The organism is Hyphomicrobium sp. D-2, from assembly GCF_029872155.1.
Taxonomy (GTDB): domain Bacteria; phylum Pseudomonadota; class Alphaproteobacteria; order Rhizobiales; family Hyphomicrobiaceae; genus Hyphomicrobium_A.
In genome coordinates this window covers 344,299-459,641 of the sequence record NZ_JARXLA010000002.1, presented here as the reverse complement: position 1 = coordinate 459,641, position 115,343 = coordinate 344,299, and the positions used below count along the sequence as shown (strand labels likewise).

The 115,343-nt window shown below is 61.7% G+C and carries 100 protein-coding genes, 3 tRNA genes and 2 pseudogenes (2 of these 105 only partly in view); 26 read left to right on the top strand and 79 right to left on the bottom strand.

The window, feature by feature from the left end; translation table 11 throughout:
• On the bottom strand, window positions 1-277 hold the beginning of the coding sequence (locus QEZ49_RS03955; protein WP_280384421.1) for a hypothetical protein. 956 nt of this gene lie to the left of the window's left edge; only the first 277 of its 1,233 coding nucleotides appear in the window; its start codon is at window positions 275-277; its stop codon lies beyond the left edge, outside the window.
• A gap of 96 nt (window positions 278-373) precedes the next feature.
• Window positions 374-1,135: a triose-phosphate isomerase gene (gene tpiA, locus QEZ49_RS03950; RefSeq protein ID WP_280384419.1), complete on the bottom strand. Its 762-nt coding sequence runs from the start codon at window positions 1,133-1,135 to the stop codon at window positions 374-376.
• A gap of 211 nt (window positions 1,136-1,346) precedes the next feature.
• On the opposite strand from tpiA, the gene QEZ49_RS03945 reads away from it, so the two are divergent.
• The 3 genes from QEZ49_RS03945 to QEZ49_RS03935 all read left to right on the top strand — a co-directional run bounded on the left by QEZ49_RS03945 (window position 1,347) and on the right by QEZ49_RS03935 (window position 7,967).
• Window positions 1,347-3,311 (top strand): SurA N-terminal domain-containing protein, encoded by a 1,965-nt coding sequence (locus tag QEZ49_RS03945; protein WP_280384417.1) that lies wholly within the window; start codon window positions 1,347-1,349, stop codon window positions 3,309-3,311.
• Between the two features lie 75 nt (window positions 3,312-3,386).
• Entirely contained in the window at window positions 3,387-4,898 is a 1,512-nt protein-coding gene (gene trpE / locus QEZ49_RS03940; protein ID WP_280384415.1) for an anthranilate synthase component I, read from the top strand.
• A 204-nt stretch (window positions 4,899-5,102) separates the two neighbouring features.
• Entirely contained in the window at window positions 5,103-7,967 is a 2,865-nt protein-coding gene (locus QEZ49_RS03935; RefSeq protein ID WP_280384413.1) for an autotransporter domain-containing protein, read from the top strand.
• 71 nt (window positions 7,968-8,038) lie between these two features.
• Here QEZ49_RS03935 and QEZ49_RS03930 read toward each other — a convergent pair whose 3' ends face one another.
• A complete protein-coding gene (locus QEZ49_RS03930) occupies window positions 8,039-9,322 on the bottom strand; it encodes a patatin-like phospholipase family protein (RefSeq protein ID WP_280384411.1) in 1,284 nt (427 codons plus the stop codon).
• Window positions 9,323-9,515: 193 nt separating this feature from the next.
• On the opposite strand from QEZ49_RS03930, the gene QEZ49_RS03925 reads away from it, so the two are divergent.
• The 3 genes from QEZ49_RS03925 to trpD all read left to right on the top strand — a co-directional run bounded on the left by QEZ49_RS03925 (window position 9,516) and on the right by trpD (window position 11,837).
• Window positions 9,516-10,043, top strand: a complete 528-nt coding sequence (locus tag QEZ49_RS03925; RefSeq protein WP_280384409.1) for a histidine phosphatase family protein — start codon at window positions 9,516-9,518, stop codon at window positions 10,041-10,043.
• A 125-nt stretch (window positions 10,044-10,168) separates the two neighbouring features.
• Window positions 10,169-10,783, top strand: coding sequence for an aminodeoxychorismate/anthranilate synthase component II (locus QEZ49_RS03920; RefSeq protein ID WP_280384408.1), 615 nt, complete (start codon window positions 10,169-10,171; stop codon window positions 10,781-10,783).
• 28 nt (window positions 10,784-10,811) lie between these two features.
• Window positions 10,812-11,837, top strand: a complete 1,026-nt coding sequence (gene trpD, locus QEZ49_RS03915; RefSeq protein WP_280384406.1) for an anthranilate phosphoribosyltransferase — start codon at window positions 10,812-10,814, stop codon at window positions 11,835-11,837.
• 84 nt (window positions 11,838-11,921) lie between these two features.
• On the opposite strand, the gene QEZ49_RS03910 is transcribed toward trpD, so the two are convergent.
• Window positions 11,922-13,133 carry a hypothetical protein gene (locus tag QEZ49_RS03910; RefSeq protein ID WP_280384404.1) on the bottom strand — a complete coding sequence of 404 codons (1,212 nt, stop codon included), beginning with the start codon at window positions 13,131-13,133 and terminating at the stop codon, window positions 11,922-11,924.
• 391 nt (window positions 13,134-13,524) lie between these two features.
• Here QEZ49_RS03910 and QEZ49_RS03905 point away from each other — a divergent pair, with 391 nt between their 5' ends.
• The 5 genes from QEZ49_RS03905 to lexA all read left to right on the top strand — a co-directional run bounded on the left by QEZ49_RS03905 (window position 13,525) and on the right by lexA (window position 18,038).
• Window positions 13,525-14,442 (top strand): hypothetical protein, encoded by a 918-nt coding sequence (locus QEZ49_RS03905; protein WP_280384402.1) that lies wholly within the window; start codon window positions 13,525-13,527, stop codon window positions 14,440-14,442.
• Window positions 14,443-14,577: 135 nt separating this feature from the next.
• Window positions 14,578-15,381 (top strand): indole-3-glycerol phosphate synthase TrpC, encoded by an 804-nt coding sequence (gene trpC, locus QEZ49_RS03900; protein ID WP_280384400.1) that lies wholly within the window; start codon window positions 14,578-14,580, stop codon window positions 15,379-15,381.
• A 95-nt stretch (window positions 15,382-15,476) separates the two neighbouring features.
• Complete coding sequence (gene moaC, locus QEZ49_RS03895) at window positions 15,477-15,959, top strand: cyclic pyranopterin monophosphate synthase MoaC (protein ID WP_280384399.1); 483 nt, start codon at window positions 15,477-15,479, stop codon at window positions 15,957-15,959.
• A complete protein-coding gene (gene glp / locus QEZ49_RS03890; RefSeq protein ID WP_280384397.1) occupies window positions 15,960-17,168 on the top strand; it encodes a gephyrin-like molybdotransferase Glp in 1,209 nt (402 codons plus the stop codon).
• A 153-nt stretch (window positions 17,169-17,321) separates the two neighbouring features.
• A complete protein-coding gene (gene lexA, locus QEZ49_RS03885; protein ID WP_280384395.1) occupies window positions 17,322-18,038 on the top strand; it encodes a transcriptional repressor LexA in 717 nt (238 codons plus the stop codon).
• 127 nt (window positions 18,039-18,165) lie between these two features.
• Here the strand turns inward: lexA and QEZ49_RS03880 are convergent, their stop codons facing one another.
• Both QEZ49_RS03880 and QEZ49_RS03875 read right to left on the bottom strand, forming a co-directional pair.
• Window positions 18,166-18,735, bottom strand: a complete 570-nt coding sequence (locus tag QEZ49_RS03880) for a hypothetical protein (protein WP_280384393.1) — start codon at window positions 18,733-18,735, stop codon at window positions 18,166-18,168.
• Entirely contained in the window at window positions 18,674-20,431 is a 1,758-nt protein-coding gene (locus QEZ49_RS03875; protein ID WP_280384391.1) for a ComEC/Rec2 family competence protein, read from the bottom strand. Before QEZ49_RS03875 ends, QEZ49_RS03880 begins: the two co-directional genes overlap by 62 nt.
• A 119-nt stretch (window positions 20,432-20,550) precedes the next feature.
• On the opposite strand from QEZ49_RS03875, the gene gltX reads away from it, so the two are divergent.
• The gene (gene gltX / locus QEZ49_RS03870; RefSeq protein WP_280384389.1) at window positions 20,551-21,993 is read left to right on the top strand and encodes a glutamate--tRNA ligase; all 1,443 of its coding nucleotides are present in this window, start codon (window positions 20,551-20,553) and stop codon (window positions 21,991-21,993) included.
• Between the two features lie 284 nt (window positions 21,994-22,277).
• Window positions 22,278-23,591 (top strand): citrate synthase, encoded by a 1,314-nt coding sequence (gltA, locus tag QEZ49_RS03865; protein ID WP_280384387.1) that lies wholly within the window; start codon window positions 22,278-22,280, stop codon window positions 23,589-23,591.
• Between the two features lie 149 nt (window positions 23,592-23,740).
• Here gltA and QEZ49_RS03860 read toward each other — a convergent pair whose 3' ends face one another.
• From QEZ49_RS03860 to QEZ49_RS03790, 15 genes are all read right to left on the bottom strand, one after another.
• Window positions 23,741-26,638: an autotransporter outer membrane beta-barrel domain-containing protein gene (locus QEZ49_RS03860; protein ID WP_280384385.1), complete on the bottom strand. Its 2,898-nt coding sequence runs from the start codon at window positions 26,636-26,638 to the stop codon at window positions 23,741-23,743.
• A gap of 161 nt (window positions 26,639-26,799) precedes the next feature.
• Window positions 26,800-28,026, bottom strand: coding sequence for a lipid-A-disaccharide synthase (gene lpxB, locus QEZ49_RS03855; RefSeq protein WP_280384383.1), 1,227 nt, complete (start codon window positions 28,024-28,026; stop codon window positions 26,800-26,802).
• Window positions 28,027-28,031: 5 nt separating this feature from the next.
• The gene (gene lpxI, locus QEZ49_RS03850) at window positions 28,032-29,369 is read right to left on the bottom strand and encodes a UDP-2,3-diacylglucosamine diphosphatase LpxI (RefSeq protein ID WP_280384381.1); all 1,338 of its coding nucleotides are present in this window, start codon (window positions 29,367-29,369) and stop codon (window positions 28,032-28,034) included.
• A gap of 3 nt (window positions 29,370-29,372) precedes the next feature.
• Entirely contained in the window at window positions 29,373-30,179 is an 807-nt protein-coding gene (lpxA, locus tag QEZ49_RS03845; protein WP_280384379.1) for an acyl-ACP--UDP-N-acetylglucosamine O-acyltransferase, read from the bottom strand.
• Complete coding sequence (gene fabZ / locus QEZ49_RS03840; RefSeq protein WP_280384377.1) at window positions 30,172-30,684, bottom strand: 3-hydroxyacyl-ACP dehydratase FabZ; 513 nt, start codon at window positions 30,682-30,684, stop codon at window positions 30,172-30,174. Before fabZ ends, lpxA begins: the two co-directional genes overlap by 8 nt.
• A 45-nt stretch (window positions 30,685-30,729) precedes the next feature.
• Window positions 30,730-31,782 (bottom strand): UDP-3-O-(3-hydroxymyristoyl)glucosamine N-acyltransferase, encoded by a 1,053-nt coding sequence (gene lpxD, locus QEZ49_RS03835; protein WP_280384374.1) that lies wholly within the window; start codon window positions 31,780-31,782, stop codon window positions 30,730-30,732.
• Window positions 31,783-32,273: 491 nt separating this feature from the next.
• The gene (gene bamA / locus QEZ49_RS03830; protein WP_280384373.1) at window positions 32,274-34,631 is read right to left on the bottom strand and encodes an outer membrane protein assembly factor BamA; all 2,358 of its coding nucleotides are present in this window, start codon (window positions 34,629-34,631) and stop codon (window positions 32,274-32,276) included.
• A 204-nt stretch (window positions 34,632-34,835) separates the two neighbouring features.
• Window positions 34,836-35,996 carry an RIP metalloprotease RseP gene (gene rseP / locus QEZ49_RS03825; protein WP_280384371.1) on the bottom strand — a complete coding sequence of 387 codons (1,161 nt, stop codon included), beginning with the start codon at window positions 35,994-35,996 and terminating at the stop codon, window positions 34,836-34,838.
• A 135-nt stretch (window positions 35,997-36,131) separates the two neighbouring features.
• Complete coding sequence (locus QEZ49_RS03820; protein WP_280384369.1) at window positions 36,132-37,340, bottom strand: 1-deoxy-D-xylulose-5-phosphate reductoisomerase; 1,209 nt, start codon at window positions 37,338-37,340, stop codon at window positions 36,132-36,134.
• Between the two features lie 11 nt (window positions 37,341-37,351).
• Window positions 37,352-38,272, bottom strand: a complete 921-nt coding sequence (locus QEZ49_RS03815) for a phosphatidate cytidylyltransferase (RefSeq protein ID WP_280384367.1) — start codon at window positions 38,270-38,272, stop codon at window positions 37,352-37,354.
• A 6-nt stretch (window positions 38,273-38,278) separates the two neighbouring features.
• Entirely contained in the window at window positions 38,279-39,037 is a 759-nt protein-coding gene (locus QEZ49_RS03810) for an isoprenyl transferase (protein ID WP_280384364.1), read from the bottom strand.
• 82 nt (window positions 39,038-39,119) lie between these two features.
• A complete protein-coding gene (frr, locus tag QEZ49_RS03805; RefSeq protein WP_280384361.1) occupies window positions 39,120-39,680 on the bottom strand; it encodes a ribosome recycling factor in 561 nt (186 codons plus the stop codon).
• Window positions 39,681-39,787: 107 nt separating this feature from the next.
• Window positions 39,788-40,531, bottom strand: coding sequence for a UMP kinase (gene pyrH, locus QEZ49_RS03800; protein WP_280384358.1), 744 nt, complete (start codon window positions 40,529-40,531; stop codon window positions 39,788-39,790).
• Between the two features lie 336 nt (window positions 40,532-40,867).
• A complete protein-coding gene (tsf, locus tag QEZ49_RS03795; protein WP_280384356.1) occupies window positions 40,868-41,788 on the bottom strand; it encodes a translation elongation factor Ts in 921 nt (306 codons plus the stop codon).
• A gap of 86 nt (window positions 41,789-41,874) precedes the next feature.
• Window positions 41,875-42,861, bottom strand: coding sequence for a 30S ribosomal protein S2 (locus tag QEZ49_RS03790; RefSeq protein ID WP_280384354.1), 987 nt, complete (start codon window positions 42,859-42,861; stop codon window positions 41,875-41,877).
• Window positions 42,862-43,128: 267 nt separating this feature from the next.
• Here QEZ49_RS03790 and QEZ49_RS03785 point away from each other — a divergent pair, with 267 nt between their 5' ends.
• Window positions 43,129-43,911, top strand: a complete 783-nt coding sequence (locus tag QEZ49_RS03785) for an RMD1 family protein (RefSeq protein WP_280384352.1) — start codon at window positions 43,129-43,131, stop codon at window positions 43,909-43,911.
• Between the two features lie 114 nt (window positions 43,912-44,025).
• Here QEZ49_RS03785 and QEZ49_RS03780 read toward each other — a convergent pair whose 3' ends face one another.
• The 35 genes and pseudogenes from QEZ49_RS03780 to QEZ49_RS03610 all read right to left on the bottom strand — a co-directional run bounded on the left by QEZ49_RS03780 (window position 44,026) and on the right by QEZ49_RS03610 (window position 78,752).
• Window positions 44,026-44,844, bottom strand: coding sequence for a hypothetical protein (locus QEZ49_RS03780; protein ID WP_280384350.1), 819 nt, complete (start codon window positions 44,842-44,844; stop codon window positions 44,026-44,028).
• A 56-nt stretch (window positions 44,845-44,900) separates the two neighbouring features.
• Window positions 44,901-48,476 (bottom strand): DNA polymerase III subunit alpha, encoded by a 3,576-nt coding sequence (gene dnaE / locus QEZ49_RS03775; protein ID WP_280384349.1) that lies wholly within the window; start codon window positions 48,474-48,476, stop codon window positions 44,901-44,903.
• A 249-nt stretch (window positions 48,477-48,725) separates the two neighbouring features.
• Window positions 48,726-49,499: an ABC transporter ATP-binding protein gene (locus QEZ49_RS03770; RefSeq protein ID WP_280384347.1), complete on the bottom strand. Its 774-nt coding sequence runs from the start codon at window positions 49,497-49,499 to the stop codon at window positions 48,726-48,728.
• Window positions 49,496-50,764 (bottom strand): lipoprotein-releasing ABC transporter permease subunit, encoded by a 1,269-nt coding sequence (locus QEZ49_RS03765; protein WP_280384345.1) that lies wholly within the window; start codon window positions 50,762-50,764, stop codon window positions 49,496-49,498. Before QEZ49_RS03765 ends, QEZ49_RS03770 begins: the two co-directional genes overlap by 4 nt.
• A gap of 139 nt (window positions 50,765-50,903) precedes the next feature.
• Window positions 50,904-52,439, bottom strand: coding sequence for a proline--tRNA ligase (gene proS, locus QEZ49_RS03760; RefSeq protein ID WP_280384343.1), 1,536 nt, complete (start codon window positions 52,437-52,439; stop codon window positions 50,904-50,906).
• An 832-nt stretch (window positions 52,440-53,271) separates the two neighbouring features.
• Window positions 53,272-53,523, bottom strand: a complete 252-nt coding sequence (locus QEZ49_RS03755; protein WP_173953621.1) for a DUF1467 family protein — start codon at window positions 53,521-53,523, stop codon at window positions 53,272-53,274.
• A 137-nt stretch (window positions 53,524-53,660) separates the two neighbouring features.
• Entirely contained in the window at window positions 53,661-54,065 is a 405-nt protein-coding gene (gene mce / locus QEZ49_RS03750; protein WP_068460455.1) for a methylmalonyl-CoA epimerase, read from the bottom strand.
• Between the two features lie 191 nt (window positions 54,066-54,256).
• On the bottom strand, window positions 54,257-55,963 hold the full coding sequence (locus QEZ49_RS03745; RefSeq protein ID WP_280384342.1) for a ribonuclease J: 1,707 nt from the start codon (window positions 55,961-55,963) through the stop codon (window positions 54,257-54,259).
• Entirely contained in the window at window positions 55,960-56,736 is a 777-nt protein-coding gene (locus QEZ49_RS03740) for a biotin--[acetyl-CoA-carboxylase] ligase (RefSeq protein ID WP_280384340.1), read from the bottom strand. The genes QEZ49_RS03745 and QEZ49_RS03740 overlap by 4 nt, the downstream gene beginning before the upstream one ends.
• A complete protein-coding gene (nuoN, locus tag QEZ49_RS03735; RefSeq protein ID WP_280384339.1) occupies window positions 56,733-58,262 on the bottom strand; it encodes an NADH-quinone oxidoreductase subunit NuoN in 1,530 nt (509 codons plus the stop codon). The genes QEZ49_RS03740 and nuoN overlap by 4 nt, the downstream gene beginning before the upstream one ends.
• A gap of 11 nt (window positions 58,263-58,273) precedes the next feature.
• Window positions 58,274-59,908 (bottom strand): NADH-quinone oxidoreductase subunit M, encoded by a 1,635-nt coding sequence (locus QEZ49_RS03730; protein WP_280384337.1) that lies wholly within the window; start codon window positions 59,906-59,908, stop codon window positions 58,274-58,276.
• Complete coding sequence (nuoL, locus tag QEZ49_RS03725; RefSeq protein ID WP_280384335.1) at window positions 59,908-61,851, bottom strand: NADH-quinone oxidoreductase subunit L; 1,944 nt, start codon at window positions 61,849-61,851, stop codon at window positions 59,908-59,910. The genes QEZ49_RS03730 and nuoL overlap by 1 nt, the downstream gene beginning before the upstream one ends.
• Window positions 61,852-61,859: 8 nt before the next feature.
• Entirely contained in the window at window positions 61,860-62,168 is a 309-nt protein-coding gene (nuoK, locus tag QEZ49_RS03720) for an NADH-quinone oxidoreductase subunit NuoK (RefSeq protein ID WP_280384333.1), read from the bottom strand.
• A gap of 17 nt (window positions 62,169-62,185) precedes the next feature.
• Window positions 62,186-62,845: an NADH-quinone oxidoreductase subunit J gene (locus tag QEZ49_RS03715; protein WP_280384331.1), complete on the bottom strand. Its 660-nt coding sequence runs from the start codon at window positions 62,843-62,845 to the stop codon at window positions 62,186-62,188.
• Window positions 62,846-63,116: 271 nt separating this feature from the next.
• Window positions 63,117-63,605 carry an NADH-quinone oxidoreductase subunit NuoI gene (gene nuoI, locus QEZ49_RS03710; protein ID WP_280384329.1) on the bottom strand — a complete coding sequence of 163 codons (489 nt, stop codon included), beginning with the start codon at window positions 63,603-63,605 and terminating at the stop codon, window positions 63,117-63,119.
• 28 nt (window positions 63,606-63,633) lie between these two features.
• Window positions 63,634-64,701, bottom strand: a complete 1,068-nt coding sequence (gene nuoH / locus QEZ49_RS03705) for an NADH-quinone oxidoreductase subunit NuoH (protein WP_280384328.1) — start codon at window positions 64,699-64,701, stop codon at window positions 63,634-63,636.
• Between the two features lie 16 nt (window positions 64,702-64,717).
• The gene (gene nuoG, locus QEZ49_RS03700; RefSeq protein ID WP_280384326.1) at window positions 64,718-66,835 is read right to left on the bottom strand and encodes an NADH-quinone oxidoreductase subunit NuoG; all 2,118 of its coding nucleotides are present in this window, start codon (window positions 66,833-66,835) and stop codon (window positions 64,718-64,720) included.
• 21 nt (window positions 66,836-66,856) lie between these two features.
• Window positions 66,857-67,108, bottom strand: coding sequence for a hypothetical protein (locus QEZ49_RS03695; protein WP_280384324.1), 252 nt, complete (start codon window positions 67,106-67,108; stop codon window positions 66,857-66,859).
• Between the two features lie 10 nt (window positions 67,109-67,118).
• Window positions 67,119-67,454 (bottom strand): pentapeptide repeat-containing protein, encoded by a 336-nt coding sequence (locus QEZ49_RS03690; protein WP_280384322.1) that lies wholly within the window; start codon window positions 67,452-67,454, stop codon window positions 67,119-67,121.
• Window positions 67,455-67,459: 5 nt separating this feature from the next.
• Window positions 67,460-68,746, bottom strand: a complete 1,287-nt coding sequence (gene nuoF, locus QEZ49_RS03685; RefSeq protein WP_280384321.1) for an NADH-quinone oxidoreductase subunit NuoF — start codon at window positions 68,744-68,746, stop codon at window positions 67,460-67,462.
• A gap of 11 nt (window positions 68,747-68,757) precedes the next feature.
• On the bottom strand, window positions 68,758-69,390 hold the full coding sequence (nuoE, locus tag QEZ49_RS03680; protein WP_280384319.1) for an NADH-quinone oxidoreductase subunit NuoE: 633 nt from the start codon (window positions 69,388-69,390) through the stop codon (window positions 68,758-68,760).
• A 215-nt stretch (window positions 69,391-69,605) separates the two neighbouring features.
• Window positions 69,606-69,947 carry a hypothetical protein gene (locus tag QEZ49_RS03675; protein WP_280384317.1) on the bottom strand — a complete coding sequence of 114 codons (342 nt, stop codon included), beginning with the start codon at window positions 69,945-69,947 and terminating at the stop codon, window positions 69,606-69,608.
• Between the two features lie 311 nt (window positions 69,948-70,258).
• Window positions 70,259-71,449 (bottom strand): NADH-quinone oxidoreductase subunit D, encoded by a 1,191-nt coding sequence (locus QEZ49_RS03670; protein WP_280384314.1) that lies wholly within the window; start codon window positions 71,447-71,449, stop codon window positions 70,259-70,261.
• Window positions 71,442-71,921, bottom strand: coding sequence for a GFA family protein (locus tag QEZ49_RS03665; RefSeq protein ID WP_280384312.1), 480 nt, complete (start codon window positions 71,919-71,921; stop codon window positions 71,442-71,444). Before QEZ49_RS03665 ends, QEZ49_RS03670 begins: the two co-directional genes overlap by 8 nt.
• Entirely contained in the window at window positions 71,914-72,375 is a 462-nt protein-coding gene (locus QEZ49_RS03660; RefSeq protein ID WP_280384311.1) for a thioesterase family protein, read from the bottom strand. The genes QEZ49_RS03665 and QEZ49_RS03660 overlap by 8 nt, the downstream gene beginning before the upstream one ends.
• Complete coding sequence (locus QEZ49_RS03655) at window positions 72,372-72,803, bottom strand: hypothetical protein (protein ID WP_280384309.1); 432 nt, start codon at window positions 72,801-72,803, stop codon at window positions 72,372-72,374. The genes QEZ49_RS03660 and QEZ49_RS03655 overlap by 4 nt, the downstream gene beginning before the upstream one ends.
• Before the next feature lie 3 nt (window positions 72,804-72,806).
• Window positions 72,807-73,178: a hypothetical protein gene (locus QEZ49_RS03650; RefSeq protein WP_280384307.1), complete on the bottom strand. Its 372-nt coding sequence runs from the start codon at window positions 73,176-73,178 to the stop codon at window positions 72,807-72,809.
• Between the two features lie 53 nt (window positions 73,179-73,231).
• A complete protein-coding gene (locus QEZ49_RS03645; protein WP_280385065.1) occupies window positions 73,232-73,849 on the bottom strand; it encodes an NADH-quinone oxidoreductase subunit C in 618 nt (205 codons plus the stop codon).
• A gap of 70 nt (window positions 73,850-73,919) precedes the next feature.
• On the bottom strand, window positions 73,920-74,330 hold the full coding sequence (locus QEZ49_RS03640; RefSeq protein ID WP_280384305.1) for a hypothetical protein: 411 nt from the start codon (window positions 74,328-74,330) through the stop codon (window positions 73,920-73,922).
• Window positions 74,331-74,363: 33 nt separating this feature from the next.
• Window positions 74,364-74,825, bottom strand: a pseudogene (locus tag QEZ49_RS03635) (NADH-quinone oxidoreductase subunit B family protein); the annotation flags it as partial.
• Window positions 74,756-74,953 carry a hypothetical protein gene (locus QEZ49_RS03630; RefSeq protein WP_280384303.1) on the bottom strand — a complete coding sequence of 66 codons (198 nt, stop codon included), beginning with the start codon at window positions 74,951-74,953 and terminating at the stop codon, window positions 74,756-74,758. The pseudogene QEZ49_RS03635 and the gene QEZ49_RS03630, both read right to left, overlap by 70 nt.
• On the bottom strand, window positions 74,944-75,309 hold the full coding sequence (locus QEZ49_RS03625; RefSeq protein WP_068458954.1) for an NADH-quinone oxidoreductase subunit A: 366 nt from the start codon (window positions 75,307-75,309) through the stop codon (window positions 74,944-74,946). Before QEZ49_RS03625 ends, QEZ49_RS03630 begins: the two co-directional genes overlap by 10 nt.
• Before the next feature lie 212 nt (window positions 75,310-75,521).
• Entirely contained in the window at window positions 75,522-75,884 is a 363-nt protein-coding gene (locus tag QEZ49_RS03620) for a DUF4440 domain-containing protein (RefSeq protein ID WP_280384300.1), read from the bottom strand.
• A 130-nt stretch (window positions 75,885-76,014) separates the two neighbouring features.
• A complete protein-coding gene (gene recQ, locus QEZ49_RS03615) occupies window positions 76,015-77,892 on the bottom strand; it encodes a DNA helicase RecQ (protein ID WP_280384299.1) in 1,878 nt (625 codons plus the stop codon).
• Window positions 77,893-78,398: 506 nt separating this feature from the next.
• Window positions 78,399-78,752 (bottom strand): hypothetical protein, encoded by a 354-nt coding sequence (locus QEZ49_RS03610; RefSeq protein ID WP_280384297.1) that lies wholly within the window; start codon window positions 78,750-78,752, stop codon window positions 78,399-78,401.
• Between the two features lie 22 nt (window positions 78,753-78,774).
• On the opposite strand from QEZ49_RS03610, the gene QEZ49_RS03605 reads away from it, so the two are divergent.
• The 3 genes from QEZ49_RS03605 to QEZ49_RS03595 all read left to right on the top strand — a co-directional run bounded on the left by QEZ49_RS03605 (window position 78,775) and on the right by QEZ49_RS03595 (window position 84,109).
• A complete protein-coding gene (locus tag QEZ49_RS03605; protein ID WP_280384295.1) occupies window positions 78,775-80,322 on the top strand; it encodes a DNA polymerase Y family protein in 1,548 nt (515 codons plus the stop codon).
• Entirely contained in the window at window positions 80,319-83,693 is a 3,375-nt protein-coding gene (locus QEZ49_RS03600; RefSeq protein ID WP_280384293.1) for an error-prone DNA polymerase, read from the top strand. Before QEZ49_RS03605 ends, QEZ49_RS03600 begins: the two co-directional genes overlap by 4 nt.
• 185 nt (window positions 83,694-83,878) lie before the next feature.
• The gene (locus QEZ49_RS03595; RefSeq protein ID WP_280384291.1) at window positions 83,879-84,109 is read left to right on the top strand and encodes a hypothetical protein; all 231 of its coding nucleotides are present in this window, start codon (window positions 83,879-83,881) and stop codon (window positions 84,107-84,109) included.
• Between the two features lie 5 nt (window positions 84,110-84,114).
• Here the strand turns inward: QEZ49_RS03595 and QEZ49_RS03590 are convergent.
• The 10 genes and pseudogenes from QEZ49_RS03590 to QEZ49_RS03545 all read right to left on the bottom strand — a co-directional run bounded on the left by QEZ49_RS03590 (window position 84,115) and on the right by QEZ49_RS03545 (window position 93,137).
• Window positions 84,115-84,191, bottom strand: a tRNA-Asp gene (locus QEZ49_RS03590).
• A gap of 253 nt (window positions 84,192-84,444) precedes the next feature.
• Window positions 84,445-85,014, bottom strand: a complete 570-nt coding sequence (locus QEZ49_RS03585) for an AAA family ATPase (RefSeq protein WP_280384289.1) — start codon at window positions 85,012-85,014, stop codon at window positions 84,445-84,447.
• A gap of 308 nt (window positions 85,015-85,322) precedes the next feature.
• Window positions 85,323-85,397: transfer RNA gene (locus tag QEZ49_RS03580), tRNA-Val, on the bottom strand.
• Window positions 85,388-85,516, bottom strand: coding sequence for a hypothetical protein (locus QEZ49_RS03575; protein WP_280384288.1), 129 nt, complete (start codon window positions 85,514-85,516; stop codon window positions 85,388-85,390). The genes QEZ49_RS03580 and QEZ49_RS03575 overlap by 10 nt, the downstream gene beginning before the upstream one ends.
• Before the next feature lie 267 nt (window positions 85,517-85,783).
• Entirely contained in the window at window positions 85,784-86,056 is a 273-nt protein-coding gene (locus QEZ49_RS03570) for an HU family DNA-binding protein (RefSeq protein WP_068458951.1), read from the bottom strand.
• Window positions 86,057-86,339: 283 nt separating this feature from the next.
• A pseudogene (gene lon / locus QEZ49_RS03565) lies at window positions 86,340-88,765 on the bottom strand (endopeptidase La).
• Window positions 88,766-89,081: 316 nt separating this feature from the next.
• Entirely contained in the window at window positions 89,082-90,335 is a 1,254-nt protein-coding gene (gene clpX / locus QEZ49_RS03560; RefSeq protein ID WP_068458949.1) for an ATP-dependent Clp protease ATP-binding subunit ClpX, read from the bottom strand.
• 365 nt (window positions 90,336-90,700) lie between these two features.
• The gene (locus QEZ49_RS03555; protein ID WP_280384284.1) at window positions 90,701-91,351 is read right to left on the bottom strand and encodes an ATP-dependent Clp protease proteolytic subunit; all 651 of its coding nucleotides are present in this window, start codon (window positions 91,349-91,351) and stop codon (window positions 90,701-90,703) included.
• Window positions 91,352-91,638: 287 nt separating this feature from the next.
• Window positions 91,639-92,991, bottom strand: coding sequence for a trigger factor (gene tig, locus QEZ49_RS03550; RefSeq protein ID WP_280384281.1), 1,353 nt, complete (start codon window positions 92,989-92,991; stop codon window positions 91,639-91,641).
• A gap of 61 nt (window positions 92,992-93,052) precedes the next feature.
• A tRNA-Leu gene (locus QEZ49_RS03545) sits at window positions 93,053-93,137 on the bottom strand.
• 282 nt (window positions 93,138-93,419) lie between these two features.
• On the opposite strand from QEZ49_RS03545, the gene QEZ49_RS03540 reads away from it, so the two are divergent.
• Together QEZ49_RS03540 and sseA are read left to right on the top strand one after the other, a co-directional pair.
• On the top strand, window positions 93,420-94,460 hold the full coding sequence (locus tag QEZ49_RS03540; RefSeq protein WP_280384279.1) for a cysteine synthase A: 1,041 nt from the start codon (window positions 93,420-93,422) through the stop codon (window positions 94,458-94,460).
• Window positions 94,461-94,584: 124 nt separating this feature from the next.
• On the top strand, window positions 94,585-95,457 hold the full coding sequence (gene sseA, locus QEZ49_RS03535) for a 3-mercaptopyruvate sulfurtransferase (RefSeq protein ID WP_280384278.1): 873 nt from the start codon (window positions 94,585-94,587) through the stop codon (window positions 95,455-95,457).
• Window positions 95,458-95,593: 136 nt separating this feature from the next.
• Here the strand turns inward: sseA and QEZ49_RS03530 are convergent, their stop codons facing one another.
• Entirely contained in the window at window positions 95,594-95,776 is a 183-nt protein-coding gene (locus tag QEZ49_RS03530; RefSeq protein ID WP_068458944.1) for a hypothetical protein, read from the bottom strand.
• A 231-nt stretch (window positions 95,777-96,007) separates the two neighbouring features.
• A complete protein-coding gene (locus QEZ49_RS03525) occupies window positions 96,008-96,550 on the bottom strand; it encodes a peroxiredoxin (RefSeq protein ID WP_280384277.1) in 543 nt (180 codons plus the stop codon).
• A gap of 231 nt (window positions 96,551-96,781) precedes the next feature.
• On the opposite strand from QEZ49_RS03525, the gene QEZ49_RS03520 reads away from it, so the two are divergent.
• Complete coding sequence (locus QEZ49_RS03520; RefSeq protein WP_280384276.1) at window positions 96,782-98,044, top strand: amino acid permease; 1,263 nt, start codon at window positions 96,782-96,784, stop codon at window positions 98,042-98,044.
• A gap of 123 nt (window positions 98,045-98,167) precedes the next feature.
• Here the strand turns inward: QEZ49_RS03520 and QEZ49_RS03515 are convergent, their stop codons facing one another.
• From QEZ49_RS03515 to QEZ49_RS03505, 3 genes are all read right to left on the bottom strand, one after another.
• Window positions 98,168-98,506, bottom strand: coding sequence for a hypothetical protein (locus QEZ49_RS03515; protein WP_280384274.1), 339 nt, complete (start codon window positions 98,504-98,506; stop codon window positions 98,168-98,170).
• 224 nt (window positions 98,507-98,730) lie between these two features.
• Window positions 98,731-99,036, bottom strand: a complete 306-nt coding sequence (locus tag QEZ49_RS03510; protein ID WP_280384272.1) for a polyhydroxyalkanoic acid system family protein — start codon at window positions 99,034-99,036, stop codon at window positions 98,731-98,733.
• A gap of 131 nt (window positions 99,037-99,167) precedes the next feature.
• Window positions 99,168-99,476, bottom strand: a complete 309-nt coding sequence (locus QEZ49_RS03505) for a plasmid stabilization protein (protein ID WP_280384269.1) — start codon at window positions 99,474-99,476, stop codon at window positions 99,168-99,170.
• A gap of 166 nt (window positions 99,477-99,642) precedes the next feature.
• On the opposite strand from QEZ49_RS03505, the gene QEZ49_RS03500 reads away from it, so the two are divergent.
• Window positions 99,643-100,911 carry a DUF763 domain-containing protein gene (locus tag QEZ49_RS03500; protein WP_280384267.1) on the top strand — a complete coding sequence of 423 codons (1,269 nt, stop codon included), beginning with the start codon at window positions 99,643-99,645 and terminating at the stop codon, window positions 100,909-100,911.
• 66 nt (window positions 100,912-100,977) lie between these two features.
• Here QEZ49_RS03500 and nagA read toward each other — a convergent pair whose 3' ends face one another.
• From nagA to QEZ49_RS03485, 3 genes are all read right to left on the bottom strand, one after another.
• Window positions 100,978-102,153 (bottom strand): N-acetylglucosamine-6-phosphate deacetylase, encoded by a 1,176-nt coding sequence (gene nagA, locus QEZ49_RS03495; protein WP_280384265.1) that lies wholly within the window; start codon window positions 102,151-102,153, stop codon window positions 100,978-100,980.
• Complete coding sequence (locus QEZ49_RS03490; RefSeq protein WP_280384264.1) at window positions 102,150-103,181, bottom strand: SIS domain-containing protein; 1,032 nt, start codon at window positions 103,179-103,181, stop codon at window positions 102,150-102,152. Before QEZ49_RS03490 ends, nagA begins: the two co-directional genes overlap by 4 nt.
• Window positions 103,182-103,301: 120 nt before the next feature.
• On the bottom strand, window positions 103,302-103,877 hold the full coding sequence (locus tag QEZ49_RS03485) for a hypothetical protein (protein ID WP_280384262.1): 576 nt from the start codon (window positions 103,875-103,877) through the stop codon (window positions 103,302-103,304).
• 235 nt (window positions 103,878-104,112) lie between these two features.
• On the opposite strand from QEZ49_RS03485, the gene QEZ49_RS03480 reads away from it, so the two are divergent.
• The 3 genes from QEZ49_RS03480 to QEZ49_RS03470 all read left to right on the top strand — a co-directional run bounded on the left by QEZ49_RS03480 (window position 104,113) and on the right by QEZ49_RS03470 (window position 105,186).
• Window positions 104,113-104,394: a DUF883 family protein gene (locus QEZ49_RS03480; protein ID WP_068458894.1), complete on the top strand. Its 282-nt coding sequence runs from the start codon at window positions 104,113-104,115 to the stop codon at window positions 104,392-104,394.
• Window positions 104,395-104,434: 40 nt separating this feature from the next.
• Window positions 104,435-104,659: a hypothetical protein gene (locus tag QEZ49_RS03475; protein ID WP_280384259.1), complete on the top strand. Its 225-nt coding sequence runs from the start codon at window positions 104,435-104,437 to the stop codon at window positions 104,657-104,659.
• 119 nt (window positions 104,660-104,778) lie between these two features.
• Entirely contained in the window at window positions 104,779-105,186 is a 408-nt protein-coding gene (locus QEZ49_RS03470) for a hypothetical protein (protein ID WP_280384258.1), read from the top strand.
• Between the two features lie 53 nt (window positions 105,187-105,239).
• On the opposite strand, the gene QEZ49_RS03465 is transcribed toward QEZ49_RS03470, so the two are convergent.
• Window positions 105,240-106,850, bottom strand: coding sequence for a GTPase domain-containing protein (locus QEZ49_RS03465; protein WP_280384256.1), 1,611 nt, complete (start codon window positions 106,848-106,850; stop codon window positions 105,240-105,242).
• Between the two features lie 321 nt (window positions 106,851-107,171).
• Between QEZ49_RS03465 and pepN the strand changes: the two genes are divergently transcribed.
• Both pepN and QEZ49_RS03455 read left to right on the top strand, forming a co-directional pair.
• Window positions 107,172-109,829, top strand: a complete 2,658-nt coding sequence (pepN, locus tag QEZ49_RS03460; RefSeq protein ID WP_280385064.1) for an aminopeptidase N — start codon at window positions 107,172-107,174, stop codon at window positions 109,827-109,829.
• Between the two features lie 142 nt (window positions 109,830-109,971).
• Entirely contained in the window at window positions 109,972-111,135 is a 1,164-nt protein-coding gene (locus tag QEZ49_RS03455; protein WP_280384254.1) for a HAMP domain-containing sensor histidine kinase, read from the top strand.
• 158 nt (window positions 111,136-111,293) lie between these two features.
• On the opposite strand, the gene QEZ49_RS03450 is transcribed toward QEZ49_RS03455, so the two are convergent.
• The 4 genes from QEZ49_RS03450 to QEZ49_RS03435 form a co-directional block, all read right to left on the bottom strand.
• On the bottom strand, window positions 111,294-111,761 hold the full coding sequence (locus QEZ49_RS03450; RefSeq protein ID WP_280384252.1) for a periplasmic heavy metal sensor: 468 nt from the start codon (window positions 111,759-111,761) through the stop codon (window positions 111,294-111,296).
• Window positions 111,758-112,339, bottom strand: coding sequence for a hypothetical protein (locus QEZ49_RS03445; RefSeq protein ID WP_280384251.1), 582 nt, complete (start codon window positions 112,337-112,339; stop codon window positions 111,758-111,760). Before QEZ49_RS03445 ends, QEZ49_RS03450 begins: the two co-directional genes overlap by 4 nt.
• A 64-nt stretch (window positions 112,340-112,403) precedes the next feature.
• Entirely contained in the window at window positions 112,404-112,979 is a 576-nt protein-coding gene (locus QEZ49_RS03440; protein ID WP_280384249.1) for a sigma-70 family RNA polymerase sigma factor, read from the bottom strand.
• A 306-nt stretch (window positions 112,980-113,285) separates the two neighbouring features.
• A protein-coding gene (locus QEZ49_RS03435; RefSeq protein ID WP_280384247.1) for a bifunctional [glutamine synthetase] adenylyltransferase/[glutamine synthetase]-adenylyl-L-tyrosine phosphorylase crosses the window boundary here: on the bottom strand, window positions 113,286-115,343 show its 3' portion. The gene runs 903 nt beyond the window's last position; only the last 2,058 of its 2,961 coding nucleotides appear in the window; its start codon lies beyond the right edge, outside the window — the gene reads right to left on this strand; its stop codon occupies window positions 113,286-113,288.

Genomic DNA, 115,343 nt, shown 5'->3' with positions numbered 1-115,343 from the left:
CAGGCCAATAGCGTTTGTGGCAGCGAAATTCGATCTGATCTTCGATTTCCAGCAGCCGCAGGGCACTGCGAACCCGCTCATCGGGAAGGTTTTTCTTCGCCCATTCGGGGCCGCGCTCGATGTCATCGCGCAGGCCCGTTGAAACCAGCGTTTCCAGCTCGCTCACAAGCGCCGAACAGGCGGCCTTGTCGAGCGGTGTCGCCACAAGCGGAGCGTCCCCGGCCACCAGAATAACCAGGGCCAGCAGACTGGGCTTTATCCATTCCCCGGGGCGCATCGGAGGAAATCTCTCCGTCGTCAACTGATGGCTACGGCGTAGATCTGCCGCCAAGACTACCACCAGTTGACGTGATTCTACCCCCGTGGCGAGGGATCAGGGTTGATACGCGGCAATGATTCCGAGGAAATCCGCAGCCTTCAGGCTGGCGCCACCCACCAGAGCGCCGTTCACATCCGGCACCGCCATAAGTTCCCGGGCGTTCTGCGGTTTGACCGATCCACCATAAAGGATGCGCATGCCCTGCCCCTCAGCGCCGAAGCGGGCGACTAGAGCTTTTCGGATCGCGGCATGGACTTTCGCGACATCCCCAACGGTCGGCGTAAGCCCGGTGCCGATCGCCCAGACCGGCTCATAGGCGACGATGGTATTGGCGGCCCGCGCACCATCCGGCAGCGAACCCGCAAGTTGTCTCGACACCACGGCTTGCGTCAGGTCAGCTGTCCGTTCACCCGCCGTTTCACCGACGCAGACGATGGCGCTGAGCCCGGCCCGATGCGCCGCCTCAGCCTTGGCGCGCACGTCACGGTCCAGCTCGCCATGCAGCGAACGGCGCTCAGAATGGCCGACAATCACAGCGGTTGCACCGGCATCTGCCAACATTTCAGCGGACACATCGCCGGTGAAAGCGCCCGTAGCATTGACGTGGCAATCCTGCCCGCCAACCTGCACTGCGCTATTCCCCAGCGCAGCCACCATCGGCCCCAGCAGCGTGGCGGGCGGGCAGATCATGACGTCGGCACCGGCCGGAGTTTCTTTCAGCGCCCGCCCAACAGCTTCAGCCTCGGCTATCCCTGCGCGAAGTCCGTTCATTTTCCAGTTGCCGGCGACCAGCGCACGCACCTTCGGTTCTGTCATTGCCCCCTCAATAATGAAGAATCGTCCATGTTAAGCATCGGCGGTGCATGGCATTAGCGGTTGGCTCACGCCAAACTTGCAAAGCCGCGGCGGCTGCGCTTCATATCATGCCCACATCCAGACCACGCACATTTGTGCTGGCCACTTCACACGCCATTCGTAGGGAACCCGTTCCCTGCTCCGGCCCCAGGAAAACGGAACGACCTCCACAATGCTTGAAGCTCTACGACGCGGCTCCACCGGTTGGGTAGCTAAGGTGCTATTCGCGCTTCTCGTATTCAGCTTCGCCATCTGGGGCGTGGCAGACGTATTCACCGGCTGGGGCCGTGGCGCCATCGCCAAGGTTGGCAGCCAGGAAATCCGCGCGGAAGACTTCCAGCGGACGTTCCAGAACGAGATCAACATGATTTCGCAGCAGGCGGGCCAGCGAATCAGCCCTGAGCAGGCGCGCGCCGCCGGTCTGGATGAGCGCGTGGTTTCGCGCCTTATCGCCTGGTCGGCAGTCGAGCAGCACGCCGACAAGCTCAACCTGGCGCTTTCCGACGAAGCGCTGGCTGAAGGCTTACAGAGCGACGAAGCCTTCGCCGGGCCGGACGGCAAGTTCAACCGCTTCGCGTTCGAGAACGTCATCAATCGCCTTGGCGTCAGCGAGCGCGGCTTCCTGCATCTGCGTCGCCGCGATGAGGTGCGTGAGCAGCTTACCTCGGCACTGGTGAACGGCATCGCCGTGCCGCCGGCCATGATCGAGCTGATGAACACCTGGCGCAATGAGACACGCACGGTCGATTACTTCGCCATCAACGCCGACAAGATGGTGAAGGTGCCCGAGCCGGATGACGCTCAGCTCAAAGCGACGTACGAGGCTAATCTTTCCAGCTTCATGGCGCCTGAATATCGCAAGCTCTCTGTGCTGGTGCTTTCGGTCGACGAACTAAAGAAGGCGATCGAAATCTCCGATGCCGAAGCGCAGGAGCGCTATGAGCATACGAAGGCCGATTACGACACGCCAGAACGTCGCCGCGTGCAGCAGATCGCGTTCAAGGACAAGGCTGCTGCGGAAGAAGCCAAGAAGGCTATCGATGGCGGCAAGTCGTTCGGTGATGTCGCAAAGGAGTCGGGTGCGCAGGATTCCGATATCGACCTCGGCCTGATTTCCAAGGACCGACTGATCGACAAGAAGATTGCCGACGCTGCCTTCGCGCTTGAGAAGGACAAAGTATCCGATCCGGTCGAAGGCCGCTTTGCAACGGTGCTGCTGCGCGTCAGCGATGTTCAGCCCGCTGTGACCCGCAACTTCGCCGACGTGAAGGATGACGTGAAGCAGAAGCTGGCGCGTGAACGCGCCGAAAGCGAACTGCAGGCCCATCTGGATCAAGTGGAAGATCAGCGCTCCGGTGGCAAGACGCTGAAGGAAATCGCCGACGAGCTGAAGCTGCAGTTCTATGAAGTCGCCGAGACGGACCGGAACAACCGCGACAGCGCCGGCAAGACTGCAATTCCCCTCACAGATACTTCAGCCCTGCTGACCACAGCGTTTGGCAGCGGTCTCGGCATCGAAAATGAGATGGTCGAGCTTTCCAACGGCACCTATGCATGGGTGGATGTTTCCGACATCACCGCCCAGAAGCAGAAGTCGCTGGACGACGTGAAGGATCAGGTCAAAGCACTGTTCATGACGCAGGAACGCGCCAGGCTGGTAGCCGACTTCGCCGACAAGCTGGTGGAGCGTGCCAACAACGGCGAAGCGATGTCTCGCCTCGCCACCGAAGCTGGTGCGCAACGCGTTTCAGAGACGCCGCCGTTCAACCGCACGACCGAGCCGCAGGGCATGAGCAAGGCTGCAGTGGCGCGGGCGTTCACGGTCGCGAAGGGTCAGGCCGCATCGGCACCGGATACCAACGACAAGACGCGCATCGTCTTCAAGGTGACGACTGTGAACCCGGCACCGGCCCTTTCTGAAACGGAACGGGTCACCATCGGCACCGATCTGCGCAACGAGATCGCCGATGAAACGCTGGGCGAGTATGTCATGGCGCTCCAGCGGCAGCTCGGCACACACATTTTCCAAGACGAGCTCCGCAGGGTGACCGGCGCAGCCACTGGCGACGACGTGCAACAACCGCACGCGCTATCGCAATCGACATCCCGGCCGGACATCAACCGGCCGGGTAATTAATAAGCTACCGGCTGCAAACGTGCCGGCCCCGAGATCCATAGCGCCCAACGCGCACAAGACGATAAGGCCACCCCCATGGAAGCGACGCCGACGCTCGCCGACTTTGCCGCGCGCTATGACGGGGGCGTTGCGCAGGTGCTGTGGACGCGCCTTGTTGCCGATCTTGAAACGCCGGTCTCGGCCTACATGAAGCTCGCGGATGAAAAGCCGATGAGCTTCCTGCTGGAATCGGTGGAAGGCGGCGCAACCCGCGGCCGGTATTCGGTGATCGGTCTTGAGCCGGATCTCATCTGGCGTGCCGACGGCGACCGGGCAAGCATCAATCGCAATCCGGCCGACAAGCCGAATGCATTTGAGCCGGACGCGCAGCCGACGCTTGCTTCGCTGCGCGCGCTGCTGGCGGAATCGCAGATTGATCTGCCGTCAGAACTACCGCCGATGGCCGCCGGCATTTTCGGCTTCATGGGCTATGACACCGTTCGTCTGATGGAAAACCTGCCCGCCGTGCAGGCCGACACGCTCAGTGTGCCCGATGGCATCCTGATGCGCCCGACGGTGATGGCTATCTTCGACAACGTGAAGGACGAGATCACCATCGTTACTCCGGTGCGTCCGTGCAAAGATCTGTCGGCCAAGAAGGCCCACAAGGCCGCCTGCAAGCGCCTGAAGCGTGCTGTCTCTGCGCTGGAAGAGCGTCTGCCGCATACGCCGGCAAAGGCGCGTGGCAAGGATCTGGCGGCACCGACGCCAGTCTCCAATACGACGCCGGCTGAATACAAGACGATGGTTGAGCGGGCGAAGGAATACATCGTCGCTGGAGACATCTTCCAGGTCGTGCTGTCCCAGCGTTTTTCGGCGCCGTTTTCCCTGCCATCATTCGCGCTCTATCGCGCCCTGCGGCGCACGAATCCCTCGCCTTTCCTGTTCCATCTGAACTTCGGTGCATTCGCCCTTGTGGGTTCGAGCCCGGAAATTCTGGTGCGGGTGCGTGAAGGCGAAGTGACGATCCGTCCGATCGCAGGCACCGCGCCGCGCGGCGCGACTGAGGCAGAGGATCAGGAACTTGCCGACGCTCTGCTGAAGGACCCCAAAGAGCGTGCAGAACACCTGATGCTGCTCGATCTTGGACGCAACGACGTTGGCCGCGTGGCCGAAGTCGGCAGCGTCACGGTCACCGGGCGCTTCTTCATCGAGCGCTACAGCCATGTGATGCACATCGTGTCGAACGTCATCGGCAAGCTTGATGCCAAGCACGATGCCGTTGATGCCTTGATGGCAGGCTTTCCCGCAGGCACCGTTTCCGGAGCGCCGAAAGTCCGGGCGATGGAAGTCATCGACGAGCTGGAAAAAGCCAAGCGCGGTCCGTATGCCGGTTGCGTCGGCTATTTCTCCGCCAGCGGACAGATGGATAGCTGCATCGCGCTGCGCACTGCCATCATCAAGGATGGCGTGATGCACGTTCAGGCGGGCGCTGGACTGGTGCACGATTCGGTTCCTGAAAAGGAACAGCAGGAGTGCATCAACAAAGCACGGGCGTTGTTTCGCGCGGCCGAAGAGGCTGTGCGCTTCGCCACCAAGACGCGCTGAGCCTGACGCTCAGCCTCATTGCGAATCGCACCCGCGCCGCCAGCCTTTTGGCGATACTCACCGTGGGTTAAGTCCGACGTCTGACAACAGCGGTACGAATCGTACTAACAACACCGGATCGAGGACCGCTTAGCGGCCTCGCCGATATTGTCTTGATTGGAAATCGTGTTTCGCGTGCCATTCTTCCACGCGAGGATTTTACACGTGGCGCATGCCCGGCCCCCACTTTCCGTCGACAGCCGCTTGCCTAACGATGCAAGCTTACACATCACGCGGATAACGGGCTTAGCTGGCATTTGCTGTGCTCTCATTGCACTGAACGCATCACCCGCTGCAGCGCAGGTTCCACCGGCCGGATGTCATGTCGGGGCAGATCCCTCCGTCGTCAATTGCACCGGCAATCACAGTGGCGGCATATCGCTCATCAACGGCGCCGGGCCATTCGAGACGCTGAACGTTTTCGCGCTGACGTCCAACATCACGCCTGCGTCCAGCACGGCCGGTATTTTCTTCACCAGCAGCACTAACGTCGTTCTCGATGTCGCGCTCGGTTCGCATTCCATTTCGACTGCGAATGCCAGCGGCATTCTGGTAGCCGCATTGGGCGTCAACAGCACGCTTGATGCCTCCGTTGCTGGCAAGATCGCGACCAGTGGAAACTTCGCCCACGGCATCGTTGCCAGCACGGCGAATGGCGACCTTAACCTCAATTACGCCGGTGCGATCACGGTACTCGGCAACGATTCCGATGCGGTGCGTGCCACCAGCGCCATAGGCGTGATTGTGCTCAACATCGCCGGCGACTTGACTACGTCCGGTAACGATTCGCTCGGCGTCTACACCGCCGCCGCATCCGACATCTTCGTCAATATGGCAGGTCAGATCAGCACGTCGGGCATCGCCAGCATGGGGCTGGTGGCGCAGACGCTGGGCGGCTCAGCGATCGTCAATGCCGCCGGTTCAATCACGACATTGAGCGATGATGCAGTCGGCATCTTCATCGAGGCCACCAACGTCGGGTTGGTCAACTCGAGCGCCAACATTTCTACGCAGGGCAATACCGCCGAAGGCATTCGTGTTGCGAGCCAGCAAGGGTCTGGCGTTATTTCAACAGGCAATATCACCACCGCAGGTGATAATTCCGCTGGTATCTGGGCCGAGGCCCTATCTGGCGATGTCGCAGTAGCCAATGGCGGAACAATCATTACAACCGGCGACACGGCCGATGGCATGTATGCGTTCTCGGCAACGGGTACTGCAGCGGCTGCCAATGCGGGCACTATCGCAGCAACCGGCCTCGGCTCCGCAGGCATTTTCGTGTCAGGCAACGCCGGCGCGATCGTCCTGAACAGCGGCTCAATTGTCGGTGGCGCATGTTGTTCGGCGGTCATGATGGATTCCGCCACCGACGCCCTGCTAATAAATTTCGGCACGATCTCCGCTTACGGTGGCGGCGGTGCCGTCGACATCATCAGCCCTGCCGCTTCGATGCAAAACTACGGCACCATCAACGGCGACATCGTTATTGCGGATGGTTTTGCGCCGGTTGGAAGCATCTCCAACCTTGTCAGCGGCGTGCTGAATACGGCCGACACAGTGACGGCGGCAACGGTGACGAACGAAGGTACGATCGCACCCGGTGGACGTGGAAGCGTCCAGATAACCATTGTTGGCGGAGACCTGGTCCAAACCGCAACGGGCGTCTACGCCGTCGACCTCGACCCGGCTTCAACCGGCGGACCACTGACGACCAACGACGCACTCGGCGTTACAGGTTCGGCTGTGCTGGCCGGAAAGGTCGAGGCTCGGTTTAAAAGCGTCCCGTTGGCAGCCGCGCAAACATTCACCATTCTCTCGGCCCTGGGCGGTTTGACGGACGACGGCCTTGGTTTGATCGCCAGCCCTGTTGCCAGAGCGGCGCTTGAGTTCGTGGGCGACGATCTGCTGCTGAGCTACAGCATCGATTTCTCTGACGTCGGCGTTCTCAATCCGAACCAGCGCGCAATTGCCCGCAACCTGCAGAGCGTGTTTGAGGCGGGTTCGGGCGGCGTAGCGCCGGTACTGCTCGGTCTTCTGAATACGGGCGATATCGACGGCTACCGCAACGCGCTCGACCAGCTTTCGCCTGAGCTTTACACCGATGCACAGATCGCAACGCTTTATGCCAACCTTGCGTTCGCGAACAGCATGCTTTCCTGCCGCGTCAACGGCTCTGACACTGCTTCCATCATTCGCGAAGGACAGTGCCTGTGGGCTGGCGCCAGCGCACGGTTCCTGAACAGCGGTACAACGCGCGACCAGATCGGCTATCAGGACACGGCGGGAATGTTCACTGCTGGCGTGCAGGTTGCGCTGGATGACGTGTGGCGGCTTGGCTTTGCGGGTGGCTACCAGCAAAGCAGCAGCTCCTCCGCCACCCATGCTACCAGTGACGGTGCGCTTGGACAGGCAGGCGTGGCGCTGAAGTACAATCCGGGATCGCTGCTGCTGGCTGCAACACTGAGCGGCGGCGGCGCAAGTTACGATACCACACGCCCGCTGGCATTCGGCGGCTTTGCCGCAACGGCTGACGGCACCGCGGACTATGGCTTCATCAATGGCGGTGTGCGCGCCGCCTACGTGCTCGGTTCGCCGGATCTGTTCTGGAAGCCGATCCTTGATATGAACCTCACGCACATCGCGCTGGATGGTTTCACCGAGAGCGGTGGTGGCGGTGCGGGCCTAACCGTGCATAGCGCAAGCCAGACCGTATTTTCTATCGTGCCGACGGTTGAAGTAGGATCGGAGTTCTGGCTCTCGAACGGCACGCTGGTGCGACCGCTCGTGCGCGGCGGTGCAATCTGGTACTCGGACGACGACTTCGCACTCTCCGCCGGCTTTACCCAGGCGCCTGCGGGCGTTGGCCCCTTCACGATCATGACACGGCAGGATCAGGCGATGGGGATCGTCGGTGCGGGGCTGGAGGTCATCAACGCCAACAACGACACGCTACGCATCAACTACGATGCGCAGCTCGGCGAGACGACGCAGATTCACTCCATCGGCATCCGCGGCAGCGCCAGCTTCTGACATCGTGTTGCCGTCACGGCACGGCACGAACTGCGCCACCCAGGTGCAGCCCGATGGAACGTACGACGTTGTCACTCTTCGATGTAGTTCGGCGGCGTACTATGCCAGCGGTAGCCTTCGCGACCGACGCGGTAGCCATATTCAAACAGCGCGTTCATGTAATCGCGGTCGAATGGCCCTTTGTACGGCAGTCCAAAGTCGTCTTCGATGTAAGCCAATTTGAAATCGATGCCGTCGCGCTTCGTGGTCATGTACATGCGATAGATGTCGTTGACCGCGCTTGATGCGGTCATGGTGGAAATGGCCTGCTGCGCAATCTTCAGGGTTTGTCGATCCACATTTTCCTCAGGGCGATAAAGTCGGCCATTACGGATCACATACGCTGCGGGGCGCGCACCTTTCACCCCCAGCTCCTTCAGCTTGGCCTTGAGATTGAACGACGGCGGATACAGAAACGCCTGCGCAATCGCGCCGCCATCAACGTGCATTTCCTGATAGTCGCGGCCATCAATCGCGATGTTGATCATCACCGGCGGGAAAACGCCCGGCACGGCGGCCGAGGCCAGCAGAATATCGACAATCAGCAACCGCGCGCGGGGATGATCGCTTGAGGCAATGGCGCCGATGTTCCAGATCACCGAGCGGCCCTGATCGAGATTGGTGGTGAGGATCAGCAGTATGCGGCCTTTGCCGTACTCCTCAGCCAGACGTCGCACCATCCGCTGATCGACATAGCCATCGATGCGTTCACGCAGCGGCGTCGAATCCGCCATCGCGTCGTCAGCCACAGCCGCCATGAATGTCCGCGGCCGGAAGATGTCGCCCGGGCTGGTCTCCGTGTACATGCTTTTGAGTTGCCGATCGTATTCCGAGCCAAGGAACACGAACGGTGCCGACAGAGCGCCGGTGGACACGCCGGTGACCACCGCGAAGTTCGGGCGATCGCCGCGTTCGCTCCATCCCGTCAGCAAGCCAGCGCCATAGGCGCCGTCATCGCCGCCGCCGGATATGGCCAGAAACGCCCGCGTTGTATGCGGCTGATAAGCGTCGCCGTCATGGCCGACGAGACCAGCGGCCTTGGCGCGCTGATAGGAGCGCGTGGCCAACTTTGAGATGCGGTCGGTATCTGTATCCGCATAGAAGCGGGCATCCGGGATATCGAGTGGAATGGCGTCGGCCGCCAGCGACAGCGGCACCGCAGGCAGACGGCTGGTGGATGCGCAGCCCGCAACCACGACCACCGCTACAACAACAGACAGCGCCGCCGCCCAGGCGCGCGGAAGCTGGCAGGCAACAGCTATGGACCGCGCACGGGCGCGAGCAAGCCCGATGGTGAGACCGATGACGCGGAACATGCTTCCCCCAGCCCACCCGGGCCGCAAATGCGACTGACGCCAACGGCGCCGGCCCTCAGTTTAGTCCGTGAAATGGCGTAGTTATGTCGTGATCGCGCCACACAATTTCGAGATCCACTGTCACGATTAACATTCACACGGCTTTGCGCCCGCGCATCTTGATCGCCACGCGAAGTGGCGGCATCGTCTGGCCATGCTGACTCTGATGCTGCTCCGTCACGCCAAATCAAGCTGGGACAACCCGGCCGATGCCGATTTCGACCGGCCGCTGGCCAAGCGCGGACAGAAGGCTGCCCCGCGCATGGGGGCCGAGATTGCCCATCTGGGGCTGGTGCCGGAGCTGGTGCTGTGCTCATCGGCGACACGCACCCGGCAAACCCTCGATCTGGTGCTGGAATCGTGGCCGGAACCCCACCCTGAGGTTGTGTTCACCGAGGCCATCTACATGGCCACGCCGGAGGAACTGCTGGCTCAGGTTCGCTCGGTTGCATCACGCAGCCCAGCGCCTTCCCGTATCATGGTGCTGGGACACAACCCCGGCATGGAGGATTTTGCCGCCGATCTCGCTGGCCGCGGAGACGCTGACGCGCGCAAGCTTCTGGCTGAGAAATATCCGACCTGTGCGCTGGCCGTGCTGACTTTCGCGGCAGCCGAGTGGTCCGACGTTGATTTCGGGGCCGGCAATCTGGAGCGGTTCATAACCCCGGCAATGCTTGCCTGAACCGCCCGCTGGAGCGTGGGCAGGCATGCTAGCGCGCCGCCATTTACTTGACGCTGCCCCGTGCGCTCCCTACACCCTCTCCAACCGGATGACACTCACGATGGGCCAGGGACGCGCAGACAGCCATGCTGATCCTCATCGATAACTATGACAGCTTCACCTACAATCTCGTTCATTTCCTGGGCGAGCTGGGTGCCCCGTGCGAGGTGATCCGCAACGACAAGGCTACGGCCGACGAGGTGATCGCCGCCAAGCCGCAGGCCATCGTGCTGTCGCCCGGCCCGTGCACACCCAACGAAGCTGGCGTCTGCCTGGATCTCATCGCCAAGGCCGAGGGCAAGATCCCGCTGCTGGGCGTGTGCCTTGGTCACCAATCCATCGGTCAGGCCTACGGCGGGAAGGTGATCCGCGCGCCCGAGCCGCTGCACGGCAAGCTTTCGACCATCCACCATTCGGACAAGGGCGTGTTCAAGGGCCTGCCCGAGCAATTCGAGGTTACGCGCTATCACTCGCTGATCGTCGATCGCGCCAGTCTGCCCGATGAGCTGGAAATCACCGCGGAAACGTCGGACGGCATCATCATGGGCCTGCAGCACAAGACCCATCCGGTCCACGGCGTGCAGTTCCACCCCGAAAGTATTGCATCCGAACAGGGCCACGCCCTGCTCGCCAATTTTCTTGAGCTTGCGGACATGAACCCTATCCGCCGCAAGACGCCCTTCGCGCGCACCGCCGCATAATTCACCACACGAAATTCAAGGCTTTGCCATGCCCGCCATCGAGCTGAAACTCCTCATGCAGAAGGTGGCGACGGGCGCCAGCCTTACCGAAGACGAGATCAAGGACGCGCTGGAAACCATGATGTCCGGCGTTGCCACGCCGGTGCAGATGGCCGCGTTCCTGATGGCGTTGCGCGTGCGCGGCGAAACCATCCCTGAGATCACCGGCGCCGCCCAACTGATGCGCGAGCGCATGCTGCCGGTGGAAGCTCCACCCAACGCCGTCGACATCGTGGGCACGGGCGGTGACGGGCACAACACCTTTAACGTCTCGACGTGCGCTGCCATCGTTGCAGCCGGTGCAGGCATCCCGATCGCCAAGCACGGCAACCGCGCGGTGTCGTCACTTTCCGGCGCATCCGATGTTCTGACTGCACTCGGCGTGAAGATCGACGTTTCGCCGATCGTCATTTCGCGCTCGATTGCGCAGGCGGGCGTTGGCTTCATGTGGGCCCCGATGCATCACTCGGCCATGAAGCACTGGGCGGCCGCGCGCGGCGAACTGGGCATCCGCACCATTTTCAATCTCATTGGTCCGCTGGCAAACCCCGCTCGGGTGAAACGTCAGATCGTCGGCGTCTTCAACGCAGCCTGGACTGAGCCGGTTGCTGAGGTTCTAAGGAACCTTGGTTCGGAACATGCCTGGGTTGTGCATGGCTCAGACGGCCTCGACGAAATCACCACCACCGGCCGCACGCGCATCACCGAGTTGAAGGACGGCGAGATCCGCACCTTTGAGGTTGGGCCGGAGGACGCTGGTCTGCCATCGGCGACCCTTGCTGACCTGAAGGGCGGTGACGCCAGTGTGAACGCCACCGCAATCCGCAATCTGCTGGCGGGCGAAGAAGGGCCGTTCCGCGATATCGTGCTGCTGAATGCGGCCGCCGCGCTTATCGTGGGTGGCAAGGCGGCGGACCTGCGCGAAGGCGCCGAACGGGCAGCGCGCGCTATCGATGACGGCGCTGCTGCGCGGGCACTCGATACGCTTGTCGCCGTCACCAACGAAGTGCTGTAAGCCGCTCGTGATTGCGTGCACGCGAACGAAAACGCGTGCACTTGGTGGCTTCCGCCCGTCGTCACGTCAATCGGTAACACTGCCTTAGCGCAACGCTACAGCGTCGAAAGCGGCTGCAAGATCTTTGGCGCCCTGCTTGCGCATTTCGCGCTCCATCTTTTCGTCCGTCGCCGCCAGCAGCTTTGACACAGTGTTATTGCGTGCGGCTACCGGATTGCGCTCATAACCGCCGCGCTGGAAAAAGTTTGACGTCGGAACGATCTCGCGCAGTATCGGCGGCATCGTCAGCATATCGAAGCCGTTGCCGTCTCCCGTCAGGTTCATCATTTCCAGCTCGGCGGCGGTCAGCGTCGCGTCATAGCCCTTCGCCTTGGCGAAGTTGATCGAGTTGGTCAGCTTACGTGTCTGCAGCATCGGACCGATGTCTATATCGAGGTTGAGCGCGTGCACGCCGATACCCTTCGGCGTACTGGCCAGCCGACCGTGCGCGTTCCAGTCGTTCGGCACCGTGCGCGCAAACGCCACCATTTTTCTCAGGTTGGCGATCTTGCGTTCCAGCGCTTGCCTGCGCGGTCCGTCGGCAATAGCTGCGCTCTCCTTCAGCGTGCCGATAAATTCCGATCCAGCTTCCGCCAGCAGGCCAATCGTGTTGGTGGTGAGCAGCTGATTGTAGCCCAGCGCCGTTGAAATCACCTTGCCCTTCGGATCGTGCTCGCGCCCGGCCTGAATATCGTGCTGGCCATCACCACCGGCTTCAAACGCGTAGATCTTTACGGCAACCTTCGCTTCAATACCCTTGGCGGCTGCAAACTGAGCATAGGCGCGCTTGAATGCGACCTCGCTTTGCGGACGCTCCGGTTCGAAATCGTATTCCGCCTTCGCCGCGGCAAGAAACTCCTGCACGTCGGGAATCGGACTTTTTGTTTTCGGTGCGAGTGGATTGTCAGGCTTCGGCGGCCCGGTAAATGCCGGCGGCTGTTCCATCACATAGTCAGCCTCGGTCAGGGTCAGACCGTTGGCCATCTTGGTCCGCCGGCGCGAACGCTTTTCCGTCACCGACTGCCAGTAGGGCGCGGCGATCTTCTCGTAGTCTTCCCAAGCGCGATTATGGGCGGCCAGCAGTTCGCGGTACTCATCGAGATGCGTCTTCAGCGGAGCCGGCGCATCGCCTTCCGTCGCCGGAGCATCAACCGCAAAGGCCGTCGTGGCGAACACGGGACCGCCCAGCGCCAGCCCGAGACAAACGCTCACAACACGCGAGACCGGGCGCCGCCCAAAGAAGATCCGTCGTGCCATGCGCGTCCAGCCTCCAATCGATCGCAATCGCTTCCCCGGTGCGAAAGCAAGGCGTTTATGCGGTACCATTGCGGCAAAGCCGCGATAGAATGCAAATCGTCCGTTGGCGTGAACAATTCGCCGGGCGTTGGCCATGCGGCTTAGCGCCCGGCGTTGCTTAAGGAAGTATTAAGGGCGGCTGCACTGGCAAGACCAATGTCCGCACGGGGGTCGCCTGAACTCGCAGTCTCGGCCAGCGGCAAGCGCAGCCCCAGCGCACGCATTGCGCACGCCAATATCGTCGCGAAAACTCCATCTTTCTAGCATCACTTTCGCGCCGCGCTGGCGGATGAATTGTTTTGCAGCATCTCGACACGCTGGAACGCCAGCTTTGATTTATGGATTTTTCGCCGTGGAAATAACGGACATCGCACTCAAGGTGATCGGCGCCTTTTACGCGTTCGCCGGATTGGTCGGCACCCGAGCCGGGCTGATGTCGATATTCTTCGACAAGGCCATCGCCGCCATCTCGATGAAAAAAACCAGCATGCCTGAGCGCATCCAGAGCGCATGGCTGGTTACTGCTTCAGGGCTGGTCTTTCTAGGCGGCGTGCTGCTGCTTGCAGGACTTGAAGCTGCCGTCTGGATCTTCGCGCTGTCGACATTGGCACAGGCGTTCTACCTCTATGTCATCGCACCGCGATATTTCGATGCCGACAATCCGCCCGACACCACCGGACGCCGCCAGACGACAAACGCGTTTGTTATCTATTTCGCGGCAACTGCATTCGTGGTGTGGGCCACCTGGCACGGACGGCTGATGCCGCTTGCCGCTCTCAACCAGACCGCCGCGCTCGTCACTGTTGCGGCGCTGGTGTTGTACCTCGGATATGTATTCAAAACGCTGTGGTGGCAGCCCAAGCCCAAATCACCGCTGGCAGCTTTCGGTGCTGGAGAAAACGGCGATGAATACAACAGCGGCCCGGCCCTGCCCGCCCATGAGTGCACGCGCATCAAGCTGATGTGCGACTATCAGTGTGATCCGCTTTGGGCGCTGGATGAGGATCGCTATGGCTGCTTCTCGCCGGACATGATCGAACTCTCTGACGGCCTGCGCGCCGACCTGAAGAACTGGGCGCAGAGCTATGACACCTCGTTCAACATGGAGGATTTTTCAAACCCGCACTGGAGCGATGCGCAATATGCTGCCCACGAGGCTGAGGGACGGCGTCTGGCCGGCCGGCTGAAACGTGAGCGCCCCGATCTGATGGTCTATGTGATGGAACCCGCGACCGGCGTAGTCGAAATACACGCAACGGAACCGGCCTGAGCCTTCAAGCGCAGATTGCTGCGTCGCAGCGAGCCTGACTAGAGGCCTGCTGGCGGGTAAAGCGGCCGCCATCGCTTGACCGTGCCGGGGCCCACGGGTAGCAAGCCCTGAAGCACCAATGAAACGCCGGAAACCATGGCCGACATTCTCGAGAAAATCACCCGCTACAAACTTGAAGAGATCGCCCGTGCCAAAACGGCCGTACCTCTGCGCGTCGTGGCGGAACTGGCCCGCAGCGCTCCGCGTGTCCGCCCCTTCGCCGATGCCATCGCGGCCAAGCATGCCGCTAGCCTGCCGGCACTTATCGCTGAAATCAAGAAGGCCAGCCCTTCCAAGGGCCTCATCCGCGAGGACTTCGATCCTCCAGCGCTAGCGAAGGCCTACGAGGCCGGTGGCGCTGCGTGCCTGTCGATACTGACGGACACGCCGTCGTTTCAGGGCGCCCCCGAATATCTGACCCAGGCCCGCGCTGCCTGCACCCTGCCCGCGCTGCGGAAAGATTTCATGCTCGACACCTATCAGGTGGCCGAGGCGCGCGCGTGGGGCGCTGACTGCATTCTCATCATTCTGGCGCAGGTGAACGACGCGACCGCGCATGACCTTGCCCGTGCCGCGAAGGATTGGGGCATGGACGCCATCGCGGAAGTCCATGACGAGGCCGAACTCGACCGAGCGCTGGCGCTGGACTGCCGTCTCATCGGCATCAACAATCGCAACCTGAAGACATTCGACGTCACGCTGGCAACGACGGAGCGCCTTGCGCCGCGCATTCCAGCCGATCGTATCGTGGTTGGCGAAAGCGGCATCTTCACCCCCGCGGATATCGAGCTGCTGGAACGCGTGGGCGTTAACACGTTCCTGGTAGGTGAAAGCCTGATGCGGCAGCAGGACGTCACCGCGGCAACGCGCACCCTGCTCGCGCGCAACCGCGCCGCGTGAGATAGTGGCGCGCGTTCATCGACCGACACGCTTCGCTTGACACGCCCCTGCCCTAACCACGAGCGCCGCACGGCGCCGAACGATCGGAGTGCAACATGGCCAGGCTCACGCACATCGACGACAAGGGCGATGCGCGGATGGTGGATGTATCGGACAAGCCCGCAACAACGCGGACGGCCATCGCGGCGGGCTTTATCACCATGCAGCTCGCAACTCTCGACTTGATGAACTCCGGCAACGCACCCAAGGGTGACGTGCTGGCGACCGCGCGCATCGCCGGCATCATGGCCGCCAAGCGCACCCATGAATTGATCCCGCTGTGCCATCCGCTGGCGCTGTCGAAGGTTGTCGTGACATTGCAACCCGGCGATGCGCCGTGTGGCGTGCATGTCTCGGCCGAGGTCAAGACCAGCGGCCCAACCGGCGTTGAAATGGAAGCACTAACCGCCGTTTCAGTTGCCTGCCTTACGCTCTACGACATGCTGAAAGCGGTGGATCGCGGGATGACGATTCAAGACATCCGGCTGATGGAAAAATCCGGCGGACGCTCCGGCGATTTTCGCGCGGAGAGCGCTTGAATGTCGCTGCTCCCGGTTGAAGAGGCATTGCGGCGCGTTCTCGAAAGCGTCACACCGCTCGGCAGCGAAACGGTTGATCTCATTGCCGCTGGCGGTCGTGTGCTGTCGGATGACGTCATCGCGCATCTCACACAGCCGCCATTCAATGCCTCCGCCATGGACGGCTATGCGGTGCGTGGCGACGACGTCAAATCGGCGCCCGCGCATCTCACCGTCATTGGTGAGGCCAATGCCGGTGGTCCGTTCAACGGAGTTGTCGGGCCCGGCGAGGCCGTGCGCATCTTTACCGGCGGCAGTCTGCCCGAAGGCGCCGATACGGTTATCATCCAGGAGAACACCGAACGCGACGGTGAAGCTCTGACCGTCCTCGAACCGGCATCTCTCGCAGCGAACGTCCGCAGGATGGGCAGCGATTTTCGCGCCGGTGAAACGCTGCTTAAAGCTGGCCGTCGGCTCAATGCCTCCGCCATCACGCTGGCCGCAGCCGGTGGCCATGCGCAGCTCGCCGTGCGCCGCAAGCCGCGCATCGCCATTCTGGCAACCGGTGACGAGCTTGTGGCCCCAGGCAACAAACCGGGTATCGGCCAGATCATTTCATCCAATCCCTATGGCCTGGCCGCGCTGATCGAGAGCTTTGGCGGCGAAGCATGTCTGTTGGGGATTGCTGCCGACAACATGCCAGCGCTTACAGCCGCACTGGCCGGAGCTGATGACGCCGACGTACTGGTGACGATCGGCGGCGCGTCGGTGGGCGACCGTGACCTCGTCAAACCGGCGCTGGAAGCGCGTGGGATGGCACTCGACTTCTGGAAGGTAGCGATCCGCCCCGGCAAGCCGATGCTGTTCGGGCGCCTCAATACACATCAGCGCGTGCTTGGGCTGCCGGGCAACCCGCTTTCCTGCCTCATCACAGCGCGAATTTTTCTGGTGCCGCTGCTCTATGCATTTCTGGGGCGCACGGACGATCCCCTCGCCGAACAGACTGCGGTCCTCGCTGGAGCGATTCCTGAAAACGGACCGCGCCAACATTATATGCGCGCACTTCTAACGCCGTTGCCGGGCGAACTTCCGCGCGCGGCGCCACTGTCATCATTTGACAGCGCCCATATCACCGCCCTCGCCACCGCGAACGCCCTGATCGTGCGCGCACCCTGTGCAAAGCCTGCGGCTGCGGGCGAGATCGTGCGCGTTCTGCCGATCGATTTCTGAGCGGCCATACAACGACACTTGCGGAACGCCTGTGGAACGGTTAGGGTACGTTCATGATTTGTCCGGGGTGCTGGACAGACGTGGCTCAAGTGGTCGTTTTTTTAAATCCACGGTTCGGGGCTGGCGGCTGGCATTCCATTTGCGGGAGACCCCATGCTCACTGAGAAGCAAAAGGAGCTGCTGCTCTTCATTCACGAGCGCATGCAGGAAAAGGGTGTCCCACCTTCCTTTGACGAGATGAAGGATGCATTGGATCTCAAATCCAAATCCGGCATCCACCGCCTCATTACAGCCCTGGTCGAACGGGGTTTCATCCGCAGGCTTCCCCACCGCGCGCGCGCCATTGAGGTCATCCGGCTGCCGGAAAATCAAACGGCGCCATCGGCAGCAGCATCAACAGCGGCGGCGCGACGCCCCGATCTCAGCGTCATTGAGGGCAGTCGTCCGCGCGAGTTTGCGGCGCCCCCTTCAACCATTATCGACGGGCGTACGGTGTCGGTGCCGGTCATGGGCCGCATTGCCGCCGGCACGCCAATCAGCGCCATTCAGAACCACAGTCACGATATCGCCTGCCCCCCCGATCTGCTCACCAACGGCGAGCATTTCGCCCTTGAAGTGAAGGGCGATTCAATGATCGAAGCGGGCATTCTGGATGGTGATATCGTCATCATCCGGCGTTGCAACACCGCTGAAAATGGCGACATCGTCGTGGCCTTGGTGGAGCAGGAAGAAGCGACGCTGAAACGCCTGCGCAAAAAGGGCACCACGATTGCGCTGGAAGCCGCTAACCCGGAGTTCAAGACGCGCATCTTCGGTCCGGATCAGGTGGATATTCAGGGGCGGCTTGTCGGACTTATGCGCCGGTTCTAATCAGATAGCTGCCCGCTTCCTCGCTGCGGAGCGGGCTGTGTCGGAGTTTATTCAGCTCGCGGATATCCGCGCCTGAAACCTGTAGCTGCATGCTCTTGTGCCGGCAGGCTAGGCCTCCCTACCGGCTTCAATCCTGACCGGGTGCAATCAGCTCGGAAGCGTTATCATGCGCCGGGTTGTTGCCAGCAGTGGTCCGCGATGCAGGGCTGCGTTCAGCGACGCCCTCTGACGCTGGGCCAGCGAGTGCCCCTGACGCCGGATCATCGCCAGCCGCTGCCGTAGATGCCGCGCGTCGTGGCGAAGGCATCGACCATGGTCGCTCCCCGCGCGCGGCGGCGACAGTTTCAATTTCGATCGCGCCATCGCGTCCTATGTAGATGGCGTGCGCTCCGTGTCTGCGCGCGGCGAAAAAGTCGATCACCGCTTTTGGCTGCGTACAGCTGCGAGGACTGACCAGCGCTGAAACCAGGATCTCGGCACGGCGGCAATCCTCGGCGAATGCCGCCGGGTGGCGGGCCACGGCGATGCCTAGCCCCGCATACGATGCCGTGCAGCCAACACCGTCACAGCGGAACGCTTCGCCTTTCACAGCATGCTCTAAATCACTTTTCCAGCCATCGTGCTCAACCCAGCGCTCAAGCTCGAAGCCGGCGCGTTTGCCACCCAGCGCCGACAAAGCACCGTTGTTGTCGCGCACGGCAACGATTGCGCCATCCCGCCCAATCAGCATATCCGGCGTGCGCAAAGTCGGCGCCAGAGCAACACCAATGGCCGCCAGCACAAGCCCGGCAAAGCGCCAGCGCGTCCGCCACAGCATCAGCCACAATCCACCCGCAACCATGAACAGAAACGCATACGACGGCATCGCCGGAACGTTGACGACTGCGCCGGGCAGTTCCGCCACCCGATAGGCCACCCACACCGTAAAATCGATGCCCCAGCCCATGACGATGAGCGGCCAGCTTTTCGAGGCCAAGCGGCATGGCGACAAGGGCAGCCAGGGCGGCAGGCATCACCGCAATGTTGCATATCGGCAGTGCGATCAGGTTCGCCAGTACCGCATATTGCTGCGAGGTGTGGAAGTGATAGGCACCGAACGGAGCAACGGCCGCGCTGGCAATCAATGTCGTCAGCACGATGCCGCCGAAGAACATCGCAAGGCGCATGTATGACCGCTCAGCCAAAGCGATCCAGGTCGGGCGTTCGCGCAGCGCTTCGTACAGACTGACCAGCGCCAGCACAGCCGCGAACGACATCTGGAACCCGACATCCAGCAGGCTCTCGGGAAAGAGCACCAGAATGATCGTGGCTGCCAGAATGACATTGCGCAGCGCCAATGCCGGACGATCCAGCATCACAGCGAAAAACATGATCGCCACCATGATCGCGGAGCGAACGGTGGCGAACGCTCCGCCGGAAATCAGCAGATAGCCGATCGCCGCTAGCATCGCGATGCCTGCCGCCCACTTCTTGATCGGATAGCGCAATGCAACCGCCGGCAGCAGCGCCAGCAGGAAGCGCACAGCCAGAAAAACCGATCCGGCCATCACCGCCATATGGAAGCCAGAGATGGACAGCAGATGCACCAGACCGGAATCGCGGAATGCATCGTTGGTTGCGGTGGAAATGCCGCCGCGCTCGCCGGTCAATAGCGCAGTTGCCATGGCGCCCGTTTCGCCCGGAAGAACAACGGAAATCCGATCGCCAATAACCTGCCGCACGCGCTCGACGTACGACCACAGGCGCAGATCCAATGGCGCCTCGCCCGCCTCATCATCGATGCGCGGAACCGAGAAAGTATATCCGACCGCACCCAGTCCCTTGAACCACGCCTGACGGCCGAAGTCGTAATCGCCCGGCAACGCCGGTGAAGATGGCGGCATCAGCGAAGCGCGCACCCGTATCGGCATGCCCGGCTTCAGCTCTGGCACCGCCCGCGTCGTGGTAATCCGCACGCGCTGAGGGCGGCGGTCCGGGGCCAGATTGCCAATCGATGCAATACGCACCGTGAGACGCTGGCCACGCTGCGCCCGAGGCTCAACCAGTTCGAGCCAGCCGCGCACCTCCGCCGCGCCCATCTGTTTCGTCAGCACCGGCGCGCGCACATATTCCGCCCGCAGCTTCGCCAACCCGAATCCGAGTGTCGCCGCTGTGAGCGCTGCAAGCACAAGCGCACCGATCAAGCCGCGTGGGCCACCTGAGCCGGTGGCCATGCGCCACGCGACGACACTCAGAAACGGCACCAGCGCGGTGAGCAGCGATGGCTCCACGGGAAGCGCGAAATAAACGCCGATACCCAGTCCGATCATCACCGGAAGCCAGTAGAAGCAACGCTCCTGCTCAACTTCCAGACGGCGGAGCAACGCGGCGTGCAGCCCGCGGCCGTGCGCCACCCCTCCCCCGATCGCAACTGCCCCATCCATCGCCGAAAACCCGGTGCCCCTTACTCCCCCCGTCCTGGCATGCTACATCGACCGAAAGCACCCCGCATCCAACGGCAATAGTTAAAAATATGACCGACAAAACACGCCGCGACGCAGCGCCGATCGTGCGCTTTGCTCCTTCGCCCACGGGATATCTGCATATCGGTGGCGCGCGCACCGCGCTTTTCAACTGGCTGTATGCACGCGGGCGCGGTGGAAAAATGCTGCTGCGCATTGAAGATACCGATCGCGAGCGGAACAATCCGGCCGCCGTTGCCGCCATTCTGGACGGCCTGAAATGGCTTGAGCTCGATTGGGACGGCGATGAGGTTTCGCAGTATGGCCGCGCCAAGCGTCACCGCCAGGTGGCCGAAGAGCTGCTGGCCAGCGGACACGCCTATCGCTGCTGGTTGCAGCCCGATGAACTCGATCGCATGCGCGAGGAAGCGCAGGCCGAAAAGCGGCCGCTGACGATCCGCTCCCCCTGGCGCGACCGCGATCCCGCCGAAGCTCCCGCTGGCCTGTCCTACGCTGTCCGCCTCAAGGCACCGCGCGAGGGTGAAACAGTGGTGGATGATCTCGTGCAGGGCCGCGTCGTGTTCCAGAACAAGGAACTGGATGATCTCATCATCCTGCGCTCGGACGGCAACCCGACTTACAACCTCGCCGTTGTTGTTGATGACCACGACATGCAGATCACCGAAGTGATCCGCGGCGTCGATCATCTCACCAATGCTGCCCGCCAGACGCAGATCTACGAAGCGATGGGATGGCAGGTGCCGCGCTTCGCCCATGTGCCGCTGATCCATGGACCCGACGGCGCCAAACTTTCAAAGCGTCACGGTGCGCTCGGCGTCGAAGCCTATCGCGACATGGGATACCTGCCCGCCGCGCTACGCAACTATCTGGTGCGCCTGGGCTGGAGCCACGGCAACGACGAGATCATGTCGACATCGCAGATGCTCGACTGGTTCGATCTGCCGGACATCAACCGCGCACCGGCACGGTTCGACTACGCCAAGCTCGAAGACCTCAACGGCCATTACATCCGTCACACGTCGGATCAGGAACTGCTGCAGCGGATCGAAGACTTGCTGCCGTCCATTCCGGAAGGCACGTTCATTGCCGAACGGCTGGATGCAAACATGCACGCCAAGTTTCTGCTCGCCATGCCAGGGCTCAAGGAGCGGGCAAAAACGCTGATTGAACTCATCGAAAGCGCGATGTTCCTGTTCGCGGATCGTCCGCTGCCGGTCGATGAAAAGGCGCAAAAAATCCTGGACGATGGTGGACGCCTTACACTTCAGCAGCTGTTGCCCGATCTTGAGGCAGCGTCCCACTGGTCGGCCGCTGATCTGGAAGCTATCGTGCGCAACTACGCCGAGAAGACAGGTGCCAAGCTCGGCAAGGTCGCGCAACCGTTGCGCGCCGCGCTGACGGGAAAATCGGTTTCACCGCCGGTCTTCGATGTTCTGGCAGTTCTTGGCCGCGATGAAGCGCTTGACCGCATCCGCGATCAGGCGGCGGGGTAGTTCGTCCTAAAGAACAATATGCCGTCTACGCATGATTGCGCATCACTAAGAGATATCACGCAAATTTTGCAAATTGCGTTGCGTTGGCGAAGTTCTCGTTGCATGTATGTTGCAATGCGAAAGTGATATAGCATATCGCTTCGGCACTTCCACGGAGGGCGCTCTGCCCTTCGTGCCCTACATGTCGATCTGTCTTTCGCTGGACGCCGATCGTACAAGCCCGCCGCTACCAGACGGGTGCAGATGATCGGTTCCGACCTCCGGGAACTACAGGAAACTGCGCCATGAATGTTCACGACAAGGGGCACGCCGACGCTGCGGCCGCCGAGCTTTCACTCGCCGACAAGAAGTCCACCCTGCCGGTGCGCAGTGGAACTCTTGGTCCGGATGTCATTGACGTCGGCAAGCTCTATCGTGACACAGGCTGTTTCACTTACGATCCTGGCTTCACGTCGACTGCGAATTGCTCATCGCGCATCACCTACATCGATGGCGACGCCGGCATACTGCTGTATCGCGGCTATCCGATAGATCAGCTCGCGGAGCACTCCAGTTTCCTTGAAGTCTGCTATCTGCTGCTGCACGGCGAACTGCCGACGCACGACCAGTACGCCGCATTCAACACCACGATCATGCGGCACACCATGTTGCATGAGCAGATGACGCGCTTCTTCACCGGCTTCCGCCGCGACGCGCATCCGATGGCCGTCATGGTTGGCACCGTTGGCGCGCTGTCGTCGTTCTATCACGACTCCACCGACATCAACGATCCAGCGCAGCGCGCAATGGCTTCGCATCGCATGCTGGCAAAGATGCCGACGATTGCATCGATGGCCTACAAGTATTCAATCGGTCAGCCGTTCATCTATCCGCGCAACGACCTCGACTACACCACCAACTTCCTGCAGATGTGCTTTGCCATCCCATGCGAGCCGTATGTCGCCAATCCGGTGCTGACGCGCGCGCTTGATCGCATTTTCATCCTGCACGCCGACCACGAGCAGAACGCATCCACGTCGACCGTGCGTCTGGCCGGTTCGTCGGGCGCCAATCCGTTTGCATGCATCGCCGCCGGCATCGCCTGCCTGTGGGGACCGGCGCACGGTGGCGCCAACGAGGCCGCTTTGAACATGCTGGCCGAGATCGGCAGCGTGGAGCGCATCCCGGAATTCATCGCCAAGGCCAAGGACAAGAACTCAGGCTTCCGCCTGATGGGCTTCGGCCATCGCGTCTACAAGAACTACGATCCGCGCGCCAAGGTGATGCAGAAAACGTGTCACGAGGTACTGGACGCGCTCGGCATCCATAACGATCCGCTGTTGAAGGTGGCGATCGAACTGGAGCGCATCGCGCTGCAGGACGAGTACTTCATCGAAAAGAAGCTCTATCCCAACATCGATTTCTACTCCGGCATCACGCTGCGCGCGCTTGGCTTCCCGGTGTCGATGTTCACGGTGCTGTTCGCCATCGCGCGCACCGTAGGCTGGATCGCGCAGTGGAAAGAAATGATCGAGGATCCCGAGCAGCGCATCGGCCGTCCACGCCAGCTTTACATGGGAGCGCCCGAGCGCAACTACGTGCCCATCAACGAGCGATAAAACTCTGGCGCTCGGCGACTGGCTGCCTGCAGTGAAGACATCCCTACGCTCGGCGGCTGGCTCTCCGGAGGAGAGTCGCCGAGCGCATCAAGCAACCACGGCCGGCTCCCCGCAGGGCAGTCGCCGAGCGCCAACGAAACTTCGCCAACTTAAAACTTCCAGAGAATTTTACCCTGCACGCCGTTATCCTGCAGATCACCGGCAAGCTGGCCGACATAGGACACGCCCAGCACTGCATCTTCGCTGAGCTGAATATCGAGGCCAGCCTCCAGCAACGCGCTTGAGCGGGCCAACGGCACGCCGAGAATGCCAAAGCTGGCGCCGGAACTTGCGAACGCCAGCGCAAGATCGGGCGTCGTGTCGCCGAACGCATACTGCCAGGCCGCCGAGGCACGTGGCGTCACCAGAACCCCACCCATCGGGAGCGTTGTGGCAGCGCGCAGGCCCAGCGTCGAATAGCCGACATTCTCGTTGCTGCCGCGCACGGCCAGGGCCGCCGCACCGCCGCTCTCGGTGAAACCATCCGTGTTCAGATGTACCCACGCAAGGCCAGCAAATGGCTCGATCGCTGATGCACCGGACACGAACGGATGCGCGAGTTCAGCGAACAGCTGGCCGACATCGCCGTTATAGCTTGCCTCTTGCAGCGACGCGAACCCCGGAAACACAACCGCGCGCGAAGCTTCAATGTCGCTCCATGTCCAGGTGCCGCCAGCGCGCAGCGCAAACGATCCCACTGGGCCGCCCGCGTATGCCGCCAGCGTGTAACTGTCGATTTCCGACGACGAGTTGCGCGCGCCAACGGAAATATTCGAGCGCGCATAACCCGCCGCGACACCCGCGCGCCAGCCATCGCCAAGCCCTGTATCGACACCCGATACAAAGCCGCCGAGCGTGCGCTCAACCGCGGCGGCATTGCCGTTACCGTCGTAGCTGCCCCACGAACCAAAGCCTTGCGTCCAGAAAACGAGGCCGTCGGAATATGCAGGCGCAAACGCATGCGATCCGCGTCCGCTGCCGTCGCCCATGCCGAGCGCCATGCGGCCTTCCATCGGCACGGATGCCACGGCGAATGTCGTCGGCCCGCCTGCTCCGAGCGCCATCTGCTGCCCGCCTGCGCCGCCCTGCGCGTAGGACGACTGCAACAGCCGGTCGAGGATGGATCCGCGAGCAAAGCGCGCCTGATCGATCAGCACGCCGATGGTCGAGGCATAAATCTCACCCGACATTGCGTTGTACGCCTGCCGCGCACCTTCCGCCGTCTGCCCAATTACGGCCTGATACAACGGGTCGTTGAAGTCGAGCGTGTCGAGAGCGCCGGCAACCGCATGCTCGTTGTAGGTCTGCGCCGCATAGAGGAACGCTGCCGTATTCGCCAGCGTCAGATAAACGTTGTTGGCGTCATAGCTCAGCGTCGGCGTCAGGAACGCCATGTTGGTGGTGACGTTCGGATTGAACTGACCGGTGACGCCGCCCGTGCTGGTGATGATCGTGTACTGCGTCGAGGGCATGTACTTGCCCAGCTGCGCCAGCACATCCACAACGGCGGTGGCATCGATCACCGCGACACCCTGCGCCATCAAGCGGTCGTTCTGGCCAGCAGCGTTCACGCCGACCTGAAAGACGGCATTGGGTCCCAGTCCCACGGTCTCCGTAACCGTGAGCTGATTGAGGGCTCCACCCGGCGCCAAGGTGGCACCCAGCACCGCTACGCCGCCGAGAATGGTCCCGCCGCCACCAAGTATCCCGTCAGCACCAACGATATGAACTTCGCCTGCGGTGCCGATCTGGCCCTCGACGTTAAGCCGCCCCCCTAACACCAACGCAGAACCGGTGAAATTATTGCCGGTCAGGGTCCAGGTGCTGGAGTCAATTTTACCCAGCGTCTGAAAGCCGCTGAACTGTGTGTCGTAGTTGATGCTGCCATCCGCAGTGCCGCCAAGCACGAACGTGTCGTCGCCGTCGCCAGCAACGGCGCCGTTCAACGATGCACCAGCGTGAACGATGAGCGAATCGGTTCCACTGAGAAACTTTACGGCATTGGCCTGAGTGGCACCGTCGCCGCTGAAGCCGCCCGACACAGAGCCGGTCGACAGCACCGTGACTTCCATATTGCTGCCACTGACACCTTCGCCACCAGCTCCTACAGTTCCAAAATCAAAAACACTGCCGCCGTTGCCGCCGGTAACTGCGCCACCGATCGTTACGCCACCGGCGCCATAAATGCCGTAGCCACCCTGTCCGCCCGCCGCCGGGCCGCCGGAACCATCAGAGCCCGCGCGACCGCCATTGCCGCCGGTTACAGGGCCAGTGAACGTCGTCTGGTTACCGCTGCCGATCAGCCACGCACCAAAACCACCACTCCCACCATTGCCTCCACGTCCACTTGCAGCCGTCTGATGGCCGCCATCGCCGCCATCGCCGCCGGTGACTGCACCATTCACAGTCACGGTGTTGTTGGCCCCAAATATGGAGTAACCCACGCCGCCCGAGCCACCCCAGCCGCCACCGTTCAAACCTGCATTGCCGCCCGAGCCACCAACCATGGTACCGGTGAACGCGCCGGTCTTGTTCGAACCGTCCACGACGAGACCCCAGCCGCCGCTGCCGCCGCCGCCGCCGTAGTCGCTGCTGCCTCCGCCGCTACCGCCGATCCCCCCCTGGAACACCACCCCGTCGATATCCGGAAGCTCAGTGCGCACAGCGCCATGGGCCGCGCCACCACCGCCGCCACCGGATACGGGATCGCTCGATCCGTCCTGGCCATTATCGCCCGGATTGACGCCACCGGCACCGCCGGCTCCTGTCCCGTTTCCACCCGAGGCACCGGATAAGCCGGCACCGCCGCCGCCACCGCCGGTCGCCGGGTTGGATAGTCCGATGGACCCCACGCCATTGAGGCTATCCCCGCCACCAGTGGTGCCACCGCCGCTCTGGCCGCCATTGGCCATGACAGGTGCTGAAGTGAAAAGCGCCGCCGCCAGCGCGATAGCCGACACCCCAGCTAACAACTGGATGGATCGGTATGGCTTCGCTGCGCTACGCATTGGACCCCAAATTCAAAATGGATGTTCCGGCCACGCCGTAAAATCGATTCATGAACGATAATCAGGAGCTGGACCAATCGCGGCAAGCTGCAAGCAACGGTTGCGGTGAATATCGCAAGCAACCGTTGCCCATGGGTCACAAAAATTCAGGCGCCGCCTGCCTACGCAGATCGCCGGCCGCGCGTGGCGTAATCGAGCACGATGTCTGCGGCGAGATCGCTCGGCGTCGCACCTTCGATCAGCATGCAGTGCGGAATGCGGGCCAGCGCCGCGAGTTGCGCCTGGCTCTCGGGCGTATCGCGCAACAGCGGCTCGATGGCGTCCGCCATTTTCTCCGGCGTGCAGTTCTCCTGCAGATATTCAGGGAACGCATTTTCTTCCAGCACCAGGTTCGCCAGCACCACCGAGTGCACTTTCACCAGATGCTTGAGTTGAGCGGCCAGCCGATCGACCTTGTAGCCGACAACCATCGGCGTTCCCGCTAGCGCCAGTTCGAGCGTCACCGTGCCTGATGCCGCCAGCGCCGCATGCGCCAGCCGGAAAGCGCGGAATTTGTCTTCGTCGCCTTCGACGAAATGCGGCGGCTCGCGCCACGTCTGCGCATGCTGCTGAATGATGGCGCGCACATGCGGCACTGCCGGAATGATAATTTGCGGGCGCAGACGGCGATTGTGCAGCTCTTCAATCGTGGCGCCAAAGGGTTGCATCAACCGCGTCACCTCTGACGTCCGGCTGCCCGGCAACACGACGATGACAGGCCGTGCAGGGTCAAGCTGCAGTCGTTCGGCCAGCACCGTTGGATCAAGCCCCTGAATCCACTCCAGACGCTCGATCAGTGGGTGGCCGACATAGGAGCACGGCGGGCCACCGAGCCGCTCATGCGCGGCCGGCTCGAATGGCAACAGCGCCAGCACATGATCGACATACGGCCGCATCTTGCGCGCGCGCCCCGAGCGCCAGGCCCACACGCTGGGCGAAACATAATCGATGATCGGAATCGACGGCGCGCGCTTGCGGATGCGCTTGGCAATCGGATGGGTGAATTCCGGCGCATCGATGATGACCACGGCATCGGGTTCCGCCGCTACCGCCGCGTCGACTGTGCGATACACGCGCGACACCAATCGCGGCAGGCGGGCCAGAATATTCAGTGGTCCCATCACCGCCACGTCGGACAACGGAAACTGTGACGCCAGCCCCGCATGCTCCATCGTCTCGCCGCCGACGCCGAGATAGTGCACCCGGCCATTGCATCTCGCCGTCAGCGCCGTCATCAGCTTGCCACCGAGGGCGTCGCCCGAGTGTTCGCCTGCGACCAGAAAAATGCGCAGATCGTCTCGGCTACGCGGAGAAACAGAAGCGCGCGCTGGTCTTGCTGCAAGGCTCATCGCGCTCATTCCTCTTTGATGTGACGATCAGTCTTTTCGACGAGCAGCACCAATCCAAGGCCGTCGGCCTGGGCGATGTATGGCGCAACATCGTCGGCACAAACTCCCAACACCGCAATACCGGCAATGCGGTTCGCTTCTGCACAGGCTAGCAGCCTGCCAACTTCATCAAGCTGCTGAACAGCAATAACGGCGATTGCCGTCGGCTGGCGGCGGGACTTACGCCCCCACTGACGCAGTCGGCCCGCCCTGGAAGCAAGCGCTTCATGGCCTTCGCCACATGCAATCGCAAGGATATGGCCACGATCAATAACTGCGCCTTCGCTACGCGCGTATGGGCGCAACGCCGTCAACGCGTCAGCGGCTTTCGTTGCGTCGGCACTTTGCTGACTGGAGGGCTTATGCTTTCCCACCGCCACAAATCCACGCAATCCGGCCAGCGCAGCCGCCGCCTCGCCACCGTGGTCAGCAACGCCCTCGACAAACATCTGTGCCAAATTGGCAGCGCGCGCGAGTTCATCACGCTCCAGCGCAATTGCGCCATCCGCCAGCACCGCAACGCCCCGCAGCCCGGCTTCCAGCACGCGACTAACCGTTTGCGGCCCAATTGCTGGCAGATCGACGCGCATTTCCTGTCGGGGCTTGGGACGCTTCACCAGCACGCCTCGTCGGCCTGTCGTCGTGGGTGCGTCTATCGCATCGCCTTGCGATACACTTCGCGCCCGCCTGTCAGGCGGCTTCACCAGCCGCGCGAGCATCGCATCCGTGTTTTCCGCGCCTTCGATGGCCGCAATTCGCCCGTCCGCCACCACCACAGCCTGGCCAATATCGAACGGCCCCAAAGCCCTCACAACATCAAACCCAAGTGCAACGTCAGCTCTGTCCGCAGCTGTCATGCGCTCCTGCCCCAGCGGCCCCGCGCTTACCCGAAGCGACGGCATAACATCCACCGGCGACACAACTTTGAAGCCCTTGCTTTCGAAGAAGCGCACGATGCGGCTCAGGATGCTGTCGTCGCCGCCGGTACGCAGGATGCGAAGCACCGCCGGCATGTTCGTCACCACGCCGAAATCCGGGCGCAGCGAAGCCACGTCCGGACGGCGTACTGCGCCAACGATCACAAGCTCGCTAACGGATGCATTGCGCAACGCGCGCAACAGACGGCCAATCTGCGCCCAGCCAACACGGGTAAGCGGAAACGGCTCAAGATCGGTGTCGTCGCCTTCGCCGGCAATCGACACGATGTGAACAAGGTCGCCGCGCGCTGTAACATGCGCGGCGATCTCGCGTGGCAGAGAGCCCGCTCCGGCAACGATCCCGACGACGCGCGGCCGCTGCGTCATATGTCAGGCTCCGGTCGCGTCTTTCGGCGTGCAGAGGCTGCGCTTGCCGCCGACGCGGATGAACGCGATGATTTCCTCGACAATCGGCTGCCCGGCAAATTCCTTCGCCACGTCGTCTGTGCGCTCCGAGAGCGTGCCCTCAGCCGCAAAAAGCGCGCGGTAGGCACGGCGCAGATTGTGGATGTCCTCGCGGGAGAAGCCGCGCCTCTGCAGGCCAACGATGTTGAGCCCGGACAGATAGGCGCGATTACCAAGCGCCATGCCATAGGGGATGAGATCGTTCTCAAGCCCGGACATGCCACCCAGGAACGAATGCGCACCCACGCGCGCAAACTGGATCACTGCCGCGCCGCCACCCAGAATGGCGAAATCGCCAACGGTGCAATGTCCCGCCAACATCACGTTGTTGGAGAACACCACGTTGTTGCCGACATGGCAGTCATGGCCGACATGGGAGTTGGCCAGAAACGCACAGCGGTCGCCGATGGTGGTCGCATAGCCGCCACCTTCCGTGCCCGGATTGAGCGTCACGCCTTCGCGGATCATGCAGTCGGCGCCAACCGAGAGCGTCGAAGCTTCGCCACGAAACTTCAGATCCTGCGGCTGATGGCCGATAGAGGCGAACGGAAAGATGCGCGTGCGCGGACCGATGGAAGTGCGGCCAGCCACCGCGACATGGCTGAGCAGTTCGACGCCTTCGGCAAGTGTCACCTCAGGGCCGACGACGCAATACGGCCCGATCTTTACACCGGGACCGATCTGAGCGCCGTCCTCAATCACCGCTGTCGGGTGCGCGGTGTAATCACCCATGTTTTTGAGCCGCAAAGGCGCGTGCTTCAGCGGTGTCGGCGAGCATCGCGCTTACCTCTGCTTCGGCAACAACCGCACCATCAACCTTGGCCTCGCCATAGAAACGCCAGACGCGCCCGCGGTTGCGGATCTTGCGGACGTGATAGTGAAGCTGGTCGCCCGGCAGCACCGGCTTGCGGAACTTGGCGCGATCGATGCCCATGAAGTAAACCAGCTCGGCGACGTAGTCTTCGCCCAGGCTGTGCACGCACAGCGCGCCTGCCGTCTGCGCCAGACCTTCGATGATCAGCACACCGGGCATCACCGGGTACTGCGGGAAATGGCCCTGGAAAAACGGCTCGTTGATGGTGACGTTCTTTACGCCCACACAACTGCGATCGCCGTCCATGTCATAGATGCGGTCCAGCATCAGGAACGGATAGCGATGCGGCAGCAGCTTCATAACGCGCGCGATATCTGCCGTTGCCAGCGCCGTCGCACCTGTGGGTTCCGTCATATCGTTCATTCTCTTCGACCTCATACTTGCGCGCTGCGTGCGGGGGAACCGCTACTACGCCTCGTCAGCATCACTCTTACCGCCGCGACGGGCCAAGCGGGCAATCATGCCCAACTCGCGCGCCCACACCGTGAGCGGCTTGGCCGGCGTTCCGGCGAGTTTTGACATTGCAGGTACGTCCTTTGCGACATGGCTCGCTCCGGCGATCTGCGCCCCCGGACCGATCTTGATGTGTCCAACCGCTCCCGACTGGCCACCCATAACCACGAAATCCCCAAGCTCCGTAGAGCCCGAGATGCCGACCTGGGCCACAATCACGCAATGACGTCCGACGACGACGTTGTGCCCGATCTGCACGAGATTATCAATTTTCGTTCCCTCACCAATGATGGTGTCCTTAAGAGCACCCCGATCAATGGTTGTATTGGCGCCAATTTCAACGTCATCCTGAATAATGACGCGGCCAATCTGCGGCACTTTCAAGTGCCCCTGACGGCCCATGGCAAAGCCAAAGCCATCCTGACCAATGCGCACACCGCCATGGATAATGACGCGGTCACCAACAAGGGTGTGAACCAGCGTGGCGCCCGGCCCGACGTAACCATCGCGGCCTATACAGACGCGATACCCGACCACGGCGTTGGCGGCGACACGGGTACCCCGGCCGATGCGCGCCTCTGCCCCGATCACTGCGCCGGGCTCAACGATGGCACCCTCTTCCAGCTCTGCGGATGGGTGGATGAGGGTCCTGGTGGCATCATCCGTCGGAGCCACCTGCGAAAAGCGGGACTGCGGATAAAACAGCATCAGCGCCATTGCAAAGCCCCGGTAGGGCTCGGGCGTGAGCAGCGCTGACGTTCCCTCCGGCAAGCGCGACGCCAGCGCCGGCAACACGAGGCAACAGCCCGCACGGGTTACCTTGAGCTGGTCGGCGTACTTGCGATTATTAAAAAATGCTACATCCTGCGGCCCGGCATCAACCAGCGTGCGCACATCGGATACTTCGATACTGCCGTCGACCCCGGGCGCTAATTCAGCCCCAGTCGCCTTGGCCACGTCGGCAAGCGCAAACGGGCCTGCACGGTGAAAAAATCCGGGATGCTGCATTGATTTAAAGCCCAGCGGTCTAGGGTGCTTCCAAACGCGTTGGAACTGATTTTCTTCCAGAAAGCACGGTCAAACAAGGTCATGTGACCCGTTCCACGATTCCGCTGCAATCGGAACCGCTCAAGCCGATGTTTCAACACATCCAGTAAGCGGCGAACGCCTGACGCAGCAAAAGGTCACCGTTTTCTGCGCCGTCACAAACTCAACCTGCACGTAGCGTTGGGGGCGATCCCGATGCGCAATGTCGCCGGAGCATCCATGCTGCCGATCCGTCATACGGCCGATGTGACTGTCAGGCGGTGCCGGGCCCCGCACGGTAGGTTTTGCTTTTCTTTCTCTGCAGTTCTTTGCCAGAGCTTGTTCTTCCCGCGCCGGCAAACAACCCTGCATCTGAAAAAGAAAAGGATCACCCGGTCAATCTTGAGACCGGATGATCCTTGATTTTCAAAGCCGGACTTCATCAGCCCAAGCCGACAGCCGCTTCGCAGCCATCAGAACTTTGTGGCCGCACCGAAGCGGAAGAACTGCTCGTCGTCGTAGGTTTCCTTGGAGAGAACCTTGGCGAAGTCCATGCGGATCGGACCGACCGGCGATGCCCACAACAAGCTGGCACCAACCGAGGACCGCACGCCGCTGCTGTCGGCGAGACAGGCTTCTCCGGTCGCAATCGTACAACCTGCAAGCAATCCGGCTGCACGCTCTCCGGCGTTCCAGAGAGAACCGGCGTCAGCAAAGACGGCGCCCGAGATGCCCAGATCCTCAGGTACGAACGGGATCGGGAAGCGGACTTCGGCGGTGGTTGCCCAGTAGTACTGACCGCCCAGCGCGTCGCCGGTGCTCAGATCGCGCGGACCATAGCCTGCACGGTCGAAACCACGAACCGTCTCACCGCCCTTAAAGAACAGATCGATTAGACGGACGTCCTCGCCACCCCAACCGTTGATCGAGCCACCGATTGCACGACCGACGAAGGTGATCTTGTCGGTGATCGGGAAGTAGGCGCGAGCCTCAGCCGCAAAGCTGACGTACTGCACGTCACCACCGAGGCCGGCGAAATCAGCGCCAGTCTGGAACCAGAAGCCCTTGGTCGGATTACGCGGATCGTTACGTAGATCATAGGTGAGCGTGGTGCCGACCATCGAGGTGTAGGACGTACCCTCAGAGTCCCAGATGGCGCGCGATGCACCGTTCTGGATGTTGAAGATCGAGTCCCGCGATGCGGTGTACGAGGTCTGCATCCACAGCCGCTCGGACAGCGGGAAGCCAAGCCGGAGGCTGGCGCCGGTGCGGCGGGTAGAGAAGCCGGATTCACTGCTCTGATCGACTTCCTTATGGAAGATGTCAAAGCCAGCGGCCAGGTTGCGATCCAGGAAGCGCGGCTCGGTGAAGCTCAGGTTGACCTGCAAGCGCTCCATAGAACCCGAAAGCTGAAGCCGCAGGAACTGACCGTTACCCATCAGGTTGCGTTCGGTGATGCTGACATCGCCGATGACACCTTCTGCAGTCGAGTAACCGGCACCGAACGAAAGCTCACCGGTCGACTGCTCAGCCAGCTCAACGTCCAGAACCACGCGGTCCTGCGAGGCGCCGGGGCGACGCTTGATGTCGACGCCCTTGAACAGACCGAGGTTGGTCAGACGCTTCTTGGCCTGATCGACCACCATCGGGTTGTACGCGTCACCCTCAGCCACCTTGAACTCGCGACGGATCACGTAGTCCTTGGTGCGCGTGTTACCGCTGATGTTGATGCGCTCGATGTAAACCCGCGGACCTTCTTCGATCACGTAGTTGATCGCGATGGTGCGGCTTACCGGATCAGGTACAGGCTGCGGACGGACGCGGGCGAAGGCATAGCCATCTTCCGACATCGCAGTCGTCAGCTCTTCAACCGACTTGTCGATGAGCTGGGCGTTGTAGGTATCGCCAGCAGAGGTCTTCACGTTGCCCTGGTACTTGGCGGCATCAATGTTTGCGACCGTGCTTTCAACATTCACGGCGCCGAAGTCATAGCGCTCGCCCTCTTCGATCGAATAGGTGACGAAGAAGCCGGAACCGTCGCGATCAAGCTCAGCGTTGGCAGCGGTTACCTGGGCATCGGCGTAGCCGTTCTTCAGGTAGTACTGACGCAGCAATTCGCGATCGAGGTTCATACGGTCGGGATCGTAGATCGCCGTACCCTTCAGGAAGTCGAACCAACCCTTTTCGGTGGTCGAAACGACATCGCGCAAATCGCCGTCGGAGAAAGCTTTGTTGCCGACGAAGTTGATGCCTTTGACCTTGGTCGCGCTGCCCTCGGCGATCTCGAACACTAGGTTCACGCGATCCTGCTCAAGCTCGATGATCTTCGGCTCGACGCTAGCGGCGTAACGGCCCTGGCGGCGATAGACGTCCAGCACGCGCTGGACGTCGGACTGCACACGGGCGCGGGTGAATACAGAACGAGGCTTGAGCTGCACTTCGTTGCGCAGCGTGTCGGTATCGACCTCGCTGTTGCCCTCGAAGGCGACCTGATTGATGACAGGGTTCTCGACGACGGTGACGACAACATCGCCACCAACGCGCTCAATGCGCACGTCTGAGAACAGCCCCGTGCCGAACAGCGCCTTGATGGACGCGTCGACCTTTTGAGGGTCATAGGCTGACCCGGGGGAAACCTGCATGTATGAGCGAACGGTTTCGGGCTCAACGCGCTTGTTACCATTCACAAGCACGTTCTGCACCGTAGCGCCCTGCGCGTGCGCAGGGGCTGGGAGCAAAGCGCCGACGACGCCCAACACTCCAGCGGTAACCGCCACCGCACACAATACGAAGCGGCGGATGTTCAACGCAAAGGATAGGACAACAGGCATTCGAGACTATGCCCTCGTTCTTGCCGAATTCCCCCTCGACGCGGACCCGTCGGCTTCGGAGCCCGCACCGCATGACTAAAAAACGTTCACCTGACACTCAGCCAAAAGGCCGCAGATCTCAGTGCGCGCTCCCCTGTGTAAATTCCTTTTTAACGATTCAGTCGCCCCTGCGGAAGTGGCAAGTTTACGTCACTGAACACCAATTCAGCCCACCCCGGTCCAACCACGCCAAACCCGCAACAAATCATTCAAATTCACGTACACCATCAGCATCAGAACCAGGGCAATTCCGATCTGGAATCCGATCTCCTGCATGCGTCTGCTGAGGGGGCGACGCATCACCCCTTCGATGGCGTAATAAACAAGATGTCCACCATCTAGCACAGGAATTGGCAGCAGGTTCAGAAAGCCAATGTTGGCCGAGATGAAGGCCACCCAGCGCAGCAGCGGCTCGATCCCGCCCTCGGCCACACGGGCCGTAACCTGCGCCATCAGGATAGGACCACCCATCTGGTCGGCGGCCTGCCGCTGCGTTATTATGTCGCCAATGCCCTGGATCGTGTGGGCGATGTTGGCGTAGGTTTCCCGCACGCCAAGCCGCAGGGCTTCAAACATGCCGACGCTCTTGGCGTCCCGGAAGCCATCCGTGCTGGACGGCGTGATGCCGATAAGACCGCGCCGGAACGTGCCACCGAAGCTGTCCGGCTGCTCGTGAACTTCAGGCGTCACATCGAAGGAAAGCTTTTCGCCGTTGCGCTCGACGCCGAATTTCAGCGTCCTGCCGGCGTTGATGCCCACCAGACGCTGCACATCCTCAAAGCCTTCAACCGTCCAGTCGTCGATCGAACGGATGACGTCACCCGACTGAATTCCAGCCGTGGCGGCAGGCATGCCCGCCTTCACCTCACCCACAACGGGGGTGATGGTGCGGACGCCAAAGGAGACGTTGACCGCCGCATAAACCATTATGGCCAGGATGAAATTCGCGATTGGCCCGGCGGCCACCACCGCCGCGCGCTGCCACAGAGCCTTGTTCTGGAAGGCACCGGCGCGTTCAGAGGCGGTCATCTTGTCCAGCGCGTCGGGCGAGGGCTGGCTGGCGGCGTTTTCGTCGTCGACGAATTTCACGTAGCCGCCGAGCGGGATCCAGGCGAAACGCCAGCGCGTACCCTTGCGGTCAGTGAAGCCGAAAATCTCCCGACCAAAGCCAATGGAGAACGTCTTGACTGTGACGCCGCACCAGCGCGCGACAATGAAGTGACCGAATTCGTGGACGAACACCACGATGGTCAGCACAACCAGGAACTGCGCGATCGTCATCAGAACCCCCGGCATGGAGGTCGCTAGGTTGGCCAGCGTCAGCATCGTTCTCCTGTCTCTCGCGGAACCGCCCAGGGCTGCGAGCGGAATGCGTGCCCGATGAGGCTACGCGCAAAAATGGCAACTTCGGCGCCAATCCCCTGTTTTAACTGGAAACTCCCCGGGAGATCCAGGCGCCGGCTAGACATAGCGGCCTAGCAGGGATTGTGCCAGACGGCGGCCGGCAGAATCAGCCTCCAGAACGTCGCCCAGATTGGCTGCCGGGGCAATCAGTCCCTGTTTCTCGGCCGCTTCCAGCGCATCGGCGACATTACGGGCGATATCGAGGAAACCTATGCGACGGCTGAGAAAAGCCTCCACCGCCACCTCGTTGGCCGCGCTCAGGATGGCGGGCGCCGTTGCCCCGCGCGTCAAGGCGTCGCGGGCGAGCTTCAGGGCCGGAAACCGCACCTCGTCGGGGGCTTCGAAAGAGAGCTGGCCGATGCTGGCCAGATCAAGCCGTTGAGTTGGCGCTTGCATCCTGCCGGGCCAGGAGAGCGCCAGCGCGATCGGCGTGCGCATGTCCGGGCAGGCCATCTGCGCCATCACCGAGCCGTCAATGTACGACACCAGGCAATGGATGATCGACTGGGGGTGCACCACCGCGCCGAGCTGTTCGGCTGTAACCGGAAACAGATGGTAGGCCTCGATCAGCTCCAGCCCCTTGTTCATCAGGGTTGCTGAATCGATGGTGATCTTGGCACCCATGCTCCAGTTGGGATGCCGCAACGCCTGCTCCGGCGTCACATGCTGCAACTCGTCAAGGCTCCACGTGCGGAACGGACCGCCGGACGCCGTCAGAGTAATCCGCTCGATGCTCTCGGCTGACGCCCCGGCCAGAGCCTGCAAGGCGCCCGAATGCTCGCTGTCGACCGGCAGCAGTTCGCACCCCGCGTCCGCCACCGTGGACATGAAAACATCGCCTGCGGAAACAAGGCATTCCTTGTTGGCAAGCGCCAGACGCCTGCCCTGCCGCGCAGCCTCTAATGTGGGCGCAAGTCCTGCCGCACCGACGATCGCGGCCACGACGCAATCGGCCGGCATGGCAGCCGCGGCCACGATCGCATCCGGCCCGGCGGCGGCGTCAATGCCGGTCCCGGCCAGTGCCGCGCGCAGATCGTCATAGAGATTGGCATCGCCGATCACCGCCAGCCGCGCCCCGGTACGGCGCGCAGCCTCGGCAAGCGCTGCGACATTGGTCTGGGCCGTCAGCGCTTCGACCGTGAAGGCATCGCGATTGCGGCAGATGAGGTCGATGGTGCTCTGGCCGACCGAGCCCGTCGCCCCCAGCACCGAAACGGAGCGGACGGCCTGCCCCCGCGTACCTGCGGTTTCAGATGATGGTGCCATTTTCGAGCGCATTACGGGCCAAACAGCAAAGCGCGGGCGGGCGCGTGCGCATCAACGGCCAACGCCAGCAACCCTGCGACCGAGGCCGCAGCGACGATGCTGTCCATGCGGTCCATGAAGCCACCATGCCCCGGAATGAGATCGCTGGCATCCTTGCGGTTGAAGTGACGCTTCAATGCCGATTCCGCCAGATCACCGGCCTGCGAAACAAATGCCAGACCGACACCCAGCAGCACGAGGCGCAGCGCATCGGTGCCCGGCTCCAGCATGGAAAAGATTATGCCGACAACGGCTCCGGCAACCAGAGCGCCGATGAAACCGGCCCATGTCTTTTTCGGTGAAACCTTGGGCCAGAGCTTGGGGCCGCCGATGGTCCGCCCGGCAGCATAAGCGCCAGTATCCGACGACCAGACGACGGCAAACACGAACAGAATGGCGCTGAAGCCGAACGGCTCATCGCCGCGCAACCACAGCAACGCCACGGCCGGCAGGCCGACATAGATGACGCCCAGCCCGGAAAGACCGGCGTTATGGCCCAGATAGAGCGGCACCAGAATGATGGCGGCAATGCATAGCACCGCGAAGGCAGGAGCCGCATAACCGAACGCCGCCAGCGCGACGGCAAGAACAATAGCCGCCGCCTGAATGTAGAAGCCAAGATCAAACCCGGTGCCGCGGACCAGCCTGCTCCACTCCCAGCTCATCACCAGAGAGCAGGCCAGAATGAGGATGCCGAATGGCACCGGGCCGGAGTAAGCCAGGAAGAACGCAACGGCCGCCAGAACCGCACCGGAAACGATACGCAGCGTGAGATTGCTCGGCCCCGGCTTACCCGCAGCCGAACTACCGAGGCCGCTGTCATTCGAGCCGGTAGCATTGTTCGAACCGGACGGCGATCCGCCCTCCGGCGGCATGGCGAGATTGTCAGGCATGCTGGCTCACACCGCCGACTGGCGGGTTAGGCCGCCATAGCGCCGGTCCCGCTCGCAGTAGCGCGCGATTGCTACCTCCAGCAGCTCCCGCCCGAATTCAGGCCAGAATGCATCCAGGAATACAAATTCGGTATAGGCGCACTGCCAGAGCAGAAAATTCGAGATCCGCATCTCGCCACTGGTGCGGATCAACAGATCCGGATCGGGGATGCCAGCGGTATCGAGCGCCGCGCCCATGCGATCGACGGTAATGTCCTCCGGCGCAAGTCGCCCGGCCGCAACCTCAACCGCCAGGGCCCGCGCCGCCTTGGCGATTTCCGCCCGGGCGCCGTAATTGAAAGCCACCACAAGCGTGATCGCGGTGTTGTTACGCGTCAACTCCACGGCTTCGTCGATCAGAGCCATCAGCTCGGGATCGACTTTTGCACGCTCCCCGATAACCAGGATCTTCACGCCGGCATGGTGCAGCTCAGCCAGGTCGCGCCTGATGAAACGCTTCATCAGGCCCATGAGATCGTCGATCTCTGACGCCGGACGCGACCAGTTCTCGGACGAGAAACTGTAAAGCGTGAGGTATGGCACCGACAGCTCAATCGCCGCGCGAACGGTGCGGCGCACCGCTTCGACACCGCGTTGATGGCCGATTGCACGCGGAAGCCCGTGCTTGCTTGCCCAGCGACCATTGCCATCCATGATGATGGCAATGTGTCTTGGCTGAGCAGGTTTCTGCTCAAGCGGAACAGCTTTTGACTGGATTTCCGTCACCGGCGACAGACTTCCGTTTGAACGGGCAAAATGCTTCAAGCCTGAAATGGAGGATAGCGGAATCTCCGCTGTCCTCAAGCCATCAAACCTTGTGGATCTCGACTTCTTTGGTGGCCAGTGTCTCGTCGATATCTTTGATCAGCCGGTCGGTTAGCTCCTGCACCTTGGTGGAGGATTTGCGCTGGTCATCTTCGCTGATCTTGCCGTCTTTCTCCAGTTTCTTCAGCAGATCCATGCCTTCACGACGCACGTTGCGGACCGCGACGCGGCAGCTCTCGGCATACTTGTGCGCCAGCTTGGCAAGTTCGTTACGGCGATCGGCTGTCAGCGGCGGAATAGGAAGACGCAGCAGCGTGCCATCAATGATCGGGTTGAGGCCAAGGTTCGCTTCGCGGATAGCCTTCTCGACTGCGGAAACGTTCGTGCGATCCCAGACCTGAACGGAAATCGTGCGCGATTCAGGAACCGACACCGTTGCCACCTGGCTCAACGGCATCTTGGCGCCGTACACCGTGACCTGAATCGGATCGAGAAGATGCGTGCTGGCGCGGCCGGTGCGCAGACCGGAGAAGTCACGCTTCAGCACGTCCAGCGCGCCGCGCATACGCTTCTCAAGGTCGTTAAGGTCGAAATTGCCACTCATTGCTGTCTCCCTGCGACCGCGGATCGGATGAACCTAACCTCAGCCAGCGTTTCAGGTTATTTCCAAAAATGCCGGACGTGCTTGATTGATCGTCGGCGGCTTGTCGGTCACTCAATGACCGTTGCGCGTCCAGTGCCGCGCAGAACTTTCAAAAGATTTCCCGGCTCTTCAATGGAAAAGACAATTACCGGAAGTCCATTGTCACGGGCAAGCGCGATCGCCGTGCCGTCCATCACTTTGAGATCACGTGCTAAAACCTCGGCATAGCCGAGACGGTCATAGCGCTTGGCATCGGGATTACGCCGCGGATCGCTGTCATAGACGCCATCAACCTGAGTTGCCTTGGCCACAGCCTGGCAATCCATCTCGACGGCACGCAGGGTCGCAGCGGTATCGGTGGTGAAAAACGGGTTGCCCGTGCCGGCGGCGAAAATCACCACGCGGCCGGCTTCGATGTGCTGCAACGCCTTGGGGCGGATGTAGCTTTCACACACGGTTGGCATCGGGATGGCGGAAACCACGCGCGCCGGCACCTTTGCATTTTCGAGCGCGTTCTGCAGCGCCAGCGCGTTCATCACCGTCGCCAGCATGCCCATGTAATCGGCGGTCGCGCGTTCCATCCCCTTGGCGGCGCCTGCCAGCCCGCGGAAGATGTTGCCGCCGCCCACAACGACTGCAATCTCGGCGCCGGCGTTCACAGCCTCGGCGATATCGCGCGCGAGCCGGTCGACAACATCCATATCGATGCCGAAGCCGGATTTACCCATTAGCGCTTCGCCGGAAAGCTTCAGCAGCAGCCTCTTGTAACCGAGACCGGTCGCTCCAGCTCCAGCGGCTTCTTCCGTTGCCATATGACTGCCTCCTCGCATCGGCGGCGGCTTGGCGCAATTCGCCTGCCTGTCACGCGCTCCAGGGCCGCTCCGCACACGAGTGCAATCTCGCGGAGGTCGACGCCAGCCTGTATTGTGCCGCATGCACCTTTATGGCGATGGAGCGCCGATCTACGGCTGCGGCCAGAGCGTAGCTAGCCCGTATGGCTGAGATCCGCCTAGAGCCGTCCCAAGTTAAATAATTGGGGACGGCTCCAGCGATGAATGTGCCTGCTTCGCGGCAAATCCTTGCTGCCGCATATTCCAAAGCATGGCGCGGGTGCGCATTCTGCTGCGCACCCGAATAACGCAGCCGGATCAGTTACCGGCAGCAGCCGCAACTTCCGCGGCGAAATCGTCTTCTTTCTTCTCGATGCCCTCGCCCAGTCCGTAGCGGACGAAGCTGGCGATCTTCACCGGTCCACCGACCTTGCCCTCAGCTTCCTTGAGGGTCTGGCCAACCGACTTGGATGGATCGTGGATATAGGACTGTTCCAGCAGCGTGTTGTCCTTGGCGTAGGACTTCACGCCCGAAGCAACGATCTTCTCAAGCACCTGCGGGGGCTTGCCCTGGTTCTTGTCGGCCAGGATCGCCTTCTCGCGCTCCAGCACCTCAGCCGGCACGCCGTCGATGTCGAGGGCAACCGGATTGGTGGCGGCAACGTGCATTGCAATCTGGCGAGCCAGAGTAGCAAGCTCGTCGGTGTTGGAACCGGAAGACTCCAGCGCAACCAGCACACCGATCTTGCCAAGGCCGGGCGAAACCTGACCGTGCACATAGGCGCCAACCACGCCCTGCGGCACCGAAAGCGTAGTGGCACGGCGCAGGTTCATGTTCTCGCCGATGGTGGCGATGAGCTCCTTGATCTGGTCGCCGACGGTGTGCGACTTGCCCGGATAGGCTGCAACCAGGATCGCTTCAACGTCACCATTTGCGGGCGCAGCCAGTGACGCAATGTTCGTGACCAGATCCTGGAACTGTTCGTTGCGGGCAACGAAGTCCGTCTCGGAGTTCACCTCAACGATCGAGCCTGTCGCGCCGTTAATGGCGACGCCAATAAGCCCTTCAGCAGCGACGCGATCGGCCTTCTTGGCAGCCTTCGAGAGGCCCTTCTTCCGCAACCAGTCGATTGCCGCTTCGATGTCGCCCTTCACCTCGGTGAGAGCCGCCTTGCAGTCCATCATGCCGGCGCCGGTCTTTTCGCGCAGTTCCTTCACGAGACTTGCGGAAATGGTCATGGATAAGCCCACTAGCTAGGCGGGCGCCCCTTGGCGCCCGCAGGTTTGCAGATAATGCGAAATGGCCGCCGTATGCGGCCATCCCATTAGACGGCGGCCGTTTCGACCAGTTTCTTGGCCTGCTCGGTCCACTTGTCGGCCGCAACCTGGCCCTTGAGCTTCAGCTTGCGATCGAGCGCAGCAACCTGATCGGCGTCGAGATCAGCGATCTGCCAGAAGTGGAATACGCCAGCATCGTTGAGGCGCTGCTCAAGCTTGCCGCTGATACCGGTGATCCGCTTCAGATCGTCAGGCTCGCCACGGGCGGCTTCAATGCCGCGGAACTCGCCCGGCAGATCTTCAGCCGGAGGTGCTTCCGAGGCGCCGATGTCGATGCCCGAAGCCGACTGGCTGCGCTCAAGGCCATCCAGCGCCGCACGGGCGACGAGATCGCAATAAAGCGTGATGGCGCGACCGGCGTCGTCATTGCCCGGAATCGGGAAGTCGATGCCGTCCGGATCGCAGTTGGTGTCGACGATGGCGACGATCGGGATACCAAGCTTCTTGGCTTCCTCAATGGCAATCTTTTCCTTGTTCGTGTCGATAACGAACAGAAGGTCAGGCGTGCCGCCCATGTCCTTGATGCCGCCCAGCGCCTGATTGAGCTTGTCGCGCTCGCGGGTCAGGTTCAGGATTTCTTTCTTGGTGCGGCCCTGCGGATCGGCAAGGGTGTCATCAAGCTGACGCAGGCGACGGATAGACTGCGAGATCGTCTTCCAGTTTGTCAGCGTGCCGCCGAACCAGCGATGGTTGATGAAGTACTGAGCGCTGCGCTTAGCCGATTCAGCAATGGAATCCGAAGCCTGACGCTTGGTGGCAACGAACAGCACGCGGCCGCCGCTGGCGACGGTGTCAGAGATCTTGACCAGCGCCTGATGCAGCATCGGCGTCGTCTGGGTCAGATCGATGATGTGAATGTTGTTGCGAGCGCCAAAGATGAAGGGCGCCATCTTGGGGTTCCAGCGGTGCGACTGGTGACCGAAGTGAACGCCAGCTTCCAGCAGCTGACGCATATTGAACGCAGGGAGCGTCATGTCTCTTCCTTTTCCGGTTAATCCTCCGCGAACCCAGAGCAAGAACGCTTCACCGACCCTAGGGGTTAGAGAGCGATCCACCGGAGCGCCGGACGGGGCTTTCAATCCGTCTGACGCGAAAGTTCGCGTGTGAGATGGCGCGCTTATAGAGTCTCGACCCGCCATTGACAAGCGGCCGAGGGCAATCTTTCCGCCCGCCGAGCCAGCAATCCGGCCCACCTTGAGCCCCGATTGCTGGCCGACCGGGCTTTGCGGAGCAAATGGTTAATGAGTGGCAAGGAAATTCAAGTGCACGCCCTGCAACTGGGCGAAGGCATCAACCTCAAGGGACTGGAGCGCGAGGACGCCTTCTCCACCTCGCCGCTGGCATTCCCGACCAGCGGCGACGGCATTGCCGTGCTGTTCAAATCCGGCGCCGCCGTCTTCATCGCCATGAACCCGGTCGATGAGGAACAGCTCATCAAGAACCTCGATGGCCGGATCATCAACCCGATCGATGACCGCGAGACCGAAAGCGTCCGCCTGGTCGTCAAGCAGGCCGATGACGGTCAGCTCACCCCCTCGGGCGAAATCCAGATCAAGGCCGACGACAACAACCGCCTGCTGCTGGTGGCCGAAGCCTTGGCGATGAGCGTGGCCTTTGCCTACGACGAGCGCCGGATCGCCGCCGCCTTCGATCGCATCGACGCCGTGGCCCAGACCCTGCAACAACGTCGCCTGCCCCCGAGCCCGCACAACGAGTTGCTGGAGCAAATCGGCGAGGCTCTGTTGATCCAGCAGCGGCTGGCAGCCCGCGTCGACCTCGACGACAAGCCGGATGTGTTGTGGGACCATCCTGAGCTGGAGCGCCTGTGGGCGCGTCTCGTAGATGAGTACGACCTCATTCAACGCGGCCGTGCCATCTCCCGCAAGCTGGACGTGATCCGCGGCACCGCCGACACGCTGACGGACCTGTTCGCCACCCGCACCTCGCACCGGCTGGAGTGGTACATCATCGCCCTGATTGCGTTTGAGGTGGTGCTGAGCCTTTACGACCGTATCCTGAAATGAGGCCGGGCTGATCGCAGAGGGTCGCGCGAGCCGCTTTGGGATGGCGCGATCCTGCAAGCAGCCAGCCTTCGTCTGCTCGGGCTGTCAATCCGACAGCACCAGCTTACGGCGAAGTCACTGCTTCAGCGTTGCCTGCTGTTGCACAGTAATGCGGTTAGGGTTCCGCATCGGCGCACTCGCCGGCTGATCGTAAGTGTTGCTCTTGGCGTTGATCGGCAGGCAGTGCTTGAAGCGCTTGGCGGTGTCCTCGGTGATGATCGCAATGGTCGAGAAGCCCTGCCCGATCCAGTCCTGAAGCACATTCACCCGGTCTTCGGCCACAGCGACGCGGCCTTCGGTGCCGGTAGCGTCGCTTTCCCACACGTGCAGGAAAATGCAGCTTCCGGCCTTGGCAGCCGGCAGCGAGGGATAATCGACGAAGATGCCCCGCCGCAGCGTGGCGTTCTGGGCCATGTCCTCAGCGCCGCGCAGCGAGCGCAGGCGCGAACGGTCCATCACCTGGCCGTAGTAAGCGGATCTGGGATCGCGCACACAAAGGCTCCGGCCCGGCGCCAGCTTGACGAAGTTGCGCAGCGGCCTTTGCTCCATGCCAAACGGCCCGGACAACCGGAACACACCGGCAGGCGTGCGCTTGTCGCCCTCCGTCTTGATCGGCTCGCCCTTTTTGCCCAGATGGCTGAATGTCTTTGCCCAGCCTATTCCGGCACTGCCAACGACGGCTGGCTCCGGCGGTCCAGCACGGCGCCATGTTGCATCCGCCGGCGTCTCGCGCTCGAACGTATGCATCGTCGCCTTCACCGAATTCATATCCGGCACAGTGATGACGATGAGACGCGTCGCCCGGTGCAATGGACGGGGGCAATAGGTTGATGCGGTAGCATCGGCGGCGAAGAGCGCCAGCAATGTTGCGGCGCCGAGTGATGATCGGAACACGACAAAAGCCCTTTTGCGCAAATTTTATCGACGCACACAGAGCTTAAGTTTAATCGTCAGATCTCTAACACTTCGACAACGCCCGGCACCGCCGCCAGCAGTCCGGCCTGATAGGGCGAGACATCGTAGCGGCCCGGCGCCACGAACTCGATCTCGCGACTATGCTCATACATACGCAGCACAAAGCGCACCTCACCCTTCCCGCCTGGCTTCATGCGCTGCTTCAGTTGCTCCAGCGTATTGCTCTTGGCGTTCGTCACCGCGTCGCCATCGAGAATGACCCGCAGACCGCTTTGCATCGCAGCAACGGCGGCGTCCAGCGCGCGCAGGCTTTCCACCCGCATCTTCACCGTGTCGCCGTCACGCTCGGCCGAAACGTTCAGCAGCACCGGCGTGCCCGCCACCAGCAAATCGCGGCTGGCCGCCAGCGTATCGGAGAAGATCACCGCCTCGAACTGTCCGGTCATGTCGGAGAACATTCCGAACGCAAACTTATTGCCCTTGGCCGAGCGCCGTTCGCGCGCTGAAATTACGATGCCTGCAAGCTGACCGCCCGTTGCGCCCTTCTCAGTTGCCGCCTCGAAATCTACATAGCGGCGCACGCCCATCTTCTGCAGCGCCTTTTCATACTGATCGAGCGGATGGCCCGACAGATAAAAACCGATGGCGTCGAACTCGTGCGACAGGCGCTCCATCGGCGTCCAGCCCATACCCATGCGCAACTGCAGCGTCGGCCCGGCACTGCTGCCGGACGAAGCGGCGCCCATGGAGAAGAAATCGGCCTGCCCTTCGGCCTTCTCCTGCTCCATACGCTGCGCCAGTTCCAGGATCTGATCGACGTTGGCCGCAACAAGCGCGCGGTTCGGCTCCAGACCGTCAAAGGCACCTGCGGCCGCCAGCGTCTCAATGGAACGCTTGTTCAACGCCTTCGGACTGAGACGCGAAGCAAAATCCGCCAGCGACTTGAACGCACCGTTCTCCTTGCGCTCCTCCACCACCGTTGCAACGGCGGCAGCGCCGATGTTTTTCAGCGCCGCCAGCGAATATCGGATTGCGCCGGGCTTATCGCCCTTGCCCGCCTCGGACATGAAATCAACTTCCGATGCGTTCACGCACGGCGGCTTGACCGTGATGCCGCTGCGCCCCGCTTCGGCGGCAAACATCGCCAGTTTGTCCGTGTTCGACATATCGAGCGTCATCGACGCTGCCAGAAACTCCTCGCGGAAGTTCGCCTTCATGTAGGCGGTGTGATAGCTGACCAGCGCGTAGGCGGCGGCGTGCGATTTGTTGAAGCCGTAGCCAGCGAACTTGTCGACCAGCTCGAAGATTTCCGCCGCCTTCTGTTTGGCAACGCCGCGCTCCACCGCGCCTTCAACAAACTGTGCCTGATGGCGCGCCATCTCGGCCTTGTCTTTCTTACCCATCGCGCGACGCAGAAGGTCAGCGGTGCCGAGCGAATAGCCGCCCATCACCTGCGCGATCTGAATAACCTGCTCCTGATAGATGATGACGCCGTAGGTTTCCTTCAGGATGCCTTCCAGCATCGGGTGCAGGTAGTCCACCTCTTCCTTGCCGTGTTTGCGCGCGATGTAGGTCGGGATGTTGTCCATCGGGCCGGGGCGATACAGCGCCACCATGGCGATGATGTCCTCGAAGCGGTCGGGCATAAGACGCTTGAGGCTTTCGCGCATGCCAGTACTTTCGAGCTGGAACACGCCAACGGTGTCAGCCCGCGCCAGCAGCTCGTAGGACTTTTTATCCTTAAGCCCCAACTTGGTGAGGTCGATGTCGATGCCGCGGCCGCGCTTCACCAGCTCCACGGCTTTCTTCAGCACGGTGAGCGTCTTCAGGCCGAGGAAGTCGAACTTCACAAGGCCCGCAGCTTCGACAAGTTTCCAGTTGAACTGCGTAACGGGCGAGCCCGTCTTCGCGTCGCGCGTAACCGGCACTAGCTCCACCAGCGGCCTGTCGCCGATCACAATACCCGCTGCGTGCGTCGAGGCGTGGCGATAAAGCCCTTCAAGCTTGGTGGCGATCTCCACCAGCCGCGCCACCAGCGGATCGTTGTCGATCTCCTCCTGCAGCTTCGGCTCGTCTTCGATCGCGTCGACGAGCGTCACCGGATTTGCAGGATTGTTCGGCACCAGTTTGCAAAGGCGATCAACCTGGCCGTAAGGCATCTGCAGCACGCGGCCAACGTCGCGCAACACAGCGCGTGCCTGCAGTTTACCGTGGGTGATGATCTGCGCCACGCGGTCGTGGCCATACTTGTTCTGCACATAACGGATCACCTCGTCGCGGCGGTCCTGGCAGAAGTCGATGTCGAAGTCCGGCATCGAGACGCGTTCAGGGTTGAGGAAGCGCTCGAACAGCAGCCCGAACCGCAGCGGATCGAGGTCGGTAATCGTCAGCGTCCACGCAACGAGCGAGCCTGCGCCGGAACCGCGTCCCGGCCCCACCGGCACACCCTGCGATTTACCCCACTTGATGAAGTCGGCCACGATGAGAAAGTAGCCGGGAAACTTCATGCGCTCGATCACGCCAAGCTCGTAATCAAGGCGCTTGTCGTAGTCTTCGCGCGTGAACCCGTCAGCCAGCGGAGTAACGCTCAAGCGGGCATCGAGACCGGCCATCGCCTGCTTGCGCAGTTCGCCCGATTCAAGCGTGGCCACTTCTTCCGGCGTCAGATCCTGATCCGCCGCTACGAAGCGCGGCAGGATCGGCTTCTTGCCCCGCGGACGGAAGGCGCAGCGCTTGGCAATCTCGATGGTGTTGTCGAGCGCCTCGGGCAGATCCTCAAACAGCGCCACCATGGCGTCGGCGCTTTTGAAGTCGTGTTCGGGCGTTACCCGGCGGCGGTCATCCTCAACGACATAGCGCCCGGCGGCGATACACAGCAGCGCATCGTGGGCCTCGTAATCGTCAGGCGAAGCGAAGTAGGCTTCGTTGGTCGCGACAATCGGAATGTCGTTGGCATAGGCCAGATTGAGCAACTGCGGTTCGACATCGGCTTCCGATTTCAAACCGTGGCGCTGGATCTCGACGTAAAGCCGGTCGCCGAACAATTCCTTGAGACGCAGGAGCCGTGCGCGCGCCGTTTCAGCCTGCCCTTCCCGCAGCGCACGGTCGATCGGGCCATCCGGGCCGCCGGTCAGCGCGATCAGGCCTTCTGTATGCTGGCCGACGACATCAATGGTGGTGAACGCATCTTCAACCGCAGGCGCATCGAAATGCGCACGGGTCACCACCTTCATCAGATTGGCATAGCCCGCATCGTTCATGGCCAGCAGCGCAATCCGGCCATCGCCAGCGCCCTGCTGCTGCTGCATCGGCGCAACCCGCTCCAGCGGATCGTGGCGGCGATCTTCGAAATCAACCGTCAGCACCACGCCGACAATCGGCTGAATGCCGGCACCGGCCAGTTTGTCGGAGAACTCCAGCGCGCCGTAGAGGTTGTTGGTGTCGGTCAGACCCAGCGCCGGATAGCCATGCGCCTCAGCGAGCTTGGCCAGCTTGCCGATTGGCAACGCGCCTTCCAGCAACGAATAGGCCGAATGCACCTTGAGGTGCACGAAGCGGGGCGGCGTGGCGGCCGACGGTTGCGCTGTGGGCTGGGTGATGGGTGCGTTCATAGTGCGGCAGCTTACGGCAGCGGCGCCCGGCCCCCAAGCCACCGACTAAGTCTTTCCATCGGCATTTTGCCTCCCGCCGAGAAACAGCAGGGCCGCATTGCTGAACGGGCAACGGTTGCGGGCCTGCGATCACAGCGTTTCAGGCCGCACCCGGCTAGCGTTTCGTTAAATCGCGGAACAGCTCTAGATGTTTGGCTGTCGTGCTTCTTGCCGGAAAACCGGTGCCCACTTTTCCGGAAGCACTCGAGATCAGGTCACGCCCAGCGGCTGCACTTCCACCAGCGCGCCGGCCTCAAGTCGCAGCACGCGATCCATGCGGCGGGCCAGATCCATGTTGTGCGTGGCAATGAGCGCGGCGACGCCGGTTGTATGGATCAGGTGCAGCAGTGCCTCAAACACATGCTCGGCGGTGTATGGATCAAGGTTGCCGGTCGGCTCGTCGGCCAGGATCAGCCGCGGACTGTTGGCCAGTGCGCGGGCGATTGCGGTGCGCTGCTGTTCACCGCCCGAAAGCTGCGCCGGTCGATGCTCCAGCCGTTCAGAGAGCCCGAGTGTTCCCAGCAGTTCACGCGCGCGATCAGCCGCCTGCGCCTTCGAGCGCCCGCGGATGAGCTGCGGGATCATCACGTTCTCCAGCGCCGAGAATTCCGGCAGCAACTGGTGGAACTGATAAACGAAGCCCATCTCCACACGCCGCACACGGGTGCGATCAGCATCGCCCATGCCCGAGCAATCGCGACCGTTAACGATCACATGGCCGCTGTCCGGCGTTTCAAGCAGTCCGGCGATATGCAACAGCGTTGACTTGCCCGCGCCCGATGGCCCGACAAGCGCCACCGCCTGCCCCGGCAGAATGTCCACGCTGGCGCCCTTCAGCACGTCGATGCGACGCGTGCCCTGATGGAACGCGCGCACGAGGCCATCCAGCCGCAGCGCGGGCTGCTGATGCGTTGCCACTTCTCGCGCATGTTTCCGCGCGGTCAGCAGCTCTTCGGCTATGGCACTTACTCGGGGATCGGTCATTCGTACCGCAGCGCTTCAACTGGATCCAAAGTGGAAGCCCGCCACGACGGATAGATCGTGGCAAGCACGGAAAGTGCCAGCGCCATGCCAACGATGAAGACCGTTTCGCGGGGCTCCATGTCAGCCGGTAGGCGCGTCAGATAATACACATTCGGGTCGAACAGCGTGGTGCTCGTCATCCACGAAACAAACTCGCGGATCGATTCAATGTTCATGCAGAACACAACGCCAAGGATCAGTCCGGCAATCGTGCCAACGACGCCAATCGAAGCGCCGGTGATGAGAAACACGCGCATGATCGAGCCGCGGCTGGCGCCCATCGTACGCAGAATTGCGACGTCGCGGCCTTTGTCCTTCACCAGCATCATCAAGCCGGAGATGATGTTCAGCGCCGCCACCAGCACGATCAGCGACAGGATGATGAACATCACATTGCGCTCCACCTCCAGCACGGTGAAGAACGTCTCGTTGCGCACGCGCCAATCCGAAACGTGATTGGTGGGTCCGACGGCTCGTTTGACTTCCTGCACGAAGTTATCGATCTGGTTGGGGTCATCGACCACAACCTCAATCGCGTCGACCTCACCGTTGCGCGCGAAATACCGCTGCGCCTCCAGCAACGGCATGAACACCATTGTGCGGTCGTATTCCGCCATGCCCATCTCGAACAGGGCCGTGATTGTGTAAGGCTTCGTACGCGGCGCGGTGCCGAACGGTGTCTGTGCCCCGCGCGGTGACACCAGCGTTATCGTGTCGCCAACGTTGACCCGCAGCATGTTGGCAAGGCGCGTGCCGATAGCGATGCCGCTGCCTTCGCCGAAGCCATCCAGCGAACCAAAGCGGATGTTGTCGGATACCAGCGGCAGCGAGCGCAGCCCTTCCTCCGACATGCCACGCACCAGCGCGCCGGTTGCCTGCACCGCCGACGACACCATCACCTGCCCCTCAACCAGAGGCATGGCAGCCTTGATGCCGCTCACACGCTGGATGAGCTTTGCGACTTCGTCGTAATCTTCAAACGGCTCGCCGATCTTGTTGACGATGATGTGGCCGTTGAGACCGAGTATCTTGGCAAACAGCTCGTTGCGGAAGCCATTCATCACCGCCATGACGATGATGAGCGTTGCCACGCCCAGCATAATGCCGGTGAAGGAAAACCCCGCGATGACGGAGATAAAGCCTTCCTTACGCCGCGCCCTCAGGTAGCGCAGCGCCAGCATCCATTCGAATGGAGCAAACGGTCTGGTATCGGCAGCCGCCGTCATCGCCGTGGAACTCCCTCGCTTCATTCTGGCCGGGCAGCACTGCTACTCCGGCATTCAGGCCAGATTGCGTTGCATGGGGCCCATTGGCCTGCCGCAAATGCGCACCCCTGACCCCGTTTTTCTTCCCACCCAGGCGATCTTAATACGCACGGCCAATCAGGACGTATTCAATCGCCGCATCGCCGGTGAAGAGGCAGGCGCCTTCAATCGGCTTTTGGTTAAGAGGCGCGTTGCGGATGGTGAGCTTCAGCGCCTTTAGCCGATCGGCAATCGCTTCCAGCGCGGCTCCCTCGGGCTTCGACCAGGCAACCTCGGCCCAGCCCTTGAAGGTGCCGTCGTCGTCATCGTCGCCGGATGCAGCGCCGAAATAGGCCTGCAGATCGTCAAAGGTCTTGATCGACGTAACGATGTTGCCGTCGAGCCGGGCCTTCGCTTCGGCAAACAGGCTGGCCTGGATATCGTCCAGCAGCGCCGGCGCAGCGGCAACAAACTCCGCGCGCGGGCTGGTGTGCGAAATGACCTTGTCGCCGTCGCGCAGACGGTCGCGGCGCATATAGGTGACGTTGCCGCCAGCTGCATCGCGTCCGCCAACCTCAACGATGACCGGTGCACCGCGGCGCACCCAGTTCCAGCGCTTCTCAGCCGATTTAATCGGCTTGGCATCCACCAGCACGCGAATGCCCAGCGCCTTCAGTTCCTTTTCCAGGCCGGCGCAGTATTCGAGCAGCTCTTTGTCTTCCGGCTTGTCGCGCAGCATCGGCACAATCACGATCTGGCGCGGCGCAATACGGGGCGGCATGCGCAAACCGTCGTCGTCGCCATGGGTCATGATCACGCCGCCGATCAGACGGGTGGAAACGCCCCAGCTAGTCGTGTGGCAGTATTCCAGCTGACCTTCGCGGTTCTGGAACTGGATGTTCTGCGCCTTGGCGAAGTGCATGCCCAGATAATGCGAGGTGCCGGCCTGCAGCGCCTTGCCATCCTGCATCATCGCTTCGATGGAATAGGTGTTATCCGCTCCGGGAAAACGCTCGTTGGCTGGCTTCTCGCCGGCGACCACCGGCATCGCCAGCACATTCTCGGCGAACTCGCGATAGACCTCCAGCATCTTCAAGGTCTCGTCCATGGCGTCGTCGCGGTCGGCGTGGGCGGTATGACCCTCCTGCCAGAGGAATTCCGCCGTGCGCAGGAACAGGCGCGTGCGCATCTCCCAGCGCACCACGTTGGCCCACTGGTTGATCAGCAGCGGCAGGTCGCGATAGCTCTTTACCCAGCGCTGGAAGGCATCGCCGATGATGGTCTCGGATGTCGGCCGCACGATCAGCGGCTCTTCCAGCTTGGCGGACGGGTCCACCACGAGCTGACCGCCCTCATTTTTCAGCCGGTGATGGGTAACAACCGCCATTTCCTTGGCGAAGCCCTCGACGTGCTCGGCCTCCTTGGCGATGAAGCTCATCGGGATGAAAAGCGGGAAATAGCAGTTCTCGTGGCCCGTTTCCTTGATGCGCGCGTCAAGTTCGGCCTGAATCCGCTCCCACACGCCCCAGCCCCATGGCTTGATAACCATGCAGCCGCGCACCGGGCTCGTTTCGGCCATGTCGCCATCGCGCACGGCGGCCTGATACCACTCGGGGAAATTCTCTTCGCGGCTAACGGTCAGTGCGCGCTTGCTCATCGGGCCACTCCCTGCGTCGGGCCCCAGCCGATGGAGCGGCACACGTTCCACTCACGGGCGACTTTGGCCACAGAGCAGGCAGAGCGCATGGAGGGCCGACCTGATTTTCTGGCCCACGACAGCGAGCCCGGTTTAGCACGCACATTTGTGCGCATTGTTGCGGCTGGTAGCGTTAAACCGTGCGCAGTGCAATCCCGCCGACGAACGACGCTGTGCGCTTCTGAATTCCCACTCCCGACGCCGCAATGATGGCACGCCCGTTCGCTGCGTTTGAACAGCGCCATGGCATTTGCCTATTCCGCGGTCACGCTTGTTCGCTATGCCGGAAAACAGGCAGCACAACCTGATTTCTCACGTGAGCTGACCCGTTGATTACACGCGCGAATTGCAGCTTAACGAAGCCAAAAAAAAAATTCTGCGTTGAGTGCACGAAGCCGCGTGACAGAAGGCCGCGCGTCGAGTAAACGTACTCGCCATAAGGGTGGGTCACTAAGTTGTCGACACAGACAGCAGGCAGCCCAAGTCTAGGGAAGACCAACCGGTAAGGGTACGCTCAGAAGAAGCGATCTGACCGGATCAGCGTAGAGCAGCCGAACAACGGCGCTCCGCAAAAAATAAAAACGAAACGCAAGAGCAAGGTTCAATGAACCTTGCTCTTTGCGTATTCGGGCCATTCAGTGAGATTTCATTCCAAGCGGGCTTAGCCCTTCGGCGCACCAATAATAGCCAGCGCCGCTGCAGCCGCGTCACTCCCGATCGCTTCACGTCACGCAGCAGAAATCATTCGGTGCTGCCCAGCGGGGTAGGACCGAATGCAGCGACGACGAGCGTGTTACCAGAGGAAAGTGTCGGGTGTGATAATCCGATAGCTGATCGAAAAATAGACGATCGCGAATACGACGGATGCCACCAGGGTATTGATCAGAAAAATGCGCAGCAGCCGCGGTTTTGCCGGCGCGCTTTCAACGGTGCCCGGCACCACATGGCCATCCTCTGCCTGCGTGCGCACACCGAACGGCAGCACCGCGAACAGCACGATCCACCAGATGAAAATATAGATGGCAACTGCCATCGCCCCGTCCATTTGGGTACTCCCGTCACAGTGCCGACGGAGCAGCAGCGCCGTGTTTCGCGTGGCGTCGCTGCTCCAGTGTTTTTTCTACAGGACCGTTGGATCACGCCTCAAACAAATGGTTGCGAGGTGGCGCCGGTCCGATCCGATCAGGCCTGCTCCAACTCAACGAGCGTGCCGCAGAAATCCTTCGGGTGCAGGAACAGCACCGGCTTGCCGTGGGCGCCGATCTTCGGCGTGCCGTCGCCCAGCACGCGCGCACCCTGTGCCTTCAGGCGGTCGCGGGCCGCGAGGATGTCATCCACCTCGTAGCAGACGTGGTGAATGCCACCGTCCGGCGCCTTCTCAAGAAACTTTGCGATCGGCGAGCCCTCGCCCATCGGCTCCAGCAGCTCGATCTTGGTGTTCGGCAGCGTGATGAAAACGACGGTGACGCCATGCTCGGGCTGCGGCAGCGGATCGGTAACCTCGGCGCCCAGCGTATCCCGGTACACAGCGGTAGCGGCCGCCAGATCCTTCACCGCGATAGCCACATGGTTGAGACGTCCGATCATTCAATCTTCTCCAGCGTATGGATTGTCATCGTCGGTCGCGCAACAGCGCCCGTCAGAGCCTTTCAGCGTTTCGTTGAATCGCGGAAAGGCTCTAGTTGTTTGTTTTTTCGTGCTTCTTACCGGAAAACCGGTTCCCACTTTTCCGGAAGCACTCCAGCCTGCCCGGCCCATTGTCAGGCCTCGGCGGAACTTCAGCCCTTATCAACCACGTTCACCAGCACGCGGCAAATGGGTTTCTTGCCCCACTCGGAATTGACGGCCGCCCGCACCGAGCGCCGCACCGCTTCCGCCACCATATCGAGGTTCTTGCGCTTCTGCTGCGGAATGGAGCGCATCGTGCCATCGATGGCGTCGAGAACAACATCAATCATGGCATCGCCTTCCGCTGTCTCCACCGGAACACCATCGAGAACGGCCTGCGGATCGGCCATCAGCGCGCCCTTGCGCGACATGCAGAGGCTGACGATCACCACACCGACGATGGAGAGCTTGCGGCGCTCCCGCACCGGACCTTCACCCTCGGGCACCAACAGACGGCCATCGCGGAAAATGCGCCCCACCGGCGCATCGTCGATGATGGCAGCGTTAGGCGTCAGGCGCAGCACTTCACCATCGGTGACGATGAACACCGTCGACACGCCCATCTCTTTGGCGAGATCGGCCTGCGCCTTCAGGTGGCGCGCCTCACCGTGCATCGGCACGGCAATCTGCGGCCGGATCCAGCGATACATCTGGCGCAGCTCATCGCGACGCGGATGGCCTGAGACATGCACCAGCGCCTCGTTGTCGGTGATGATCTCACAGCCGCCAAGCGTCAGATCGTTCTGGATCTGGCCCACCGCACGCTCGTTGCCGGGAATGGTCCGCGACGAGAAGATAACGATGTCGCCCTTGGCAAACGAGATCTGCGGATGCTCCTCAGCCGAGATGCGCGCCATTGCAGCCCGCGGCTCGCCCTGGCTGCCCGTGCACAGAAGCACCGTATCCTTGCGGTCGATATAGGTGAACTGATCCTGATCGTGGTGGCGGAAACCCTTCGGCAGATATCCGTTGTCGATGGCGACGTCGATGACGCGATGCAGGGCCTTGCCTGCCACCACCAGCTCACGGCCCGTCGCCTGCGCCGCCTCGGCTACCGCTTTGACGCGCGCGACGTTCGACGAGAACGTGGTGACCGCCACCCGATACGGCGCGTTGGCGATGATATGCTTAAGCTCGCGCGCAACGGACGCTTCCGACGGCGAAGAGCCATCGCGAATGGCGTTAGTGGGATCGATCATCAGCGCTAGCACGCCTTCATCGCCCAGCCGCTGCAAGCGCTCGCCGTCCACCGGCTTACCCAGCGTCGGTGTCGGGTCGAGCTTCCAGTCGCCGGTGTGGAACACGGTGCCGAGCGGGGTACGGATTGCCAGCGCGCTCATCTCTGGAATGGAGTGCGTCAGGCTGAACAGTTCGATGTCGAACGGATCGACTTTAAACCGCAGATCCAGCGCCACAACGTGGATCGGAATATCGAGGCCGTTGCCGTGCTCGGCCAGCTTGGCGCGCAGCATCCCGGCCGTGAATGGTGTTGCATAGACCGGCGCCTGTAGCCTCGGCCACAGCTCGATCACCGCGCCTATATGGTCCTCGTGCGCGTGGGTGATGACGATGCCCGCAAGCTCGGAGCGCCGCTCTTCGATGAAGCGCACATCCGGCAGAATGACGTCGATGCCCGGATCGTTCTCACCTTCGGGAAACGTGATGCCGCAATCGACCATCAGCCAGCGGCGGTTATCCTCAGGGCCCAGCCCGTAGAGGTAGGCATTCATGCCAATTTCGCCGAGGCCGCCAAGGGCCACAAACACAAGCTCGTCGCCGCCAGCTCCGCCGTCGGATGCGCGCTTCCGTGTATTCATGCGTTTTCGTCTTTCAAATTGAGCGTAACATCGCCGAACGAGAAGGCCTGCGGACCCTGACCGGGAATGTCCAATAGCAGGGCGCCGCCTGCATCCAAACCGGCGAACCCGCCAGTGACCGGGCCGGAGAGCGCATTAACTGTAAGGGATTCGCCGATGGTGCCAGCACGGGCCAACCATGCCCGGCGGACCTTTTCAAAACCGGCGCCGTTGTCCCAGATCGTCATCCACTCGTTCATCGTCTGCGCCAGGAAGCACAATGCCTCGGCGGGCGAAAGCGATAATCCATGCCGCGCGAGAAAAGTCACGCTGCGGCCGAGATCGTCCGGGGCGGAGGTGAGGTTAAGGCCGATACCGATGACCGCGACCGCGCCGGGCACGCCGGGGCGCATCGAGCTTTCGATCAAGATGCCGCCAGCCTTGGCGGTGCCGATCAGGATGTCATTGGGCCATTTGAGGCGCAGCCCGGCTACCGTTCCGGCCCGGCCAATCGCATCGGCCACCGCGACGCCGGAAACGAGTGAAAGCTGCCCGGCATTAATGGGCAGCGCGTCGATGGCCACGACATGGCTGGCGAACAGGTTACCGGTGCTGGAAGCCCAGGCGCGGCCGGAACGCCCCCTGCCCGCATGCTGCCGGTCAGCGGTGATCCAAAGCGGACCGCGCTCGCCGGCCATAACGCGCCGCATCGCTTCCGCGTTGGTGCCGTCCACCTCGGCGAGGTGAACATGAGTAGAGCCCTCCGGCAGACTGGGCGGGAGGGCCCCCGTCATGGAGTTCCCGGAACAGTGCCTGCCCCGGCACGTGCCGCCGCGGCAGGAGCAGGCTCGGAAACGGCAGCCGTCGTGCCGCCATGCAGGGCGCGCGCCGCATTAAGCGCGGCATCGGCCAGCGGTGCCGGCAGAATAATGAACAGCAGCACGAATGCGGTGGCGGCTGCCATCACGATTCCCGCGCCGCGTTCCACCGGCATATATTCCGTTGTCGCCGGATCGAAGAACATCACCTTCACAACGCGCAGATAGTAATAGGCGCCGACGACACTCGACAGCACGCCGATGATCGCCAGCATGTAGAGCTTGGCCTCGATCGCGGCACCGAACACGTACAGTTTGGCGAAGAAACCCGCCAGCGTCGGGATGCCGGCCATCGAGAACAGCAGCATCGCCAGCGCGAACGCCATGCCCAGATTGGTGCTGGCAAGGCCGGCCAGCGACTGCACGTCCTCGACCGGACCATCGGCTGTGCGCATCGACAGGATGCAGGCAAAGGTGCCGAGCGTCATAGCGATGTAGATAGCCAGATAGATCAGCAGCGACTGCGTGCCGACTTCGGTGAACGCGGCAAGGCCGATGAGCGCATAGCCGACATGGCCGATGGATGAATATGCCATCGGACGCTTGATGTTGGTCTGACCAATTGCGGCGAAGGCACCCAGCACCATCGAAGCGATGGAAATGAACACGATGATCTGCTGCCACTGCGATGCGATGCCGGGGAAGGCCTGCAGCAGCATGCGCACCAGCAGCGCCATGGCGGCGAGCTTCGGTGCGGCGGCGAAGAATGCCGTCACCGGCGTCGGCGCGCCTTCATAGACGTCCGGCGTCCACATGTGGAACAGCACCGCGCCGATCTTGAACGCGAGGCCGACGAGCACAAACACGAGGCCAACGATGAGGCCCACGTTCTCAGCCGCAGGACGGCCCTGCGCCACTGTAGCGATGACGGAGAAATCAACCGAGCCGGTGAAACCATAGATCAGCGACGCGCCGTAAAGCAGCATGCCCGACGACAGCGAACCCAGCACGAAATACTTCAGGCCCGCTTCGGACGAGCGCACGTTACGCCGATCGATGGCGGCGATGACGTACAGCGCAAGACTTTGCAGTTCGAGGCCGAGGAACAGCGCGATCATGTTGCCGGCCGAAACCATCAGCATCATGCCAACGACGGCGAGCAGGATGAGCGCGCAGATCTCGGTGCTCAAAATCCTGGCGCGCGCCAGCGCATCCATCGACATCACGAGCACAAGCGCCGCCGCGCCCAGCATCAGAACCTTGGTGAAGCGGCTGAAGGCGTCGTTGATGAACGAGCCCTCGAACAACACTTCGCGCCCCGGCCCACCCATCGCAACCATGATGCCGACGATGGCTAGCAGCGCGATGGCGAGCCAGCCCGACACATAATCAGCGCCGGGTTCAACCTGCTTGCGGAACACGCCCGCCATCAGAACGCCCATGGCGCCGAGCGCCAGCACGATCTCGGGCAGAATGGGCGCGTAGGATTTCAACTGGTCCATCGGTGGGCCCGTTACCTCAGTTCCGGCGCGCGGGCCGGGTATTCTGTCATGATGGTGAGCGAAGCGTGCGAACCGGAAAGGTTCACCGCCCGCAATGAAGGCGCATGCGGCCAGTCAATACGAAGCGACGACTGCGGCCCCGGAGCGGTTGTGGTGCCGCCCGCCTTGGCTTCGCTGATCGCCGCCTCATAGCTGCTGACGAGCTTCTTGACCGCCGCTGCCGGCACATCCAGCAACGGTGCCGGATAGAAGCCGAAGAAGATCGTCAGAATGACCAGCGGCGCCAGGATGCCGAATTCACGCGGGCTCACATCCTTGATGTGCTCCAGCGTTGGCTTCACCAGTTTGCCGTAGATCACGCGGCGATAGCAGTAGAGCGCGTAGCTTGCCGACAGGATCACGCCGCTGGTGGCCAGGAATGCCACCCAGGTGTTGACCTGGAACGCACCCATCAGCGTCAGGAACTCGCCGACAAAACCCGAAGTACCCGGCAGGCCGACGTTGGCCATGGTGAACACCATGAAAATGGCGGCGTAGATCGGCATGCGGTTCACGAGGCCACCGAAGGCGGCGATCTCGTGCGTATGCAGACGATCATACAGCACGCCGACGCACAGGAAGAGGCCGGCGGAGATGATGCCGTGTGACAGCATCTGGAAGATCGCGCCTTCAACGCCCTGCGTGTTGAAAGTGAAGATGCCGAGCGTGACGAAGCCCATGTGCGCAATGGACGAGTAGGCGATCAGCTTCTTGAGGTCGGTCTGCGCCAGCGCCACCAGCGAGGTGTAGATGATGGCGATAACCGACAGCGTCCACATCAGCGGCGCGAACTGCTCGCTCGCCAGCGGGAACATCGGCACCGAGAAACGCAGGAAGCCATAGCCGCCCATCTTCAGCAGCACGGCCGCCAGCACCACTGAGCCGCCCGTCGGCGCCTGCACGTGCGCATCGGGCAACCACGTGTGCACCGGCCACATCGGCATCTTGACCGCGAACGAGGCGAAGAACGCCAGCCACAGCCACCACTGCATGTCAGCCGGGAACTTGGTGGTCATCAGCGTCGGGATGTCGGTGGTGCCCGCGTACCAGTACATGGCCAGCAGTGCGAGCAGCATCAGCACCGAGCCGAGCAGCGTATAGAGGAAGAACTTGAACGTGGCGTAGATGCGTTCCTTGCCGCCCCAGATGCCGATGATGAGGAACATCGGAATGAGGCCAGCTTCGAAGAACACATAGAACAGCACCAGATCGAGCGCGCAGAACACGCCGATCATCATCGTTTCCAGCACCAGAAACGCGATCATGTATTCCTTGACGCGCTTCTCGATCGCTCCCCAGCTCTGGATGATGACCATCGGCATCAGGAACGTCGTCAGGATGACGAACAGCATCGAGATGCCGTCGACGCCCAGCTTGAAGCTCATGCCGTGCATCCACGGCCGCTCCTCGACGAACTGGAAGCCGGGGTTGGCGGGATCGAACTTCACCCAGATAAGGATGGAGATCAGGAACGTGACGATCGTCGTCCACAGCGCGATCCAGCGCGCGTTGGACGTTGCTTCGCGGTTGAGACAGCCGATGATGATCGCGCCGACCAGCGGCATGAACATCACGATTGACAGCAGCGGTGCGGTGGAGAGGTCCATCAGCGTGCTCCACCCATGAACATGACGTAAGTGATCAGCAGCGCCACACCGATCAGCATCGCGAAGGCGTAGTGATAGATGTAGCCGGTCTGCAGGCGAACAGCGCGCTGCGTGATGGCGTAGACACCGGCCGCGGTGCCGTCGATCAGGCCGTTGATGATCTTGATGTCACCCACCTTCCAGAGGAAGTTGGCGAGCCAGAACGTCGGCTTGACGAAGATCGCGTTGTACAGCTCGTCGAAGTACCACTTGTTGAGCAGGAAGCGGTACAGCGGGCCGAACGCGCGCGCGGTGGCGGCGGGCAGCGACGGCTTAGCGATGTAATAGATCCAGGCGATGGTGAAGCCTCCCAGCATCGCGATGGTCGGCGACCACTTCACCCACGTCGGCACGTCATGCAGTTCGTGCAGGATATGGTTGTGCTCGCCGTTGAAGATGGCCTTGCCCCAGAACTCGTGCTGCAAATCGCCGATGAAGAACGGTGTGGCGGCACCGGCGGCAACCGCACCGAAGGCCAGCACGGCCAGCGGCACCAGCATCACCGGCGGGCTTTCGTGGGCGTGGTCATAGGTGTGATGATCAGCGCGGGTCTTGCCGTAGAACGTCATGAACATCAGGCGCCAGGAATAGAACGACGTCATGAACGCGGCGATCACCAGCAGCCAGAAGGCATAGTTGCCCGGCTTGTGCGCGGCGAAGGCACCTTCGACAATCGCGTCCTTGGAATAGAAGCCCGACAGGCCACCGAGGCCTGGAATACCGAGGCCGGTGAGCGCCAGCGTACCGATCAGCATCATGGCGAATGTGAACGGAATCTTGGAGCGCAGACCGCCCATGTTCCGCATGTCCTGCTCGTGATGCATCGCGTGAATGACGGAGCCGGCACCCAGGAACAGCAGCGCCTTGAAGAACGCGTGCGTGAACAGATGGAACACGCCGGCCTGATAGGCACCGATGCCGCACGCCACGAACATGTAGCCAAGCTGCGAACAGGTTGAATAGGCAATCACGCGTTTGATGTCGTTCTGTACCAGGCCGACGGTAGCGGCGAAGAAGGCCGTGACCGCGCCGACCAGTACAACGAAGTTGAGCGCAATCGGCGCGTATTCGAAGATGGGCGACAGGCGCGCCACCATGAACACGCCGGCCGTCACCATGGTGGCGGCGTGGATGAGCGCGGAAACCGGCGTCGGGCCTTCCATCGCGTCCGGCAACCAAGTGTGGAGCAGGAACTGCGCCGACTTGCCCATCGCGCCCATAAACAGCAGCAGACAGACAGTGGTGAGGATGTCGACCTGATAGCCGAGGAACTCGAACGACTGCCCTGCCTTGTCCGGCACGGCAGCGAAGAGCTGGTCGAAATTCACGGTGCGGAAAACGAGGAACAGGCCAAAGATGCCGAGCAGGAAGCCGAAGTCGCCGACACGGTTGACGACGAACGCCTTGATCGCCGCCGCGTTGGCCTCGGGCTTCTGATACCAGAAGCCGATCAGCAGGTATGAGAACAGGCCGACGCCTTCCCAGCCGAAGAACATCTGCACCAGGTTGTCGGCTGTCACCAGCATCAGCATGGCGAAGGTGAAGCCCGACAGATAGGCGAAGAAGCGCGGGCGGCTGTCGTCCTCGTGCATGTAGCCGATGGAATAGAGGTGTACGAGCGCCGACACAGTCGTCACCACCACGAACATCATCGCAGTCAGCGTGTCGATCTTGAACGCCCAGCTGATATCCAGCTCACCGGATGTGATCCAGCGCTCAATGGCGACGTGTGCCGTCTCATGGCCGAAACCGACGCGCCAGAACACGATCCACGACAGCGCGCAGGACGTGATCAGCATACCGGTGGTGATGAGCTCCGACGGACGGGGCCCGAGAAAGCGTCCGAACAGGCCCGCGATAAGTGCGCCGAGCGCTGGAAGGAAGACGATGGCCGAGTAGATCATTCCCCGCCTCAGCCCTTCATCATGTTGATGTCTTCAACCGCGATCGAGCCACGGTTGCGATAATAGACGACGACAATGGCAAGGCCGATCGCCGCTTCAGCTGCCGCCACCGTCAGGTTGAACAGCGCGAAAACCTGCCCGACGAGATCGCCGAGATAATAAGAGAACGCCACTAGGTTGAGGTTCACCGCCAGCAGCATCAGCTCGATCGACATCAAGATGATGATCACGTTCTTGCGGTTGAGAAAGATCCCCAACATACCCAGCGTGAACAGGCACGCCGCGACGGTCAGGTAATGTCCGATGCCAATGGTCATGATGTCCGTTTGCCCGTTCAGCCCTGCGTCTCGGTCTTGGTATTGGATTCGGTTGGCGGAAGCACATAACCGCCCGGCGGCACCTTCACGATGGCCATGCCCGTCGCCGGTGTGCGCGCCACCTGCGCGGCGATCGACTGCCGGCGCACGTTCTTGCGGTGCTGCAGGGTGAGCACGATGGCGCCGATCATGGCCACCAGCAGCACCAGTCCGGCGATCTGGAAGAAGAAGACATAGCGCGTGTACAGCACCAGACCGAGTTGCTTCGTGTTCGAAACATCGCGGCCCAGCTCGGCAATCGGTGCGCCAGGCTGTTGCGCCAGCCCCAGCTCAAACCCGCCACTCACGAACAGCAGGATCAGCTCGCCCATCACGATGCCACCGACGATCAGACCTATCGGCGCGTTCTTGATGAAACCGGCCTTGAGTTCGGCGAAGTCGACGTCGAGCATCATGACGACGAACAGGAACAACACCGCCACCGCGCCGACATAAACGACGACGAGGATCATCGCCAGGAACTCAGCCCCCAGCAGAATGAACAACCCGGCTGCGTTGAAGAATGCCAGGATCAGAAACAGCACCGCATGCACAGGATTGCGGGCCAGAATGACCATGGCTGCCGATGCGACGGCCAGCGCCGCAAACAGATAGAAAAAGCCCGCTGTCAGAGCCATCGCGTACGATCCAGCATCCGCTTGTGTCCGCTGTCCTTTGCGCTGCAGGTAATTGCAGTGCGTGAAGCCAGCGCACGTTCCGCACGGAGGGAGTACCCCATGCGGTCTGCCAATCCAAGTGCCTGATGCGTGATCGTACTGATCGCAGCCCAGACACACCCGTTGCCCGCTAGGTGCGGGTCTTATCAAGCACCGTGCGCAGCAGAAGCCTTCCGCAGCGACACATCAAGTTGCAACGGCCAGCGCCGTTCAAAGCATTTCCCGCCGCGCCTCAGCGATAGGGAGCATCGGCGGCAAGGTTGCGCGCGATTTCCCGTTCCCACCGGTCGCCGTTATCGAGCAGCTTTTCCTTGTTGTAGTAGAGTTCCTCGCGGGTCTCGGTCGCGAACTCGAAGTTCGGGCCTTCGACGATGGCATCCACCGGGCACGCTTCCTGACATAGGCCGCAGTAGATGCACTTCACCATGTCGATATCGTAACGGGTGGTGCGGCGCGTACCGTCGTTGCGACGCGGTCCGGCCTCAATGGTGATAGCCTGGGCCGGGCAGATTGCTTCACACAGCTTGCAGGCAATGCAGCGCTCTTCCCCGTTGGGATAGCGGCGCAGCGCGTGCTCACCACGGAAGCGCGGCGACAGCGGACCGCGCTCAAATGGGTAGTCCAGCGTCTTCTTCGGCGCGAAGAAATACTTCATCGCCAGCCCGAAAGCCTGCACAAACTCCCACAGGAAGAGCGACTTCACCGATTGTGCAACGTTCATTGCCACGTCTCAAATCCTTCCGTGGGCGTCAGGCGACGCGCGCGTACTGCAGAATGCCCGCAACGATCACCACCATGGCCAGCGACAGCGGCAGGAACACTTTCCAGCCCAGGCGCATCAACTGGTCGTAGCGGTAGCGGGGAACGAGCGCCTTCGCCATCGAGATGAGGAAGAAGACAAACACGGTCTTGATCAGGAACCAGAGGATGCCCGGCACCCAGTTGAACGGCGCCACATCAACCGGGGGCAGCCAGCCGCCGAGGAACAGAATGGTCGCCAGCGCGCACATGGCGACGATGGAGACGTATTCGCCCAGCATGAACAGCAGGTACGGCGTCGACGAATATTCGACCATGAAGCCGGCGACGAGTTCGGACTCAGCCTCGACCAGATCGAACGGCGGACGGTTGGTTTCAGCCAGCGCCGATACGTAGAAGATCACGAACATCGGGAACAGGGCGAGCCAGTACCAGTCCAGCGCCGAAGCGGGCAGGCCAATGCCGGTGCCGACGCCGGTCTTCTGCGCGTTGACGATGTCGGTCAGGTTCAGCGAACCGACGCACAGAATGACGGTGACGATGACGAGGCCGATGGAAACTTCATAGCTCACCATCTGCGCCGCGGACCGCAGCGAACCCATGAACGGGTACTTCGAGTTCGAAGCCCAGCCGCCCATGATGACGCCGTAAACCGCCAGCGACGACAGCGCGAGCAGATAGAGTATGCCGACGTTCAGGTCGGAGATGACCCACTTGCCAAGCGAGTCCTCGTTGACCGGAATGACCGCCCAGCTCGCCAGCGCGAACATTGCCGTCGCCACCGGCGCCAGCAGGAACACGCCCTTGTTCGCGCCCGCCGGAATAACCGGCTCCTTGAACACGAACTTGAGAAGGTCGGCGAACGACTGCAGCAGGCCGAACGCACCCACGACGTTGGGGCCACGACGCATCTGAACCGCCGCCCAGACCTTACGATCCATCAGCAGCAGGAACGCGATCAGGACCAGCAACACCACAAGCGTCAGCAGGCTCCAGCCCACCATGATGGCGAGCCAAAGCGCGTAATCCAACCAGAGATCCCAGGAGCTCTCGGCCATTGTTGCTCAGCGCTCCCTACTCGGCAGCCTTGAGGCGATGCGGCGCCTCAAGGGTTTTCTTCAGCGCGCTCATCTCGGCCATCACGGCGGAAGCGCGCGCAATCGGATTGGTCAGATAGAAGTCACGGATCGGCGACGCAAACGCTTCTGCGTCCACCGCACCGTTTTTCTTCGCGAGGGCTTCAACGCCTGCAAGCGGCGCCGGCGCAACCGTGTTGAGGCGAGCCAGCAACGGCGCCGCCTTGTACATCTCACGGCGCAGCGCATCGAGTGAATCGTAAGGCAGCGTCTTGCCGACCTTGGCGGACAACGCACGCAGGATCGCCCAGTCTTCCTTCGCGTCACCGGGCGGGAACACACAGCGCACGGCGAGCTGCGCGCGGCCTTCGGTGTTCACGTAGGTGCCACTCTTCTCGGTGTAGGCAGCGCCCGGCAAGATGACATCAGCGCGATGCGCGCCGCGATCACCGTGGTGACCCTGATAGATGACGAACGACTTGCCCTTCGCCGGCAGTTCGATCTCGTCGGCGCTCAGCACATACAGTACGTCGAGCTTACCAGCGTTCGCAGCAGCAATCATGGCGGCAGTATCGAGACCGCCCTTCCCCGGCACCAGCCCGAGATCGAGACCGGCAACGCGCGAAGCAGCCGTGTGCAGCACGTTGAAAGCATTCCAGTCGCCAACGTCCTTGCCGGCCACCGACGCGGCCGCCAGCTTCGCCGCCTGCGCCAGCAGCGCCTGCCCATCGGCGCGCGCCGCAACGCCAGAACCGACAATGACCATCGGCCGCTGCGCGTTCTTCAGCACTTCGGCAAAGGCATGCTTGCCAGCAAGAATATCGCCAAGCGTCTGCGGACCGACACCCAGATGCTCATAGCCATACGTGAGCTGCGTAGGCTCGCCAATAACGCCGACGGTCAAACCGCCCTGACGCCAGCGGGTGAGAATGCGCGCATTCAGCACCGCCGCTTCGACTCGCGGATTGGCGCCGACAAGCAAAATCGCATCCGCCTGATCGACGCCAGCGATAGTGGAATTGAACAGGTACGATGCACGGCCCAGCGAAGGATCGAGCTTTGCGCCATCCTGGCGGCAATCGATGCTGGCGATGCCGATGCGATCGGCCAGATCCTTCAGCGCGTACATTTCCTCGGCGCTGCAAAGATCACCGGCGATGACGCCGACGCGCTCCGGCGCCGTGTTCGACAGCTTGCCAGCGACAACGGCCAGCGCTTCATCCCAGCTTGCCGGGCGCAGCTTGCCATTGGCATCGCGCACATAAGGATGATCGAGCCGCTGCGTGCGCAGGCCATCGCAGGCATAGCGCGTCTTGTCGGTGATCCATTCCTCGTTCACGTCGTCGTTGTTGCGTGGCAGAACGCGCATCACCGAAGGACCGCGGGAGTCGACGCGGATGGCCGAACCCAGCGCATCCATCACGTCGAACGATTCCGTCTTTTCCATCTCCCACGGCCGCGCAATGTACGACCACGGACGGTGTGTCAGCGCGCCAACGGGGCAAAGATCGTTCACGTTGCCGGACAGCTCCGACAGGATGCCACGGTCGAGATAGGTCGTGATCTCCATGTCCTCGCCGCGGCTGATGGCACCGAGCTCTTCGACGCCCGCCACTTCAGTCATGAAGCGGACGCAGCGGGTGCAATGGATGCACCGGTTCATGAAGGTCTTGATCAGCGGGCCGATGTATTTCTCTTCAACCGCGCGCTTGTTCTCGCCGAAACGCGAGCCGCCGCAGCCGAAGGCCATCGCCTGATCCTGCAGATCGCACTCGCCGCCCTGATCGCAGATCGGGCAATCGAGCGGATGATTGATGAGCAGGAATTCCATCACGCCTTCGCGTGCGGCCTTCACCAGCGGACTGGCCGTCAGCACACTGCGCGGCGCGCCGTCCTTGTTCGGGGGCAGATCCGTAACGCCCATCGCGCACGACGCGATCGGCTTCGGAATGCCTTCCACTTCGACAAGGCACATGCGGCAGTTGCCGGCGATCGACAGACGCTCATGATAGCAGAAGCGCGGAATTTCGGCCCCGGCCATCTCGCAGGCCTGCAGGATCGTGGTTCCTGGCTCTACCTCGATCAACTTGCCGTCGATGAAGATTGGCTTCGTCATAGTTCTGATCCGATCAGCACGTCATCGCGTTGCGATGGCAAGCAGCAGAAGCCCGCCGATGAACAGCACCAGCGACATCCAACCCTTTGCGTAGGGAGATACAGATTCATCGGCGACCCGCTGTGCATACCAAACACCACCCAGATATCCTGCTATCGCGCCCAACACTGCTCCAACCCACCCCCAGGAGAGATAGAGCAGCGCCGCCACCAGTACCGCTCCGACAACCGCCGGGAGCGAGAACGAGGCTATGAGCAGCGCCAGCAGGTCCACGTGCAATCCTTCATTTAACTTCCCGTCCGGCAACAGCCTCGCCTGCCGGCTTGGCTTTCTCTGCCCAGACCTTCAAAAGATCGGCGACTTCGATACCGTCAATCGTCATGCCGTTCATCTGACACCCGAACAGCGAAGCGCCCGCAAGGTTGGCATCCTCGATCCTCAACCCGGAGAGATTCACGTTACGCACGCGCCAGCCGGACATGTTGATGTCGTGAAATGTTCCGCCCGACATGTTGACGTTTTCATAGGTCGAACCCGACAGGTTCACGTCGTCGAAACGCGAACCGGACAGATCGCTGACAGTCACGTCGAGCCGATGCTTCTCGCGGTGTATCTTCATACGAGCTACTCCGCCGCTTCCTTCACCGCCTCGTGACGCGCATCGATGCGCTCTTCAATCACGTGGCGATAGTTGCGGATGAGCCCCTGCACCGGCCATGCCGCAGCATCGCCAAGCGCACAGATGGTGTGACCCTCAACCTGCTTCGTCACCGCGAACAACAGATCGATTTCGCGTTTCTCAGCTTCGCCGCGCCGCATGCGTTCCAGCACGCGCCACATCCAGCCCGTGCCCTCACGGCACGGCGTGCACTGGCCGCAGCTCTCGTGCTTGTAGAAATATGCGATGCGCGCGATGGCCTTGATGATGTCGGTGGACTTGTCCATCACGATGATGGCCGCCGTGCCGAGGCCAGACTTCAGCTTCACCAGCGCGTCGAAATCCATCGTCAGGTCGTTGCACTGGTGCGCCGGGATCATCGGCATCGACGATCCGCCCGGGATCACCGCCAGCAGGTTGTCCCAACCACCACGCACACCACCGCAATGCATGTCGATGAGATCACGCAGCGGGATGCCCATTTCCTCTTCCACGACGCACGGCTTGTTCACGTGGCCGGAAATCTGGAACAGCTTGGTGCCGGTGTTGTTGGGCAGACCGAGCGAGGCAAACCACGCGCCGCCACGGCGCAGGATGTCCGGCACCACGGCAATGCTCTCAACGTTGTTCACCGTTGTTGGCGCGCCATAGAGGCCGACGTTGGCGGGGAACGGCGGCTTGAGGCGGGGCATGCCCTTCTTGCCCTCGATCGACTCGATAAGGGCCGTTTCCTCGCCGCAGATGTAAGCGCCAGCGCCGTGATGCACGACGATGTCGAAATCCCAGCCATGGATGTTGTTCTTGCCGATTAGCTTCGCATCATAGGCTTCATCGACCGCCGCCTGCAGCCGCTCGCGCTCGCGGATGAACTCGCCGCGCAGATAGATGAAGCACGTGTGTGCCTTCATCGCCGAGGAAGCCAGCAGCGCGCCCTCGATCAGCAGGTGCGGATCATTGCGCATGATCTCGCGGTCCTTGCACGAACCGGGCTCGGATTCATCGCCGTTGATCACGAGATAGGACGGGCGCGGATCGTTCTTCGGCATGAACGACCATTTAAGGCCGGTCGGGAAGCCGGCGCCACCGCGACCGCGCAGACCCGACGTCTTCATCTCGCCGATGATCCAGTCGGGCCCGTTGTCGATCAGGGCCTTGGTTCCATCCCACGCACCGCGCGCACGGGCACCGGCAAGCCGCCAGTCATGGAAGCCATAGAGATTACGAAAGATGCGGTCCTTATCCTGCAGTTGCATTGCAGTCGTCCTCACACCTTTTCCGCGTCGCGTTTTGTGGGCCCGCCAACGTCGAGAAGCGTTATGCGGACACCCTCAGGCGCCGAACACTGACGGCCGATCTGCGAGCCGGGCTTAACGGGCGCACCGGTATCCAGATCGTGCAGCAACTTCTCAAACAGCTGCGGATCGAGATCCTCGAACACGTCCTTGCCGATCTGTACGACAGGCGCGTTCGCGCAGCAGCCGAGACATTCAACTTCTTCCCAGGAAAACTGGCCATCGGCCGATAGTTCGTGGGGGTGTTCCGCGATCCGTTCCTTGCAGATTTCAATCAAGGCTTCGGAGCCGCGCAGCATGCATGGCGTCGTGCCGCAAACCTGCAGATGGGCCTTCTTGCCCACCGGAGCAAGCTGGAACATCGTGTAGAACGTGGCGACTTCCAGCACGCGGATGTAGGCCATGCCCAGCATCTCAGCGATGGCACGGAGCGCGGGCTCTGTAGTCCAGCCTTCCTGCTCCTGCGCGCGCCACAGCAATGCGATCACCGCCGAGGCTTCTTTGCCCTGCGGATATTTGGCGATTTCGCGCTTCGCCCAGGCTTCGTTTTCAGGTGTGAAAGCAAAGCTGAGCGGTTGTTCCGGATATAGACGACGAACAGCCAAGGATGGCACCTCTCGGAAGCTCGGCAAAACCCTGCGATTGGAGGGACCGCACCTGCTCGGATGAGTGAGGTTCGGCGCCGCTGGGTGTGACGCTGATTGACGCAGCGCACAATCACATGTTCACTACGTCTAACGGCGACGTCTTGCAAGCAACATAGAACTATTGCAAGCAACGAGTTCGTAAGATGTTGATGGGCATCAACTGCGGCGCAGCGCTATGCCGCAATAAGGCGGGTTGCAAGCAGAATTATCGCTGCACCGGGGGCCAGAAGCAGCGCCGATTGCGCCCCGACCCTCAAAAAGCCCAGCCAGAACACCGCCAGCGCCGCACCGAACAGCGCGATAACCACGCCGCCGCCCGCGATACCCCGCGACAGTGCAAAACCGCCACCGACAGCGATGCAAAGCAGCGCGAGGATTGTCGTAAATGCCGGCAGATGCCGCTGGGCGGTGCCCGATGGCCAGCGGCGATCACGTGCCGCGGGGCGATAAAACGCCAGCGCCAGCCCCCATCCAAGGGCACCTACAGCCAGAAAAAATGGCAGATCCGCAACCATCGACGCCCCCGGCTTCATAATGCGCACCAGTCTGGGGGACTGGGGGCCCGACGGTCAATGGTTCACCGGCACAGTGTCCGATCGGCCCATGCGCCGGGGGCGCGGTCACATGCGCCTGACAGGCGCTTCAACGGAAAAGGCCCGCCAAGCCACCCCGGTTTACGGATGGCGGCTGGCGGGCCCTGAATTTCCACAGATTTGAGCGTGGGCCTCGCGGCGTCATCGCGTTGCTTAAAATCGCGATGCCGCTCTCCCCTTTGATCGACCGATGATTCACGCTCCGGACTGGTAGGGTCCGAAGCGATCATCGCCTAGCGGTCGATCTCTCCGAACACGATGTCCAGCGAGCCTAGGATGGCCGAAACGTCGGCCAGCATGTGACCGCGGTTCATGTAATCCATCGCCTGCAGGTGCGGGAAGCCCGGCGCGCGGATCTTGCAGCGGTAAGGCTTGTTGGAGCCGTCGGCCACCAGATAGACGCCGAACTCGCCCTTGGGCGCCTCGACACAGGCATAGACCTCGCCCGCCGGCACATGGAAGCCCTCGGTGTAGAGCTTGAAGTGGTGGATCAGCGCTTCCATCGAGCGCTTCATCTCCGCCCGGCGTGGCGGGACGACCTTGCGGTCGGCGGCGGCCACAGGCCCCTGCCCGTCCGGCGCCCGCAGCTTATCGCAACACTGCTGCATGATTTTCAGCGATTCCCGCATCTCCTGCATGCGCACGAGATAACGATCATAGCAGTCGCCGTTCTTGCCGATCGGGATGTCGAAATCGAGTTCAGAATAGCACTCGTAGGGCTGCGCGCGGCGCAGATCCCATGCCGCGCCGGAGCCGCGCACCATCACGCCCGAGAAGCCCAGATCGAAGCATTCCTTCAGGCTCACCACGCCAATATCGACGTTACGCTGCTTGAAGATGCGGTTGTCGGTCAGCAGCGTCTCGATATCGTCGAGCACCTTGGGATGTGTCGTGCAGAACTCGGCGATGTCGTCGATCAGTTCCGGCGGCAGATCCTGATGCACGCCACCGACGCGGAAATATTTCGCGTGCATACGGCTGCCCGAAGCGCGCTCATAAAACACCATCAGCTTTTCGCGCTCTTCGAAGCCCCACAGCGGCGGGGTCAGCGCGCCAACGTCCATAGCCTGCGTGGTCACGTTAAGCAGATGCGACAGCAGCCGGCCGATTTCCGAATACAGCACGCGGATCAATTGCGCCCGGCGCGGCACTTCCAGCCCCAGCAGCTTTTCCGCCGCCATGCAAAACGCATGCTCCTGGTTCATCGGCGCCACGTAGTCGAGGCGGTCGAAGTAGCCGATGGCCTGCGTGTAGTTTTTGTGTTCGATCAGCTTCTCGGTGCCACGGTGCAGCAAGCCAATGTGCGGATCGACACGCTCCACCACCTCGCCGTCGAGCTCCAGCACAAGGCGGAGCACGCCGTGCGCGGCCGGATGCTGGGGACCGAAGTTGATGTTGAATTGGCGGATATCTGTCTCAGGCATTGCTTCCATGCTCCGTCGCACCGCCGGAAAAAGCCGCAACCACTTCGGCGCCGGTCAGCTTCGGTGTGTCGTTGGCGAAATCGTAATAGGCGGGCTTTTCGTCGATGAAAATCTGTAACGTCAGCGCCAGCGCGCTCTTGTCCTCAAGTGCGCCGGCATTCAGCGCGTAGTGATCCGTGCCAGCCATATGCCAGAACAGCGACGTGCCGCAAACCTTGCAGAACGCCCGCTCGCCCCATTCCGATGACCGGTAAAGGCTGATGCTATCAGCGCCCTCGATCGCAAGCTCACCGGCGAATTCAACCGTCAGAAACGGCCCTGCGGTCCAGCGCTGGCACATATCGCAATGGCAGATGGCAACCTCGCGCTTGGGCAGGCGTGCAGCGAATGTCACCGCTCCGCATAGGCAGCGCCCGCGCACGTCGCAACCGCTGTCAGCGCCATCGCCTGCCTGGTGGAAGGTTTCAGCCATTTGGCTCTCCCGTGCCATGCAGGATGGCTTCTGCACGCGCCTGCCGCGCCTTGTCATTCACGCGCGCAACGAACCGTGACCACGCGATCACCATGCGCTCGTGGCGCCCTTCGCCAATCACGTCGATGCCGTCGTGTGCACGCACGCTGAAACCGATGCGACGCCCATTCACCGAGGTGCATTCCGCGTCCACCGTCACCGTCTGGCCCGGCACCGTCGCGGCCGTGTGCGACACATCGATGTGCACGCCGAGGCTGCCTTCGCCTTCATCCAGATGCGGCTCAAGCACCTTCAGGCACGCCCATTCCATCAGCCCGACCATGAAGCCGGTTGCGAACACCGTTGGCATTTCGCGGAATTCAGCAGCTTCTGGATAAAGGTGCGGCACCGTTTTTTCCGCTGGCACGCGAAACGAGAAACGCACCTTGTCGCCGGGCTTCAAAGTATCCTTCATGGTGCCTCGCTCCCGTCGGCTGAACCGAGCTGGCCGGTGGCCACATATCCGATACTGACGTTATAGAAGCTCAGCACGGATTCACCAGCAGCCAGGCCTTCGCGAAGCTGTTTGGCCACCTTTGCAAACGGAAACACCATGTCCCCATTGGCAAAGCGCACGCCCAGTCCGATCTGAGGCTCCTCGTCCCACGCCGCATCCGGCACCGCGGCGATAAGCGCCTCGCCCAGATAGCAGCCGAGCACGTTCACCAGCCCCTCGCTGGTGTCGCCCTGCAGCACTTCGCGCTGGCGTTCGATGAAGCCCTCCACCCACGCCACCGAGCCTTCATTGAAGCCGAAAGCTACGCCCGCAAGCTCGCCCATCTCCTCGATAGCGAACGCGGCGTTGGAACGGATCATTTGATGGCGCTCAGCGTCGATGCCCATGGCCTAGCCCTGTCGATCCAGACGTCGGTGCAGCCAACCGCCTGCCAGCGCCGTCACCACGCATGCTAGCCCGACGATGGCGAACACGGCGAGATGATCCAGCACGATCAGCGGCTGCTCATTGATGAACGCCAGCCCGACCGACCACGCCAGTTGCGCCCCGATGACAATCAGGCCCCAGCGCCAGGCGTTGCGTGGAAATCCAAGCCCCAGTGTGAACGCGGCGAAGAGCATGATGGGCAGTCCAATCCACCAATACGTCCACGATGCCCAGAGCGTCGGCCCCTCGCCCAGCAGGCGCATCAGATCCCAGGCCAGCACGCCTGCAACGGAGGCGATTGCAACCGGAACCACCATCGGTGCAATTCGAAGCATGCCATCACCCGCGACCACTATCCGCGTTTGCCTCTCAGCGCATCGCGACCCGATCAGGCGCGACCCACCGGGGGCGTTGCCTTCTCGTCGCCGGGCAGCACCGAGCGGGTGCCTTCCCATGGCGATTCAAAATCGAACGAACGGAATTCCTGCGCCAGTTCGACAGGCTCATAAACGACGCGCTTCTGCTCCTCGTCGTAGCGCACTTCGACATAGCCGGTGAGCGGAAAGTCCTTGCGCAGCGGATAGCCCTGAAAACCGTAATCGGTGAGCAGGCGACGCAGATCGGGATGGCCGGAAAACAGGATGCCGTACATGTCGTAAGCTTCACGCTCGAACCAGTTCGAGGCCGGATACACACCCACCGCGCTCGCGACCGGCGTTGTCTCATCCGTCCGCAGCTTGACGCGGATGCGGCTGTTATGGCGCGGCGACAGCAGATGATAGACGACATCGAACCGCTGCTCGCGGGCGGGCCAATCAACGCCGCAGATGTCGATCAGGATCTCAAACAGGCAGTCCGCGTCATCGCGCAGGAACGTCAGCACATCGAGGATCTTTTCGCGCGCAACATCCAGCGTCAGCTCGCCGTAGCTAATGCGCGATTCAACCACGGCATCGCCCAGCGCCTTGGTGCAATGCGCTTCAAGCTGCTGCAGAGCTTCCACCACCATCACGTCCTCTTCACACCGCAACGCGGCTTCCGTTCAATTCCACGCCGGCAGGTCGCCGACCCCGCGCTCACTGCGCCTTTTCGCCGGTACGTTTCAGGTCCGAACAGCCGGCCGTGGCCTCTGCACCACCTTCGACATAACAGGCAGCGATGTGGTCCGGAGCCAGGATGCGTCCGTGCACCTCGCCCTTGCTGGTCCTCGAAACCCAGGCGAACGTCACATCATCGGGAAAGATGATGCCGAAGAAATCCTTGCGGCCGTCCTCGTAGGTGAAGTAGCCGCGAAAGCGCCGGTCGGTCTGCTCGGTTATATGCACCGTGCGATCGCGCGACCTGAGGCCGAATACATCGCCGATGGTGTCATTCTTGCCGGACCAGGTGCCGACGAGATTGGGCACATCAGCCAATGCATGTCCGGCCGACGCGGCCCAGAGAATTGCCGCAACCATCGCGCCAACTGCTGAACCGAAACCACGCATCTGCGCCTCGCCTCCCGCGTATCCCGCGCGCCGTTACCGCTCGATCGTTCCGGTGCGGCGGATCTTGCGTTGTAGTAACAGGATACCATAGACCAGCGCTTCGGCGGTCGGCGGGCAGCCAGGCACATAGACGTCAACCGGCACGATGCGATCGCACCCACGCACGACAGCGTAGGAATAATGGTAGTAGCCGCCGCCATTGGCGCAGCTGCCCATCGAGATCACATACCGCGGTTCGGGCATCTGATCGTAAACCTTGCGCAGCGCCGGCGCCATCTTGTTGGTCAGCGTGCCGGCCACGATCATCACGTCGGACTGGCGCGGCGAGGCGCGCGGCGCAAAGCCGAACCGCTCCACGTCATAGCGCGGCATCGACGCCTGCATCATTTCGACGGCGCAACAGGCCAGACCGAACGTCATCCACATCAGCGAGCCAGTGCGCGCCCAGTTGATGAGATCGTCGGTGGTGGTGACCAGGAAGCCCTTGTCCGCCAGCTTAGGGAGATCTGCGTAAAGCCCTCCTCGCCCGGCTTCACCAGCATGCCGCCGGACTCCAGCGGATCACCTGAAGAGGTGACCAGCCCGGAACGCGACTGTGGCCGCTCTGCGGTAATCAATCCCATTCGAGCGCTCCCTTGCGCCACTCATAGATGAAGCCGATCGTCAGCACGGCCAGGAAGATCATCATCGACCAGAAGCCGAACAGCCCGATGTCACCGAACGCGACGGCCCACGGGAACAGGAACGCCACTTCGAGATCGAAGATGATGAACAGAATGGCGACCAGATAGAACCGAACGTCGAACTTCATGCGCGCGTCGTCGAAGGCGTTGAAGCCGCATTCGTAGGCCGAGACCTTTTCCGGATCAGGGTTGTTCACCGCAATCAGGAACGGCGCCACCATCAGCGCGAGCGCGATGAACAGCGCGACGCCGATGAAAACCGCGATGGGCAGATAATCGTAGAAAAGCTGATCCATGGACGTGCCTTAGATAGACGTGCCTACCGGGAGGCCTCGCCTTGGCGCATATCCGCTGGGGAAACACGCCGCAGGCCGATCTGCGCCAGCATAGTCAAGGTGGTGCGGCGCAAAATTTAGAATGTTCGTAACTCAGGCCCGTGACGGGCGCAACCCGAACAGCAGCGGCCCACCGAAAAGGTGGACCGCTTTTGTTTCAAACTTGATCTGGATCAATTCCAGGTATGCAGCAGGACGCGCCAGCCGTCGCCATCGCGCTCCAGCACATTCACCCAGTTGCCGCCGTATTGCGCCGTGGCACCGCCCTCGCCGGGGCCGGAAAGCGCCCACTTGCCGCTGGCAATCGCGATCGGGCCCTTCTCCGTGACGGACTCAACCGTGATCCGGTGATCCTTGAAGCCATTGGCGATGAGGTCGGCAAAGAACTTGCCGATCGCTTCCGGGCCGGCAACCGGCGCGCCACCAGCAGGAATCACGCGGGCGTCAGCGGCGTAGAACTTAGCCAGTTCCGCCGTGTCGCCACCGTTGAAGGTTGCGTCCCAGCGTTCAGCTCCGGCGGCAATGCTGCTCGTCATCTCAATTCCCTATGTTGGTTGTGATTGTTGGTTGCAACTGATGGTTAGACCGCACATGTGGCGTCTATCCGCCCAGCATGCAAATCTGACGACATGACCTTTCAGGCACACCCGCACATCGCCCGAACGCTCATGCGATGGTAGCGCGCGCCGGATGCTTGCCGATCACCGCCAGGAAGTTGGCGCCGTAGCGTCTGATCTTGCTGGTGCCAAGGCCGGTGATGTCAGCCAGACCGGCGTCATCCGTGGGCCGGAACAGCGCCAGCTCCGCTAGCGTCACGTCGGAACAGATGAGATACGGCGGCAGCTTGTTCCGCACGGCGAGATCGCGGCGTAGATTGCGCAGATCTTCGAACAGCGCCCGATCGGCGTCATTCACCAGCTCGGCGCTGCGGCTGGCGCGCTTGGGTTTGGCCTTCTGGCGTGTTTCCTTCGACGGCAAGCGGACAGCGAACTTCTCTTCGCCACGCAACAATGGCCGCGCCTGCTCGGTGAGCTGTAGCGAACCATAGCCTTCGTCATCGCCCGCGAGATAGCCCGAGGCCGTCAACTGCCGGAACACACCCTTCCAGGTTGTCTCGTCGGTGTCCTTGCCAATACCGAAAACGGGCAGCTTGTCGTGCTCGGCGCGCTCAATGCGCTCGTTGCTGCGGCCCATAAGAACATCGATGATGTAAGACGCGCCAAACCGCTGACCGGTGCGATACGCCGCCGACAGTGCCTTCTGGGCCAGCACGGTGCCGTCGGTGGTTTCCGGCGGCTCAAGGCAGTTGTCGCAGTTACCGCACGGCTGCGACTGGCGCTCGCCAAAGTAGGACAGCAACGCCTGCCGGCGACAGCTCGGCAGCTCGCACAGACCAATCAACGCCGCCAGTTTCTGGCGCTGAACCTGCTTGTAGGCATCTGAGCCTTCGCCCTGCGTGATCCACTGCCGGAGCTGAATGAGATCCTGAATGCCGTAAGCCAGCCATGCGTTCGCCGGCTCGCCATCACGTCCCGCCCGGCCGGTTTCCTGATAATAGGCTTCGATCGATTTGGGCAGATTGAGATGGGCGACGAAACGCACGTCTGGCTTGTCGATGCCCATGCCGAACGCGATGGTGGCAACAACAATAATGCCGCTTTCCTTGCGGAAGCGCTCCAGCACGTCGCGGCGCACGTCGGCATCGAGACCAGCGTGATAGGCGAGCGCAGTGCGGCCCTTGCCGCGCAACCAGGCTGCGGTTTCATCCACTGACTTGCGCGACAGGCAATAAACGATGCCCGAATCTTCGGCGTGCTCGGCTTCAATGAACCGCCACAGCCGCTCACGCGCGCCCATCGATGCCATGTTCGAGATCGTGTAGCGGATGTTGGGGCGATCAAAACTGGCGATGAAGCGGCGCGCATTCTCCAGCCGCAACTCGGTGACGATTTCCTCGCGCGTGCGCTCGTCGGCGGTGGCGGTAAGCGCGATGCGCGGCACATTCGGGAAGCGCTCGGCCAGCAGCTTGAGCTGACGGTATTCCGGCCGGAAATCATGCCCCCATTGCGAAACGCAGTGGGCTTCGTCGATCGCAAACAATGCCAGTGTCGTGTCTGACAACAGGTTGAGCGTGCGCTCCTGCAGCAGTCGCTCGGGCGAAACATAGAGGATGTCGAGCGCGCCGATGGCGATGCGGCGCTCAAGCTCCATCTGCTCGCGATAATCCAGCGTGGAATTGAGAAACGCAGCGTCAACGCCAGCCTGCGTCAGCGCTTCGACCTGATCCTGCATCAGCGCGATAAGCGGCGAAACAACGATGCCGATGCCCTGGCGCACAAGTGAAGGCACCTGATAGCATAGCGATTTGCCACCGCCCGTCGGCATCAGCGCAAGGGCGTCCTTACCCTCGATCACCGTTTCGATGATGCCGGCCTGCTGCGAACGGAACTGGCGATAGCCAAACACATCCGCCAGCACATGCTGCGCACGCTCCATCGGGCTGGGTGATTCAACGTTGCTGCGCGCTGCGGCAGTGCGGGCCATCTCGAAAGCCTGTGCTGACAACTCAAGAGGTCGGTAGCGCGATTCGCGGTCGCGAACCCCTCCACCGCCAATCATGTCCAGACAAAACTAGTAGGCTTGACGTCAGATAAGCGCATACGCCGGCGCGATACTCTTCCTGGGCCTCGACGGAGTGGCCCGCAGGAAGCGATGCAGAGCCTGAGCCCGGCATCGGTTGAATCTACTTAGCGCCGGCTCCCTGTTCCACCACCTCGTCGTTGTGGCTGGACAAAGCAGCGGACCCAATGTAGAACAAAAAGAGAACAATAAGTTTCCAGCGTGTCCGCATGCCGCCGAGAGTAATCTGCATAGATCCTGGTTCGGACGTCGTCTTGCGCGAGGTTATTGCGCACCCCGGACATCCCGCCACTGCGGTTGGTTTCGGCTTGGCCCTTGCCTCGCAGAGGCTCTCGCAGTTATCGCGCCCAGCGAGTTTGCTTTGGGTGCGCGAGGCCACCGCCGCGGTCGAGACGGGTGAGCCATGCGGTTCAGGATTGGCGGGGTTCGCGTTCGCTCCGGATAGCCTCATCGTCGCCCGGCTGCGCACTCATGTCGATGCTTTGCGTGCGGCTCTGGAGGGTGCGCGCTGCCAGGCGCTCGGTGCTGTTCTTCTCGAAACCATTCGGCCCGTCGACCTGACGGCCAGTCGTCGCCTGAAGCTTGCCGCAGAGAAATCCGGGGTTCTGGTCGTTCTGATCCAGCTGGCCGGCATACCCATGGCCAATGCCGCCCAGCTCCGCTGGTCGACGCGCGCGGTGCGGGAAATTGGCCCCCATGGTGCGGATCAGCGACTTATTTTTGACGTGACGGTGCTCAAGCACCCGGCCGGGCAGATCGGACAACGCAGCCTCGTGAGGTGGGATCATGACCAACGGTGTTTTACCGCGGCGCTACCTGTGTCTATGGCTGCCATTTCTGGCGGCGGATCGCTGGCGGCATGAAACTGGGAGCCATGAGAAACGGCCTCTCGTATTCGTTGAGAAAGTGGGCGGCGTTTCAAAGCTGATGGCTGTCGACACGCACGCACAAAGTTTCGGCTTGTTGCCCGGCTTGACGCTTGCGGATGCGCGCGCGCGCGTTCCCGAACTGCACGCGCTGTTCGACAATCCGGTGGCCCATGCCGCCTACCTAAGACACCTCGCCGATCTTGCCGATGTGGTTACCCCCTCGGTTGCGCTGGATGCACCGGACGGCCTGGCGCTCGACATCACGGGATGCGCGCACCTGTTCGCAGGAGAGGCAGGGTTGGCCAAACGCTTGCAAAACGTGCTGCAAGCTGCCGGAGCGTCTTGCGTCAGGATGGCCGTCGCCCCAACACCGGACATGGCCCGCGCGCTCGCGCGCTTTGCCCGCGTTAGTCCGTGCTTCGTCAACGATAGTGCATTGGTGCGCACGCTGCCAATCGCTGCGCTTGAATGTGCGCCGGAGGATGCTCTCGCCTTGAAACGGGCGGGCCTCAAGACTATTGCCGATGTTGCCAATCGCCCTTCGGTTTTGTTCACAGCCCGGTTCACGTCGGTCTTCACTGGCAAACTCGCGCGGGTACTCGGCGAGGAGAACCGACGTATCTCGCCGATGAAGTCCGTACCTCTGGTCCGCACCGAGCACCGCTGCGCTGAACCTGTCATCAGCCAAGACGTGATCGAAGCCATTCTAGCACTTCTTGTGGCCGAAGCGGGCGATGCGTTGCACGCACGCGGCGAGGGGGGACGAGCCTTTGAGGCGCTGTTTCTGCGTTCTGATGGTGCAGTGCGCCGCGTTTGGATCGAAACGAGTTTGCCAACACGCGATGCCGACGTCGTCATGCGGCTCTTTCACGACCGGCTGAACGTACTCGTCGATCCGCTTGATCCCGGTTTCGGCTTCGATGTGATCCGTCTCGTCGTTCTGCGCACCGAGAGCTGTATCGAGAGCCAGACGACACTCGACACTCGGGCGGAGCAGGACGATCAGACCATGCAGCTCATAGACCGGCTCAGTACGGTATTCGGCTCCGGCAACATCACACGTCTGCGCCCCGGCGACACCCACATCCCAGAGCGCGCGCAAGTCATCGTTCCAGCCATGGCCGGTTCCCTCCCTCAGTCCAGATGCAAAGATTGGATCGCCTCAGGATCAGACTCTTCACGGCCTATTCTGCTTTATCGCCAGCCGCATGCAATCGAAGTAGAAACCGACACCAACGAAGAGCCGGTCGTGCTGCGCTGGCGGCGCGTCGCGCATCGTCTCGGCGCTATCAACGGACCGGAGCGGATAGCCGACGAGTGGTGGTGCACACCGTCTGGATACGGCACCCGGGATTATTTTCGCGTCGAGAGCGACAACGGACAGCGTTTCTGGATTTTCCGATCCGACGCCACAGCAACTGTCTCATCCCAACGTAAATGGTTTCTGCACGGGCTGTTCCCATGACGGGTCAGCAAACACGACCGGCCGCGGGTTACGCCGAGCTTGCCACCACCACTAATTTCTCGTTTCTGCGCGGAGCTTCTCATCCTGAAGATCTCGTCGGATGCGCGCTGATGCTCGGCCACAGCGGGATCGGTATTGCCGACCACAACTCGGTTGCCGGCGTCGTCAGGGCTTATAGCGCCCTGCAGGATTTGCGTCGTGACGGCTTGCCCGCGCCGCAGAAAGTCCGCGACGGCTCAGGGCTTGGCGAGCACGCGTGGATTGCCAGCGTGAAAGAGGCCGAATGGGCTCAGATGTCCGAGGCTATCAAACAACGCGCGGCTACTTTCCGACTCGCCGTCGGCGCCCGCCTCGTGTTTTGCGACGGCACGCCCGACATTATCGCCTATCCTGAAAACCGGGACGGCTGGGAACGTCTGTGCCGACTGCTGAGCTACGGCAAACTTAAGGCCGGCAAAGGCGAATGTGAGCTTTGCCTGGGCGATCTTCTCGCCGACGTGGCGGGCTTGCTGCTCATCGTCATCCCGCCCGAGCGTGATTTGACGCGACTGACCGTAATTCTTGCAGCTTTGCGAAAGACAGCGCGCGATAGCGTGTGGCTCGCGGCTGCCCAGCACTTTCGCTGCGATGATCGGCGCCGTCTCGCCGCCCTGCACCAGCTTTCTGTTTCAAGCAGCGTTCCGCTCATAGCGGTCAACGATGTGCTCTACGACACACCGAAACAACGCCCCGTTCAGGATGTGCTGACCTGCATTCGCGAGGGGCTGCGGATCGAAACCGCCGGTCGTCGACTGGAAGCAAACGCCGAGCGGCATCTGAAAACGCCCGCAGCGATGGCGCATCTGTTCCGGGATGTTCCCGAGGCGATCGCGGCAACGCAGGATCTGTTGTCCCGCGTGAGCTTCTCGCTCGGTGACCTCAAATACGAATATCCCGACGAGCCGGTGCCGGACGGATGGACGCCACAAGGCTGGCTTGAGCATCTGACGTGGCGTGAAGCCAAAGCCCGCTACGATGGAGCTATTCCGGAGAAGGTTGCAGCGCAATTGCGCGACGAGCTTGCCATCATCAGCACGCTGCAATACGCGCCGTATTTCCTCACCATCCACGACATCGTGTCCGAGGCCCGGCGTCGCGGCATCCTGTGTCAGGGACGTGGCTCGGCGGCAAATTCCGCTGTCTGCTACGTGCTCGGCATCACCTCGGTTGATCCGGCGCGCAGCAATCTTTTATTCGCACGTTTTATTTCTAGCGAACGGCGCGAACCGCCGGATATCGACGTCGACTTCGAGCACGAGCGGCGCGAGGAAGTCATTCAATACATTTACCACCGCTACGGCCGGGAGCGCGCCGGCCTCGTCGCCACCGTCATCCGCTACCGTCCGCGCAGCGCCATCCGCGATGTCGGCAAGGTTCTCGGCCTCTCCGACGACATCACGGGGCGCATCGCTGGCACGCAATGGGGGAGCTGGGGCTCTTCGATCAGCGACGCACATCTGCGTCAGGCCGGCCTCGATCCGCAAAATCCGGTCATCCGGCGCGCGATCGTTCTCGCCTGCCGCATTCTTGGATTTCCTCGCCACCTTTCGCAGCACGTTGGCGGCTTTGTGCTCGCGCGCCACCGTCTTGATGCGTTGGTCCCCATCGGCAATGCGGCAATGGAGAAACGGACTTTCATAGAGTGGGACAAGGACGACATCGATGCGCTCGGGCTGATGAAGGTGGATGTTCTGGCGCTCGGCATGCTCACCTGCATCCGCAAAGCACTCGATCTGATGCGCGTGCACGAAAGGGTCGACTACGATCTCGCCACCATCCCGCCGGAGCAGGCGGATGTTTACGCCATGCTTCAGAAGGGAGATTCCATCGGCGTGTTCCAGGTCGAGAGCCGGGCGCAGATCAACATGCTGCCGCGCCTGAAGCCGAAGGAGTTTTACGATCTCGTCATTCAGGTTGCCATTGTGCGGCCAGGGCCGATCCAGGGCGACATGGTGCACCCTTACTTACGCCGTCGCTCGGGGGCTGAGTCCATAACCTTCCCTTCGCCAGCGCCGCCCCACGATCCGGATGAACTCAAGCATATCTTGTTCCGAACCAAAGGGGTGCCCCTGTTCCAGGAGCAGGCAATGCACCTCGCGATGGTGGCCGCCGAATTCACCGATGCGGACGCAAATGGCTTGCGTCGCGCCATGGCGACATTCCGCAATGTCGGCACCATCCATACATTCGAAGCTAGGATGGTAGAGCGAATGGTCGAGCGCGGCTACGAGCGCGACTTTGCGCAACGCTGCTTCGATCAGATCAAGGGCTTTGGCGAATACGGATTTCCCGAAAGCCATGCGGCCTCGTTTGCTCGCCTTGTCTATGTGTCGTCATTCATCAAATGCCGCTATCCGGCGGCCTTTGCCTGTGCGCTGCTTAACGCGCAACCAATGGGATTTTATGCGCCGGCCCAGATTGTGCGTGATGCCCGCGAGCATGGCGTTGAGGTGCATCCCGTCGACGTCAATGCAAGCCTCTGGGACAACACACTGACTGTTGGCTCTAACGGCCGCACGTCTCTCAGGCTTGGTTTCCGTCAGCTCGACGGTATGCAGCCGGCCTGGGGCGAGATTTTAATCAATCGACGCGGCAACGGCTATGCCGACATAGACAGTTTCGCCTTGCGTACTGGCTTGCCACAAAAGGCGCTTCGCGTGCTCGCGGATGCGGATTGTTTTCAGTCCGTCGCCCTTAATCGGCGCGATGCCTTGTGGGCCGCACGACGGTTGCCTGATGCTGAAGAGTTGCCGCTATTCGTCGCCGCGCGCGAGCGGGAGTTAGCAAACGAGCCACCGGCAAACCTGCCGGAGATGTCGCTCAGCGAGCACATCGTAACCGACTACCAGACGGCGCGCCTGTCACTGAAGGGGCATCCGATCGGCTGTCTGCGCGATGGCTTTGCGCGCAACGGCATTGTGACATGCGTCGAGGCCAACCAACGACCTGATGGCGCGTGGGTGCGCGTGGCTGGTGTTGTGCTGGTTCGTCAGCGGCCGGGCAAAGGCAATGCTATCTTCATCACGATTGAGGACGAGACCGGCATCGTCAACATCGTACTGTGGGCACGCCAATTCGAAAAATTTCGCCGTGAGGTTATGGGCGCACGTCTGCTGCTGGTCGAAGGCCGCATGCAGATCAGTCCTGAGGGCGTTGCTCACCTGATGGCTGTCAGAGTCCACGATCGCAGCGATGATCTGCTACGCCTTTCCGACGGGCACACTCCAACCATAGAGCTTGCCAGAGCCGACGTGTTCAAGCATCCGCAGCATCCCCGCACCCACCATCCACGCAATGTGCGCATACTGCCAGCCTCCCGCGACTTCCACTGATCTGAGCCTATGCCGCCCCAGCGCTGCAGGTCGCCTATCTGGAACTGCAGGCTGCACAGCCGATCGGCCCCGCGCCAATATTCCTTACTCAAAGGATACGCTCGGCGACGACTACAGGGCAGTGCCCTTGAAACTGTTTGGGCCGGATCCCGTCAGACTTTCGCCGCTCGGGAGCCGTGGAGGCCGTGACCGGAAAAGTGCAGCCGAGCAAGCTGTCCGCCAAGATGGCCAACACCATCGCCACTTCCAATAAGCTGCAAGACATACTTACCTGCGCAACTGCGTCAGGTCCGTTGATGTTGATGCAGCGCGGCGGTTGGGGAGGGAGAAGTTGCAAGAACAAAACCCGGCTGGAAGTGTCACAGCGCCGGGCCGAAAAGTATCACAGCCACATGATCGACGGTCTAAGCCATTGAAATAGTGGCGCGAGAGACGGGACTTGAACCCGCGGCCTCCGGCGTGACAGGCCGGCGCTCTAACCAACTGAGCTACTCCCGCAGTCAAAAATGCGCGCCTCGAAGGGGCGCGCTGACCACGGGTGATCAATTACGTGGCTCGCCTATGGAAGTCAAGCAGCGCTGTGGTGGCTGTGAAGAAAAATTCTGTTCAGTCATCCAGTCTGTACGGTTTCGCTGTGGACCCGACCACCGCGAAACGCGATTTTACCGCGCAATATCTCAGGTCGCAGCCAAAGCGTCGCCGGACGGCGGTGAGCCGATGCGCCAATCTGCCATAGCGGCATACGCCGCCCTCAAGGTCCCTCGCCACAACGCAGCGACGTGGCGATCTCGGCCAACACCATGCCCACGCGGGAATCAACCGTGCCGCATGGCAACGGAATCAATTCGTAGCCCAGCCGTCGGTAGACAGCGCAGATCGCATCGTGGGTTGCGACCGCTTCATCAAATGACTGCGTGCGCTCCGCATCCTGCGTGAATATCTGCGCCCATGGCGGCGCAACAAACACGTGGCGGCCATAGCGGTGCATACGCGCGGCGATTTCGAAATGGTTCGGCACCGGCATGCCATTCAGTTCGAGATAACCAATGCAATCGGGAATGCCCCGATCGTAAAAAGTGAGACGGTTCCTCTCCGCACCCTCGCGGTAGGAGCGCAGATCCCATGACAGCATCAGCTCGGCAAACAACCGCCGATCCACATTTGGCAGAGCACCACCGCCAATTGCGTCTTGAGCCTGGATGATTGCACGACCAGCTTCCGGCATCACAGCAGCGCCATGTCGGGCCAGCGCCGCTACCAGCGTGCTCTTGCCTGCGCCCGGCCCGCCGGTGATGACGATCTGGCGTTCACTGTTGGCCACAGCGTCGTGCTCCGCATTTTGATGATTGAGGTTGAGATGATGTGGCGCCGCGCCCGCACCGAGCCGCAACGTTGAAAGCTAAGCACGCGCGTATCCGCGCCGCGCTAACTATCGATCACGTGACCGACAGCTGCGCTATCCCGTCCGATGCGGGATACGCGGCTAATTTCTTGGAGACTTGATGCCAAGGCTTGGCAGGCGGTCGCCGAATTCGTCGATTGCAATGACGAAAAGTTTCGTCGAACCAGGGCGCGCCTCGTGGAGCGCGCTGCTTATCGTAACTTTTTCAGGAAATTTGGTAAAAGCGATGGTGGGCGATGAGAGGGTCGAACTCCCGACATCCTCGGTGTAAACGAGGCGCTCTACCACTGAGCTAATCGCCCTTCGGTGCTTCCAGAATAGCGGTTGCCGCTTCTCGATACCAGCACGTCGAAGTACGCGACACATACCCGTCGTCGGCGCGGGCCGCAAGGCCCTCGATCGCCTCCCCTGGACTTTCCATCATAGCACTGATGCCGCAGGTTGGCCCACGCCACACAGATCCGGGCCAGAAGCCGTCCAGATCGCGCGGAAGGCTACGTAGTCGATCCGCAGGGCACACTGCAGTATTGGGAGCGCACGCCACTCAACAGCCAGCAGCCGCTTCACGTGCCAAGACGTCGACGCCATCGATGTGAACAAAGCGTGTTCTATGGACGAAACGAAAAACGCGCCGCAGGCTGCCCCACGACGCGTTTCAGAACCGTTGGCTTCCGCCACAGGTGCGCTTTTAGTTCAACGCATCCTTCAGGCCCTTCGCCGGCGTGAACTTCGGCACGCGCGAAGCCGGAATGTTGATCGTCTCGCCAGTCGCCGGATTGCGGCCCTCGCGCGCCTTGCGGTCAGCAACCTTGAAGGTGCCGAAATCAGGAATGCGAACTTCACTGCCGCCCTTCATTGCAGCCCGGATGTGCGCGATCACCGCGTCGACAACTTCGGTCGCCTTGTCCTTGGTCAGCTCGGCATCCTTGGCGACAGCGTCGATCAAATCTTTCTTACTCATCTGGTTCCGTCCTTCATGTTCGGAATTTGCGACTTGGGGGGCATGGGCGAAGCGATGGGGCGCCCGCGCGTGTTGCTTAAAGCCGCAACAGTGGGGTCAGAGAAGCGCCCAATACAAAGCCGCGTCAAGTGGGAAAAGGCGCCAATTTGCCCGAAAAACATGGGGAAATGCGCGCTCTGACCTGCACATGACGCCAATGGAAAACCCCGCGCCGAAGCGCGGGGCTCTTTAGTTGCGCATCACACCTTTGGCGAGTGCCGCGATGTGTGCATTTCGCGAGATATCAATGTGCAGTGGCGCGAGAGCCCGCTGCGCCTTCTTCGCCCTTTACAGCAGCGGCTTCCGCCGCTTCGTCCCACACGAGGCGCTCCGGCAGCCTGACAAGTGCCGTCTTCAGCACCTCATCAACGCGAGCCACCGGAACGATGTCGATCTTGTTCTTGATCTCGTCCGGAATCTCGCTGAGGTCCTTAACGTTCTCTTCAGGGATAATGACGGTTTTGATGCCACCGCGCAGAGCCGCCAGCATCTTTTCCTTCAATCCGCCGATCGGAAGCACCCGGCCGCGCAGCGTGATCTCGCCCGTCATGGCGACATCCTTGCGCACCGGAATACCCGTCAGCACCGAGATGATCGTCGTAGCCATCGCGACACCGGCCGAGGGACCATCCTTCGGCGTCGCGCCTTCCGGCACGTGCACGTGGATGTCCTTCTTCTCGAACAGCGAAGGATGGATACCGAAGTCAACCGACCGCGACCGCACGTAAGCGTTCGCTGCCTGGATGCTTTCCTTCATCACATCGCGCAGGTTACCGGTGACCGACATCTTGCCCTTACCGGGCATCATCACGCCTTCGATCGTCAGCAGTTCGCCGCCAACTTCCGTCCACGCAAGACCGGTCACGATGCCGACCTGATCCTCAAGCTCAGCCTCGCCGTAGCGATACTTCGGCACGCCGAGATAGGATTCGAGGTTCTCCAGCCGAAACGTGCACAGTCTTGTTCTCGGTGGTGATGATCTCCTTCACCGCCTTGCGAGCCAGCTTGGCAACTTCACGCTCGAGCGAGCGAACGCCCGCTTCGCGGGTGTAGCGGCGCACGAGCTGCAACAGCGCGTCGTCGCCCACCGTCCATTCAGCCACTTCAAGACCATGCGCCTGACGCTGCCCCGGAATGAGGTGGCGCTTGGCGATTTCGATCTTCTCGTTCTCCGTGTAACCGGCGAGACGGATGATCTCCATACGGTCCATCAGGGCCGGCGGAATGTTCAGCGTGTTGGCCGTCGTCACGAACATCACGTTCGACAGGTCGTAATCGACCTCGAGGTAATGGTCATTGAACGAACCATTCTGTTCCGGATCGAGCACCTCCAGCAGCGCCGCTGCCGGATCGCCACGGAAGTCCGCGCCCATCTTGTCGATCTCGTCGAGCAGGAACAGCGGATTAGTCCGCTTCGCCTTGCGCATCGACTGGATAACCTTGCCGGGCATCGATCCGATATACGTGCGACGGTGACCACGGATCTCCGCTTCGTCGCGCACGCCGCCAAGGCTCATGCGCACGAACTCACGTCCGGGTCGCGTTCGCGATCGACTTGCCGAGCGAGGTCTTGCCGACGCCGGGCGGGCCAACGAGGCACAGGATTGGCCCCTTCAGCTTGTTAGTGCGCGCCTGCACGGCGAGATACTCAAGGATGCGCTCCTTGACCTTGTCCAGGCCATAGTGCTCCGCGTCGAGAACGTTCTGCGCCTCGTCGAGATCCTTCTTGACCTTGCCCTTGACGCCCCACGGGATCGACAGCAGCCAGTCGAGATAGTTGCGCACGACTGTGGCTTCCGCCGACATCGGGCTCATCTGCTTGAGCTTCTTCAGCTCAGCCAGGGCCTTGTCGCGGGCTTCCTTCGAAAGCTTGGTGTTCTCGATCTTCTCTTCGAACTCGGCGATGTCATCGCGCTCGTCGCTATCACCGAGCTCCTTCTGGATCGCCTTCATCTGCTCGTTGAGATAGTATCGGCGCTGCGTCTTCTCCATCTGGCGCTTTACACGCGAGCGGATCTTGCGCTCCACCTGCAGCACGGAGATCTCGCTCTCCATCAGGGTGTAGACGCGCTCCAGACGCTCCGAGATCGTCGCCGTCTCCAGGATTTCCTGCTTGTCGGCAATCTTGATCGCAAGATGCGAGGCGATCGTATCCGCCAGCTTCGAGTAGTCCTCGATCTGCGCGACGTTGCCCAACACCTCCGGAGAGATCTTCTTGTTGAGCTTCACATAGCTCTCGAACTGCGTCACGGCCGAACGGGCCAGCGCCTCGATCTCTTCCTTGGCACCGACAGCCTCTTCAACCGGCTCAACCTCGGCTTCGAAGTAGTTCGGGTTCTCGGTGTAGCTGATGATGCGCGCACGCGATGCGCCTTCGACCAGCACCTTCACGGTGCCGTCCGGCAGCTTCAGAAGCTGCAGCACCGATGCCAGCGTACCAACCGGATAGATGGCGTCGGTCGCCGGATCGTCATCGCCAGCGTTCTTCTGCGCGGCAAGCAGGATGTGCTTGTCGGAACGCATCACCTCTTCGAGCGCGTTGATCGACTTATCGCGTCCCACGAACAACGGCACGATCATGTAGGGGAACACGACGATGTCGCGCAACGGAAGGACAGGGTAAAGGCCCTTACCTGCGGTCTTTTCTTCGGTGTTGGTGTCGTCGCCCATTTCGCTACCTATCTGGCCGCCTGCTCCTGCGCCGAGTGTTGTCGGAGAAATTGGAGTTCCCCACGTCTTCTCGACGCTCGATCCGGGCATCTGGCACGCATGCCCGGGCACTTTTGAGGCGGACGCCGCACGAGCCTGTGAAAACTCACCGCCTTCGACATCTCACAACAATCCGAAGGCGGCACACTCATAAAAATGGGTGCCTACCGCCTCTGGATCAAGAGCTATCCGCGCGGCCAGTACCGCGACGGTGCCGCATCGTCCGGGAAACTCCGCCATCCCACGGGGCGGAGCAGTTCAAGCATCAGTGCTCCGATCACGAAGCGCTTGAACCCTTCTCGTCGGCCCGCTCCGAGTAGATCCTAAGCGGCCGCGCACTGCCTTCAACCACTTCCGGTCCGATAACGATCTCTTCCACACCCTTCATCGAGGGCAGGTCATACATCGTATCGAGCAGGATGCCTTCCATGATGGAACGCAGGCCGCGGGCACCGGTCTTGCGCTCGATAGCCTTGCGGGCCACCGACTTCAGCGCATCGTTGGTGATCGACAGCTTCACGTCTTCCATCTCGAACAGGCGCTGATACTGCTTCACGAGCGCGTTCTTGGGCTCGGACAGAATCTCGACCAGCGCATCCTCGGAGAGGTCTTCCAGCGTGGCGATGACCGGCAGACGACCGATGAATTCGGGGATGAGACCGAACTTCAACAGATCTTCCGGCTCCACTTCGCGAAGGATCTCGCCCATGCGGCGTTCTTCCGCGTCGTTCACCGTTGCACCGAAACCGATCGACGTGCCCTTGCCGCGACGCGAGATGATCTTGTCGAGGCCGGCGAAGGCGCCACCGCAAATGAACAGGATGTTGGTCGTGTCGACCTGCAGGAACTCCTGCTGCGGGTGCTTGCGGCCACCCTGCGGAGGCACGGAGGCAACGGTGCCTTCCATGATCTTCAGCAGTGCCTGCTGCACGCCCTCGCCCGACACGTCGCGGGTGATCGACGGATTGTCGGACTTGCGCGAAATCTTGTCGACCTCGTCGATATAGACGATGCCGCGCTGCGCACGCTCGACGTTATAGTCAGCGGCCTGCAGCAGCTTCAGGATGATGTTCTCGACATCCTCGCCGACATAGCCCGCCTCGGTCAGAGTCGTGGCATCTGCCATCGTGAACGGAACATCCAGCATCCGCGCCAGCGACTGGGCCAACAGCGTCTTGCCGCAGCCGGTCGGACCGACCAGCAGGATGTTCGACTTCGCGAGTTCGACGTCGTTGTTTTTCGAAGCGTGGTTCAGGCGCTTGTAATGATTGTGCACGGCCACCGAAAGCACGCGCTTGGCGTGATACTGACCGATTACGTACGAGTCCAGAACCGCGCAAATCTCTTGCGGAGTGGGCACGCCGTCGCGCGACTTCACCAGGGTGTTCTTGTTCTCTTCCCGGATGATGTCCATGCACAGCTCAACGCATTCATCGCAGATGAACACAGTCGGGCCGGCAATGAGCTTGCGCACCTCATGCTGGCTCTTGCCGCAAAACGAGCAATAGAGAGTGTTTTTCTCTTGAGCCATCTCGGTTGTCTTACCCCTCCTCGGGTCGCTCGAGCGCTGGATCAGCCGGCGCCCGCCTTGGAAGATTCCTGTCTCGTCCCACCTGAGGAAGCGGTACCCGAGTCCATTACATTGATCTCAGCACGCTAGCGTTCCGTAGATCAAGATTGGATTAACGGATAATGGTCCCGATTACCCCGCAGCGACGCGATTGCCACAGATTTATGGCGACGTTTGATGGCAAGCCTGAGGCTACCGCGGCGCACCATCTCAACCCCTTGGTCTGCCCCCTTGGGAGGGGACAGATGGGTAGCATGGCCGCCCTTGCCAAGCGGGGCAAGTGCGGCAATGGCACCGCAGCCCGCTGACCTGCCTGCAGTTCTGGGTTAGCTGGCGCTCTTGGGCTCTTCGGCCGCAGTCTCTGCCGCCGCCCGCTCAGTCAGCACCTTGTCGATGATGCCAAATTCCTGCGCCTGCTCGGCGGTCATGAAGTAATCGCGGTCCAGCGTGCGCTCGATCATCTCGTACGGCTGGCCGGTATGCTTCACGTAGACCTCGTTCAGGCGGCGCTTCATCTTGATGATGTCCTCGGCGTGGCGCTCGATATCCGAGGCCTGACCGGAAAACCCGCCTGAAGGCTGGTGAACCATGATGCGAGCGTTGGGCAGCGCAAAACGCATACCTGTTGCGCCCGCACAGAGTAGCAGCGAACCCATCGACGCCGCCTGGCCGATGCACAGCGTCGAAACCTGCGGACGGATGAACTGCATCGTATCGTAGATCGCCATGCCCGCCGTGACGACACCGCCCGGCGAGTTGATGTACATGGAGATTTCCTTCTTCGGATTATCCGCCTCAAGGAACAGAAGCTGCATACAGATCGATGCAGCCATATGGTCCTCAATGGGGCCCGTTACGAAGATGATGCGCTCCTTGAGCAGGCGCGAGGGCAGATCATAGCCGCGCTCGCCACGATCTGTCTGCTCAACCACCATCGGCCAGAAGGTGTTCGTGATTGTGCTGACCGGATCGCGCATGGCCCATTTCCTTTGTTGAATTCGGGGAGGCGGCGGACGAATCACGCCGACCTTGCAGTGTCTTTCTTGGGCAGTGCCGCCCGCCCGCGCAAGCCCCAAGCGGCGCGACCACAGGCAGCAAACTGCGAAAGGATCACGCATCCGGGGGAGAATGCTGACACCTTAGATGGAGAGCCTCATGGCTCTCCATCGCTATTCTTTAAGGGGCAAATACGCGGGCCCCAAAACCGCCCGCTCCCCTTTGGTTGAGACCCGGCCCACCAGAGCCAGACCCCATCGAGACCGCATTAGCTGTCGAGTTCATCGAGCTTGGCGAACAGCTCCTGGCGGGGGATCTTCCGCTCGATGGGCTTCGCCTTGTCGACGATGAAATCGACCACCTTTTCCTCGAAGATCGGCGCACGCAGCTCAGCCAGCGCACCCGGGGTCTTCTCGTAGTATTCGTAGACCTGCTTTTCCTGGCCGGGGAAGCGACGGGCCTGTTCCATCAGCGCACGACGCATTTCGTCCTGCGTGATCTTGAGCTCGTTCTTCTCGGCGATTTCGCCGATCACCAGCCCAAGGCGCACGCGGCGCTCTGCGAGCTTGCGGTACTCGGCGCGGGCCTCTTCCTCGGTCTTGCCTTCATCGGCCAGCGTCTTGCGCGAACGCTTGAGGTTTTCCTCAAGCTGGCCCCAGATGCCGTTGAATTCAGCCTCAACCAGCGACGGCGGCAGTTCAAAGTCGTGGCGCTCTTCAAGCTGATCCAGCAGATCGCGCTTCAGCTTCTGGCGCGACACACCGGCGTACTCGTTGCCGATCCGCTCGCGCAGATATTCCTTGAGCTGATCGAGGCTTTCAGCGCCCAGCGACTTGGCGAATTCCTCATCGACTTCCGGACGTACCGGTGCGCCGATTTCCTTCACCTTCACCGAGAAGATGGCTTCCTTGCCGGCCAGCTCCGCAACCGGATAGTCGGCAGGGAACGTCGCGGTAATGTCCTTCTCGTCGCCAGCCTTCACACCCGTCAGGCCCTCTTCAAAGCCCGGGATGAAGTTGCCACGACCCAACACGATCACCGCGTCTTCCGTGGTGCCACCTTCGAAGGCTTCGCCGTCGATCTTGCCGGCAAAATCAGCCGTTACCTGATCACCCGTCGAGGAAACGCGTCCCTCTTCGGCGGTGAAGGTAACGCTGCGGTCAACGAGTTCGCTGACGGCCTTCTCGATGGACTCTTCGTCGACATCGGCCACGAATTTTTCGAGCTTCAGATCCTCGAAGTTGGTCAGCGGGATAGGCGGCAGAACTTCGAAGCTCATCGAATACGACAGATCGGCCTGGCCGGAGAGCACACGCTCGATCTCGGCCTCATCCTCCGGCAGCTTCAGGTCCGGCTGCATGGCGGGGCGCATCTTCTTGTCGGCCAGCGCCTGATTGGAGCTGTCGCGAACAGCCTCCTGCACAACCTCGGCCATGACCGAGCGGCCATACATCTGCTTCAGGTGAGCGACAGGCACTTTGCCCTTGCGGAAGCCCTTGAGCTGCACCCGATCCTTCATCTGATCCAGGCGATCGTCAAAGCGCTTGGTGATCTCGCCTGCCGGCACAACAACCTGCAGAGTCCGCTTCAGACCCTCGCTGCTGGTTTCGGTAATCTGCATTTTTCTCCAACCTGCTCGTATCAGCCGACGGGGGCCGCTTGAATTCCTGCTGCCGGGAGCGTGGTGCGGGCGGAGGGACTCGAACCCCCACGCCTTGCGGCACTGGAACCTAAATCCAGCGCGTCTACCAATTCCGCCACGCCCGCGCGTCGCCCCCGCCTTCAGGCTCGGCGCAAGGCCGGACCTCTCGCCAGAAGCGAGTTTCTGGGCTGTCGGGATCGATCGGCCGCATGTATATCTGGCGCACCCCGCAAAAGGCAACGCCCTTTCAGGGGTCATTTGAGGTGCCGCAGCAAAAGAATGGTAAACGACAGTGCCGGGCGGCAGCCGCGAGTATGCTGAGCTTGCCCGCTGCCCTATCCCCACCGGTTGCGGCGTTCTGATCCTGCCGATAGCTTGTGAAGCCTATCCTTAACGGAGCCCTCCCGTTGCCACCTGCTTCAGATGTGGTCGCCGCCGTCGGCCATACCCTCCTTATTCGCCTGCGCCGCGCCTCCGAGGTGACTGGCTGCACCATTCTGGGCAAAGCCGAGTTCATGAACCCCGGCGCCTCGGTCAAGGATCGCGCCGCGCTCGGCATTCTTTCGGATGCGATGAACAGCGGCCGCCTGCGACCGGGCGGCACAGTGGTCGAAGGCACCGCTGGCAACACCGGCATCGGGCTAGCCGTGCTCGGCAACGCCCTCGGCCTCCGGACTGTGATCGTCATCCCGGTCACCCAGTCGCAGGAGAAAAAAGACGCGCTGCGGATGCTGGGGGCTCAGGTTGTAGAGGTTCCGGCGGTACCCTACCGCGACCCGAACAACTACGTGAAGTATTCCGAGCGCCTTGCCGAGGCCCTCGCCGCCACCGAGCCCAAAGGTGCCATCTGGGCCAACCAATTCGATAACGTCGCCAACCGCGATATCCACCGCGACACGACCGCCGCCGAAATCTGGGACGGCACCGCTGGCAAGGTCGATGGCTTCGTGGCTGCAGTCGGCTCAGGCGGCACGCTCGGTGGTGTCGCCCTGGGGCTGAAAGCCAAAAGCGCCCACGTGCGCATCGCTCTGGCCGACCCGCACGGCTCCGCGCTCTATTCCTATTACACCACCGGCGAACTGAAGGCCGAGGGCTCCTCCATCACCGAAGGCATCGGCCAGGGCCGCATCACCCGCAACCTGGAAGGCGCCCCAATCGACACCGCCTATCGCATCTCCGACGCCGAAGCGCTCGACGTCCTCTTTGCTTTGACGAAAGAGGAAGGGCTGTGCCTCGGCGGCTCCAGCGGCATCAATGTCGCCGGCGCCATTCGGCTGGCGAAAGATCTGGGGCCCGGTCACACTATCGTGACGATGCTGTGCGACAGCGGCACCCGTTACATGTCGCGGCTATTCAATCCGGCGTTCCTGCAAGAAAAGGCTCTGCCGGTGCCCGGTTGGCTGATGCACGATAACGGAATGCTTCCCGATGTTACGGCCAGCGGCTAGCGAACGCAGCCTAAAGCGCAGCTTGCATCCTTGCCGGTTCTGTCGCTTTTCCCTATGTCGCTAGCTGGCGCCGTCACCGAACGGTCCGAACCGAATTCTCAAACTCGTCTAAAGAGAGGGCAACGTGCAGGAAAGTGCGAAGAAGTGGATCGTCGATACCGATTGGCTCGCCTCGCATCTCGATGCCCCGGATCTGATCGTCATGGACGCAAGCTGGCACTTGCCGACGGCAAACCGCGATCCTAAGGCTGAGTATCTCGCTGAGCATATTCCCGGCGCGATGTTCTTCGACATCAACGATCTGACGGATGAAAAGTCGACACTGCCCCACATGCTGCCTTCGACGGTGAAGTTCGCCTCGCGCATGAAAAAGATGGGCGTGGGCGATGGCATGCGCATCGTGGTCTATGACACCCATGGGCTGTTCTCGGCCGCCCGCGCGTGGTGGACGTTCCGCGCGATGGGTCACGAGGATGTCGCCGTACTCGATGGTGGGCTGAAGAAGTGGAAGGCGGAAGGCCGTCCGCTGGAAGATGGCACGCCTGTTCGGCGTACTGAGCGCCATTTCACGCCGCTGATGAACTCATCGCTGATCCGCGATGTTGACGACATCAAGCAGGCTTTGAAAAAGCGCACGCAGATTGTCGATGCTCGCCCTGCGGCACGGTTCGAAGGCGCCGAGGCAGAACCCCGCCCCGGCCTTCGTGCAGGCTACATTCCGGGCGCCCGCAGCGTGCCTTCGCAGACTCTGATCAACGCCGATGGAACGCTGAAGACTGAAGTAGAGATTGGCAAGATCTTCGCCGATGCCGGCATCGACTGGCGTCAGCCAGTGATCACCACGTGTGGATCGGGCGTTACGGCATCCATCCTGTCGCTCGCGCTGGCCGTTCTGGGTCAGAACCAGGCCGCCGTCTACGATGGTAGCTGGGCTGAATGGGGCGCGGATGAAAGCCTGCCGATTGAAACCGGTCCGGCAAAAGAGCTGACCACCTGATACCTGATCGCTGCGCGACATGCTTAGCGGTCGCGCGACGCACATCGATGCAAAAAACAAAAGCGCTCCATACGGAGCGCTTTTTTATTTCGGGCTGATTTGCGCTTCCGACGTAACGATCCGAAGCTATCACGGTCTAGCTGGTCGCCTTCTGCTCCAGATGCGCAAGAATGGCGCGGGCCAGATCCGCCGCCTGTTCCGCAGGCAGATCGATCGCAGTCACTTCGCCCAGTTCATCAACAAAAATCGCAATCTGCCCGTGGCCCCGCTCTGTTACTTCGATGGAGCCACCCGGTGTCTGGCACGCGTAAATCGCCATTCTGCCCTCTTCGACATTCGTTCTGTTCAGCTGAAAGCGCACCACCTATGCGACCGTAGCGGCAGTCGACAAGTTCACGTTTCAAGGTTGCTCAAAACCTATGGCCGTTTGCAGGATTGCGAAACCCATAGTCCACCAGATCGCGAAATTAGGACTGCTTATGGCCGCGCAAATTAGGCGAGCTCGGCTGCGACGGCTCAACCGCATCGCTCCAAAGCGGCTGGATATCCGCTAATTCGCCTGCCCCGCCTTCCACTTTTTCACTGCTTCCAGCGTCTTTTCCACGTGGCCATGCGGATCGGGCGATGTGTGTTCGAGAATGATGCGGCCGTCGGGGGCGATAACATACGAGATGCGGTTGGCGTATTCTGGACGATGGGGCATCACCGCGTCATACGCCTGCATGATCTTGCGGTCGGCATCGGAGGCGACCGGAAACTTACCACGACATTCACTGGTCGAGAAGCGGTTCAGCGTTTCGATGTCGTCACCGCTCATGCCAATGACACTTGCACCCTGCGCGGCAAACTCATCCATTGCTTCGGCAAACAGATGCGCCTCAAGCGTGCATCCGCGCGTGAAGGCGGCAGGGTAAAAGTACAGCACCACGGGCCCTTTCTTAAGCGCCTCGGAAAGCTGAAAATCAAACTCCTTGCCGCCCAATGATGCACGGGCAGAAAACTCCGGCGCAGATGCGCCCGTCTTCAAGGCCGCATGTGCTGATGCCCCTAGAAACATCGTAACAAGAGCTAATGCTGCAAGGTGCAAACGCATTTTCCTGGACCTCTCAGTTACCGATCTTGCACCCGTGCCACGTCGGTTGCATCGGTGGGGAGCAACATTCCCGAAAAGGTGGCAGTGACGCATCACACACCATCTGGCCTTTCTCGATGACAATGATATGCGTCAGCGCAGTCGGAAACAAATATCACCGTGATCAGACCGCCATCGCTATAGTTTGTCGACGAGATTGCACCGATGCAACCAGCACCGATGGAGAGGCCGTTGGCAGGCAAAACTGCAACCGAAAGGGCAAGCCCATCGGAACCAAAGCTGCGGCGGTCACTCGGACTGACGCTAAGCGTTCTTTATGGGCTGGGCGTCACCATCGGCGCTGGCATCTATGTGCTCATCGCGCCCGCCGTGGCCCGCGCCGGAGCGCACGCGCCTTTATCGTTTCTGCTCGCCGCACTGGTGATGGTTCCTTCCGCAGCGGCGTTTGCCGAGCTTTCCTCACGCATGCCGCGCAGTGCCGGTGAAGCAACCTATGTGCGAGCCGGACTGCGTTCCGACATGCTGGCGCGCCTCGTGGGGCTTCTGGTTGTGGGCATCGCGGTGATATCCGCCGCCACGGTCAGCCGTGGCAGTGCGGGCTATATATCCGTGTTTCTGGACATCCCATCGGCAGCCATCGTTACCACCGTCGTGGTGCTGCTGGGCGCGCTTACAGCATGGGGCATCAGGGAATCTGTGACGTTCGCCGGTGCGATGACCATCGTTGAGGCCGGCGGTCTTGTGCTTATCATCGCTATCGGCGCTGCCTATCACACGCCGGAACTGTTCGAGCGGCTGCCCGAAGCTTGGCATGGCCTTGCCGACGCGAAGGTGATGTCCGGCATATTCGGCGCCGTGCTGCTGGCGTTCTTCGCCTTCACGGGCTTTGAGGGGTTGGCCAATCTGGCCGAGGAAGTGAAGGACCCGGCGAAAACGTTACCGCGCGCCATCTTCCTCACCCTGGTCATCGTCACCGTGCTCTACATGATGGTTGTATGGGTGGCGCTGATCGCCGTGCCCCATACCGAGCTGGCATCCTCCGACGCGCCACTAAGCCTGGTCTACGAACGCGTCACCGGTGCGCCGCCCGGCGTCATCACCGCCATCGCCATCGCGGCGACGATCAACGGCATCGTTGTGTTCATGGTGATGGGTTCACGCGTGATCTACGGCATGGCTTCGCAGGGGCTGCTGCCCGACTGGCTGGGCGCGGTGAACGGCCGGACGCACACGCCGGTTCTCGCAACCGCCATCGTCGTGGTCCTGGTATTGGCTCTGGCGCTGGCGTTCCCGATTGAGAAACTGGCCGAGGCCAGCTCTCGCGTGACGCTGGTTGTGTTTGCCTTCGTCAACGCCGCGCTCGTCAAACTGAAGCTGGACCGCGTGCCTGCCCCGGAAGGCTGCGTCACGATTCCAATCTGGGTGCCGGCCGCCGGATTTGCTGTAAGCCTCGGCCTGCTCGCGATCGAGTTTTATGCCAGCGGCGGCGGGTGATGGCGTCCCGGCGGCAGCTGCCAGCAGCCGCACATGAAAAAACGGCCGGGCGAGGACCGGCCGTTGAGCAACATTTGAGTCTCAGTCAGGAAGCGATCGTCATCCCGAGAACGCGCGCGAACGTCAGTCACGTCCGGCGCGGTTGCGCGGAACCACCCACGGACGCTCGTCAAACCCCATGCTGGATGGGTTAAGCCTGCTTGCGCCACGGTACATGTCACCGCTGAACTGCAGCCCCGTACGGGCCGTGCCCTCGGCAGCCTTGCTCTCCGCCAGACCAAGCTGGCTGCGCAGGTCGGTGTCGATGCTGACGCCCGACGAACCGCCGCCAACGTCCGGCGCAAAGTTTGCCGAGCCGCTACCTTCGTGCCCGCCGCTCTGCTGCACGTCGAACGCCAACGCCGGAGACGCCAACAGAGCAACAGCTACGATGGCGGCGCCTAGGGTCGATGCTGTTCGCATGAATCCTCATCCCCTCAACAAATCGAGCCTCAATTGTGCCGCCAATATTGGGCGCCCGCACGGCAAGGCTAGCACTTCAGTGCCATTTCCCGTGGGCGTGTAGCCGAACCGCAACAACATTCGCCGCCAATCGGTCAAAGCCGCCCTGATCTGCTACGCCAGGGGGTACCGCGCGCGAATATTTGGCGCTCGCTCAGCGTGCGCAAGTTGGCCGATTCCCGCGGCTATTTCTTCTCAAGCAGGGCCTTGGTGCGTCCGAGCAGAACTGTCTTCAGCGGCTCCCACAGCTTTTGCAGCAGCCCCGGCAGCATCACTTCGATGCGCACGGCCTGATCGAGAACCTCAAGCGATCCGGGCACCGATTGCCCCAGCGCCCGCACCGTGAACGCCATCCGGTCACCGCTCCATGGTTGTGGCTCGACCGCAACGAGGTTGCTTTGCGGCAGATTATGCATCCCTTCACGCAAGCGGCGTAGTGCCTCTTCACGCGAAAGCGTGTGCGGGATGGATACAATCAGCGGCGCGGCCATGGCTCACCTTCGCGTGCGGCGTGCCTCACCAGCCAGGCAGCAGCCGCATGGCGTTCAGCAGAAGCGGCAGCCAACTGGAAACGGGCTGGCGTGCCGGGCTGTGAAACACATGGCGGCTGTCTGGCCCGCGATCAAGCGGCCGCGCGACGCTTGCGGGTTGCAGCTGCCTTCTTGGCGGAAGCCGAACGGGCCGCCGCAGGCCGGGCCGCCGAAGCCTTGCCGCCCAGCCTGCCACCCTTGCGTGCTGCGGGCCGGCCGGTCGATTTGCCCTGACCCGAGCCGCCGGGATTGTTGCCGCCGCCGTCATCCTTGTTAACAGTCGCCCAGGCGCGGCGCTCCGCTTCCTTGGCTCCAACTCCACGCTGCTCATAGCCTTCAGCAATGTGATCGGCCTTGCGCTCCTGCTTTGCTGTGTATTTCGATTTCTCGCCACGCGGCATCGCCCTGCCTCCTGCACATATGCCTGCTGTTTGGGCGCAAATGCTTGCGCCTACGCGGAACTAATTCCGGCGTGGACGGAGAGTTCCTGCCAACAGAAATTTTCACGCCACGATGTCAGGCGCTGTCATCTGCTAGCCTGCGCAGCATCGAATCGATGGAGTGCCCATGCCACGCCGTTCCGGCAGCGCCGACCTGCCATTGCACACTGGACGCGTGCCGCCCTGGCTGGCGACGCGCATGGCATCTCTAGGTGCCGTCATCACCGAAACCATCGTGCTGCATTACGGCCGCGATGAATTTCTCAGCCGTCTCGCGCATCCGTTCTGGTTCCAGTCATTTGGCGCCGTGATGGGCATGGACTGGCATTCATCCGGCATCACCACCAGCGTCATCGGCGCGTTGAAGCGGGGTCTGGCGCCGCGCTCACGCGAACTCGGGCTGCACGTTTGCGGCGGGCGCGGCAAGCACTCACGCAAGACACCGGACGAACTGGCTGCGTTGGGTGAGCGCACGGGGTTCGATGCCAATGCACTCGTGCGCGCCAGCCGCCTTGTAGCGAAGGTTGACAGCGCCGCTGTGCAGGACGGTTTTGACCTTTACCTGCATGGCTTTTTCGTCACCGACGATGGCAAGTGGACGGTTGTGCAGCAAGGCATGAACGGCGACAGCCAGCAGGCGCGCCGCTATCACTGGCATTCCAGCGACGTGGGCGATTTCGTCAATGCTCCACACAGCGCCATTGAGGGCGAGACGCTCGGCAACATCGTCAATCTCACCGATCGGCGGGCTGGTGGCTCGCGCTCTGCGCAGCTCGATCTGCTGGCCGACATAGGCCCCGACGGTATCGCACGCGAATTCTCGCGCCTCACTGACAACGATAAAGCGCCGGAGCCCGAAGCACAGCCGATGCTGCCGCATCTCGTCATGCCCGATCATCATGACGTGCGATCGTCCGATGTGTTCACGCGGCGCCTGCATGCAACGCTTGCGGCGGCGGCGGAGCGTGGCCCTACCGACTTCCCTGAACTGCTGCTGACTCCGGGCGTTGGCGCGCGCACGGTGCGGTCGCTGGCGATGGTGGCGGAAGTCGTGCACGGCACACCATGCCGCTTCGACGATCCGGCGCGCTATTCCCTCGCTCACGGCGGCAAGGACGGACATCCGTTCCCGGTGCAGGTGAAGGTGTATGACGAAACCCTGCGCGTGCTCAAAAGCGCGGTGGAGCGTGCGCGGCTCGGCAACGACGAAACAATGGCTGCACTGCGTCGCCTGGATGCACAGGCGCGCTTGCTGGAAGGCGCCGTCAGCGGACCGTCACTGGATGCGTTCATGGCACAGGAGCGCGCGGCCAGCATTGAGCTGGAAGGGCGTTCGGTGTTCGGATGGGAGCGCGAACGCGCAGCGGGCAAGCGCAACGGTTTTGCAGGCCGCTGATCGGTGCGCGCCGCGATGCATCGCAGGTCACTGCAGTTGCATCTGCCCGCGCGCCTTGTGCCGCTGTCAACCGGTTGCCGATTCCTGCTCCGCCATCTCGTTCGGAACGCCAGCAACCCAGGTTTCCAGCACATCGACGTCGAAAGGTTCGAACGCAACCATGTCGGCGCGGAATCCCGGAGCAAGCCGCCCCAACACGGTTCCAAGCCCCAAGAATTCCGCCGGCTCCGTTGAGGCAAAACATAGCGCTTTCGTCAGCGGCACGTGCAGATCGCGCACGGTATTGCGCACACAGCTAGCCATATCGATTGCCGCGCCAGCAAGCGTGCCATCCTCGCGCGTGCAACGGCCATCGCGCACCGTGATCTCATTGCCATAAAGCGTAAAGCTGCCGCGTTTGCCGCCAACCGGGGGCATCGCATCGGTCACCAGCATCGGGTGTCCGTAACCGCGCAGCGCAATCCGCAGCACTTCGGGGTTTACGTGCACGCCATCGACAATCATGCCGAACCATGCGGCCGGAGCTTCCAGCGCGGCCGTGATCGGCCCGGGTTCGCGGCTGCCGATGGGGCGCATCGCGTTGAACAGATGCGTGAAACCGGTCATGCCGGATTGCAGCGCCGCCTGCGTTTCATCGTAGGTTGCCATCGAGTGTCCGAGCGAAACGCGCACGCCCGCCTGCGATAAAGCGGCGATGAATTCCAGCGGCACCTGCTCGGGCGCTAACGTCACCAGCACGTTGCCTGCGGGCCAGCCCGTCAGTAGTTCCAGGTCGGCGGCGTCGGGCTTACGGAACATCTGCGGGTTGTGTACGCCCGGTTTTCCCGGCGACAAAAACGGCCCTTCAAAATGGATGCCGAGCACGCTGGGATTGTCAGCCGCCGCAGCCTGTGCGGCCAGCATGGCGGCGCACATCTTGTCGTGCGTATCGGAAATGAGCGTGGGTAGAATGCCGGTGGTGCCATAGCGGCGATGCGCGGCTGCGATCGTGTTGATGGCGGAAGCGGAAGGCGCATCGTTGAACAGCACGTCGCCGCCACCGTTCACCTGCACATCAATGAATCCCGGCGCCAGCCACGTATCACCACCCAGCTCCAGTACCGGCATGGATGACGGCAGTGAATCCGCAGGCACCACATCAACAATGTGCGCGCCTTCGATCACAACCGCATGCTCGGGAAGGACGGCGACACCATCGAAGACATTGGGAGCGGCAACCGCATGGCGCGCATTTTTCGTCATAGCGTACTCGTCACCTTGTTGAGATGGCGCGGCCGATCGACATCGATCTCCAGCCGCTGCGCAAGTTCCACCGCCATCGCGTAGAACGATTGTATCAGACAGATGGCATCGGTTTCCGGCTGATCGGGCGGCAACACCGGCAAACGCCCTGCAGCTTTTTCACCCGGCTCGGCGACGAACAGTTCCGCCCCCATACGCCGAAGTTTGACTGCAAGCTCATCCATTCCCGGCGCGGCGGCGTCGGTGGGCTTGAACATGATGATGGGATATTCGGCCTCAACCAGCGACACCGGGCCGTGCATGAACTCCGCGCCGCTGAACGCTTCCGCATGGCGGCTGCAGGTTTCTTTCAGCTTCAATGCCGCTTCGCGCGCTATGCCGAGCGTTGAGCCGCGCCCAATGGTGACAAGGCTCGGCGCCTCGGATAGCGATGGCAGCGCCGCGCTCCAGTCCAGGGCTGCCGCCTCAACGAGCCGTTCCGGCAAGCGATCAAGCGCCGATTGCAGGTGTTTGTCGCCCGACCATTGCGCGGTCAGACGGGCCAGTGCCGCCGCCGTAGCGATGAACGTTTTTGTTGCAGCGACGCTTCGTTCCGGCCCGGCACAGATCGGCAGTACGATGTCGCACATGTCTGCCAGCGGAGAATCTTCAGCGTTGGTGATCGCGACCGTCAGCGCACCGGATTTTTTCGCGCCCTCCGTCAGCGCCAGCAGATCGCTGCTTCGGCCGGACTGCGAAACCGAAAGCACCAGTTGATCCTTGAGCTTGAGGCCACCGCCATAAATGCTGGCGATGCTGGGCGCCGCCGGAGAAACCGGCAGGCCGACATAGCGCTCAATCAGATGTTTGCCGAATGCGGCGGCGTGGGCCGAGCTGCCACGCGCGCACGTCACAACCACTTGCGGCGGACGGCTGATCAGGCGCGCCACCAGTTCCGCCAGTGGCTCCGCCAATGCCTGCTGCTGCTGAAAAACGGCTGTCGGAGCTTCGCTCAGCTCCTGTGCCATCAGCACGTTGGTATCACCCATAGCCCTCACCTTCACCGCACCGTCGCGCCACCAACACTTGCTTTATTGACGGTCTGGGAAGCTATGCTATGGCATCAGAGACGGACCCCGGGTTAACGGCAACAATCGCATCAATTGTCGCTATTTTCGACCGCTTCCATTTACCTTCTTCCGTGCACCGAGCGCCCATTCAGCGATCTTATCGAAAGCGTTGCTCATCGGTCCGGTCGGATCGGCGTGCGCTAACTTTGACAGCACTCTTTCGAACGATGACGTATCGGGCATGGAAGGCATTGACGGCACGTGCAAGCGAGAAACCGCGCTGCTGAGCTGATCCGCCAGATTGTTAAGGTCGGCGCGCGTTACGTTCGGCACCCAGCGCTCACGCAACGTCTTTTGACGCGGTGCGCGCGGAACCAATGCCACTGCAAGCAGCGCGCCAAGGCCCGCGGCCAACGCCATTGAGATAACAGGCTGCCTGCGGATAGACTGTTGAACAGTATCCACATGGGGCTTCACCGCTTCGGCCGCCGCGGACGCCGCCGCCCGGCTGCGCTGCTCCACAATCGTTGACACTTCGTTTGCGAGTGACGCGAGGGTGGCGCGCAGATCGGCGATCGTTTCAGCACTTTCCGCGCCGCCTGAACCGGCCCGCGTTGCCTTACCGCTTGCGTTGTTTTTCGCCTCGGACTCTGAGTGCTTTGCAGTGTTCGCCATGGGGCTCGGCTCCTCTTCCGCGTCAGCCCCAACGGGAGCGGACAAACCAGATTGCCTGTTTAATCGGTGTGCATTTGAACGTTGCGGTTGACGGATCGGTTCCTCACCGGCGTCCCGCACACCCGACCAGGCAAAACACGGGCTCGCGGAACCGGGATGTTACCGCCAACGTTTTGCGAAGGTCTTTCAGTTATGGTGTTTGCCGCCGGTAAATTCCGGCAACAGGAGGTTGTCCATGCAGTTCTCGTCCAATCGCTCACCCGACGATCCGAACGACCGTTCGGCCGCCGCAGACGCCAGCGATAGCTTGCAGTCGCTGCGCGATGACATCGCCAGTCTGGCCGATTCCGTTAAGCGTCTGGCTTCGGAGCAGCTTGGGGCCAACATGGAGCAGGTGCAGGACAAGGCGAAGGAAAAGCTTGGCGACGTGGAGACGGCCATTCGCAAGAACCCGACCCAGGCGGCGTTGATCGCGGCCGGTGTTGGTTTTGTCATTGGCCTCATCATGACGCGCTAAGCGATCGCCCCCCAACCTCATTCAACGGACAGGAGCAACCATGGCTTCCTATTCTGAAAACAAATTCGGCGCTGAGGCCGAACGTAACATTCGCGGCGCAGCCAATGCGGCTCAGGACAAAATCCATGAGACCGTGGAGCACGCTCAGGCCGTCGCGCAGGAACAATATGATCGCGTCGCCGATCACATACGCCGCAAACCGCTGCAGTCTGCCGGCATCGCTGTCGGTATCGGCTTTGCGCTCGCCCTTCTGGCCCGACGCTAGAGCGCGATCGCTTCCCTTCGAAAAGCGATGCCGCTCTAGCCTTTGATGAGACCGATGATTGACGCTTCGGACTGATAGGGTCCGAAGCGATCATGGTCTAAACGAGTTCGGAGACTGAAATGATCGGCGACGCCGTTCTCTATGCAGCAAGCCGCGCGACACATACCGCCATCGAGAACGTATCCCGGCGCATCACCTGGACGGTGATCGCCTGCGTCTTCTTTCTCACAGCGCTGATACTCGGCATCCTGGCAGCTTATCTTTTATTGGAACCCGAACTGGGCAAACTTGGCGCTGTTGCAGCTCTCGCCGGAGCGTTCTGTATCCTTGGCGCTCTGGCGATTTCGGTGCCGTGGATCGTTGATCGCTTTCATCAGTATCAGCACGATCACAACACACCCGCGCAGAATATCGCCCAGGCCGTTGATGACGAGGCACACAACGCCGTCGATTATTTTGGCGCTTTGCAAACGGTTGCCACGGCATTTCTGTTTGGGCTTGGCGCTGCCCGCAGATTGCGGCGCTGATGATCGAGCGCGCACCGTTGTATTTGCGCACTGCCAACTCGGATCCAGCAAAGCTATTTGCGTTTGAACACGCGCGGCAGCATGGTCCGCGCTGCGGTTCGTGCGGCATTGCCCGCCTGCCCCGCAAGCCGCTTTGCACTCCAGCGGGGCGTTGCATCTTCCATCAACCGCAACAACTGCGCCTGCCGTGCGTCGGGCACGCGCGCTGCGATGCGTTCCGACAGTTGCTCGATGTTGTAGGGCGGAAACTGCGGCGCAAGGCTGACCGGCACGACATCGTTTTTCGGCACGCCAAGGCCTTCGGCCACCTTGCGCACCATTTCAACGACGCCTGTTTCCGTCAGATCGATGTCATCGTTGGACAGCGGCACACGACGCATGAGCCGGTCGGCATGGGTCAGCGCAACAACGATCGGCGGCTGACGGCGATGCGGCGTGCCGGTGAAATGCTTGCGAATACCGGTTATCGCCGCCAGATCGAGACGTCCGTCAGCTTTATCAGCCGAGATAGCCCAGACGATGAGGTCAGCGTCGCTGCCACGATCGGCAAAGCTCTGCTGCTCCTTTTCGCTGGCCCCAACGCGCGGACTGTCGATCACCATTGCACCGCTGAGGCCTTGCAGCTCCACCTCATAGGCTTGAAAATCGCGCGTTCCGCCGGGCGCGTCGACGATGGCGCGAACCTCCTTTGACAGCGCATTGATAAGGCTGGATTTACCCGCACCGGCCTGCCCCGCCACCAGAATTCGCAGCGGCTCGGCGCGCGCGAGTTCCCGGCTACGATCCCGCAGCGTCGAGGCGCTCACGTGGCCAGAAAGCTGAGTCTCGGAAACGCGCAACCGGCCGCCATATAGATCTATCGCAGCACGACCGACTTCGCGCACATAGGCACTGGAAAGCTGGCGCGCGAGTTGATCTTTCACGTTGGCATAAAGATGCTTGGTAATCTGCTCGCGAGCTTCCTGCGCCGCAGCCGTGATTGGATTTGCGAGCCGGATGAGACGCCAGAGGTCGTAAGCCTTCGAGGCGACGCCGATGGCCGAACGCCAGCCATAGACTTTCATCACCTGGCCAACCGTGAGCTGATCGCCGAGCGGAATATTCTCGACCACAAACGGACGCAGGTCGCCGCTGACCTGCTCAACGAGAGCCAGGGCTTCAGGAATTGTAAACTTCCACAGCGGGTCGCGATCCTGCGGATGGATCTGGCGCGCGACCGCCTCGATGGTACGCAGGCCGAGGTTCAGCACCGCATCCCGGTCGGTCAGCTCGGCTGGCTTAACCGACGCGGCGATGGCTTCGACAGCGGTCCACGCCGCCTGCTCACGCACGGTCCACGAAGGATCCGGCGCAACGGACTGCGCTTCCGCTTCGGCGGCAAACTGGGCTTCCGGTGTCTTGTCCAGTGAGCGACGCAACAGAATTGCCTGCACCGAGAACGCCAGCAGGCTGAGCAGGAACGCGGCAGCCATCCAATAGAGCGCCCAGCCCCGCTCCCAGAGCCAGAGCCAACCGAGCGGCAACAGGGACGCCATAGGCAGCAGCAGCGCTGAAAACAGCATGGCACCGCGCAGATAGAAAAAGGCTTTGCTGCGCGGTTTCTGGCGTTTGCCGCCAGTGCCGAAATCGCCGGAACCTGTCTCCTGTCCGTCGCCCATGCTCATTTCTTTTGCTCAGATCCCGCGCACCGCTGCCCGCTTCAGGTTTTGAGAAACGTGCCCACACCGGTAAGGTAGGGAAACAATGGGCAATCACAAACCGCGAGCGTCCGCTTGCTCACAGCCGATTGGAGACTACGTCACCGGCTGTTAACGCTGCCACCAACTCATCGCGGCTTTACGTCCTGAGGCCGGCAAATGAGCCCGCCCGGTCATGACGCGCTAAGTCCCGCTGCGTATAGTGATGCGTTGGAATTTGGCCGCAGATGGGGCTTTCGAGACCACCTTGGTTCGGATGCCGCATATGCCGGCTTGAGAGTGAGAATGATGAAACGCGATACGACCGCACCGACCGTCCACCTCAAGGACTATCGCCCGCCCGCCTATCTCATCGATCGCGTCAACCTCGATATTTCGCTCGATCCCACCCGCACTGCGGTGAAATCGCGACTGTCGGTGCGCGCCAACCCCAAGGCTGCCGTCAAACGCGGGCCGCTGCAGCTCGACGGGCAGCATCTGGAACTGGGCGACATCAAGCTCAACGGACGCGCACTGACGAAGAAGGACTACAAGCTCACCGATACGTCGCTGACGCTGACCAAACCGCCGGTGAAGCCGTTCACGCTTGAAATCACGACTTACATAAACCCGGACGCCAACAAGGCGCTTTCGGGCATCTATCGCTCCAACAATGTCTATTGCAGCCAGTGCGAAGCGCAGGGCTTCCGCCGCATCACCTATTTCCTCGACCGGCCCGACGTGCTGGCTACCTATACCGTGCGGCTCGAGGCCGACCCGGCCGCCGCTCCGGTGCTGTTGTCAAACGGTAACCTGCAGGAACGGGGCATGATCGACGGCGGCGCACGTCATTATGCGATCTGGCACGATCCGCACCCTAAGCCGTCATATCTATTCGCCGTCGTAGGGGGAGATCTGGCGCCGATCAGCTCGACGTTCCGCACCATGTCCGGCCGCAAGGTTGATCTGGCCATCTATGTTGAGCACGGCAAGGAAGCCCGCGCCGCCTGGGCCATGGATGCCCTCAAACGTTCCATGAAGTGGGACGAAGAGCGCTTCGGCCGCGAATACGACCTGGATGTGTTCAATATCGTCGCCGTGTCGGATTTCAATCTCGGCGCGATGGAGAACAAGGGCCTCAACATCTTCAACGACCGCCTGGTGCTCGCCTCGCCCGAAACGGCAACCGACACCATTTTCGAGGCGATCGAGAGCGTCATCGCGCACGAATATTTTCACAACTGGACCGGCAACCGCATCACCTGCCGCGACTGGTTCCAGCTTTGCCTGAAGGAAGGCCTGACGGTTTTCCGCGATCAGGAATTTTCCTCAGACGAACGCTCGCGCACGGTGCAGCGCATTGTCGATGTCCGTCAGTTAAAGGCGCATCAGTTCGCTGAGGATGCTGGCCCGCTGGCCCATCCGGTGCGTCCTGAAAGCTTTGTTGAGATCAACAACTTCTACACGGCGACCGTGTACGAAAAAGGCGCCGAACTGGTGCGTATGATTGCGACCATTCTGGGCGCCGACGGCTTCCGCCAGGGCATGGACCTCTACTTCGACCGTCACGACGGCGAAGCGGCAACCGTCGATCAGTTCCTCACCTGCTTTGAAGATGCCAGCGGTACCGACCTTGGCCAGTTCAAGCTTTGGTATTCGCAAGCCGGCACGCCCGAAGTCATCGCGCGGCTATCCTATAACAAGGATCGCAAGACCGCCGATCTGGAGCTTGAGCAGATCGTGCCACCCACGCCGGGGCAGCCGAACAAGAAGCCGATGCACATTCCGGTGCGCGTGGGCCTGCTGGGCGCCAACGGGCACGACATCGACCTGAAACTTGAGGACGGCAGCACACCGCGCGACGGCGTCATAGACCTCACCAAACGGCGCCAGCGCTTCCGCTTTGTCGACGTGCCATCCCAGCCGGTGCCTTCGCTGTTGCGGGGTTTCTCCGCGCCGGTCAACATCACCGTCGACTTGCCCGACGCCGACATCGAGTTGCTGATGGCAGCCGATAGCGACCAGTTCAACCGCTGGCAGGCGGCCAACAGTTACGCCGCGCAAACCCTCGTCGAGGCGGTGCGCAACATGGCTGCGGGCAAACGCGCATCGGGCCGCGGGCTGCGGTATGCGCGGGCTTTGGGCGCTGCGCTCATCGACGGCGACTTGGAACCGGCCTACCGCGCTGAGTTGCTGAAGCTGCCGACGCAATCGGATGTTGCGCGCATTATCGGCAAGGATGTCGATCCAGCCCTGATCCAGCGCGCGCACCGGCAGCTTTCCAAACTGGTGGGCCGCACGCTTGGGCCCCAACTGGAAGACCTTTATCGCCGCATGGCCGTCAAAGGCCCGTTCTCGCCGGATGCAGCCAGCGCCGGCAAACGCGCACTGCGTAATGCCGCCCTCACTCTGCTGACCGCACGGGGCAGCGAGAGCGACATCAAGCGCCTCGCCAGACATTACGCTAAAGCAACCAACATGACGGACCGCGCCCACGCGCTGCATCTGCTCGCTGCCAAGGGCGGTGCTGAAGCCAAGGCCGCGCTGAAGGATTTCTACGACACCTGGCATGGCGACAATGTCGTCATCGACACCTGGTTCGCCGTGCAGGCCCAGTCGCCGCTGAACAGCACCATCACGCGCGTGCGCGCGCTCACCAAGCATCCGCTGTTTTCACTCACCGCGCCCAACAAGGTGCGCGCGCTGGTCGGTACATTTGCCTCCGGCAATCCGGTCCAGTTCAACCGCCCCGATGGCGCCGGCTATGCCTTCCTGGCCGATCAGGTGCTGGCGCTCGACCGCCTCAACCCGCAGATTGCCGCCCGCATGCTCGGCGCATTGCGATCCTGGCGGTCGCTTGAGAGCGAGCGCCGCGCCAAGGCCCGCAAAGCCCTGCAGCGCATCGCCCGCACCAAATCACTATCCTCTGACGTGCAGGAGATAGCGTCGCGAATCCTGGATGGCTGATGCAAGAAAAATTCCTTAGCATCAAAGGGCTTATTCAGCCTCGACAGCCGATTCGCGATGGTGTGAACTGTAGTTGGTGATCTGGGGTTCGCAGGCCTTCCGGCCGGCGCAAAACATCAGACATTCATACCGGGGGTAAGGGATGGCGTGGACAACGTCGGCGGACCTGCGCGCGCGCCCAACTTTTGGGACCACCGCCGCAACGGCAGTTAGGCAGGCCGGACAGTTCGCCGCCCAAGCCACCCGGGTTGTGCATGGCAATCGCCAGACGCAAACCGTTACAGCCTTGACTGTGTTGAGCATCGGCGCGCTGACGCCAGTGCTTCCCGCCGCCGTTACCGCCAGTGCGCTGCTGCTATCGGGCAGCATCCTCGTAGCGCTCGGGGCTGGCGCCAACCTTGCGTCTGCTACCCAGTCGGCAAAAAAAACATCGTCGTCGGACGATCAGCAGAACAGGCCCGAAAACTATGGGGCCGACACCGCTCAGGGCAGCCAGGGACCTGTATCAAATTACATGCAAGCCCGGCATCGCCACGCGGGCAAGCAGCCGCAAGACCGACGTTCCAAAGCTGAAAACCGCAAAGCTACCGCGCTTGACCCCAATCACGATTGGGCCGACCTGATGGCGCGGATCAATCACGAGCTGCGCACGCCGCTGAATGCCGTGATCGGCTTCTCCGAAGTCATGTCGCTGGAGATGTTCGGGCCAATCGGAAACGAACGCTATCAGGACTACCTCCGCCATATCAACGACAGCGCTGGCGAGCTTTTGAAGTCGGCTGAGGATACGCTGGCACTGACCGCCCTGCTGACCAACCACCGCGACGCCGTCGTTCGCGAAATCTGCACGCTCCATCAGGCCGTCGTCGAGGCGTGGGCCTTTGTCGAGCGCAAGGCAATGGCCCGGAACATCCGCATCGAGTATGCCATCAGCGCTGAAATCGAGGTTCTCAACGAGCCCCGCGCGCTGCGGCAGATCTTCGTCAATCTGCTTTCGGAAGCCATCGCGCGTACGGAAGATGGCCACACTATCTCACTGGTTGCCATTCCCGATGGCGAGCTGATCGAGGTTGTCGCGACGGTCCGCCAGGAGCGCACTGAAATCGCCGCACGCAACGGCAGCCTGGCAATTACGCTGGCCCGCACGCTGCTGGAAATGCAAGGCACATCATTGCTGGAAATCGAACCCGCAACCGGCGGCTGGACCGCCGTCACCGTGCTGGACCGCGCCGCGCAGGAAGATCTGTTCGCCTCGCGGCGTGAAACTGTCGACGATAGCCACTACCAGACGCGGCGCTACGCCTGAAATTTCAGACGTCTTGCTTCTCGCACAACGCGGTGCCCCAACGACTGACGCGTTCCGCCATGCGAACAGCTTGGCCTGTATGAAAAGGGCCGCACCGACACTTCGGTACGACCCTGTCAAATACTCGTTACGACACTCACATCTGTCCGTGCAGGCTATCAATGCCCAGGCGGCTTGGGCATCGGACGATGCTTCTCCAGCCAATCGTGCAATTGGCGCCGCTCTTCTGGCGTCAGATGCTGCACGGTGGCGTTAAACATCGACACCCGGTCGCGCGCAATTTCAGTCTCTGCGTTGACGATACCGTTCAGCGCTTCATCCAGCTTGGCTTGATCAAACGGCTCGGCAATGATTGCGGCGCGAACTTTGGCACGCGCATCGCGGATCAGACTGCGCAGATTTTTGCGTGTTTCCTTGCCGTCATCAAACTTCTGCAGGATGGGCCCACCGCGCTCGTCGGGCAGCGAGCGCGCAAATCCAAGCAGACCACCCTTCGGCGGCCCCATGTGCCGACCGTGGCCGAAATGCGAAAGGCAGATTGCGCCCGTTATTACGCCGATGACAAGCACGTTGAGTGCAAGCGAGGCCACCAGCAGCCAGCGGAGCGCACGCGGTGAAAGGCTCATAGCAAGTCCTCGTATTGGCCATCGACTTCCGAGCTCAGCGCAAGCTGGGAAATATCGTAAGTCGATGATGCGTCAGTGCGGGAATCTTCCAGCCCTGCAACCTGCGCCATCTGGGTCATCGTGCCAGTGAAGGCACCGCCCCACCCGAGCATGACACCCAGAACCAAGGATGCCGCCAGCACCGCAGCGGCTGGCCAATCGCCGAAGCCCGCAACAGCACCGCTGCGCACCGCGCGCCGTTCACGCACAGCCGAAAGGCTGGTGACAGACGCGCCGCCAACGTGCGGCTGATCAGAGCTAACCGAATCGCCACGCGAAGCACGCTCGGCCAATGCCGCCGCCATTATGCGGCCCTTCAAGGCTTCAAGGCTTGCATCCCCCGCAGGAGTTGCCTGATCCAGAAGACGGTCAAGCGCCTGGGCCCGCGCCAGCATCTTCGCAGCCTCAGGATCATCACTGATGATGCCTGCGAACCGCAACCGCTCACGGGCAGGCCAACGCGTCCGGTCGGCGCCGTAAATATCAAGGAGACGCTCCAGCGCCTCTCTATCAACTGCCTGCTTGTTGTTCTTCGACATCGCCTGCGTTCCCGTTTCTGGGTCGTCTTCGATCAAAACACAAAATTATCGCTGATCCGTTCGCTCACTCTGGCAAGCTCTCGGACAGAAGCTCTTGCAACTCATCACGCAGAGCAGCTTTCAGACTTCGACGGGCGCGGGCCAGAAGTGATTCAACCGCCTCATCAGAAATGCCCATGATTCTGCCCACTTCAATCTGGCTCAACCCTTCGTAGTGAAAAAGTGTCAGCGCCGTGCGCTGGCGATCCGGCAGCGCCTTCAACGCCGCATCTATACGACTGCTGGCCTGCTGAGCCTCGAGATCGGAATGCTGCGTTGCGGGCTCCGCCTGCTCGGGCAACTCTTCAACCACCGTCAGTCGTTTGCCCGACCGCAACCGATCGACACAAAGGTTGGAGACCACCCGGCGCAGCCACGGGCGAACACCGGTTGCTCCAACATCCAGACCGTCGGCCGACCGCCAGAGCCGCAGCATTGCTTCCTGCGCCACGTCTTCAGCCTCCGCGTCGTCGCGCAGCATCCGGCGTGCAACCGCCAGCACACCGCTCAAATGGCGATCCATGAGCGCGCGGAACGCCCTGGCGTCGCCGCCAGCCGCTGCCGTCACCAGCGCGGCTTCCTCACCTGCCACAGCCCCCATTGGCCGTTCTCCCTGGCCATCCGGCCTCAAACCTGCCGGTCCCAGTTCCTCTGCCACTGCCAATCTCGACAACATGGCTACCAAAGTCCGCTCCAGTTTAACGCCGGATGGGCCGTTTCTACGACCTCGGCGGCGGCCCCTGCGGCCTACCGCTCCCATTCACCGTGTTAAACGGACCTCAACTCAATTTCCGTCGCCGCCGAGCCAATTCCAAACCCGCCCGAGCTGTATGCTCCGGTCGTAATGCCTAAAGAAGAGCCCTTAGACCCGAGCAACAAAGCCAACGCACTGTTATTTCTATGTTTTTCACGGCCTATACTGCACCAGCTCATCAAACAGTTCGGCGACCCGCGCCTGATTTTCCCGCAGCCGGAACTCAAGCTCCTCAAAGGTCGGCGCTTCACCCGCCACCGCCAGCAGCTTTTTCAGGCCCCGAGGGGCGGTCGCCGGATCGAACCGGCCATCAAGGCAAAGGCGCAAGATCTGGGTCAGGTCGTGCAACAGCCGCGTCGCCGGGATCAGAACATCGGCATGTTCGGCGCGGAGCAGGCCAGCATCCCGCAGCTTGCGGTAGGCACCGATCGTGTTCTGATTCAGAACTTCCGGGTGCTCGGCCGCATACACGAGTTGCAAATACTGGGCGATGAACTCGACATCGACGAGGCCGCCGCGAACCTGCTTCAGCTCCCAGATATCGCTCGAGCCCTTCTCCTTGAATATCCGTTCGCGCATCTCACGCACGTCGCCCGCGATTTTCTCGACGTTACGCGGCCAGACCAGTGAAGCCTGCACCGCGGCCTCGACCGCTGCGCACAACGCCTGCGGTCCGGCGATCGCGCGCCCACGCGTGAGCGCCATGTGTTCCCAGGTCCAGGCCTCGTTGCGCTGATAGGCAACAAAGGTCCGCAGTTGCGTCGCCACCGGCCCCTGCTGCCCGGAAGGACGCAATCGCATGTCGACCTCGTAGAGCGTGCCTTCCGCGGTAGCCGACGAAAGCGCGGTTATCAGCCGTTGTGTCAGGCGCGCATAGTACTGGCCCGGCGCCAACGGGCGCTCGCCATCGGACTGGATGCATTCGGGATCGAAATCATAGATGACGATGAGGTCGAGATCGGAGCCAGCTGTCATCTCGCGGCCACCCAGCTTGCCCATGGCCAGCACGGCCGCACCGCCGCCTTCGACGCGCCCATGCACACGCACCAGCTCTCGATCGACCGCACGCTTCAGCGCTGCAATCATACGCTCAGCCAGCAACGCATAAGCGCCGCCCGCCTGATTGGCCTTGATGGCTCCGGACAACACACGCACGCCGATAAGGAACTGCTGCTCGTTGCCGATCACCCGTGCGCGGTCCAGCACATGCTGCATGTCATGTTCGCCGCTCCCCAATTCAGCGGCGATGAGGCGGTCGAGATCATCAGACGAGGGCAGCGCACCGAGCGTGCCGGGATCCAGCACCGCATCGAGCAGACGCGGACGCCGCGATAGGATACCGGCCAGACGCGGCGCCGTGCCCATGATGTCCGCCAACAGCCGTAGCAACGCAGGGTTGGCGCGCAGCAACGAGAACAGCTGCACACCGGCCGGCAGAGCAGCAAGAAAGCGATCAAAGCTCATCAGCGCGCGATCTGGATCAACAGTATCCGCCAGAGCTTCAACCAACAGCGGTTGCACCTCCGTCAACCGTTCGCGGGCCCGCGCCGAACGCACGGCGGCGTAACGGCCATGGTGCCAGCCGCGAATGGTGGCGAGCACGTCCGATGGCTGCGAGAAGCCCATGGCCTTCAAAGCAACCACCGTCCCCGGATCATCGTTCTCGCCGGCAAACACCATATTTACCGCGCCCGGTGTCAGTTGCGGCGCATCCTCGAACAAAGCCGCGTAGTGACTTTGCACGGTCTCAAGGCGCTGGATCAAAGCCTTCGAAAATGCTGCCGTATCCGCATACCCGCAGAATTTCGCAAATCGCTCCAGCCGCTGCGGATCGTCGGGAATTTCGTGCGTCTGCTCATCTGCGACCATCTGCAAGCGGTGTTCTACGCCGCGCAGAAACTCATAGGCTTCCGTCAGTTCCTCCGCCACAACCGGCTTGATCCAGCCGCGCTCAACAAGACGCTGCATCGCATCCAGCGTTCGGCGTGCGCGCAGATCCGGCTGCCGCCCGCCCGCAATCAGCTGCTGCGTCTGTACGAAGAATTCGATCTCGCGAATACCGCCGCGCCCCAGCTTCACGTTGTGTCCGGCAACCGCAATCTGGCCGAAACCGCGATGGGCAAAGATCTGCCGTTTCATCGCGTGCACATCGGCAATCGCGGCATAATCGAGATACTTGCGCCACACGAACGGCGCCAGCTCCTGCAACAC

Coding starts and splice junctions, on each gene's coding strand:
- gltX (WP_280384389.1), top strand. CDS start 20,551: ATGACCGACAAAACACGCCGCGACGCAGCGCCGATCGTGCGCTTTGCT.
- nuoN (WP_280384339.1), bottom strand. CDS start 58,262: ATGGACCAGTTGAAATCCTACGCGCCCATTCTGCCCGAGATCGTGCTG.
- pyrH (WP_280384358.1), bottom strand. CDS start 40,531: ATGGCAACGGAAGAAGCCGCTGGAGCTGGAGCGACCGGTCTCGGTTAC.
- QEZ49_RS03600 (WP_280384293.1), top strand. CDS start 80,319: ATGACGGGTCAGCAAACACGACCGGCCGCGGGTTACGCCGAGCTTGCC.
- QEZ49_RS03925 (WP_280384409.1), top strand. CDS start 9,516: ATGCTGACTCTGATGCTGCTCCGTCACGCCAAATCAAGCTGGGACAAC.
- trpC (WP_280384400.1), top strand. CDS start 14,578: ATGGCCGACATTCTCGAGAAAATCACCCGCTACAAACTTGAAGAGATC.
- recQ (WP_280384299.1), bottom strand. CDS start 77,892: ATGGCCCGCACTGCCGCAGCGCGCAGCAACGTTGAATCACCCAGCCCG.
- QEZ49_RS03820 (WP_280384369.1), bottom strand. CDS start 37,340: ATGGCACCATCATCTGAAACCGCAGGTACGCGGGGGCAGGCCGTCCGC.
- lpxA (WP_280384379.1), bottom strand. CDS start 30,179: ATGGGTGATTACACCGCGCACCCGACAGCGGTGATTGAGGACGGCGCT.
- nuoL (WP_280384335.1), bottom strand. CDS start 61,851: ATGATCTACTCGGCCATCGTCTTCCTTCCAGCGCTCGGCGCACTTATC.
- QEZ49_RS03655 (WP_280384309.1), bottom strand. CDS start 72,803: ATGGGCATCGACGCTGAGCGCCATCAAATGATCCGTTCCAACGCCGCG.
- QEZ49_RS03815 (WP_280384367.1), bottom strand. CDS start 38,272: ATGCCTGACAATCTCGCCATGCCGCCGGAGGGCGGATCGCCGTCCGGT.
- QEZ49_RS03910 (WP_280384404.1), bottom strand. CDS start 13,133: ATGGCACGACGGATCTTCTTTGGGCGGCGCCCGGTCTCGCGTGTTGTG.
- QEZ49_RS03715 (WP_280384331.1), bottom strand. CDS start 62,845: ATGGCTCTGACAGCGGGCTTTTTCTATCTGTTTGCGGCGCTGGCCGTC.
- QEZ49_RS03555 (WP_280384284.1), bottom strand. CDS start 91,351: ATGCGCGATCCGGTCAGCACAATCACGAACACCTTCTGGCCGATGGTG.
- tig (WP_280384281.1), bottom strand. CDS start 92,991: ATGCAGATTACCGAAACCAGCAGCGAGGGTCTGAAGCGGACTCTGCAG.
- QEZ49_RS03575 (WP_280384288.1), bottom strand. CDS start 85,516: ATGGAAAGTCCAGGGGAGGCGATCGAGGGCCTTGCGGCCCGCGCCGAC.
- lpxI (WP_280384381.1), bottom strand. CDS start 29,369: ATGACGCAGCGGCCGCGCGTCGTCGGGATCGTTGCCGGAGCGGGCTCT.
- tsf (WP_280384356.1), bottom strand. CDS start 41,788: ATGACCATTTCCGCAAGTCTCGTGAAGGAACTGCGCGAAAAGACCGGC.
- tpiA (WP_280384419.1), bottom strand. CDS start 1,135: ATGACAGAACCGAAGGTGCGTGCGCTGGTCGCCGGCAACTGGAAAATG.
- nagA (WP_280384265.1), bottom strand. CDS start 102,153: ATGACGAAAAATGCGCGCCATGCGGTTGCCGCTCCCAATGTCTTCGAT.
- lpxD (WP_280384374.1), bottom strand. CDS start 31,782: ATGCAGCATCCCGGATTTTTTCACCGTGCAGGCCCGTTTGCGCTTGCC.
- QEZ49_RS03485 (WP_280384262.1), bottom strand. CDS start 103,877: ATGGCGAACACTGCAAAGCACTCAGAGTCCGAGGCGAAAAACAACGCA.
- QEZ49_RS03480 (WP_068458894.1), top strand. CDS start 104,113: ATGCAGTTCTCGTCCAATCGCTCACCCGACGATCCGAACGACCGTTCG.
- nuoH (WP_280384328.1), bottom strand. CDS start 64,701: ATGGCCGAGAGCTCCTGGGATCTCTGGTTGGATTACGCGCTTTGGCTC.
- QEZ49_RS03660 (WP_280384311.1), bottom strand. CDS start 72,375: ATGAAGGATACTTTGAAGCCCGGCGACAAGGTGCGTTTCTCGTTTCGC.
- QEZ49_RS03570 (WP_068458951.1), bottom strand. CDS start 86,056: ATGAGTAAGAAAGATTTGATCGACGCTGTCGCCAAGGATGCCGAGCTG.
- QEZ49_RS03455 (WP_280384254.1), top strand. CDS start 109,972: ATGGCGTGGACAACGTCGGCGGACCTGCGCGCGCGCCCAACTTTTGGG.
- QEZ49_RS03745 (WP_280384342.1), bottom strand. CDS start 55,963: ATGAATACACGGAAGCGCGCATCCGACGGCGGAGCTGGCGGCGACGAG.
- QEZ49_RS03605 (WP_280384295.1), top strand. CDS start 78,775: ATGACCAACGGTGTTTTACCGCGGCGCTACCTGTGTCTATGGCTGCCA.
- bamA (WP_280384373.1), bottom strand. CDS start 34,631: ATGCCTGTTGTCCTATCCTTTGCGTTGAACATCCGCCGCTTCGTATTG.
- lpxB (WP_280384383.1), bottom strand. CDS start 28,026: ATGAGCCTTGCAGCAAGACCAGCGCGCGCTTCTGTTTCTCCGCGTAGC.
- lexA (WP_280384395.1), top strand. CDS start 17,322: ATGCTCACTGAGAAGCAAAAGGAGCTGCTGCTCTTCATTCACGAGCGC.
- proS (WP_280384343.1), bottom strand. CDS start 52,439: ATGAGCAAGCGCGCACTGACCGTTAGCCGCGAAGAGAATTTCCCCGAG.
- fabZ (WP_280384377.1), bottom strand. CDS start 30,684: ATGAACGATATGACGGAACCCACAGGTGCGACGGCGCTGGCAACGGCA.
- QEZ49_RS03755 (WP_173953621.1), bottom strand. CDS start 53,523: ATGGACGGGGCGATGGCAGTTGCCATCTATATTTTCATCTGGTGGATC.
- QEZ49_RS03465 (WP_280384256.1), bottom strand. CDS start 106,850: ATGAGCATGGGCGACGGACAGGAGACAGGTTCCGGCGATTTCGGCACT.
- QEZ49_RS03440 (WP_280384249.1), bottom strand. CDS start 112,979: ATGGGGGCTGTGGCAGGTGAGGAAGCCGCGCTGGTGACGGCAGCGGCT.
- frr (WP_280384361.1), bottom strand. CDS start 39,680: ATGAGTGGCAATTTCGACCTTAACGACCTTGAGAAGCGTATGCGCGGC.
- QEZ49_RS03770 (WP_280384347.1), bottom strand. CDS start 49,499: ATGACCGATCCCCGAGTAAGTGCCATAGCCGAAGAGCTGCTGACCGCG.
- nuoI (WP_280384329.1), bottom strand. CDS start 63,605: ATGAACGTTGCACAATCGGTGAAGTCGCTCTTCCTGTGGGAGTTTGTG.
- QEZ49_RS03765 (WP_280384345.1), bottom strand. CDS start 50,764: ATGACGGCGGCTGCCGATACCAGACCGTTTGCTCCATTCGAATGGATG.
- QEZ49_RS03670 (WP_280384314.1), bottom strand. CDS start 71,449: ATGCCTGAGACAGATATCCGCCAATTCAACATCAACTTCGGTCCCCAG.
- QEZ49_RS03945 (WP_280384417.1), top strand. CDS start 1,347: ATGCTTGAAGCTCTACGACGCGGCTCCACCGGTTGGGTAGCTAAGGTG.
- glp (WP_280384397.1), top strand. CDS start 15,960: ATGTCGCTGCTCCCGGTTGAAGAGGCATTGCGGCGCGTTCTCGAAAGC.
- trpD (WP_280384406.1), top strand. CDS start 10,812: ATGCCCGCCATCGAGCTGAAACTCCTCATGCAGAAGGTGGCGACGGGC.
- QEZ49_RS03470 (WP_280384258.1), top strand. CDS start 104,779: ATGATCGGCGACGCCGTTCTCTATGCAGCAAGCCGCGCGACACATACC.
- nuoK (WP_280384333.1), bottom strand. CDS start 62,168: ATGACCATTGGCATCGGACATTACCTGACCGTCGCGGCGTGCCTGTTC.
- QEZ49_RS03620 (WP_280384300.1), bottom strand. CDS start 75,884: ATGACGAGCAGCATTGCCGCCGGAGCTGAACGCTGGGACGCAACCTTC.
- QEZ49_RS03490 (WP_280384264.1), bottom strand. CDS start 103,181: ATGGGTGATACCAACGTGCTGATGGCACAGGAGCTGAGCGAAGCTCCG.
- nuoF (WP_280384321.1), bottom strand. CDS start 68,746: ATGCAACTGCAGGATAAGGACCGCATCTTTCGTAATCTCTATGGCTTC.
- mce (WP_068460455.1), bottom strand. CDS start 54,065: ATGATCGGACGTCTCAACCATGTGGCTATCGCGGTGAAGGATCTGGCG.
- QEZ49_RS03525 (WP_280384277.1), bottom strand. CDS start 96,550: ATGCGTTTGCACCTTGCAGCATTAGCTCTTGTTACGATGTTTCTAGGG.
- QEZ49_RS03860 (WP_280384385.1), bottom strand. CDS start 26,638: ATGCGTAGCGCAGCGAAGCCATACCGATCCATCCAGTTGTTAGCTGGG.
- QEZ49_RS03515 (WP_280384274.1), bottom strand. CDS start 98,506: ATGCGAACAGCATCGACCCTAGGCGCCGCCATCGTAGCTGTTGCTCTG.
- pepN (WP_280385064.1), top strand. CDS start 107,172: ATGAAACGCGATACGACCGCACCGACCGTCCACCTCAAGGACTATCGC.
- QEZ49_RS03500 (WP_280384267.1), top strand. CDS start 99,643: ATGCCACGCCGTTCCGGCAGCGCCGACCTGCCATTGCACACTGGACGC.
- QEZ49_RS03730 (WP_280384337.1), bottom strand. CDS start 59,908: ATGGACCTCTCCACCGCACCGCTGCTGTCAATCGTGATGTTCATGCCG.
- QEZ49_RS03530 (WP_068458944.1), bottom strand. CDS start 95,776: ATGGCGATTTACGCGTGCCAGACACCGGGTGGCTCCATCGAAGTAACA.
- QEZ49_RS03740 (WP_280384340.1), bottom strand. CDS start 56,736: ATGACGGGGGCCCTCCCGCCCAGTCTGCCGGAGGGCTCTACTCATGTT.
- QEZ49_RS03785 (WP_280384352.1), top strand. CDS start 43,129: ATGAGTGGCAAGGAAATTCAAGTGCACGCCCTGCAACTGGGCGAAGGC.
- QEZ49_RS03505 (WP_280384269.1), bottom strand. CDS start 99,476: ATGCCGCGTGGCGAGAAATCGAAATACACAGCAAAGCAGGAGCGCAAG.
- QEZ49_RS03790 (WP_280384354.1), bottom strand. CDS start 42,861: ATGACGCTCCCTGCGTTCAATATGCGTCAGCTGCTGGAAGCTGGCGTT.
- QEZ49_RS03930 (WP_280384411.1), bottom strand. CDS start 9,322: ATGTTCCGCGTCATCGGTCTCACCATCGGGCTTGCTCGCGCCCGTGCG.
- clpX (WP_068458949.1), bottom strand. CDS start 90,335: ATGGCTCAAGAGAAAAACACTCTCTATTGCTCGTTTTGCGGCAAGAGC.
- QEZ49_RS03640 (WP_280384305.1), bottom strand. CDS start 74,330: ATGCGTGGTTTCGGTTCAGCAGTTGGCGCGATGGTTGCGGCAATTCTC.
- moaC (WP_280384399.1), top strand. CDS start 15,477: ATGGCCAGGCTCACGCACATCGACGACAAGGGCGATGCGCGGATGGTG.
- QEZ49_RS03630 (WP_280384303.1), bottom strand. CDS start 74,953: ATGGGATTGATTACCGCAGAGCGGCCACAGTCGCGTTCCGGGCTGGTC.
- QEZ49_RS03665 (WP_280384312.1), bottom strand. CDS start 71,921: ATGGCTGAAACCTTCCACCAGGCAGGCGATGGCGCTGACAGCGGTTGC.
- QEZ49_RS03920 (WP_280384408.1), top strand. CDS start 10,169: ATGCTGATCCTCATCGATAACTATGACAGCTTCACCTACAATCTCGTT.
- QEZ49_RS03675 (WP_280384317.1), bottom strand. CDS start 69,947: ATGGTTGCGGATCTGCCATTTTTTCTGGCTGTAGGTGCCCTTGGATGG.
- QEZ49_RS03450 (WP_280384252.1), bottom strand. CDS start 111,761: ATGAGCCTTTCACCGCGTGCGCTCCGCTGGCTGCTGGTGGCCTCGCTT.
- trpE (WP_280384415.1), top strand. CDS start 3,387: ATGGAAGCGACGCCGACGCTCGCCGACTTTGCCGCGCGCTATGACGGG.
- dnaE (WP_280384349.1), bottom strand. CDS start 48,476: ATGAACGCACCCATCACCCAGCCCACAGCGCAACCGTCGGCCGCCACG.
- gltA (WP_280384387.1), top strand. CDS start 22,278: ATGAATGTTCACGACAAGGGGCACGCCGACGCTGCGGCCGCCGAGCTT.
- QEZ49_RS03650 (WP_280384307.1), bottom strand. CDS start 73,178: ATGCTTCGAATTGCACCGATGGTGGTTCCGGTTGCAATCGCCTCCGTT.
- rseP (WP_280384371.1), bottom strand. CDS start 35,996: ATGCTGACGCTGGCCAACCTAGCGACCTCCATGCCGGGGGTTCTGATG.
- QEZ49_RS03445 (WP_280384251.1), bottom strand. CDS start 112,339: ATGTCGAAGAACAACAAGCAGGCAGTTGATAGAGAGGCGCTGGAGCGT.
- QEZ49_RS03510 (WP_280384272.1), bottom strand. CDS start 99,036: ATGGCCGCGCCGCTGATTGTATCCATCCCGCACACGCTTTCGCGTGAA.
- QEZ49_RS03625 (WP_068458954.1), bottom strand. CDS start 75,309: ATGGATCAGCTTTTCTACGATTATCTGCCCATCGCGGTTTTCATCGGC.
- nuoG (WP_280384326.1), bottom strand. CDS start 66,835: ATGACGAAGCCAATCTTCATCGACGGCAAGTTGATCGAGGTAGAGCCA.
- QEZ49_RS03475 (WP_280384259.1), top strand. CDS start 104,435: ATGGCTTCCTATTCTGAAAACAAATTCGGCGCTGAGGCCGAACGTAAC.
- QEZ49_RS03690 (WP_280384322.1), bottom strand. CDS start 67,454: ATGAAGATACACCGCGAGAAGCATCGGCTCGACGTGACTGTCAGCGAT.